General features: G+C 71.9%; 109 protein-coding genes, 1 pseudogene and 1 riboswitch (2 of these 111 cut by a window edge). Of the genes and pseudogenes, 49 read left to right on the top strand and 61 right to left on the bottom strand.

The window, feature by feature from the left end:
* Positions 1-666 carry the 3' portion of an LPXTG cell wall anchor domain-containing protein gene (locus tag ACZ561_RS32710; protein WP_471002028.1) on the top strand. Its footprint begins 201 nt before the window's first position, so only the last 666 of its 867 coding nucleotides appear in the window; its start codon lies beyond the left edge, outside the window; it ends in the stop codon at positions 664-666.
* A gap of 19 nt (positions 667-685) precedes the next feature.
* On the opposite strand, the gene ACZ561_RS32705 is transcribed toward ACZ561_RS32710, so the two are convergent.
* Together ACZ561_RS32705 and ACZ561_RS32700 are read right to left on the bottom strand one after the other, a co-directional pair.
* The gene (locus ACZ561_RS32705) at positions 686-3,898 is read right to left on the bottom strand and encodes a sacsin N-terminal ATP-binding-like domain-containing protein (RefSeq protein ID WP_471002025.1); all 3,213 of its coding nucleotides are present in this window, start codon (positions 3,896-3,898) and stop codon (positions 686-688) included.
* Between the two features lie 450 nt (positions 3,899-4,348).
* The gene (locus ACZ561_RS32700; RefSeq protein WP_376433854.1) at positions 4,349-5,269 is read right to left on the bottom strand and encodes a DUF3027 domain-containing protein; all 921 of its coding nucleotides are present in this window, start codon (positions 5,267-5,269) and stop codon (positions 4,349-4,351) included.
* A 358-nt stretch (positions 5,270-5,627) separates the two neighbouring features.
* Here ACZ561_RS32700 and ACZ561_RS32695 point away from each other — a divergent pair, with 358 nt between their 5' ends.
* From ACZ561_RS32695 to ACZ561_RS32680, 4 genes are all read left to right on the top strand, one after another.
* Complete coding sequence (locus ACZ561_RS32695; RefSeq protein WP_471002022.1) at positions 5,628-6,995, top strand: MFS transporter; 1,368 nt, start codon at positions 5,628-5,630, stop codon at positions 6,993-6,995.
* A 90-nt stretch (positions 6,996-7,085) separates the two neighbouring features.
* Positions 7,086-7,565, top strand: a complete 480-nt coding sequence (locus ACZ561_RS32690) for a DUF2771 domain-containing protein (RefSeq protein WP_471002018.1) — start codon at positions 7,086-7,088, stop codon at positions 7,563-7,565.
* A 7-nt stretch (positions 7,566-7,572) separates the two neighbouring features.
* On the top strand, positions 7,573-8,352 hold the full coding sequence (locus tag ACZ561_RS32685) for a futalosine hydrolase (protein ID WP_471002015.1): 780 nt from the start codon (positions 7,573-7,575) through the stop codon (positions 8,350-8,352).
* Positions 8,349-9,200, top strand: coding sequence for a 1,4-dihydroxy-6-naphthoate synthase (locus ACZ561_RS32680; protein ID WP_471002012.1), 852 nt, complete (start codon positions 8,349-8,351; stop codon positions 9,198-9,200). Before ACZ561_RS32685 ends, ACZ561_RS32680 begins: the two co-directional genes overlap by 4 nt.
* 29 nt (positions 9,201-9,229) lie before the next feature.
* Here ACZ561_RS32680 and ACZ561_RS32675 read toward each other — a convergent pair whose 3' ends face one another.
* Complete coding sequence (locus tag ACZ561_RS32675; RefSeq protein WP_308354918.1) at positions 9,230-9,613, bottom strand: cold-shock protein; 384 nt, start codon at positions 9,611-9,613, stop codon at positions 9,230-9,232.
* A gap of 196 nt (positions 9,614-9,809) precedes the next feature.
* On the opposite strand from ACZ561_RS32675, the gene ACZ561_RS32670 reads away from it, so the two are divergent.
* Positions 9,810-10,079: a hypothetical protein gene (locus tag ACZ561_RS32670; protein ID WP_376433843.1), complete on the top strand. Its 270-nt coding sequence runs from the start codon at positions 9,810-9,812 to the stop codon at positions 10,077-10,079.
* On the opposite strand, the gene ACZ561_RS32665 is transcribed toward ACZ561_RS32670, so the two are convergent.
* Positions 10,076-10,705 carry an HAD family hydrolase gene (locus ACZ561_RS32665; RefSeq protein ID WP_471002006.1) on the bottom strand — a complete coding sequence of 210 codons (630 nt, stop codon included), beginning with the start codon at positions 10,703-10,705 and terminating at the stop codon, positions 10,076-10,078. The genes ACZ561_RS32670 and ACZ561_RS32665 overlap by 4 nt on opposite strands.
* 104 nt (positions 10,706-10,809) lie before the next feature.
* On the opposite strand from ACZ561_RS32665, the gene ACZ561_RS32660 reads away from it, so the two are divergent.
* From ACZ561_RS32660 to ACZ561_RS32650, 3 genes are read left to right on the top strand one after another with little or no spacing between them, the layout of a single operon-like run.
* The gene (locus ACZ561_RS32660) at positions 10,810-11,814 is read left to right on the top strand and encodes a FecCD family ABC transporter permease (RefSeq protein WP_376433839.1); all 1,005 of its coding nucleotides are present in this window, start codon (positions 10,810-10,812) and stop codon (positions 11,812-11,814) included.
* Positions 11,811-12,866 (top strand): FecCD family ABC transporter permease, encoded by a 1,056-nt coding sequence (locus ACZ561_RS32655; protein ID WP_471002001.1) that lies wholly within the window; start codon positions 11,811-11,813, stop codon positions 12,864-12,866. The genes ACZ561_RS32660 and ACZ561_RS32655 overlap by 4 nt, the downstream gene beginning before the upstream one ends.
* Complete coding sequence (locus ACZ561_RS32650; protein WP_471001999.1) at positions 12,863-13,681, top strand: ABC transporter ATP-binding protein; 819 nt, start codon at positions 12,863-12,865, stop codon at positions 13,679-13,681. Before ACZ561_RS32655 ends, ACZ561_RS32650 begins: the two co-directional genes overlap by 4 nt.
* Positions 13,682-13,705: 24 nt before the next feature.
* On the opposite strand, the gene ACZ561_RS32645 is transcribed toward ACZ561_RS32650, so the two are convergent.
* Positions 13,706-14,638 (bottom strand): hypothetical protein, encoded by a 933-nt coding sequence (locus ACZ561_RS32645; RefSeq protein WP_471001995.1) that lies wholly within the window; start codon positions 14,636-14,638, stop codon positions 13,706-13,708.
* A 63-nt stretch (positions 14,639-14,701) separates the two neighbouring features.
* Here ACZ561_RS32645 and ACZ561_RS32640 point away from each other — a divergent pair, with 63 nt between their 5' ends.
* Both ACZ561_RS32640 and ACZ561_RS32635 read left to right on the top strand, forming a co-directional pair.
* A complete protein-coding gene (locus ACZ561_RS32640) occupies positions 14,702-17,377 on the top strand; it encodes a helicase-associated domain-containing protein (protein ID WP_471001991.1) in 2,676 nt (891 codons plus the stop codon).
* A gap of 108 nt (positions 17,378-17,485) precedes the next feature.
* A complete protein-coding gene (locus tag ACZ561_RS32635) occupies positions 17,486-19,141 on the top strand; it encodes a DNA repair helicase XPB (RefSeq protein WP_471001988.1) in 1,656 nt (551 codons plus the stop codon).
* Positions 19,142-19,232: 91 nt separating this feature from the next.
* On the opposite strand, the gene ACZ561_RS32630 is transcribed toward ACZ561_RS32635, so the two are convergent.
* Positions 19,233-19,406, bottom strand: coding sequence for a hypothetical protein (locus ACZ561_RS32630; protein WP_471001982.1), 174 nt, complete (start codon positions 19,404-19,406; stop codon positions 19,233-19,235).
* A gap of 252 nt (positions 19,407-19,658) precedes the next feature.
* Here ACZ561_RS32630 and ACZ561_RS32625 point away from each other — a divergent pair, with 252 nt between their 5' ends.
* A complete protein-coding gene (locus tag ACZ561_RS32625) occupies positions 19,659-21,695 on the top strand; it encodes a HelD family protein (RefSeq protein ID WP_471001979.1) in 2,037 nt (678 codons plus the stop codon).
* A gap of 4 nt (positions 21,696-21,699) precedes the next feature.
* Here the strand turns inward: ACZ561_RS32625 and ACZ561_RS32620 are convergent, their stop codons facing one another.
* Positions 21,700-22,395, bottom strand: a complete 696-nt coding sequence (locus ACZ561_RS32620) for an esterase/lipase family protein (RefSeq protein ID WP_471001976.1) — start codon at positions 22,393-22,395, stop codon at positions 21,700-21,702.
* A gap of 85 nt (positions 22,396-22,480) precedes the next feature.
* Positions 22,481-23,350 carry an aminoglycoside phosphotransferase family protein gene (locus ACZ561_RS32615; RefSeq protein WP_471001973.1) on the bottom strand — a complete coding sequence of 290 codons (870 nt, stop codon included), beginning with the start codon at positions 23,348-23,350 and terminating at the stop codon, positions 22,481-22,483.
* Positions 23,351-23,432: 82 nt separating this feature from the next.
* Here ACZ561_RS32615 and ACZ561_RS32610 point away from each other — a divergent pair, with 82 nt between their 5' ends.
* Positions 23,433-24,170, top strand: a complete 738-nt coding sequence (locus ACZ561_RS32610) for an SDR family NAD(P)-dependent oxidoreductase (protein ID WP_471001970.1) — start codon at positions 23,433-23,435, stop codon at positions 24,168-24,170.
* Between the two features lie 94 nt (positions 24,171-24,264).
* On the opposite strand, the gene ACZ561_RS32605 is transcribed toward ACZ561_RS32610, so the two are convergent.
* A complete protein-coding gene (locus tag ACZ561_RS32605; RefSeq protein WP_471001966.1) occupies positions 24,265-24,954 on the bottom strand; it encodes a copper homeostasis protein CutC in 690 nt (229 codons plus the stop codon).
* 51 nt (positions 24,955-25,005) lie between these two features.
* Entirely contained in the window at positions 25,006-25,983 is a 978-nt protein-coding gene (locus ACZ561_RS32600; RefSeq protein ID WP_471001963.1) for a hypothetical protein, read from the bottom strand.
* A gap of 165 nt (positions 25,984-26,148) precedes the next feature.
* Here ACZ561_RS32600 and ACZ561_RS32595 point away from each other — a divergent pair, with 165 nt between their 5' ends.
* The 3 genes from ACZ561_RS32595 (at position 26,149) to ACZ561_RS32585 (ending at position 29,269) form a co-directional block, all read left to right on the top strand.
* Entirely contained in the window at positions 26,149-26,433 is a 285-nt protein-coding gene (locus ACZ561_RS32595; RefSeq protein ID WP_471001960.1) for a cation transporter, read from the top strand.
* 243 nt (positions 26,434-26,676) lie between these two features.
* Positions 26,677-28,947: a heavy metal translocating P-type ATPase gene (locus ACZ561_RS32590; RefSeq protein ID WP_471001956.1), complete on the top strand. Its 2,271-nt coding sequence runs from the start codon at positions 26,677-26,679 to the stop codon at positions 28,945-28,947.
* 40 nt (positions 28,948-28,987) lie between these two features.
* Positions 28,988-29,269 carry a metal-sensitive transcriptional regulator gene (locus ACZ561_RS32585; protein ID WP_015035316.1) on the top strand — a complete coding sequence of 94 codons (282 nt, stop codon included), beginning with the start codon at positions 28,988-28,990 and terminating at the stop codon, positions 29,267-29,269.
* A gap of 30 nt (positions 29,270-29,299) precedes the next feature.
* On the opposite strand, the gene ACZ561_RS32580 is transcribed toward ACZ561_RS32585, so the two are convergent.
* Entirely contained in the window at positions 29,300-29,455 is a 156-nt protein-coding gene (locus tag ACZ561_RS32580) for a hypothetical protein (RefSeq protein ID WP_471001953.1), read from the bottom strand.
* 138 nt (positions 29,456-29,593) lie between these two features.
* Between ACZ561_RS32580 and ACZ561_RS32575 the strand changes: the two genes are divergently transcribed.
* The 7 genes from ACZ561_RS32575 (at position 29,594) to ACZ561_RS32545 (ending at position 35,350) form a co-directional block, all read left to right on the top strand.
* The gene (locus ACZ561_RS32575; protein ID WP_329125474.1) at positions 29,594-29,971 is read left to right on the top strand and encodes a BlaI/MecI/CopY family transcriptional regulator; all 378 of its coding nucleotides are present in this window, start codon (positions 29,594-29,596) and stop codon (positions 29,969-29,971) included.
* Positions 29,968-30,879 carry a M56 family metallopeptidase gene (locus ACZ561_RS32570; protein WP_376433803.1) on the top strand — a complete coding sequence of 304 codons (912 nt, stop codon included), beginning with the start codon at positions 29,968-29,970 and terminating at the stop codon, positions 30,877-30,879. Before ACZ561_RS32575 ends, ACZ561_RS32570 begins: the two co-directional genes overlap by 4 nt.
* Positions 30,880-31,005: 126 nt before the next feature.
* Positions 31,006-31,485 carry a GNAT family N-acetyltransferase gene (locus tag ACZ561_RS32565; protein ID WP_471001949.1) on the top strand — a complete coding sequence of 160 codons (480 nt, stop codon included), beginning with the start codon at positions 31,006-31,008 and terminating at the stop codon, positions 31,483-31,485.
* Between the two features lie 180 nt (positions 31,486-31,665).
* A complete protein-coding gene (locus ACZ561_RS32560) occupies positions 31,666-32,508 on the top strand; it encodes an SAM-dependent methyltransferase (protein ID WP_471001946.1) in 843 nt (280 codons plus the stop codon).
* Positions 32,509-32,577: 69 nt separating this feature from the next.
* Positions 32,578-33,006 (top strand): Fur family transcriptional regulator, encoded by a 429-nt coding sequence (locus tag ACZ561_RS32555; RefSeq protein ID WP_471001943.1) that lies wholly within the window; start codon positions 32,578-32,580, stop codon positions 33,004-33,006.
* A 166-nt stretch (positions 33,007-33,172) separates the two neighbouring features.
* Positions 33,173-34,189 (top strand): LuxR C-terminal-related transcriptional regulator, encoded by a 1,017-nt coding sequence (locus ACZ561_RS32550; RefSeq protein ID WP_471001940.1) that lies wholly within the window; start codon positions 33,173-33,175, stop codon positions 34,187-34,189.
* Positions 34,190-34,297: 108 nt separating this feature from the next.
* Complete coding sequence (locus tag ACZ561_RS32545; protein ID WP_471001937.1) at positions 34,298-35,350, top strand: LuxR C-terminal-related transcriptional regulator; 1,053 nt, start codon at positions 34,298-34,300, stop codon at positions 35,348-35,350.
* Between the two features lie 130 nt (positions 35,351-35,480).
* On the opposite strand, the gene ACZ561_RS32540 is transcribed toward ACZ561_RS32545, so the two are convergent.
* From ACZ561_RS32540 to asnB, 6 genes are all read right to left on the bottom strand, one after another.
* A complete protein-coding gene (locus ACZ561_RS32540) occupies positions 35,481-35,681 on the bottom strand; it encodes a hypothetical protein (protein ID WP_471001934.1) in 201 nt (66 codons plus the stop codon).
* A gap of 207 nt (positions 35,682-35,888) precedes the next feature.
* Positions 35,889-37,196: a D-inositol-3-phosphate glycosyltransferase gene (gene mshA, locus ACZ561_RS32535; RefSeq protein ID WP_471001931.1), complete on the bottom strand. Its 1,308-nt coding sequence runs from the start codon at positions 37,194-37,196 to the stop codon at positions 35,889-35,891.
* Positions 37,197-37,312: 116 nt separating this feature from the next.
* Positions 37,313-38,878 carry a class I tRNA ligase family protein gene (locus ACZ561_RS32530; RefSeq protein WP_471001927.1) on the bottom strand — a complete coding sequence of 522 codons (1,566 nt, stop codon included), beginning with the start codon at positions 38,876-38,878 and terminating at the stop codon, positions 37,313-37,315.
* A 50-nt stretch (positions 38,879-38,928) separates the two neighbouring features.
* Positions 38,929-39,672: an SDR family oxidoreductase gene (locus tag ACZ561_RS32525; protein WP_471001924.1), complete on the bottom strand. Its 744-nt coding sequence runs from the start codon at positions 39,670-39,672 to the stop codon at positions 38,929-38,931.
* A 91-nt stretch (positions 39,673-39,763) separates the two neighbouring features.
* Complete coding sequence (locus ACZ561_RS32520; RefSeq protein WP_471001921.1) at positions 39,764-40,672, bottom strand: PrpF domain-containing protein; 909 nt, start codon at positions 40,670-40,672, stop codon at positions 39,764-39,766.
* A gap of 91 nt (positions 40,673-40,763) precedes the next feature.
* On the bottom strand, positions 40,764-42,590 hold the full coding sequence (gene asnB, locus ACZ561_RS32515; RefSeq protein ID WP_471001918.1) for an asparagine synthase (glutamine-hydrolyzing): 1,827 nt from the start codon (positions 42,588-42,590) through the stop codon (positions 40,764-40,766).
* Positions 42,591-42,731: 141 nt separating this feature from the next.
* Here asnB and ACZ561_RS32510 point away from each other — a divergent pair, with 141 nt between their 5' ends.
* The 3 genes from ACZ561_RS32510 (at position 42,732) to ACZ561_RS32500 (ending at position 44,448) form a co-directional block, all read left to right on the top strand.
* The gene (locus ACZ561_RS32510; RefSeq protein WP_376441639.1) at positions 42,732-43,466 is read left to right on the top strand and encodes a PIG-L deacetylase family protein; all 735 of its coding nucleotides are present in this window, start codon (positions 42,732-42,734) and stop codon (positions 43,464-43,466) included.
* A 76-nt stretch (positions 43,467-43,542) separates the two neighbouring features.
* Positions 43,543-44,037: a hypothetical protein gene (locus tag ACZ561_RS32505; protein WP_471001915.1), complete on the top strand. Its 495-nt coding sequence runs from the start codon at positions 43,543-43,545 to the stop codon at positions 44,035-44,037.
* Between the two features lie 120 nt (positions 44,038-44,157).
* The gene (locus tag ACZ561_RS32500) at positions 44,158-44,448 is read left to right on the top strand and encodes a hypothetical protein (RefSeq protein WP_471001912.1); all 291 of its coding nucleotides are present in this window, start codon (positions 44,158-44,160) and stop codon (positions 44,446-44,448) included.
* Positions 44,449-44,469: 21 nt separating this feature from the next.
* Here the strand turns inward: ACZ561_RS32500 and ACZ561_RS32495 are convergent, their stop codons facing one another.
* From ACZ561_RS32495 to ACZ561_RS32470, 6 genes are all read right to left on the bottom strand, one after another.
* Entirely contained in the window at positions 44,470-44,991 is a 522-nt protein-coding gene (locus tag ACZ561_RS32495; protein WP_471001909.1) for a hypothetical protein, read from the bottom strand.
* A gap of 103 nt (positions 44,992-45,094) precedes the next feature.
* Positions 45,095-45,721, bottom strand: a complete 627-nt coding sequence (locus ACZ561_RS32490; protein WP_471001906.1) for a LysE/ArgO family amino acid transporter — start codon at positions 45,719-45,721, stop codon at positions 45,095-45,097.
* Positions 45,718-46,035: a DUF2087 domain-containing protein gene (locus tag ACZ561_RS32485; RefSeq protein ID WP_471001904.1), complete on the bottom strand. Its 318-nt coding sequence runs from the start codon at positions 46,033-46,035 to the stop codon at positions 45,718-45,720. The genes ACZ561_RS32490 and ACZ561_RS32485 overlap by 4 nt, the downstream gene beginning before the upstream one ends.
* 63 nt (positions 46,036-46,098) lie before the next feature.
* Positions 46,099-46,377: a hypothetical protein gene (locus ACZ561_RS32480; protein WP_471001901.1), complete on the bottom strand. Its 279-nt coding sequence runs from the start codon at positions 46,375-46,377 to the stop codon at positions 46,099-46,101.
* A gap of 149 nt (positions 46,378-46,526) precedes the next feature.
* Positions 46,527-46,718 (bottom strand): DUF397 domain-containing protein, encoded by a 192-nt coding sequence (locus tag ACZ561_RS32475; protein WP_471001899.1) that lies wholly within the window; start codon positions 46,716-46,718, stop codon positions 46,527-46,529.
* Positions 46,711-47,532: a helix-turn-helix domain-containing protein gene (locus ACZ561_RS32470; RefSeq protein WP_471001896.1), complete on the bottom strand. Its 822-nt coding sequence runs from the start codon at positions 47,530-47,532 to the stop codon at positions 46,711-46,713. Before ACZ561_RS32470 ends, ACZ561_RS32475 begins: the two co-directional genes overlap by 8 nt.
* 108 nt (positions 47,533-47,640) lie before the next feature.
* Between ACZ561_RS32470 and ACZ561_RS32465 the strand changes: the two genes are divergently transcribed.
* Complete coding sequence (locus ACZ561_RS32465) at positions 47,641-47,880, top strand: hypothetical protein (RefSeq protein WP_471001893.1); 240 nt, start codon at positions 47,641-47,643, stop codon at positions 47,878-47,880.
* A gap of 403 nt (positions 47,881-48,283) precedes the next feature.
* Entirely contained in the window at positions 48,284-49,258 is a 975-nt protein-coding gene (locus tag ACZ561_RS32460) for a hypothetical protein (protein ID WP_471001890.1), read from the top strand.
* On the opposite strand, the gene ACZ561_RS32455 is transcribed toward ACZ561_RS32460, so the two are convergent.
* The 14 genes from ACZ561_RS32455 to ACZ561_RS32390 form a co-directional block, all read right to left on the bottom strand.
* On the bottom strand, positions 49,245-49,922 hold the full coding sequence (locus tag ACZ561_RS32455; RefSeq protein ID WP_471001887.1) for a maleylpyruvate isomerase family mycothiol-dependent enzyme: 678 nt from the start codon (positions 49,920-49,922) through the stop codon (positions 49,245-49,247). The genes ACZ561_RS32460 and ACZ561_RS32455 overlap by 14 nt on opposite strands.
* On the bottom strand, positions 49,922-51,322 hold the full coding sequence (gene ahcY, locus ACZ561_RS32450) for an adenosylhomocysteinase (protein ID WP_471001884.1): 1,401 nt from the start codon (positions 51,320-51,322) through the stop codon (positions 49,922-49,924). The genes ACZ561_RS32455 and ahcY overlap by 1 nt, the downstream gene beginning before the upstream one ends.
* A 44-nt stretch (positions 51,323-51,366) precedes the next feature.
* Positions 51,367-54,822: a methionine synthase gene (gene metH, locus ACZ561_RS32445; RefSeq protein WP_471001882.1), complete on the bottom strand. Its 3,456-nt coding sequence runs from the start codon at positions 54,820-54,822 to the stop codon at positions 51,367-51,369.
* Complete coding sequence (locus ACZ561_RS32440) at positions 54,819-55,802, bottom strand: carbohydrate kinase family protein (protein WP_376441604.1); 984 nt, start codon at positions 55,800-55,802, stop codon at positions 54,819-54,821. The genes metH and ACZ561_RS32440 overlap by 4 nt, the downstream gene beginning before the upstream one ends.
* Positions 55,803-55,804: 2 nt before the next feature.
* Entirely contained in the window at positions 55,805-57,016 is a 1,212-nt protein-coding gene (gene metK, locus ACZ561_RS32435) for a methionine adenosyltransferase (protein ID WP_471001879.1), read from the bottom strand.
* Positions 57,013-57,270, bottom strand: coding sequence for a phosphopantetheine-binding protein (locus ACZ561_RS32430; RefSeq protein ID WP_376441598.1), 258 nt, complete (start codon positions 57,268-57,270; stop codon positions 57,013-57,015). The genes metK and ACZ561_RS32430 overlap by 4 nt, the downstream gene beginning before the upstream one ends.
* Positions 57,271-57,283: 13 nt before the next feature.
* Entirely contained in the window at positions 57,284-57,733 is a 450-nt protein-coding gene (acpS, locus tag ACZ561_RS32425) for a holo-ACP synthase (RefSeq protein WP_471001875.1), read from the bottom strand.
* Position 57,734: 1 nt separating this feature from the next.
* Complete coding sequence (locus ACZ561_RS32420; RefSeq protein WP_471001872.1) at positions 57,735-58,640, bottom strand: class-II aminoacyl-tRNA synthetase family protein; 906 nt, start codon at positions 58,638-58,640, stop codon at positions 57,735-57,737.
* Between the two features lie 38 nt (positions 58,641-58,678).
* A complete protein-coding gene (locus ACZ561_RS32415) occupies positions 58,679-59,572 on the bottom strand; it encodes a diiron oxygenase (protein ID WP_471001870.1) in 894 nt (297 codons plus the stop codon).
* 28 nt (positions 59,573-59,600) lie between these two features.
* On the bottom strand, positions 59,601-60,644 hold the full coding sequence (locus ACZ561_RS32410) for a class I SAM-dependent methyltransferase (RefSeq protein WP_471001868.1): 1,044 nt from the start codon (positions 60,642-60,644) through the stop codon (positions 59,601-59,603).
* 91 nt (positions 60,645-60,735) lie between these two features.
* On the bottom strand, positions 60,736-61,587 hold the full coding sequence (locus ACZ561_RS32405) for a class I SAM-dependent methyltransferase (RefSeq protein ID WP_471001864.1): 852 nt from the start codon (positions 61,585-61,587) through the stop codon (positions 60,736-60,738).
* Positions 61,588-61,631: 44 nt separating this feature from the next.
* On the bottom strand, positions 61,632-62,147 hold the full coding sequence (locus ACZ561_RS32400; protein ID WP_471001861.1) for a MaoC family dehydratase: 516 nt from the start codon (positions 62,145-62,147) through the stop codon (positions 61,632-61,634).
* 83 nt (positions 62,148-62,230) lie between these two features.
* Positions 62,231-63,445 (bottom strand): trans-sulfuration enzyme family protein, encoded by a 1,215-nt coding sequence (locus ACZ561_RS32395; RefSeq protein WP_471001858.1) that lies wholly within the window; start codon positions 63,443-63,445, stop codon positions 62,231-62,233.
* Positions 63,446-63,534: 89 nt separating this feature from the next.
* On the bottom strand, positions 63,535-64,968 hold the full coding sequence (locus ACZ561_RS32390; RefSeq protein WP_471001855.1) for an MFS transporter: 1,434 nt from the start codon (positions 64,966-64,968) through the stop codon (positions 63,535-63,537).
* Positions 64,969-65,110: 142 nt separating this feature from the next.
* Here ACZ561_RS32390 and ACZ561_RS32385 point away from each other — a divergent pair, with 142 nt between their 5' ends.
* The 3 genes from ACZ561_RS32385 to ACZ561_RS32375 all read left to right on the top strand — a co-directional run bounded on the left by ACZ561_RS32385 (position 65,111) and on the right by ACZ561_RS32375 (position 69,429).
* Positions 65,111-65,770, top strand: a complete 660-nt coding sequence (locus ACZ561_RS32385; protein ID WP_471001852.1) for an HD domain-containing protein — start codon at positions 65,111-65,113, stop codon at positions 65,768-65,770.
* 98 nt (positions 65,771-65,868) lie between these two features.
* Positions 65,869-68,061: an FG-GAP repeat domain-containing protein gene (locus tag ACZ561_RS32380; RefSeq protein WP_471001848.1), complete on the top strand. Its 2,193-nt coding sequence runs from the start codon at positions 65,869-65,871 to the stop codon at positions 68,059-68,061.
* 165 nt (positions 68,062-68,226) lie between these two features.
* Positions 68,227-69,429, top strand: coding sequence for a Cmx/CmrA family chloramphenicol efflux MFS transporter (locus ACZ561_RS32375; RefSeq protein ID WP_471002086.1), 1,203 nt, complete (start codon positions 68,227-68,229; stop codon positions 69,427-69,429).
* Between the two features lie 42 nt (positions 69,430-69,471).
* Here ACZ561_RS32375 and ACZ561_RS32370 read toward each other — a convergent pair whose 3' ends face one another.
* Complete coding sequence (locus ACZ561_RS32370; RefSeq protein ID WP_384516447.1) at positions 69,472-69,759, bottom strand: DUF4031 domain-containing protein; 288 nt, start codon at positions 69,757-69,759, stop codon at positions 69,472-69,474.
* Between the two features lie 13 nt (positions 69,760-69,772).
* Positions 69,773-70,129 carry a hypothetical protein gene (locus ACZ561_RS32365; protein ID WP_471001843.1) on the bottom strand — a complete coding sequence of 119 codons (357 nt, stop codon included), beginning with the start codon at positions 70,127-70,129 and terminating at the stop codon, positions 69,773-69,775.
* Positions 70,130-70,240: 111 nt separating this feature from the next.
* Between ACZ561_RS32365 and ACZ561_RS32360 the strand changes: the two genes are divergently transcribed.
* From ACZ561_RS32360 to ACZ561_RS32350, 3 genes are read left to right on the top strand one after another with little or no spacing between them, the layout of a single operon-like run.
* On the top strand, positions 70,241-71,206 hold the full coding sequence (locus ACZ561_RS32360; protein ID WP_471001840.1) for a MurR/RpiR family transcriptional regulator: 966 nt from the start codon (positions 70,241-70,243) through the stop codon (positions 71,204-71,206).
* Positions 71,207-71,238: 32 nt separating this feature from the next.
* On the top strand, positions 71,239-72,165 hold the full coding sequence (murQ, locus tag ACZ561_RS32355; RefSeq protein WP_471001837.1) for an N-acetylmuramic acid 6-phosphate etherase: 927 nt from the start codon (positions 71,239-71,241) through the stop codon (positions 72,163-72,165).
* 37 nt (positions 72,166-72,202) lie between these two features.
* The gene (locus ACZ561_RS32350; protein ID WP_471001833.1) at positions 72,203-73,684 is read left to right on the top strand and encodes a PTS transporter subunit EIIC; all 1,482 of its coding nucleotides are present in this window, start codon (positions 72,203-72,205) and stop codon (positions 73,682-73,684) included.
* Positions 73,685-73,776: 92 nt separating this feature from the next.
* On the opposite strand, the gene ACZ561_RS32345 is transcribed toward ACZ561_RS32350, so the two are convergent.
* The 7 genes and pseudogenes from ACZ561_RS32345 to ACZ561_RS32315 form a co-directional block, all read right to left on the bottom strand.
* On the bottom strand, positions 73,777-75,006 hold the full coding sequence (locus ACZ561_RS32345) for a barstar family protein (RefSeq protein WP_471001831.1): 1,230 nt from the start codon (positions 75,004-75,006) through the stop codon (positions 73,777-73,779).
* A gap of 81 nt (positions 75,007-75,087) precedes the next feature.
* On the bottom strand, positions 75,088-76,197 hold the full coding sequence (locus ACZ561_RS32340; protein ID WP_471001828.1) for a calcium-binding protein: 1,110 nt from the start codon (positions 76,195-76,197) through the stop codon (positions 75,088-75,090).
* Between the two features lie 219 nt (positions 76,198-76,416).
* Positions 76,417-76,977: a hypothetical protein gene (locus tag ACZ561_RS32335; RefSeq protein ID WP_471001826.1), complete on the bottom strand. Its 561-nt coding sequence runs from the start codon at positions 76,975-76,977 to the stop codon at positions 76,417-76,419.
* A gap of 3 nt (positions 76,978-76,980) precedes the next feature.
* Positions 76,981-77,361 (bottom strand): hypothetical protein, encoded by a 381-nt coding sequence (locus ACZ561_RS32330; RefSeq protein WP_376446056.1) that lies wholly within the window; start codon positions 77,359-77,361, stop codon positions 76,981-76,983.
* Between the two features lie 164 nt (positions 77,362-77,525).
* Entirely contained in the window at positions 77,526-78,518 is a 993-nt protein-coding gene (locus ACZ561_RS32325) for an ArsR/SmtB family transcription factor (RefSeq protein ID WP_471001822.1), read from the bottom strand.
* Between the two features lie 167 nt (positions 78,519-78,685).
* Complete coding sequence (locus ACZ561_RS32320; RefSeq protein ID WP_471001820.1) at positions 78,686-80,185, bottom strand: alpha/beta hydrolase; 1,500 nt, start codon at positions 80,183-80,185, stop codon at positions 78,686-78,688.
* Between the two features lie 145 nt (positions 80,186-80,330).
* Positions 80,331-80,597, bottom strand: a pseudogene (locus ACZ561_RS32315) (DUF1062 domain-containing protein); the annotation flags it as partial.
* A gap of 660 nt (positions 80,598-81,257) precedes the next feature.
* Between ACZ561_RS32315 and ACZ561_RS32310 the strand changes: the two are divergent.
* On the top strand, positions 81,258-82,877 hold the full coding sequence (locus ACZ561_RS32310; protein ID WP_471001817.1) for a carbohydrate-binding protein: 1,620 nt from the start codon (positions 81,258-81,260) through the stop codon (positions 82,875-82,877).
* 88 nt (positions 82,878-82,965) lie between these two features.
* On the opposite strand, the gene ACZ561_RS32305 is transcribed toward ACZ561_RS32310, so the two are convergent.
* From ACZ561_RS32305 to thrC, 6 genes are all read right to left on the bottom strand, one after another.
* On the bottom strand, positions 82,966-83,511 hold the full coding sequence (locus tag ACZ561_RS32305; RefSeq protein WP_471001814.1) for a GNAT family N-acetyltransferase: 546 nt from the start codon (positions 83,509-83,511) through the stop codon (positions 82,966-82,968).
* Positions 83,508-83,975, bottom strand: a complete 468-nt coding sequence (locus ACZ561_RS32300; protein WP_471001810.1) for an SRPBCC family protein — start codon at positions 83,973-83,975, stop codon at positions 83,508-83,510. The genes ACZ561_RS32305 and ACZ561_RS32300 overlap by 4 nt, the downstream gene beginning before the upstream one ends.
* A gap of 169 nt (positions 83,976-84,144) precedes the next feature.
* On the bottom strand, positions 84,145-85,773 hold the full coding sequence (groL, locus tag ACZ561_RS32295; protein ID WP_376446567.1) for a chaperonin GroEL: 1,629 nt from the start codon (positions 85,771-85,773) through the stop codon (positions 84,145-84,147).
* 335 nt (positions 85,774-86,108) lie between these two features.
* Positions 86,109-86,312 (bottom strand): cold-shock protein, encoded by a 204-nt coding sequence (locus ACZ561_RS32290; RefSeq protein WP_005315736.1) that lies wholly within the window; start codon positions 86,310-86,312, stop codon positions 86,109-86,111.
* A 446-nt stretch (positions 86,313-86,758) separates the two neighbouring features.
* Positions 86,759-87,037 (bottom strand): MoaD/ThiS family protein, encoded by a 279-nt coding sequence (locus ACZ561_RS32285; RefSeq protein WP_215066190.1) that lies wholly within the window; start codon positions 87,035-87,037, stop codon positions 86,759-86,761.
* A gap of 90 nt (positions 87,038-87,127) precedes the next feature.
* Positions 87,128-88,441 (bottom strand): threonine synthase, encoded by a 1,314-nt coding sequence (gene thrC / locus ACZ561_RS32280; protein WP_376433324.1) that lies wholly within the window; start codon positions 88,439-88,441, stop codon positions 87,128-87,130.
* Positions 88,435-88,593: riboswitch (SAM riboswitch) on the bottom strand. Its footprint overlaps the gene before it by 7 nt.
* 121 nt (positions 88,594-88,714) lie before the next feature.
* Between thrC and ACZ561_RS32275 the strand changes: the two genes are divergently transcribed.
* The 3 genes from ACZ561_RS32275 (at position 88,715) to ACZ561_RS32265 (ending at position 92,731) form a co-directional block, all read left to right on the top strand.
* Positions 88,715-89,695, top strand: a complete 981-nt coding sequence (locus ACZ561_RS32275; protein WP_471001806.1) for a glucosyl-3-phosphoglycerate synthase — start codon at positions 88,715-88,717, stop codon at positions 89,693-89,695.
* Between the two features lie 38 nt (positions 89,696-89,733).
* Entirely contained in the window at positions 89,734-91,191 is a 1,458-nt protein-coding gene (locus tag ACZ561_RS32270; protein WP_471001802.1) for a DUF11 domain-containing protein, read from the top strand.
* 100 nt (positions 91,192-91,291) lie between these two features.
* Positions 91,292-92,731 (top strand): alpha,alpha-trehalose-phosphate synthase (UDP-forming), encoded by a 1,440-nt coding sequence (locus ACZ561_RS32265; RefSeq protein WP_471001799.1) that lies wholly within the window; start codon positions 91,292-91,294, stop codon positions 92,729-92,731.
* Between the two features lie 16 nt (positions 92,732-92,747).
* Here the strand turns inward: ACZ561_RS32265 and otsB are convergent, their stop codons facing one another.
* The 3 genes from otsB to ACZ561_RS32250 are packed head-to-tail and all read right to left on the bottom strand — an operon-like array spanning position 92,748 to position 95,123.
* A complete protein-coding gene (otsB, locus tag ACZ561_RS32260; RefSeq protein ID WP_471001796.1) occupies positions 92,748-93,605 on the bottom strand; it encodes a trehalose-phosphatase in 858 nt (285 codons plus the stop codon).
* 23 nt (positions 93,606-93,628) lie between these two features.
* Positions 93,629-93,883 (bottom strand): DUF3263 domain-containing protein, encoded by a 255-nt coding sequence (locus tag ACZ561_RS32255; RefSeq protein WP_376433296.1) that lies wholly within the window; start codon positions 93,881-93,883, stop codon positions 93,629-93,631.
* Between the two features lie 10 nt (positions 93,884-93,893).
* Positions 93,894-95,123 (bottom strand): extracellular solute-binding protein, encoded by a 1,230-nt coding sequence (locus tag ACZ561_RS32250; RefSeq protein WP_471001792.1) that lies wholly within the window; start codon positions 95,121-95,123, stop codon positions 93,894-93,896.
* A gap of 242 nt (positions 95,124-95,365) precedes the next feature.
* On the opposite strand from ACZ561_RS32250, the gene ACZ561_RS32245 reads away from it, so the two are divergent.
* The 3 genes from ACZ561_RS32245 to ACZ561_RS32235 all read left to right on the top strand — a co-directional run bounded on the left by ACZ561_RS32245 (position 95,366) and on the right by ACZ561_RS32235 (position 98,510).
* Positions 95,366-96,304, top strand: coding sequence for an ROK family protein (locus ACZ561_RS32245; protein WP_471001789.1), 939 nt, complete (start codon positions 95,366-95,368; stop codon positions 96,302-96,304).
* Positions 96,304-97,449 carry an N-acetylglucosamine-6-phosphate deacetylase gene (gene nagA, locus ACZ561_RS32240; protein ID WP_471001786.1) on the top strand — a complete coding sequence of 382 codons (1,146 nt, stop codon included), beginning with the start codon at positions 96,304-96,306 and terminating at the stop codon, positions 97,447-97,449. The genes ACZ561_RS32245 and nagA overlap by 1 nt, the downstream gene beginning before the upstream one ends.
* 134 nt (positions 97,450-97,583) lie before the next feature.
* A complete protein-coding gene (locus ACZ561_RS32235) occupies positions 97,584-98,510 on the top strand; it encodes a 1-phosphofructokinase family hexose kinase (RefSeq protein WP_471001783.1) in 927 nt (308 codons plus the stop codon).
* 65 nt (positions 98,511-98,575) lie between these two features.
* Here ACZ561_RS32235 and ACZ561_RS32230 read toward each other — a convergent pair whose 3' ends face one another.
* Positions 98,576-99,541, bottom strand: coding sequence for a CBM35 domain-containing protein (locus tag ACZ561_RS32230; RefSeq protein WP_471001780.1), 966 nt, complete (start codon positions 99,539-99,541; stop codon positions 98,576-98,578).
* A 154-nt stretch (positions 99,542-99,695) separates the two neighbouring features.
* On the bottom strand, positions 99,696-101,315 hold the full coding sequence (gene cdgB, locus ACZ561_RS32225; RefSeq protein WP_471001777.1) for a diguanylate cyclase CdgB: 1,620 nt from the start codon (positions 101,313-101,315) through the stop codon (positions 99,696-99,698).
* Positions 101,316-101,629: 314 nt separating this feature from the next.
* On the opposite strand from cdgB, the gene ACZ561_RS32220 reads away from it, so the two are divergent.
* Entirely contained in the window at positions 101,630-102,229 is a 600-nt protein-coding gene (locus tag ACZ561_RS32220; protein ID WP_471002082.1) for a flavin reductase family protein, read from the top strand.
* 28 nt (positions 102,230-102,257) lie between these two features.
* Here ACZ561_RS32220 and arfB read toward each other — a convergent pair whose 3' ends face one another.
* Positions 102,258-102,695 carry an alternative ribosome rescue aminoacyl-tRNA hydrolase ArfB gene (gene arfB / locus ACZ561_RS32215; protein WP_329117857.1) on the bottom strand — a complete coding sequence of 146 codons (438 nt, stop codon included), beginning with the start codon at positions 102,693-102,695 and terminating at the stop codon, positions 102,258-102,260.
* Positions 102,696-102,822: 127 nt separating this feature from the next.
* Here arfB and ACZ561_RS32210 point away from each other — a divergent pair, with 127 nt between their 5' ends.
* On the top strand, positions 102,823-103,398 hold the full coding sequence (locus tag ACZ561_RS32210) for a TerD family protein (protein ID WP_361960491.1): 576 nt from the start codon (positions 102,823-102,825) through the stop codon (positions 103,396-103,398).
* A 121-nt stretch (positions 103,399-103,519) separates the two neighbouring features.
* Here ACZ561_RS32210 and ACZ561_RS32205 read toward each other — a convergent pair whose 3' ends face one another.
* Positions 103,520-104,941 carry a M1 family metallopeptidase gene (locus tag ACZ561_RS32205; protein ID WP_471001774.1) on the bottom strand — a complete coding sequence of 474 codons (1,422 nt, stop codon included), beginning with the start codon at positions 104,939-104,941 and terminating at the stop codon, positions 103,520-103,522.
* 155 nt (positions 104,942-105,096) lie between these two features.
* A complete protein-coding gene (locus ACZ561_RS32200; protein ID WP_471001771.1) occupies positions 105,097-105,639 on the bottom strand; it encodes a GlcG/HbpS family heme-binding protein in 543 nt (180 codons plus the stop codon).
* A 235-nt stretch (positions 105,640-105,874) separates the two neighbouring features.
* Here ACZ561_RS32200 and ACZ561_RS32195 point away from each other — a divergent pair, with 235 nt between their 5' ends.
* The 4 genes from ACZ561_RS32195 to ACZ561_RS32180 all read left to right on the top strand — a co-directional run bounded on the left by ACZ561_RS32195 (position 105,875) and on the right by ACZ561_RS32180 (position 109,943).
* Positions 105,875-107,077, top strand: a complete 1,203-nt coding sequence (locus tag ACZ561_RS32195; protein WP_471002079.1) for a sensor histidine kinase — start codon at positions 105,875-105,877, stop codon at positions 107,075-107,077.
* Positions 107,074-107,700 (top strand): response regulator transcription factor, encoded by a 627-nt coding sequence (locus tag ACZ561_RS32190; protein ID WP_329117865.1) that lies wholly within the window; start codon positions 107,074-107,076, stop codon positions 107,698-107,700. The genes ACZ561_RS32195 and ACZ561_RS32190 overlap by 4 nt, the downstream gene beginning before the upstream one ends.
* A 56-nt stretch (positions 107,701-107,756) precedes the next feature.
* Positions 107,757-108,986, top strand: coding sequence for an FAD-dependent monooxygenase (locus tag ACZ561_RS32185; protein WP_471001766.1), 1,230 nt, complete (start codon positions 107,757-107,759; stop codon positions 108,984-108,986).
* Positions 108,987-109,442: 456 nt separating this feature from the next.
* On the top strand, positions 109,443-109,943 hold the full coding sequence (locus tag ACZ561_RS32180; protein ID WP_376433270.1) for a hypothetical protein: 501 nt from the start codon (positions 109,443-109,445) through the stop codon (positions 109,941-109,943).
* A gap of 20 nt (positions 109,944-109,963) precedes the next feature.
* Here ACZ561_RS32180 and ACZ561_RS32175 read toward each other — a convergent pair whose 3' ends face one another.
* Positions 109,964-110,629, bottom strand: coding sequence for a pentapeptide repeat-containing protein (locus tag ACZ561_RS32175; protein ID WP_471001763.1), 666 nt, complete (start codon positions 110,627-110,629; stop codon positions 109,964-109,966).
* A gap of 98 nt (positions 110,630-110,727) precedes the next feature.
* Here ACZ561_RS32175 and ACZ561_RS32170 point away from each other — a divergent pair, with 98 nt between their 5' ends.
* The gene (locus tag ACZ561_RS32170; RefSeq protein ID WP_471001760.1) at positions 110,728-111,903 is read left to right on the top strand and encodes an FAD-dependent oxidoreductase; all 1,176 of its coding nucleotides are present in this window, start codon (positions 110,728-110,730) and stop codon (positions 111,901-111,903) included.
* Between the two features lie 51 nt (positions 111,904-111,954).
* A protein-coding gene (locus ACZ561_RS32165; protein WP_471001757.1) for a zinc-binding dehydrogenase crosses the window boundary here: on the top strand, positions 111,955-112,921 show its 5' portion. The gene runs 32 nt beyond the window's last position; only the first 967 of its 999 coding nucleotides appear in the window; it begins with the start codon at positions 111,955-111,957; its stop codon lies off the right edge, out of view.

Genomic DNA, 112,921 nt, shown 5'->3' with positions numbered 1-112,921 from the left:
CCGGTGAAGGGCTCGGTGACCAACATCGGGACCGAGGACCTGCCGGGCGTCGCGGTGGACGCGTACCCCTGGCGCCAGGTCGAGTTCCCGGAGTACCACCTGGGCGACTATGTGAAAGCGCAGGTGAAGGCGGCCGACGGAAGCTGGCGCGACCTGGGGGACGGGCTGGCGGACGTCGACGAGATCGCGCTCCTGAAGGCCGGCGAGACCAAGCACTACGAGCTGCGCGTCCAGGTGCTCGCCAAGATCCCCGCCGACCTCACCGGAGCGGATTTCAGCCTGTACGGGAGGTTCGCCGACGTCTACAGCCACCCGGACACCGGCAATCGGACCGACTGCGTGGGGGTCGCCCCCGCGCAGGACGGCTTCATGATCAAGCCCGCCCCGACCACCCGGCCGACGCCGACCAGGACCCCGACGACGACCGCCACGCCGACGCGGACCGCCTCACCGACGGGGACCGCCACGCCCACCCGGACCGCCACGCCCACGACAGCGCCGACCGCGACTCCGTCGGCCACACCTCCGGCCGCCCACGCGCCGGACACCGGCGGCGGGCTCGCCGACACCGGCTCGTCGGGCACGGCCACGCTCGCCGTCATCGGTGGCGCGGTCGTCGTCCTCGGCGCGGCGGCGGTGCTCTTCGGCCGCCGCCGCAACCGCTGACGTCCTGGTCGAAGGACGTCTAGTCGAACCACCGGTCCCTGGCCAGCTCCGCCGTCCTCGACGGGTCCTCCAGCAGGGCCGCGACCTCGAAGCGGCGGGGCCACTGGCCGGCCGCCCAGGCCAGACCCGCGGCGACGCCCTCAAGGGTCGCCGCGTGGATCGTGCCGTCGGGCGTGCGGCGCCAGTCGAGTTCGACGCCCGCGGCGCGAAGCTCCTCGTGCTCGATGTACGAGTCCGGGGTCGCCGGCCCGAGGAGGGCGTGCACCGAGGGCGGTACGTCGTGTTCCTCGCCGACCGTGGTGACCTCGGCCTCCACGGACTCGCTCAGCCGCCGGACCTGGAACAGCTCCGCCAGATCCGCCGCCCGCGACGGGGAGACCGGGAGCAGGGGCAGCCCGCCGGCCAGCGGGAGGAGGTCGGGAGCGTCCGCGACCAGCGCCTCGGAGGCGTCGACCACCAGCAGTTCCCCGTCCACGACCGCACGCAGCTCGTCGGGGAGGGTGACCTGCTCGGGGTCCAGTTCGGCGAGCGCGGTGTACAGCGCGTGCAGCTGGGCGCCGGTCACCTCCCGCTCCGGGGAGGCGAGACGGGCCAGGAGTTCGGCCGCGCCGCCCGGCTCGTCGAGGAGCGCGGCGACCGAGGTGCGGACGCCCAGGGCCCGCAGGACCTGCTCGTCCTCGAAGCCGGTCGCGTCGGCGGAGTCGTACAGGCCCATGAGCAGCGGGTCCGTACCGGCGGCCCGCAGACCGGCCGGGCGGCGGCCGTCGAGGACCGGGTGGTCGCGGAGCCACCAGGCGGTGTACGACCGTACGGTCTCGGTCGTCCCGTCCGGCATGAGGACCCGCACGGGCTGGGTGAGCGCGTCCCGCAGCGGCGGCTGCGCCAGCAGGGCGAGAGCCTGCGGCCAGGCCTCGTCGTCGACCAGGTCCAGGTCCCGTACGGCGACGATCTCGGTCGCTACCGGCGGCACCGGCGCCTCCGGCAGCCGGTCGAGGACGTCCTCGCACCACACGTCGACCGCGTCGAGGAGCCCGGCGTCGTCGGACTCGGCGAAGTCGCTCTCGCGGGGCTCCAGTTCGTCCGGGTCGAGGACGAGGTCGGTGGCCCGGACCAGGGCGAAGTTGGCGAGCACCCCACAGGCGGCGAGGGGCTGCTCGCCCCACCGCTCGGCCAGTTCTGCGTCGCAGAGCGCCAGCTCGTCCTCGCGCATCACGGCGGCGAAGGCACTGCCGGGCAGGACCAGTTCACCGGCGGGCGCGAGCTCGCCGTCCTCGTCGGGCAGGGCGAGGGCGCCGAGCCACGGCTCGTCGCCGGGCTCCAACTCGGCGTCCCGGACGAGCGCGAGGACCGTCTCGGCGAGCTCGTCGGCGTCCAGGGTGTCCGCGTCCTCGTCCCAGATCTCCCCCGCGTCGAGGGAGCCGGCCACCGCCGCCCTGACCTGAGGTGTCGTCAGCACGGCGCGGGGCGTGGCGGGCAGGGCGCCCAGCTTCTCCAGGAGGGGGTGAGCGGCGTCCGGATGGGCGACCTTGAGGCCGAGCCGGGTCAGGTCGGCGGGAGTGTGGTCCTGGGGCAGCAGCACATGCCGGGGGCCGATGGTCGTCCGGATCCGGGAGCCGGGCTGCTCTTCCCGGCCCTCGCGGGCCTCGCGGTCCTCGTCGAGACCCTCATCGTAGGTACGTTCGGCATCCCCGCCCGCCAGCGGGACCGGCAGGCCCGTGAGACGGTCCGGGTCCACCCCGGCCAGCGAGTCGTACAGCTGCCACCACCACGACGGCGCCCGGTCCACCCCGGCCAGCCGGTCGATCGCCTCCGTCAGCGGCACCCGCCCGATCCCCAGCGTGCGCAGCTCGGGCCGCCGTTCGAGCCCGGCGGGCAGCAGGGTCGGGAAGACCTCGGCCAGGACGGCGACGGTCTCGGCGCCCGCGCCCTCCACGACCTCCGCCTCCACGGGCCGCAGCGCGGGCATGTCCTCGGACGGCGCCTCGGGGGCCAGGAAGGCCACCCGCGGCAGACGCTCCAGGATCGCCGCGCGCAGCGCCCCGTCCAGGACGCCCTTGCCGAGCAGGCCGGGCACCAGGTCGATCGTGGCGACCGTCACCGGCAGCCAGTCCGCGAGGAGTTCGGCGTAGGCGTCGGCCGCCCGCTCGACCAGGAAGTCGGTGAGCGGCCCGGGCGCCGGATGGCGGCGGGCGGTGTCCAGCGGGAGGGAGGCGATCAGCAGGGCGGGCAGGCCGAGCGGTTCGTCGGTGGGGGTGGGGGCGTGCACGACGGGGGAGGTACGGGGGAACAGCGGCGCGCCCTCGCCGTCGACCGGCACGGCCCAGGTCACCGACCAGTGCGGGCGCAGCCGTTCCTCGACCGGCCGGCCCTTGAGGAGCGCGGGGTCGAGGGGGCCGCCGTGGCTGACGGTCCGCCAGCGGTGGGTGCCGGTCGCGGAGTCGGCGATGTGGACGTAACCGTCCGCCTCGGAACGGCGGAGCGTCCGTACGCCCTCCGAGGTGTCGACCACGATCTCGGCGAGGCCGGGGAGAGTGAGGAGCAGGGCGTCGTCGATGGAGTCGAGGAGCCGCTCGGCGAGGTCGACGGCGGCGGAGTCGCGCAGCGGGAGCACGACGACGGTGTCGTAGCCGTCGGGGGCGGTGCCCTCGGCGGGCAGCGGAAGGCGCAGCAGCGGGACATGGCCGTCGCGGCGGCGCAGCTCGTCCCCGAGGCCGGGGCTGTGCCGGGCGACCTCGGCGGCCAGCTCGCGGGCCTCGGCGAGGGACCAGCGGACACCGCCGTGGCGGCCCAGGACGGCGGGCTCGTCGGAGACGGCGAGGACGGCGGCGAAGCCGACACCGAAACGGCCGACGGCGGTCGCGTCGTGCTCGCCCCGCTTCGCGGAGGCGCGCAGCGTGGACAGGGACTCGACGCCGGTGGCGTCCAGCGGGGCGCCGGTGTTGGCGGCGGCGAGGACGGCGGGGGCATCGGGGCCTGCGGCGTGCAGGGTGAGCCGGAGTCTCCCCGTCACCCCTGCGCGGCGGGCCGCGTCGGCGGCGTTCTGGGCGAGCTCGACGACGAGGCGGTCGCGGTAGCCGCCGAGGGCGAGGTCCTCCTCGGCGTTGGCGTCCTCCCGGAACCGGGCGGGCCCGGCACCCCAGGCATCGAGCACGCCTCTCCGCAGCCGTGCGGTACCGAAGGGGTCGGCTCCGTCGGTCGACGTCCTGACGCTGACGCTCACGTCTGACTCCACTCTGCGGGGCGGGATTGTGCCGGGGCCCGAAGGTACCGCGACCTGCACGTCCCCGGGCGCCACGGGGTACCCGACGACCGCCATCCCGACTACCCGAGCGCGCCGAGCCCATTCCCCCCGGGGGTCGCCACGCGAGCGATCAGCCCACGCCCGACGCGTACGCCGGCGCCCCGCGAGGCCACCCCAGCGCGTGCGCCCGCATCCCGCTGCCCACCCACACCACCCGCGTGTGGGCAATCGTCCCGCTGGGCTGGGGTCCCCCGGACGGAGTCTGGGGGAGGGGGGGCACACGGGACGGCCGCCCTTGCGGGCGCGTCCGCTCCGGCCGGCCCCCGCACCACGAGGCACGTGCACGGTCCAGGGCCCTGGGGCTCGGGGCACAAGGGGCACAGGCGCCTGCAAGGGCGCCGTCCGTTGCGCTACGGCGGTGGGTGCGGAGCCCCCCGCCCGTTACGAGTGGCCCAGGTCTTCCGACGTGCCGTCCGGTTCCGTCGTCGAGCCCGAATCCTTCGCCGGACGCAGCGGGAACGCGTCCGCCCCCATCGAGTCCAGCACCGGCGGCGCCGGCCGCGGCGGCTTCGGCATGACCGCCGCCTCCGAGTGCCCGCCACAGCCGTACGCGAGCGACACGACCCGCCCGTCCGCCGGCGAGAACTCGTTCGCGCACACACCGAACGCCTGCTTCAGCGAGCCCGCCAGCGGCACCAGGAACGCGCAGGACTCGCACGACGCCGGCGCGGCCTGCGCCATCGGCGTCTTCGCCCCGAACGACTCGTCCCACCGGTCCGCCGCCACATGCAGCCCGTACCGCGACAGCACCCGCGCCCGCCGCATCCCGAGCTCCTCGGCGACCGAGGCGATCGCGCCCCGGGACGGCGTACGGGACACGATCTCGGCGTCCTCGGCGTCGAGATGGTCCGCCATCTCCTCCGAGACCGCGGAGTTCGGCGGCGGCGCGTCCTCCCCGGAGTACCCCGGCTCGAGCCGCAGGTCGTCCTGCTCCGTCGGCAGCAGGTCCCCCGGCCCCATGTCACCTGGCCGCAGCCGCTCGCTCCACGGCACCCACTCCGGGGCGAGGAGAGCGTCGGAGCCGGGCAGCAGGACGGTCTCGTCGAGGGTGACGTTCTTCGCCCGGGAGGCGCGCGTGACCGTCACGGCCCAGCGCCAGCCGCGGTAGCCGGGCTCCTTGCACTCGAAGAAGTGCGTGACCACCCGGTCACCCTCGGCGACGGCCTCCACGTGCGCCCCGACGATGCCGGGTGCGGCCGCCTCATCGGCGGCCGCCCGCGCCAGGTCTACCGCCTCGGCGCACAGGCGGTCGGGGGTACGCGGGGTACGCGCAGTACGGCTTCGCGTCGTCGCAGCACTCACAGGTCTCGCTTCTCTCCTACGCCGTCTCACGGGTGCGCCGGGCCGAGGAGCGGGAGCGAAGCTACGGGCGGCGGGCGGAGCGGACCAGAGGGCCGCATCGACGTCCGCACCCGACATGTCTCGCGTGTCTCGGGCACACCTATCGTCATCCATTCTGCGGGATGCCGAAGAGGCGCGCGGCCGAGAACTTCCGCCGGTGGCGCGCTACGCACGCTACCCCCTCTGCCGCCCGCCGCCCACCTGCCCGCCCCAAGTGGCCCGTATCGCGGACTTCCCGACCACAATCACGCAGGGTTGGAGAGGGCCGCAGGGCCGCGCCAACGGTTCGTCCGGGACTGGTGTGGGGCACTATGACGGAGTGGCAGCCGCACGGTCGTCCGCACGATCCCACGATCATGCCGGGCCGCTCAGCCGAGCGGGCCGGGCGGTCGGGCGCGCCCTTCACCTGCCGTTCACCGGTACGGCGAAGGGGATCCGAAAGGCGACGCACGCGCACGGCGCGGGCGAGTCGGGTCTGGGAAAACTGATCGAGCTGCACGCCGTGAACGGCGCCGGCGACGTCATGATCACCGTCGCGCTCGCGTCCACCGTCTTCTTCTCCGTACCGACCGACGAGGCACGCGGCCGGGTCGCGCTCTACCTGGCGATCACGATGCTCCCGTTCACGCTCCTCGCCCCCGTGATCGGCCCGCTCCTGGACCGCATCCCGCACGGCCGCCGCGCCGCGATGGCCGGGGCGATGCTCACCCGGGCGGTCCTGGCGATCACCATGTCGGCGGCGGTGTCCACGGGCGGCCTCGAGCTGTACCCGGCGGCGCTGGGCGTGCTGGTGGCGTCGAAGGCGTACGGGGTGGTGCGCAGCGCCGTCGTGCCGCGTCTGCTGCCACCCGGCTTCTCCCTGGTCAAGGCGAACTCCCGGGTCACCCTCGCCGGCCTGCTGGCCACCGGCATCGCCGCGCCGATCGGGGCGGGGCTGCAGCAGGTCGGGCCGGCCTGGCCGCTGTACGGGGCGTGTGCGCTGTTCCTGCTGGGCGGGTACTGGGCGTTCCGGATGCCGCACAAGGTCGACTCGGCGAAGGGTGAGCGGCGCGCGCACCTGCTGACGCACGGCGAGAAGAAGCCGAGCCTGCGGACGGTGGGCCCGGCGGTGCTGCACGGGCTCCAGGCGAACGCGGCGCAGCGGATGCTGTCGGGGTTCCTGATCTTCTTCCTGGCGTTCCTGCTGCGCGAGCATCCGCTGCCGGGGCAGAGCGCGGCGGTGTCGCTGGCGATGGTGGCGGTGGCGGCAGGGGTGGGGAACGCGTGCGGGACGGCGGTGGGCTCGCTCCTGAAGGAGCGCGGCCACGCGCCGGAAGTGATCATCGCCACGATGATCACGACCGTGTGCGGGGCGGCGGTCCTCGCGGCCGTGTTCTTCAGCGGGGCGATGGTGGCGGTGCTGGGGGCGGTGGCGGGCCTGACGCAGGCGCTGTCGAAGCTGTCCCTGGACGCGCTGATCCAACGGGACGTGCCGGAGGTGGTCCGCACGTCGGCGTTCGCCCGCTCGGAGACGCTGCTGCAGATGTCGTGGGTGGTGGGCGGCGGGATCGGCATCTCGCTCCCGCTGAGCGGCCAGGTGGGTATGTGGGTCGCCGCGGCCATCCTGGGCCTGGGCGCCATCCTGGCCGTCCGCGGCCTCCTGACGGCGGCGCGGACTCCGGACGACAAGAAGGCGGAGGTGACATGACCCCCACCCGCAGGCGCGTGGTCGCACCGAAAACGCGGCGCGCCGCACCCCCGCGTGGCGGAGTCCGGTGGGCCCGATAGCCTTCGGGCCATGACCGTTGCGTTCTTCACCGGCTCGCGCCGCCGGGCCGCCGTCGCCCTCGGGGCCGTCTCCGCCGGGCTCCTCGTACTCTCCGCCTGCGACAAGCCGACTCCGCTCGCGACCCTGACGGTCGGGACCAAGTCGATCCACTCCGAGGCCGCCTGCTACAACGACGGCGACGCCATCAAGGAGTCGCAGATCCAGCAGTGCCTCAACAAGAAGGCCGAGAAGACCATCACGGTCTCCGCGGACGACAAGATCCGCTTCGGCGTCGACCCCTCGATCGCCGAGAACGGCTGGACGATCTTCCTCGGCGGCCAGAACGCCGAGCCGGAGCCCTACAAGAAGACGTACCGGACCATCCCGGCCAGCGCCTTCTTCTCCACCCAGACCGGCGAGGCCACCAACTCGACGCAGGTCACCATCGTCGAGAACGACGGCAAGAAGCTGACCGGCATCTGGCACTTCGAGCTGAAGAAGGACGCCTGATCCTCCGGTGCTCCTCCGGATCCTGATCGTGACGGCCGTGGCGGCGGAGGCGGACTCCGTCGCCCGGGGCTTCACGTTCGGCGGACCGGGCTCGGGCGAGTTCCCGCTGCCCGGCGGCTTCGTGCTGCGCCGCCACGCGGGTACGGGACCTGAAGGGCGACCCGCTGTCGTCGACGTGCTCGTCGGCGGCGTCGGCCCCGCCTCGACGGCCGCCGCCACCGCCACGGCCCTCGCACACGCCTCCGCCGCACACGACCCCGCCGCCGGTCCGCACGCGCCCTACGACCTCGTCGTCTCCGCCGGCATCGCCGGTGGGTTCCAGCCGCTCGCGCCCCTCGGCTCCGTCGTCGTCTCCGACGCCATCGTCTCCGCCGACCTCGGCGCGCAGACTCCCGACGGCTATCTGACCGTCGAGGAGCTCGGCTTCGGGCGGTCCTCGCACGCCGTGGACGCCACCCTCACCCGCCGGATCTCCGACGCCCTCACCCGGAACGAACGACCCCACACCGTCGCGCCCATGCTCACCGTCTCCACCGTGACCGGCACCGCCGAGCGCGCCGACGAGCTGGCACGGCGTCACCCGCGCGCCGCCGCCGAGGCGATGGAGGGCTTCGGCGTGGCCGAGGCCGCCGCCGCGTACGGCGTCCCCGTGGTCGAGATCCGCGCCGTCTCCAACGCCGTCGGCCCCCGCGACCGCGCCGCCTGGCGCATCGGCGAGGCCCTGGACTCGCTGCGGCACACGTTCCAGCTGCTCAGCACCACCGTCTTCGTGGAGCCCGCCCCATGACGCCCAAGCTCAAGATCGCGTACTCGCCCTGCCCGAACGACACCTTCGTCTTCGACGCCTGGGCCCACGGCCGCGTCCCCGGCGCCCCGCGCCTCGACGTGACGTTCGCCGACATCGACCTCACCAACGGCTGGGCCGAGGGCGACGACCCCGCGTACGACGTCCTCAAGGTCTCGTACGCCGTGCTGCCCTGGGTCCTCGACCAGTACGCGCTGCTGCCCTGTGGCGGCGCGCTGGGCCGCGGCTGCGGCCCCCTGGTGCTGACGCGGGAGCCGGGCGTGGATTTGACGGGGAAGACGGTCGCCGTGCCGAGCGAGCGCTCTACCGCGTATCTGCTCTTCCGGCTCTGGGCCGCCGACGTCGTCCCTGGCGGCGTGGGGAACGTCGTCGTGGTGCCGTTCCACGAGATCATGCCCGCCGTGCGCGACGGGAAGGTCGACGCGGGGCTCGTCATCCACGAGGCCCGGTTCACCTACCAGAACTACGGCCTCCACGCGCTGGCCGACATGGGCGCGCACTGGGAGGACACCACCGGTCTGCCGATCCCGCTGGGCGCGATCATCGCCCGGCGCTCGCTCGGCCCGGACATGCTGCGGCGCCTCGCCGACGCGGCCCGCGCATCCGTACGGATGGCGTGGGACGACCCGGCCGCCTCGCGCCCGTACGTACTCGAGCACGCGCAGGAGATGGATCCCAAGGTGGCCGATCAGCACATCGGTCTCTACGTCAACGAGTTCACGGCCGACCTCGGCGAGGCCGGCTACGCGGCGGTCCGCGGGCTGCTCACGCGCGCCGCGGCCGAGGGGCTCGTACCACCCCTCGGCCCGGACGCACTGGCGTTCCCGTAACCCTGACGGGCCACCTCCGACGGCCCGCCTCAGACGTCGAGCTGGTCCGCGACCGCCCGCAGCAGGCCGGCGATCTTGGCGCCCTGCGCCTTGTCGGGGTAGCGGCCCCGCTCGAGCATCGGGGTGATGTTCTCCAGGAGCGTCGTCAGGTCCTGCACGATGGACGCCAGTTCGTCGGGCTTACGGCGCTGCGCCGCGGCGACGGAGGGCGTCGGGTCGAGGACCGTCACGGACAGCGCCTGGTCGCCGCGCTGACCCGCGACCACCCCGAACTCCACGCGCTGCCCCGGCTTGAGGGCGTCGACTCCGGCAGGGAGCACCGACGAGTGGACGAACACGTCGCCGCCGTCGTCCCGGGAGAGAAAGCCGAAGCCCTTCTCACTGTTGAACCATTTGACCTTGCCGGTAGGCACGTCTGTCCTTGTCCTCGTACTCGATGGATACGCCGGGAATCCGGCTCTGGATACCAACTACAGCGGGCGCCCGACCTCCCTCGAGCTCTCGACTCCACTCGAGCAGGGGACCCCCAGGCGCCAAGGCTAATGGGCTTCGGGCTGGTGACAAGACGTCGCCGGTTTGTTCCTCCGGCCTGGGAACTACCCTGGCCGAATGCGTAGTGAAACCCCTTCCGCCCTGTCGGACGACTCCGCGCCGGGTGATGGTCTCGTCCGGGCCGGTGCGATTGTCTTCATCGTCGGCGCGGTGGCCACGCTGGTCACGGTGGCCCCGCTGTTCCTGGGCACCGACCCGTTCCCGCCGATCGCGTACGCGGTGTGCATGCTGATGGGCGTCGGATTCCTGGTCGCGGGCGCCGGGGTGCTGCGCTCGATCGCGGCGCAGCGTCGCCAGGCGAAGCCGGCCGCGACCGGCGGCAACTAGCCGCAGTACGCCTCCCACCAGGCACGGAACTCGGTCAGGTCGGGCAGGACGACGTCCGCGCCCGCCGCGCGCAGCTCCGCCTCGTCGCACGGTCCGGTCGCCACGGCCACCGACACGGCGCCCGCGGTCGCGGCACCGCGTACGTCTCCGGTGTGGTCGCCGACGTACACGCCCGCGGAGTGCTCGCGCAGCGCCTCCGCCTTGCCCTCGGCCCACAGGCCGCCGATGACGGCGTCGGGGTCGATGCCGAGGTGGGTGAGGTGCAACTTGGCGTGCGGCTCGTTCTTCGCGGTGACGACGATGGTCCGGCCACCCGCCTCACGAACGGCTTGAATCGCATCCCGCGCGCCGGCCATCGCCGGCGACGGCTCGATCGCGTACGTCGGGTAGAGCGCGCGGTACTGGGCCACCCGCTCCTCGATCTCCGCCTCCGGGAACCAGTGCGCCAGCTCGTGCTCCAGCGGCGGCCCGAGCCGGGAGACGGCCAGGTCCGCGTCGATCTCCACGCCGACCTGGGCGGAGAAGGCCTCGTACGTGGCCTTGATGCCGGGGCGGGAGTCGATCAGCGTCATGTCCAGGTCGAAGCCGACGGTCAGCGGAGGGCGAGAGAGAGTCATGGGTGACATTGTGCCCGGGTGTTCGAATAGGGCCGCTGCTTAGACTGAGCCAAGCCTTACCGAAGTCGGCTCGCCGAAGTCGACGTCACACCCGCACCTCCCGATGGGCCTCGATGACAGCCGCACTCCCTTCCAGACGCGTCCTCGCCACCGTCGCCGCCGTCATCGCCCTCCTCGTCGCGATCCTGCTGAGCCTCGCCGTGGGCGCCCGGGCCATCGCCCCGTCCACGGTCCTCGACGCGCTGCTGCACGGCGGGACGAGCGACGACGCCGAGGTCGTACGGCAGATGCGGGTGCCCAGGACCCTGATCGGGCTGATGGTCGGCGCCGCCCTGGCCCTGGCCGGTACCGCCCTGCAGGGCATCACCCGCAACCCGATCGCCGACCCCGGCATCCTCGGCATCAGCCAGGGCGCCTCGGTGGGCGTGGTCTTCGCGATCGCCTTCGCCGGGGTGCACACGCTGACGGGGTACGTGTGGTTCGCCTTCGCGGGCGCGGCCCTCGCCTCGGTCGCCGTCTACGCGATCGCCTCCAGCGGGCGCGGCGGGGCGACGCCGGTGAAGCTGGCGCTCGGCGGCGCCGCGATCAACGCGCTGCTGCTGTCGGTGACGACCGGGATCCTGACGACCAGGGCGTCGGCGCTGGACGAGTTCAGGTTCTGGCAGATCGGCTCGCTGGACGGGCGGGACGCCGAGGTCGTCGGGCAGATCTGGCCGTTCCTGCTGGTCGGCGCCGTGCTCGTGGTGTCCGTCGCCCGTGGCCTGGACGCGCTGGCGCTGGGCGAGGACGTGGCGAAGGGGCTCGGTCAGCGGGTCGCGACCGTACGGATCGTGGGCGGTGTCGGGGCGACCGTGCTGACCGGCGCGGGGGTCGCGGCAGCCGGTCCGATCGCGTTCGTCGGCCTCGCGGTGCCGCACATCGCCCGCGCGATCGTGGGCAGCGACCACCGCTGGGTGCTGCCGATGGCAGCGCTCGTGGGGCCCGTGATGCTGCTGGTGTCGGATGTGATCGGGCGGGTGCTCTTCCCGCCGGGCGAGGTCCCGGCGGGTGTGATGACGGCGCTCATCGGGGTGCCGTTCCTGGTGACGCTGGTGCGCCGGAAGGCGGTGCCGGCATGACGACGACGTCGGTACGTCCTGCCGGGTACGGAGTCGTACGCGCCGGAGCGGGATCGTTCCTGCTCCACCGGCGCTCGGCGTTCGTGGCCCTGGGCCTGGGGGCGGTCCTCGCGGCGGTCTGCGTCGCGTACCTCTGCGTCGGCGAGAAGTTCGTGGCACCGGCCGAGGTCCTGAAGGTGGTCTTCGGGCAGGAGTCCCGGTCCACGTTCGTCGTCGAGGAGCTGCGGATGCCGCGGCTCGCCGTCGGGCTGATGGTCGGCGCCGCGTTCGGGATCGCGGGCGCCCTCATCCAGACCGTCGCCCGCAACCCGCTCGCCAGCCCCGACATCATCGGCATCAGCCAGGGCGCGGGCGCGCTGACGGTCGGCGCGATGACCTTCGGTCTCACCTCGTACACCGTCCTGCCGTACCTCTCGATCGTCGGCGGCATCGCGGCCGCCGCGCTCGTGTACGTCTTCGCCTGGCGCGGTGGGCTGCACGCGACGCGGTTCGTGCTCATCGGGATCGGGTTCGCGATCGCGCTGCGCTCGCTGATCACCCTGTTCATGACCAAGGGCGACTACCTGGTCGCCCAGCAGGCCCAGATCTGGATGACGGGTTCGCTCAACGGGCGTGGCTGGGACGAGGCCGCGCCGATCCGCTGGACGCTGATCGTGCTGCTCCCGGCGATCCTGTGGGCCGCCCGCGCGCAGCGGACCGTCTCCCTGGACGACGACACGGCGACGGCGCTGGGGGTCTCGCTCGGGCGGATCCGGCTGGGGCTCGTGTTCGTCGGCGTCGTGCTCGCGTCGGTGGCCACGGGGGTGGCGGGGCCGGTCGACTTCGTGGCGCTGCTCGCGCCGCAGATCGCCCGGCGGATGACGCGTACGGCGCAGATCCCGCTGCTGTGCTCGGCCCTGACGGGGGCGTTCATCGTGGTCCTCGCCGATCTGCTCGGCAAGCGGCTGTTCTCGCCGACCGAACTGCCGGTGGGTGTCCTGACGGCGGCGGTCGGCGCCCCGTATCTGATCTGGCTCATCGTCCGGAGCCGAAGCGTGGGAGGAAAGTCGTGAGTCGGCTGACCGCGCGCGAGCTGACGCTCGCGTACGAGGACCGTACGGTCGTGAAGGACCTGGACCTCGCCGTCCCGGACGGCAAGGTGACCGTGATCGTCGGCCCGAACGCGTGCGGGAAGTCGACGACGCTGCGGGCGCTCGGGCGGCTGCTCAAGCCGGCGGGCGGCGCGGTGCTGCTGGACGGGGAGTCGCTGGCGAAGCTGCCGACGAAGCGGATCGCGCAGTCGATCGGGCTGCTGCCCCAGACCCCCGTCGCGCCGGAAGCGATCACGGTCGCCGACCTCGTCTCGCGGGGGCGTCAGCCGCACCAGGCGTGGTGGAAGCAGTGGTCGGAGGCGGACGAGCGGGCGGTCGTGGAGGCCATGGCCTCCACGGACGTCGCCGCGCTGGCCGACCGGTCGGTGGACGAGCTGTCGGGCGGTCAGCGGCAGCGGGTCTGGATCGCGATGGCGCTCGCGCAGGAGACGGACCTGCTGCTGCTGGACGAGCCGACGACGTATCTGGACATCGCCCACCAGGTGGAGGTCCTGGACCTGGTGCGCCGCCTGAACGTGGCGCGGGGCCGGACGGTCGTGGTGGTCCTCCACGACCTGAACCAGGCGGCGCGGTACGCCGACCACCTGGTCGCCATGAAGGCGGGCCAGGTGGTGGCGGAGGGCGCGCCGGCGGACGTGGTGACGGCGGACCTGGTCCGCGACGTCTTCGGCCTGAAGTCGGTCGTCGTCCCGGACCCCGTGACGGGGTCACCGCTGGTGGTCCCGGGGGCGCCGTGGGGAGCGGACGCACCCGAACTCAACACGATCGGCGCCTGACACGAGCGCCCGCACGCGGCGCCGTCAGGTGTGGCGGCGTGACCGCCACAGCAGGAACAGGGCCGACGCTATCGCCGCGCCCTTCAGGCTCCACGGCCATGTCTCCGAGATCGCCGCGCCCATCGCCTCGCCGCCCCGTGCGACCGGGGCGCCCCAGCGGCCCTCCACTCGGCCCCAGAGCCAGACCGCGCCCGCCGTGGCCGCAAGGCCCGGGAGGACGACGACGGCCCACTGGATCTCGGCACGGGAGAGGCGACGGGAGGCGTAGGCGAGGAGCCAGCCCAGGGCCAGGGGCACCAGGGAGCCGAAGACGGCCCCGCCGAGCAGGAGCAGCGCGGCCAGGAGCAGGAAGGGGCTGCCCAGGCGGAAGCGGCGGGCCGGTACGGCCTCTTCGGTGTCCGCCCCCACGGCCGGGCGGCGCAGCACCCGGCGCCAGCCGCGCCTCGGCGCCTCCGGCTCCCCCGGCTTCTCCTCCTCGTCCTCCACCGGCGGCTTCAGCAGCTCCGGGATCTCCACCCCGCCCCGGAACCCGGGCACCAGGTCGTCCCCCGGCCGCGGCTCCGGTGTGTCGTCGTCCAGGCTCCACCAGTCCGGTTCGGTGTCGGCCGCCCCGACTTCGTCCGTGCCCGCCAGGTGGGGAGGGGCCGCGCCCGGCGTGGGCCGCGGCGGCGCCTCGCTCTTCTTCCGCGACCGCCCGCGCTGCTGCTCCGGCAGCTTCGGTACCGGCGCGACCCCCGCCGCCCCGTCCACCACCTCGTCCGGCGTGCCCAGCGCGTCGAGGATGCCGCGGATCGCGGTCGGACTCTCCTGGCCGTACGTGGCGCGCCGACGGTCGATCTCGCTCCGCAGCATCGACACGAGCCGCATCCTCGTGCTCGACGGAAGCTGCCTCTGCTGCGCCAGATCGCCGACCCGGCTCAGATAGTCGAAGACCAACTGGTCGCTCTCGATCCCCACAGTGCCCCTCCACAGCCGGTACGCCCCGACGTTAGCGCCCGCGCAGGGGCTAACGTGGGGCGGATGGGGATCGGTGAGCTCGATCGGGAGGCGCACGTGCCCGGAGGAACTGGCGCCGCCGCAGCGCCGCGCACGCTTGCGGAGGCGCTGCGCGCGCGGGGCGACGAAGGGCTTGCCGCGCTGCTGCGGGCGCGCCCGGATCTGCTCTCCCCCGTACCGAACGATCTGACGCAGCTCGCCACCCGGGCCGGCACCCGCGGCTCCGTCGTCCGCGCGCTCGAACGGCTCGACCGGTTCACTCTCCAGACCGCCGAGGCGCTTGCCGTGGCCCCGGACCCCGCCTCGTATTCCGTACTCCTCGCCCTGCTCAGCGGCGACGACGGCGACCCGGGCATCGAGGCGGCGCTGCCGCGCGCGGTGGAGGTGCTGCGCGAACAGGCCCTGGTCTGGGGCGACGACGACCGGCTGCGGCTGGTGCGGACCGCGCGTGAACTGCTCGCGCCGTCGCCGCAGCACCCGTCCCCGACCGGCCTCGGCCCGACCGTCTCCGAGTGCACGGCCGGCATGTCGCCCGGCCGGATCCAGGAGATCATCGCGGCGGCCGGGCTGCCCGCGACGCACGACCCGGTCTCGGCGGTGGCGGCGCTGACGGAGCTGTTCACCGACCGGGACCGGATGGGCGCGCTGCTCGACACGGCGCCGCCGGAGGCGCTGGCGGTGCTCGACCGGCTGGTGTGGGGTCCGCCGTACGGAGAGGTGACGGCGAACCCGGCCCCGCCGGTGCGATGGCTGCGCGACCGCGGTCTGCTGCTGCCGGCCTCGACGCGCACGGTCGTGCTGCCGCGCGAGGCGGCGCTGCATCTGCGGGGCGGACGGGCCCACCGCGCGCCGGAGCCGCACGCACCGGAGCTGTCCGTCCTGCGCGAATACCGTCCCCAGGTTGTGGACAGCGCGGCGGCCGGCCAGGCGTACACGGCGCTGTCGACGGTCGAGGAGCTGTTGAAGGGCTGGGACCAAGGCGGTCCCTCCGTACTGCGCTCGGGCGGTCTGGCGGTACGGGACCTCAAGCGGACGGCCGGAACGCTGGACGTCTCGGAGCAGGTCGCGGCGTTCTGGCTGGAGCTCTGTTACGGGGCGGGGCTGCTGGCCTCGGACGGCGAGGCGGACGAGCGGTACGCGCCGACGCCCGCGTACGACGACTGGCTCGACCTGCCCGCGGCCGAGCGCTGGGCGGGGCTCGTCACGGCCTGGCTGCTGGGGACGCGTGCTTCCGGCCTGGTCGGCGGCCAGGACGCCAAGGGGCGTGCGCTGTCCACGCTGGGTCCGGACCTCGACCGGGGCGCGGCGCCCGAGGTCCGGCGACGGGTCCTCACCCTGCAGGCGACGCTGCCGCCGGGCTCGGCGGCGGACCCGGAGGCCCTGCTGGCGCGACTGCGGTGGGAACGGCCGCTGCGGGGCGCGGGCCGTACCGGTTCTCCCGGGGACACGGAAGCGGGGCGGGGCCCGAGCAGCGGCTCCGGCACCGCGTACGGCACGGGCACTTCCGCCGCGTACGGCACGGGCGCGCCCGCCGGCCGAAGCGCCGCCACCGGCCCCTCGTACGGGCCCGGCACCGGCGCCTCCCCCGCCGATCTCCGCTCCCGGCTCGCCCTGTGGACGCTCTCCGAGGCCGAGATGCTCGGGATCACCGGACGTGGAGCCCTGGCCTCGCCCGCCCGGGCGCTGCTCAACCTGCCGCTCGCCGAGGCCGCGACCGAGCCCGTGGTCGTCCACGGCGTCGAGCTGTCCGTCGCCGCCGCCCGGGCCGCGACCCTGCTCGCCCCGCTCCTCCCCGAACCCGTCGACCATGTCCTGCTCCAGGCCGACCTCACCGCCGTCGCGCCCGGGCCTCTCCAGCGACCGCTCGCCCATATGCTCTCCGTGCTCGCGGACGTGGAGTCGAAGGGTGGTGCGACGGTCTACCGGTTCACGCCCGGCTCGGTGCGCCGCGCGCTCGACGCCGGACGCAGCGCCTCCGACCTGCACGACTTCCTGACCGCGCACTCCCGTACGCCGGTTCCGCAGCCCCTCGCCTATCTCATCGACGACGTGGCGCGGAGACACGGCCATCTGCGGATCGGCGCCGCCTCCGCCTATGTGCGCTGCGACGACGACGCTCTCCTCGGCGAGATCCTCGCCGACAAGCGGTCCGCGTCGCTGCGGCTGCGCCGCCTCGCGCCGACCGTGCTCGCCTCGCAGACGGACCCGGCGGCGCTGCTCGACGGCCTGCGGTCGATGGGGTACGCCCCGGCCGCCGAGTCCGCGGAGGGCGACGTCCTGATCACCCGCGCCGACGCCTACCGCACGGGCGCCCGCACCGCGCCCGTTCCCGTCCCGGACGGCCCGCCCGTCCCGGACGCGACCCTGCTCGGCGCGGCGGTCCGCGCGATCCGGGCCGGGGACCTCGCCTCGACGGCCGTCCGCAAGGAGCGCCCCGAGGGCGCCCCGGTCGTCGCCGGCGAACTCCCCCGGACCTCCCCGGCAGAGACCCTGGCCACGGTCCAGGCCGCCGCAATGACCGGCTCCGCCGTCTGGATCGGCTATGTGAACGCGGAGGGCGCGGCGAGCCAGCGCGTCATCGCCCCGGTCCGGGTGGAGGGCGGCTTCGTGACGGGCTACGACCACACGGCGGACGAAGTCCGCACGTACCCCCTGCACCGCATCACCGGCGTCGCGGAACTGGCGGACGACCAGGTCTGACCGCCCTGAGGACCGGCCCCAGGCACCCTTGGCCGGTCCTCAGGCACACTGGATGTTTGGCCGCTGCGGAATCCCCGGCGCGGTACGGCGGGAAGGACCTGATCAGGCGTGAACGGACCACTCATCGTCCAGAGCGACAAGACACTGCTCCTGGAAGTCGACCACGAGCAGGCCGAGGCCTGCCGCCGTGCCATCGCGCCCTTCGCCGAACTGGAGCGGGCGCCCGAGCACATCCACACGTACCGCGTGACCCCGCTCGGCCTGTGGAACGCCCGCGCCGCCGGGCACGACGCCGAGCAGGTCGTCGACGCGCTGGTCGAGTTCTCCCGCTACCCCGTGCCGCACGCGCTCCTCGTGGACGTCGCCGAGACCATGGCCCGCTACGGCCGGCTCACGCTCTCCAAGCACCCCACCCACGGCCTCGTCCTCACCACCACCGACCGGCCCGTCCTGGAGGAGATCCTTCGCTCGAAGAAGGTCCAGCCGCTGGTCGGCAACCGGATCGACCCGGACACCGTCGCCGTGCACCCCTCCGAGCGCGGGCAGATCAAGCAGACGCTCCTGAAGCTGGGCTGGCCGGCCGAGGACCTCGCCGGGTACGTGGACGGCGAGGCGCACCCCATCGAGCTCGCCGAGGACGGCTGGGCGCTGCGCCCGTACCAGAAGCAGGCCGTCGAGGGCTTCTGGCACGGCGGCTCCGGGGTCGTCGTACTGCCCTGTGGCGCGGGAAAGACGCTGGTCGGCGCCGGTGCGATGGCGCAGGCGAAGGCCACCACGCTGATCCTGGTGACGAACACCGTCTCGGCCCGTCAGTGGAAGCACGAGCTGGTGAAGCGGACCTCGCTGACCGAGGAAGAGATCGGTGAGTACTCCGGTACGAAGAAGGAGATCCGTCCGGTCACCATCGCCACGTACCAGGTCCTGACGACCAAGCGGAAGGGCATCTACCCGCACCTGGAGCTCTTCGACTCCCGCGACTGGGGTCTGATCGTCTACGACGAGGTGCACCTGCTGCCCGCGCCGGTCTTCAAGTTCACCGCCGATCTCCAGGCCCGGCGGCGGCTGGGGCTCACGGCGACCCTCGTCCGGGAGGACGGGCGCGAGTCGGACGTGTTCTCGCTGATCGGCCCGAAGCGTTTCGACGCGCCGTGGAAGGAGATCGAGGCGCAGGGGTACATCGCGCCCGCCGACTGCGTCGAGGTCCGGGTCAATCTCACGGACTCCGAGCGGCTCGCGTACGCGACGGCGGAGCCGGAGGAGAAGTACCGGTTCTGTGCGACGACGGCGACGAAGCGGAAGGTGACGGAGGCCCTGGTGAAGAAGTTCGCCGGGCAGCAGACCCTCGTCATCGGCCAGTACATCGACCAGCTGGACGAGCTCGGCGAGCATCTGAACGCGCCGGTCATCAAGGGCGAGACGTCGAACGCGCAGCGCGAGAAGCTCTTCGACGCGTTCCGCGAGGGCGAGATCAGCGTGCTGGTCGTCTCGAAGGTCGCGAACTTCTCGATCGACCTGCCCGAAGCGACGGTCGCGATCCAGGTCTCGGGCACCTTCGGCTCGCGCCAGGAGGAGGCACAGCGCCTCGGCCGGGTGCTGCGGCCGAAGGCCGACGGCCACCAGGCGCACTTCTACTCGGTGGTCGCGCGCGACACCATCGACCAGGACTTCGCGGCGCACCGCCAGCGGTTCCTGGCCGAACAGGGGTACGCGTACCGGATCATCGACGCCGACGAGCTGATGGCGGGCGAGGCGCCGCCGGCGTAACGGGCTCACCGAAGACCCCATGCCGAGGGCCCCGGGCGAGGTCGGGCGGAGTCGATCCGGACGCCGGTGCCGCGGGGAGTCGTTCGGGCGCTCAGCCTGCCCTTCCCGCGTACTGGGGACGGGGGTTGCGCACCCCCGCCTCCTCCTCGTGGACGCCGAGCAGGACGACGTTCACCGCGGCGCCGCCGAAGGCGCGTATCGCGCGCACGGCGAAGGTGAGGCGGCGGGAGTGGGGGACACCGGGGTTCAGGGTCGCTGTGGTCATGAGTCCATGATGGATTTCGGACATTCCGAACACATCGGCCCGGGGGTGGAACCCGGGTCCCCCTCCAGTCGGATCCTGTCCCCTACGGGTCCCTCCTCCGTCGGGCGCCCGGGAAATCCATTCGCCCACGACCGGAGCCGGAAGCTAGAATCTCCGACTTCCCCGCCTCCCTCCGTGGAGTGGAGTGCTGCCGCCCGGTCGGAAACCGGCGGCCGCCCAGTCATGTCTGTTTGCGCACTCGGAGGCACCGCCATGTCCGCTCAGGACGACGCTCTCGACCCCCTCGCGCGCGAGCGCGCCCATCTCGCCGGGTCGCGCGCCGCGCTGCGCGCGATGCGCGAGGACGCGGAGTCGCTCGACATCAGGGACGTCACCGCGAACTGGGTCAACGCCGTCGTCCTGCAGGCGCAGATCGACGACCGGATCAAGTCGCTCGCCGACCTCGCGCACACCCCGCTGTTCTTCGGCCGGCTCGACTACCTGCACACCACGCAGGAGGGGCAGCGCTTCTACATCGGCCGGCGGCACGTCCACGACGCGCAGGGCGACCCGATGGTGATCGACTGGCGCGCGCCGGTCTCGCAGCCGTTCTACCGGGCGTCGAAGAAGGACCCGCAGGACGTCGGGCTGCGGCGCAGGTTCGGTTACACGGGCGGCGAGCTCACCGCGTACGAGGACGAGCACCTCTCCGACCCCGGCGAGCTGGAGCGGACGAGCAGGCTGCTCCAGGCGGAGATCGAACGCCCGCGCGTCGGTCCGATGCGGGACATCGTCGCCACCATCCAGCCCGAGCAGGACGAGATCGTCCGGTCCGGGCTCTCCGGCACGGTCTGTGTGCAGGGTGGCCCGGGCACCGGCAAGACGGCCGTGGGTCTGCACCGGGTCGCGTACCTCCTCTACGCCCACCGGGAGCGGCTGGCGCGCACCGGCACGCTCGTCATCGGACCGAACCGGTCCTTCCTGCACTACATCGAGCAGGTCCTGCCCGCGCTGGGCGAGTTGGAGGTCAAGCAGGCGACCGTCGACGACCTCGTGGCGCATGTCGAGGTGCGGGGGACGGACGAGGCGGCGACGGCGGTCGTCAAGGGCGATGCGCGGATGGCGGAGGTGCTGCGGCGCGCGGTGCGCTCGCACGTCACGCTGCCCACCGAGCCCCTGATGGTGGTGCGCGGCTCCCGCCGCTGGCGGGTGCCCGCGTACGAACTGGAGGAGATCGTCCGCGAGTTGCTGGACCGGGACATCCGCTACGGCGCCGCCCACGAGGCGCTCCCGCAGCGCATCGCGCACCTGGTCCTGGTGCGGATGGAGCAGGCGGGCGAGGCCCCGGACGACCGTGTGCAGAACGCGGTGGCGCGGAACGCGGCGGTGAAGGCGGCCGTGAAGGCGGTCTGGCCTGCGGTCGACCCGGCGAAGCTGGTGCTGCGGCTGCTGAGCGACGCCGACTTCCTGGCGGAGCACGCGGAGGGGCTGCTGTCGGCGGACGAGCAGAAGCTGCTGCTGTGGGCGAGGCCCGCGCGCTCGGTGAAGTCGGCGAAGTGGTCCGCGGCGGACGCGGTCCTGATCGACGAGGCGAAGGACCTGGTGGAGCGCACACACTCGCTCGGGCACGTGGTCCTGGACGAGGCGCAGGACCTGTCGCCGATGCAGTACCGCGCCGTCGGCCGCCGCTGCACGACGGGCTCGGCGACGATCCTGGGCGACCTGGCGCAGGGCACGACCCCGTGGGCGACGGAGAGCTGGGCCCAGGCGCTGGGGCACCTGGGGAAGCCGGAGGCCGTGGTGGAGGAGCTGACCGCCGGTTTCCGTGTGCCGCGCGAGGTCATCGCGTACGCGTCGAGGCTGCTGCCCCACATGTCCCCGGGCCTGGCCGCCGTCGAGTCGGTCCGTGAGAACCCGGGCTCGCTGACGGTCCGGCGCACCGAGGCGGAGGCCCTGGACGCGGCGGTGGTCGCGGCCTGTACCGAGTCGCTGCGGCACGAGGGCTCGATCGGCCTGATCGCCGCCGACGCCCGGATCGCCCCGCTCGCCGAGGCGCTGACGGCGGCGGGGCTCGTGTACCTCGCCCCGGGCGAGGAGACGACGGCCGACTCCCGCCTGACCCTGGTCCCGGCCTCCCTGGCCAAGGGCCTGGAGTACGACTACGTGGTCCTGGACGACCCCGCGGCGGTGGTGGACGGCGAACCGGACGAACGAACGGGACTGCGGCGGCTGTACGTGGCGCTGACGCGTGCCGTGTCGGGGCTGACGATCCTTCATTCTTCGCCGCTGCCGGAGCAGTTGAACCCGTAGCGGGTCAGGAGCGGAGGAAGGCGCGGACGCCCTGGGAGACACCGTCGTCGCCGAGGAGGGCGTTGTGGTCGAGGCAGCCCGCGGCGTTGTTCGTGGCGCCGGTGAGCGGGACGCTGTTGTCGGGGTTGACGACCTCGTCGCAGTTCGACCACCACGTGGCGTAGCGGACGGCGCCGGGCGTCTCGTCGCCCTCCGCGAGCTTCTTCTGGACGTAGGAGTTCGGGGTCATGTCGCGGCAGGCCTGGTCCCACAGCGCGCAGGCCCACGCGGTGCTGGTGCCGTGGTTGGGGCCGGCGAGCGACACCCAGCGGGCCACGGAGGACCGGCCCGCGCCGTCGAACTTCACGTACCAGCGGGTGACGAGGCTGCCGAAGGAGTGGGAGACGAGGTCGACCTGGCTCGCGCCGGTCTGCCGCTTGACGTTGTCGACGTACGCGGCGAGCTCGTCGGCGATGACCTCGTTGACGGACCGGTGGGTGTCGTAGCCGAAGGAGTACAGCTCGGCGTCCGTGTACCCGTCGGCCTTGAGGTCCTCGCGCAGACCGCCCCAGACGCCGGGGTCCGCGTTGTAGCCGTGCACGAAGACGACGGGTGTGCGGGCTGCCGCCGCGGTCCCGTCGGCCCGTGCGGCCGCGGCCGGGACGAGCAGGGACGCGATGATCGCGAGCAGCGGGACGATCCTGACACGGAGACTCAACACGCTTCCCCCTACGAGGTGTTACGCACGAGTAGTCAGGGGCATGGTGGGGTCTGCGGGCCGTGAAGAACAGCCCCGTGCGCGAACCTCACGCGCCGGACTCGAACTCCGGGAGCGCCTGGGTCCACGAGCGGTGCGCCACGGCGGCCAGGACGGGGTTCGTGACCCGGTAGTAGTGCTCCGTCACCAGGCCCCAGCCCAGCGCCCAGCCCCGGCCCCGCGCCCAGGTCGCGTCGTCGACGCGGGCGGCCTCCCGGAACAGCGGGCGGGTCTCGGGGGTGAGCAGCGTCCAGGCGGCCATCATGTCGCAGGCCGGGTCGCCGGTGCCGACCCCGCCGAAGTCGATGACGGCGCTGAGCCGGCCCTCCCGGGTCAGCAGATTGCCGGGCAGCAGGTCGCCGTGGACCCAGACGGGTTCGCCGTCCCACTGCGGAAGGCGCAGGACCGAGTCCCAGGCCGCGGCCGCGGCGGCGCCGTCGACCGTACCGTCGGCGCCGAGGTCGCGGATGGCCCGGTCGATGTAGTCGCCCGTCCACTCGGTGACATGGCCGCCCCGGAAGGACTTCGGGCCGCCGGTGGCGTCCACGCCCCGCAGCGCCACGCCGAAGCGACCCAACTCCACGGCGGCGTGGGCGAGATCGTCGATCGGCGCGTCGAAGGCGTTGGCACCGTCGAGCCAGCCGTACACCGACCAGGGCGAGTCGAAGCCCTCCCCCGGCGCCCCCTTGCCCAGCGGAACGGGCACCGCCAGCGGAAGGTGCGGGGCGAGGTGCGGCAGCCAGCGCTGCTCCTTGGCCACGCCCCCGGCGTTGTCGGCGGTCTTCGGCAGCCGGACCACCATCGCGTCGCCGAGCCGGAACATGTCGTTGTCCGTACCGGCCGACGGCACCTGCGTGACGGGCAGCTCCGCCCACTGCGGGAACTGGGCGGCGATGAGTCTGCGCACGAGGTCGATCATGGCGGGGAGCGTAGCCAGCGGCCTTGCGGCGGGCCATCGAATTACGGTGGGGGCGGCGCGACCGCGAGAAGGGTGGAACACCATGTCCCGTACGACCGTCGTCACCGGCGGAAGCCGTGGGATCGGCGCGGCGACCTGTGTACGTCTGGCCGCCGAGGGGCACGACCTGGTGCTCGGGTACGTACGCGATGCCGGTGCCGCGGAGGAGACGGCGCGGGCGGTCCGGGCGGCGGGCGCGCGGTGTGTCGTGGTGCGGGCGGACACCTCGGACGAGGCGGACGTGGAGCGGCTCTTCGACACGGCCGAGGCCGAACTCGGCCCGGTGACCGGCCTGGTCAACAACGCGGGGGTGACGGGACCGCTGGGCCGCCTCGCGGACGCCACGACGGAGGACCTGCGGCGGGTGGTGGAGGTCAACCTCCTGGGATACCTGCTGTGTTGCCGCCGCGCCGCCCGCGACATGGCCGCGCACGGAGGCGGCGCGATCGTGAACGTCTCCTCCGCCGCCGCCACGCTCGGCAGCCCCGGCGACTACGTCCACTACGCGGCGACGAAGGCGGCGACCGACGCGCTGACCGTGGGCCTGTCGAAGGAGCTCGGCCGGGACGGCATCCGGGTCAACGCGGTCGCCCCGGGCATCGTCGAGACCGACATGCACGCGACGATGGGCGACCCGGACCGCCCGGCGAAGGCGGCCGCCACGATCCCCCTGGGCCGCCCGGGCCGCCCCTCGGAGATCGCGGCGGCGGTGGCGTGGCTGCTGTCCGAGGACGCGTCGTACACGTCGGGCACGGTCCTGAGGGTCGCGGGCGGGCGCTGACCCGCGAGGGCGCCGCACGGGCGGGCCCCCAACGCCTGGAGGGGGTTGGGAGCGGTGCGGGGCCGGCTCCCGCACCGCCCCCCGACGTCGTGCGTTACGCGTCCAGCGCCTCGCGCCAGAGGCGGACCGCGGACGGTGACACCGGGGCCGTCCAGCCGTTCGGGCGGGCCGCGCCGCCGATGTGGAAGGCGTCGACGCCGGCCGCGCGCAGCTCCGGGAGGTGGTCGAGGCGGAGGCCGCCGCCGACCAGGAGCTGGGGCTCGTAGCCCGGTTCGCCCGCGCGCGCGGCCTCGGCCTTGAGGACGGGCAGGCCGTCGTCGACGCCGGTCGCCGCGCCCGCCGTGAGGTAGGTGTCGAGGCCAGGCAGATCCGCGAGCTGCTTACGCAGGGTGTCCCGGTGCGCCGCGCGGTCGATGGCCCGGTGAAAGGTCCAGCGGCAGCCGTCGATGATGGCGATCAGCCGCTCGACCGCCACCAGGTCCGGATCGCCCTCCGCCGTCAGGAAGCCGAGCACGAACTCGTCCGCGCCCGCCTCCCGGAGGTCGGAGGCGCGCGACACCAGCGCTTCGATGTCGCCGGCCGCGAAGCCGTCGGCGAGTCTGAGCATCACGCGCAGAGGAATGTCCACGGCGGCACGGATCGCCTCGAAGGCGGTGCGGGACGGGGTCAGCCCGTCCGCCGCCATGTCGGTGACCAGTTCGAGGCGGTCCGCCCCGCCGGCCTGGGCGGCGACCGCGTCCTCCGCGTCGAGGGCGATCACCTCAAGGACTGCACGGTTGCTCATCGAGCCCATTCCTCCATGAATGACGACTACAGGTCTAGTCCAATAACCAGCCTAGCCGTGCGTGTGGCCTCCCGCATCGTGCGAGGCCTCATCCGCCCCTGCCGTCGCCTGGACCGCGTGCACCGTGAAGGCCGCCGTGCGCACCTTTCCGCCGTGCTGGAAGTCCAGGAACAGGCGGTACGCCCCCGCGCTCGGCGCCGTGGCCGTGAAGGAGACGTCCGGGCCGGGCCCGCCCTCGTTCGGATGGACGTGCAGGTAGGCGAGGTCTCCGTCGCGCAGGGCGACGAGGTGGCCGTACGCCCCGAGGTACGGCTCCAGGTCGTCGACCGGTTTGCCGTTCTTGCTGACCGTGAGCCTCAGCTCACCCGCCCTGCCCGGGGCGAGGGTGCCGCCCAGCGCGACCTCGTAGCCGTCGACGGTCGCGGTCCGCGTGGCGGCGGGCAGCGGCTGGGGCGCGTAGGCACCCGGTACGGACAGGTCCACGCCCAGCGTCACGCCCTTGGCGTTCTTCCCCGCGGGCTTGAAGTCGGCGAAGGCCTTGTAGCCGCCCGCGGCGGGCAGGTCGACCGGTGTCGACCAGGTCCCGTCGGCCGCGCGCACCGGGTGCAGATGGCGGTAGACCGTGAGGTCCCGCGAGGCCACGATGAAGTGCAGTTCCTTGCCGTGCTCGGTGGTGTACGCGGTGACCTTCCTGCCCCCCGCGTCCTTGACGGAGAACCTGAGCACGCTCTTGCCCCGGTCCGGCTTCGGCGTCTCCATGACCAGTGTGTAGCCGCCCTCGGAGACCTGGAGGCCGCCGGCGGCGGGCGCGTTCGCGGCACCCTCCTCGTGACCGGCGTGCCCACCGGTGCCGTCCGTCTTCGTGCCGTCCGCCTGCGCGCCGCCCGGCTTCTCGGCGGCCACGTGCTCCCCGTGCGCGGCCTTCGCCGGCTCGTCCACGGGGCCGACGCCCGCGCCGACCCCGTAGGCGGTCCCGAAGGTCGCGGCGAGCGCGGCGGCGAAGGCGGTGATCTTCACTCCGGTGTTCATGGCAGCTCTCCCGTACGTGAGTAACCGTTCGATGCACTTCACCATACCCCTGGGGGGTATCAAGTCAAGTCGAGGAGACGCTTGCACGGAATACGGCAGGGGGGTATACATGGAATCAGAAACAGATACCCCCCGAGGGTATCTGGACCCAACAAGGAGGAAGAGATGAGTTCCTGCTGTACTCCTGACGGCAGCTGCTCGACCGACGCCGGCGAGGCCACGACCGCCGTCGCCGACAGCACCGCCACCGTCTACGCCGTGTCGGGCATGACCTGCGGACACTGCAAGACCGCGATCACCACCTCCGTCTCCGCGCTCGCCGGCGTCATCTCCGTGGATGTCGACGTCGCCGGCGGACTGGTGACCGTGACCACCGGCGGCGCGCCCGACGACGCCGCGATCGCCGCCGCCGTCGACGACGCCGGCTACGAGCTCACCGGCCGCGCCTGACCGTCCGGCCCGAGCCCCACCCCGGCCGCCGGGGCCCGTCCGTCCATGGGCCCCGGCCCCCGCCAAGAAACTTCGAGGGTGCGGCAGCCACACGAAGGCGAGTGAGCCGAAGGACGCCCGCGGGTGTCGAACGGGAGAACACGCGCAGCCCCCGAGGGACGAGGGGCGAGCACGATCGACCGTCGACGCGCGCAAGGGGGCGTCCGGAGGCGAACCGAGCCCCAGGAAAGAGGTTTGCAGGAAGTGACAACGAGCATTCCGGGCGCCGCCCAGGTCGAGCTCGCCATCGGCGGTATGACCTGCGCCTCGTGCGCGGCCCGAATCGAGAAGAAGCTCAACCGCATGGACGGGGTCGAGGCCACCGTCAACTACGCCACCGAGAAGGCGAAGGTGACCTTCGACGCCGACGCCGACATCTCCGTCGCCGATCTGATCGCCACCGTCGAGGCCACCGGCTACACCGCCCAGGAGCCCGCTCCCCCGAAGGCGGAGTCCGGCGGCGAGGACGGGCCCACCGACGAGGAGAAGGCCGACGAGGAGCTGCGGCCGCTCAAGCAGCGGCTCATCACCGCCGTCGCCCTCGCCGTCCCCGTGATCGTGATGGCCATGGTCCCGGCGCTGCAGATCGAGTACTGGCAGTGGCTCAGCCTCACCCTCGCCGCGCCGGTCGTCGTCTACGCCGCCTGGCCCTTCCACAAGGCCGCCTGGACCAACGCCAAGCACGGCGCGGCCACCATGGACACGCTGATCTCGGTCGGCACGATCGCCGCGTTCCTCTGGTCCCTGTGGGCGCTGTTCTTCGGAACCGCCGGTACGCCGGGCATGACGCACCCCTTCGAGTTCACGATCGCCCGCACCGACGGCGCCGGGAACATCTACCTGGAGGCCGCGGCAGGCGTCACCGCCTTCATCCTGGCCGGGCGCTACTTCGAGGCCCGCTCCAAGCGCAAGGCGGGCGCGGCGCTCAAGGCGCTGATGCAGCTGGGCGCCAAGGAGGTCACCGTCCTGCGCGGAGGCCGCGAGGTCACCGTTCCGACGGCCGAACTCCAGGTCGGCGACCGCTTCCTGGTCCGCCCCGGCGAGAAGATCGCCACCGACGGCACCGTCGTCGAGGGCTCCTCCGCCGTCGACGCCTCCATGCTCACCGGCGAGTCCGTGCCGGTCGAGGTCTCCGTCGGCGACTCCGTCACCGGCGCCACCCTGAACGCCGGCGGCCGGCTCGTCGTCGAGGCCACCCGCGTCGGCGCCGACACCCAGCTCGCCCGGATGGCCAAGCTGGTCGAGGACGCCCAGAACGGCAAGGCCGCCGCCCAGCGCCTCGCCGACAGGATCTCGGCCGTCTTCGTACCCGTAGTCATCGCGCTCGCGCTCGGCACCCTCGGCTTCTGGCTCGGCACCGGCTCCGGACTGACCGCCGCGTTCACCGCCGCCGTCGCCGTACTGATCATCGCCTGCCCCTGCGCCCTGGGCCTGGCGACCCCGACCGCGCTCATGGTCGGCACCGGCCGCGGCGCGCAGCTCGGCATCCTCATCAAGGGCCCCGAGGTCCTGGAGACCACCCGCAAGGTCGACACCATCGTCCTGGACAAGACGGGCACCGTCACCACCGGCCGGATGACCCTCATCAAGGTCCACACCGCCGACGGCGTCGACGAGACCGACGTCCTGCGGCTCGCGGGCGCCTTGGAGCACTCCTCCGAGCACCCCATCGCCCAGGCCGTCGCCACCGGCGCCGCCGCCAAGGTCGGTACCCTCCCCACCCCCGAGGACTTCGCCAACATCCCCGGTCTCGGCGTGCAGGGCGTGGTCGAGGGCCACGCCGTCCTCGTCGGCCGCGAGAAGCTGCTCGAGGAGTGGGCGATGGAGCTCCCCGGCGGCCTCGGGGCCGCCAAGGACGAGGCGGAGAAGGCGGGCAGGACGGCCATCGCGGTCGCCTGGGACGGTGAGGCGCGCGCGGTCCTGGAGGTCGCCGACGCCATCAAGGAGACCAGCCCCGAGGCCATCAGGCGGCTGCGCGCGCTCGGTCTGACCCCGATCCTGCTGACCGGTGACAACAAGGCCGTCGCCGAGTCCGTCGCCGCCGAGGTCGGCATCGACGAGGTCATCGCCGAGGTCATGCCGCAGGACAAGGTCGATGTCGTCAAGAAGCTGCAGGCCGAGGGCCGTTCGGTCGCCATGGTCGGCGACGGCGTCAACGACGCCGCCGCTCTCGCCCAGGCCGACCTGGGCCTGGCGATGGGCACCGGCACGGACGCCGCCATCGAGGCCGGCGACCTGACGCTCGTACGCGGGGACCTGCGCGCCGCGGCCGACGCGATCCGGCTCTCCCGCAAGACGCTCGGCACGATCCGCTCGAACCTGTTCTGGGCCTTCGCCTACAACGTGGCCGCCCTGCCGCTCGCCGCGGCGGGTCTGCTCAACCCGATGATCGCGGGGGCCGCGATGGCCTTCTCCTCGGTCTTCGTGGTCGGCAACAGCCTGCGCCTGCGCGGCTTCCAGGCAGCCGACCGCTGACTCACCGCCGACATCCCTGCGGACACCCGAGGAGACCTCCGTGGCCGGTTACGGACAGCACAAGGAAGACATCATCAGGCGCCTGCGGCGCATCGAGGGCCAGGTCCGGGGCGTGCAGCGGATGGTGGACGAGGACGTCTACTGCATCGACGTGCTGACCCAGGTCTCCGCCATCAACGCGGCCCTCCAGTCCTGCGCCGTGGCCCTCCTGGACGAGCACCTCAGCTGCTGTGTCACCGAGGCGATCGCCCAGGGCGGGGACCAGGCGAAGGTGAAGGTGGGCGAGGCCTCCAAGGCGATCGCCCGGCTGATCAGGACGTAGGCCCCGGAGACGTACGCCTCCGTGAGGGGATCAACCGCCCTTGTTTGAAGGGCAGTCGGCGGACAGCGTGATGCTCAGGCGAAGACAGAGCCCGAGCACCTGCCGGAGGAGCGTCAGCTCCACCGAACCGGGCGGACCGGGGCCGCAGACCTTCGCGCAGGGGCGGTTCTTCATGAGGGTCGACATCCCGCCATCGTACCCCTGGGGGGTATATCTTCGCAGGATGGACGGCCCGTACGATGGGCCGCCCGTGGCCCTGCCCGGTTGATCAGGCCGGAGCCCGGCATGATCGACCGGGCAGGACCTGAGGGGGAGGGGATGCGCGTGCGCCGGCTGGGAGAGCTGGAGGCCGAGATCATGGACCGACTGTGGGCCTGGCAACGGCCCGCCACGGTCCGCGAGATCGTCGACGACATCAATCTGGGGCGCCGGGTCGCCTACACGACGGTGATGACGGTGGCGGACATCCTCCACCGCAAGGGCTGGCTCCGCCGCGAGAAGGCGGGCAGGGCCTGGCTGTACGAACCGGTCCGCGGCCGCGAGGAGTACACCGCGGCCCTGATGCAGGACGCCCTCGGAGACAGCGCCGACCGGCCGGCCGCGCTGCTGCGCTTCGTGGAGACCATCTCCGACGAGGACATGGCGGCCCTCGACGCGGCGCTCCGCTCCGCCCGACGCGCCCAGGGCGGGGAGCTCGGGTGAACCACCACCTCCTGCCACCGCTCGGCCTCGCCCTCTCCTCCGGGCTGCTCATCCCCTGGCTCCTGGCACGCGCCCGCTGGGCCCAGCAGGTGCCCCGACTCGCCCTGGCGGTCTGGGCGGTGAGCGGCGCGGTGTTCGCCGTCTCGACCGCGCTCCTCGCCGCCCACCTGACCCTGCCGGCGGACAGCAGCCACCGGCTGAGCGACGTCTATCTCGGGCTCGAGATCCCCGCCCCCGAGCGGCTTCTGACCCTCACCGGCCGCGAACGACTCGCCCTGACCCTGGGCCTCGTCGTGCTCGCGCTGCCGGTCGCCGGATACGTACGGGAGCTGCTGCGGGCCCGGCGGGCCCGGCTGCGGCACGCGAGAGTGCTGCGCCTGGTCGGGCGGTACGACCCGGCGATCCGGGCCACCGTGCTCGACCACGCGCGACCGGCCGTCTACTGCCTGCCCGGCAGCTCACGCCGTGTCGTCGTCTCTTCGGGAGCCGTGGACACGCTCACCGAGGCCCAGTTGGCGGCGGCGCTCGCGCACGAGCGGGCTCACATCACCGGCCGCCACCATCTTCTCGTCGCGGCGGCCGAAGCGTTCGCGGCGGTGTTCCCGCGACTCCCCCTCGCGCGGCACGGCGGGACCGCCGTACCGCTGCTGCTCGAAATGACGGCGGACGACCGGGCGTTGCGGCGCTGCACGCGTGACGCACTGGCCACCGCGCTGTACGCCCTCGCCTCGGGCCAGGCACCCCGCGAGGCGTTCGCGGCGGGCGGGCCGTCGGCGGCGCTGCGGATGCGCCGCATCCTCGCTCCGCACAGCGCGGGACATCCCGTACTGCGAGGGTTGTCGACGGTCGCCGCCGGAGGTCTCGCGGTCGCGCCGCTGATCATCGCCTGTTGTTCCTTCCCCAACTAATTGACTCGGTTCAGTCCCTATTTACTAAGTGAATTCGTAGATTTCACATCGGTCACATCGGACTGAATTCCCGGCTATTGTGGGTATGTTGACGCTCGGGCTCGGCACGTCGAAGGGTACGGACCAATGCAGCTGGCTGACGTGCGGACGGCGGCTGCCGCCGACGCGACGACGATATCCAGACTGCTGGCGGCCGCCATTCGGGGTAGTTACGACGGAATCCTCGGTGAAATCCCGGTGCGTCGACTGATCTCCACGCAATGCGCACTCCCCCGTATCCGAGCGGAAATTGAAATTCCCGGTGGCGCGCCCGGCTGGCTCGGCTGGCTGGTGGCCACCGACACGGACGGCACGGTCGTCGGCGCGGCCGCCGGCGGGGTCCCGGTCCCGGGCGAGGGCGAACTGTACGCGCTGGCCGTCGCGGAGGGTTCGCGCCGACGGGGCATCGGCTCGGCGCTCCTCGCGGCGACGACGGACCGCATGAAGGGGTTCGGCGCCGGCGAACAGCGCGTGAGCCTCCCGACGGAGAGCGACCCGTCGCTCCCCTTCTACGAGACGCGCGGCTTCACCCCGCTGACCCCCACGCGCCTGGCCCGCGGGGTCTGACGCACACTCCAGCCCCCTCCCGCGGACACCCCTGGCAGATCAACGCCATCGCGTGTTCACGCCGCCCGATCCGCTGGCCCCCGGGCCCGACCCCGCTTCAGGATGGTCACAGCGGCGCGGGCCCGGCGGCACGGGTTCCTCGTCCGGACGGCATGGACCGAGCGAGCCCCTGGAGGAGCGATGCAGAAACAGAGCGGCGCCGCGCTCGCGCCGGTCCTGCCGTCCCGATACGGCCTCACCACCGACACCCTCCCGGGACTGGAGTCCGTCGCCCCCGGTGACGCCGACTCCGTCTGGCTGTACGACGCCCTCCTCGGCCCGCACAGCGCGGACATCGTCCGCTACCTCGGCCTCGCCCGCGCCACCCAGGGCCCCGGCCCCGTGCTCGACCTCGGCTCCGGCGCGGGGCGGCTCTCCGTCCCGTTCGCCCGGCACGGCTTCGCAGTCGAGGCCGTCGACCGGGAAGCCGACGCCCTGGAGCGGCTCCAGGCCTGGGCCCGTCGCATCGGCCCGCAGGTCGCCGATCTGATCGTGACCACCCGCGCCGATCTCACCGAACTCCGTCTGCACGGCAGCTACCGTCTCGCCCTGCTCGCCGGCGCCATGGTGTCCGCCGTCCCCCCGAGGGCCCGCCCCGGTCTGCTGCGCGAGATCGCCTCGCACCTGGACACCGGCGGCGCCCTCGCCCTGGACTACACCTCCCACCTGCTCCCCGGACTCGTCGCCGAACCGCGGCGGACCTGGGCCTTCCAGGTACCGCGGTTCGACGGGATCGACGAATGGGTGGTCGCCCGGCAGGTCTTCGACCTGGCCGAGATGAGCGAACGGATCACGTACTACGCCGCCCGGACCGGCAAACTCTCCACCGAGCGCGCCGTACTGACCACCGACAAGTGGATCGTCGACCCGGAGCGCCTCGCGGCGGAACTGCGCTCCGCGGGCCTGCACATCGAGGGCCGGCGGCGGCATCGGATCGACGAACGCACCGAGAGCGTGCTGCTCGTCTGTCGTGCGGACGACTGACATCAAGGAAAACCAAGAGGTACGATGCCTGCAAAAGTTTGAACCGACCAGGCGGAGAAGATGGCAGTCGTGGATGAGCCGACAGGCCGCGAGGCGGTGATCCAGCGCCTGCGCGATGTCGGGCTGCGGGTCACGGGCCCCCGCCTGGAGGTGCTCACGGTGCTCGCGTCGGCCGGCCACCTCGACGTGGAGGCCATCACCGCCACCGCCCGCGAGCGTCTCGGCACGCTCACCAGCCAGGCGGTGTACGAAATGCTTCGGCACTTCCAGGAGACGGGCCTGGTCAGCAAGTTCGACCGCCCCGGGATGCCGGCCGTCTTCGAGATCTCCGGACCGCGGCACCAGCACGCGCTGTGCGTGCACTGCGGCCGCGTGGAGAACGTCGACGCCAAGGCGCCCACCCCGCCCCGCGGCAGCCTGCCCGACTGGCGAACCACCGACGCCGAGATCGTCTTCAAGGGTCTGTGCCCCGACTGCGCACAGTCCGCCGCCTCCTGAGACCGCCCACAGGAACCGGACGCCGGTACCGGACGGCCCTGACGGACACGTACCGCACCGCACCCTGAGACCGCTTGAACACCGTGCGTTGCGTTCGAATCTGTGGCAGGGTCTAGCGGGGCGATTCAACGGGATCCGCACGGATCCGAGGGGAGTCTGCTGCACTGTGTCCAAAAACGCCACCGGGACGCGTACGGGAAGCGAACAGGCTCTCGCGGTCTACCTGGAGCTCCGTGCCCACCCCTCCTGCTCCTTCGACGAGGTCGCGGACGGCCTCGCCCTCTCCGCCGGGGAGCGGGAACGATGCCGTGGCGACCTCGCCACGCTCGGTCTGATCGAAGCCGACACGACGCGCTCGGTGATCGACCCCGACGTGGCCCTGGTCCGCCTTCTGCAGTGCGAGCGCGACCGGCTCGAGCGCCGGCTCGCCGAGACCAGCCGGGCCCAGATCACCCTGGAGACCCTGGCGGGCCCCTTCCTCCGGGCCGGTTCCGCCCCCCGCTCCGAGGTCGAGGTCGAGATCGTCTCCGACCCGCACCGCATCGGGCAGGAGCTGGCACGCCTCGGCGCGTCCGTGCAGACCTCGGTGCACTCCCTGCACACCGGTTCGGTACGGCGTGAGGACATGGCCGCCGAGCTGGAGCGCGACCGGCGCTGGACCGCGCGCGGGGTGCGCGTCCGCGCCGTGTACAGCCGACGCATCGGCTCCGTACCGGACATGGCCCAGCATCTGGAGGAACGGGCCGCCCTCGGGGTGGAAGTCCGCTTCTCCCCCGTCGTACCGATGAACATGGTGCTCGCCGACGAGAACTTCGCACTGCTGCCCACCGACGCGCACGACCCGGGGTCCGCGGCGATCCTCGCGCGCGGGCCGGGCCTGGTCCGTTCCTATCTCGCGCTGTACGAGTACTGCTGGCACGCCGCCACCCGGTACGGCGACGAGGAGAAGCCCGAGCACGGCGGCGACGGGCTGTCCGAACAGCAGCGGGCCGCGCTGCGGATGCTGGCCTCCGGCATCAAGGACGAGCAGATCGCGAAGAACCTCGGGGTGTCCCTGCGTACGGTCAGCCGGCTGCTCTCCGAGGTTATGCAGGAGCTGGGCGCGGCGAGCCGGTTCGAGGCCGGGGTGAAGGCCGCCAGGCTCGGCCTCCTGGACGGCGAGGTACGCGACCGGGAGCTGTGACACGGGCCGGTCCGAGGTGACGTGGCCAAGATCGTACGGGGACATCCGCCGCCCCCTGTGACAGGGTGGTGTGGGGAGACGGGGATCGACGAGGGGGGTCACAGCGCCATGGCCACGACGGACGACGGCAGGGAAGGACTGGCCGCCGAGGCGCTTTTGACTCTCTATCAGGAGCTGCGCAGGCGCGGGGTGTCGAGCTTCCGAGAGGCCTGCTCGGCGCTGCGGTTGGCGCCGGAGGAGTACGAGCGATGTCGCGTCGAACTGACCTCCCTCGGCTTGATCGTGCCGACGACCGAGACCCATGCCACGATCGCCGACATCCGGGACACCAGCTGGAAACCGGACACGGACACGGTGGCCACCGTCGATCCCGAGATCGCCCTGCTCCGCCTGCTCGAGCGGGAGCGCGAGCGGCTGCGGGACCATCTGGCCGAGGCCGACAGGGCCTACTCCACCCTGGAGACGCTGGCGGAAACCTTCCTCCGCGCCGGGGCGCTGGCCCGCTCCGAGATCGCCGTCGAGGCCATCACCGACTACCGCCGGATCCAGCAGGCCCTTGAGGACATCACCGATGTGATGCAGGAGAGTTCGGCCGCCATGCACCCCGGCGGACCCAACCGGCAGATCCCCGAGCGGATGCTGGACCGGGACCGGCGCCAGATCGGCAACGGCGTGCGTGTCCGCGCCATCTACCGCAGCCAGGACGCGGTGCGGCCCGAGCTCGCGGAGCTGCTGAGCCGGCGCGTGGCGCTGGGCGTGGAGATCCGCCTGGCGCCCGTCATCCCCATGAACATGATCATCGCCGACCAGCAGTTCGCCCTGGTGCCGATCCGGCCCGAGGAGCCCCGCGAGGGCGCGATCCTGGCGCGCGGCTCGGTGCTGGTCAGGTCCTATCTGGGCCTGTACGAACATTGCTGGCACACCGCGACCCCGTACGGCGACGACGCGGCGCCGGAGCGGGGTGGCGACGGACTCTCGGAGCAGCAGCGGGCGGCGCTCCACATGCTCGCCTCGGGAATGAAGGACGAGAAGATCGCCCGGAACCTCGGGGTGTCACTGCGCACGGTGAGCCGGATGCTCTCCGAACTCATGCAGGAATTGGGGGCGTCGAGCAGATTCGAGGCCGGTGTGCGCGCGGTACGCCTCGGCTGGCTGGACTGAATCCAAACTCCGCTCCCGGAGTGGACGGGGAACGGAGAAGCCCCGCGGCGCCCGTTACGGCGACCGCGGGGCTTTCCCTATTCCAGCTGATTACCGCTGACTCCCCAGCTGAATTCAGCGTGATGTCACGTCAGTTGGTGGGCGCGACCGGGGACGGGCTCGGCGCCTTCGGCCAGTCGTTCTCCGCGCCGGCCTGCTGCGAGGTCGGGGCCGAGGTGGTGCCGGGGGCGGCGGCCAGCGCGGCGCCACCCGCGACGGCCGCACACGCCACCATCGCGACGACGAACTGGCGGACGGTCTTGCGGACGGCCGGGATACGCACAGCAGACATGATTCCTCCAGGAGTTGGAATGGGAATTCCGACTTCGGGGGCCCGTGCCGCCGGGCGCTCCCTGAAGACATCTCCATATTGGCCCGCCCCGGGATACGGATCCAGAGATTCTCCATGCGTGGATCTGCCATGGCGTGGATGCGTCATTCCGCCAATCCGGTGACAGGGCAACGGAATTGAGAGATCCGGAGCGCTACATATCTTTGGTCAGACCAAAAGAGATGCTAGGCTGGTCCTGCGGCCTTCTCGTTCCTCCAGGAGAGGGAGGCCGCCGGGGCAGGGGCGTGCCGCCGCTCCTGCCCCACTCATCGCGGTCTCGTACACCCCGATCGTCCGGGCGGCGGATCCACGCCAGCTCATCCCCCGGGCATGACAGACCGCCGCCTCCCCCATCGACTCCCGCGCCTTCGGATGCGTCGCAAGCCACAGCAGCCGGCGGGCGTACTCCACCGGGTCGTGTCCCCGGACGAGCAGCCCAGTCACCCCGTCCCACACCGCCGTCGGCAGCCCGCCCACCGCGGCCGCGAGGACCGGCGTCCCACAGGCCTGCGCCTCCAGGGCCACCAGACCGAAGGACTCGCTGCGCGACGGCACCACGAGAACATCCGCCGCCCGGTACCAGTCCGCAAGGTGTGACTGCGGTACGGGAGGACACGGCCGCAGCACATCGGTGACCCCCAGCTCGCGCGCCAGCTGCCACGCCGAGCCCTCCCTGCTCGCCCCGGAATGACCTCCGACGACCGGGACGAGCAGCCGGCGACGCAGATCGGGCGCCATCAGCAGCAGCTCCGCCACCGCCCGTACGAGCACATCGGGACCCTTGAGGGGCTGGATGCGGCCCGCGTACAGGGGGATGAAGGCATCGGCCGGCAGCCCGAGCCGGGCCCTGGCGGACGCGCGCCCCGCACCCGGCCGGAACGTCCGCAGATCGACCCCCGGCCGCACCACCTCGGTGCGCGGCACCGAAGCCCCGTACAGCGCGCCCAGCGCCTCGGCCTCGTCGACCGTGTTGGCGATCAGCCGGTCGGCGGAGTCGATCACCTGGTGCTCGCCGCGGATCCGGAGCTCGGGCTCGGGGGTCTCGCCCTCCGCGAGGGCCGCGTTCTTCACCCGGGCCAGCGTGTGCGCGGTGTGGACCAGCGGTATCCGCCAGCCCGCGGAGGCGATCCGGCCGGCCTGCCCGGAGAGCCAGTAGTGGGAGTGGATCAGGTCGTAGCGCCGGTCCGCCTTGAGCAGGGCCAGGGAGAACGGCACGACAAGACCCGGCAGAGCTTCTTTGGGGAGCGCCCGGCACGGACCCGCGTGCAGATGACGGACCCGAACGCCCGGCGCGAGATCGACGAGCGGGGGGTGGTCCTCGCCCCGGCAGCGGGTGAACAGATCGACCTCGGCGCCCTGTTCGGCGAGGGCCCGGGAGAGTTCGACCATGTAGACGTTCATCCCACCGGCGTCCCCGGTTCCTGGCTGGTGGAGCGGGGAGGTGTGGACGCTGAGCATGGCGACGCGCAGAGACACGTGGGGCTCCTGTGAGGGCGGGCCACGTGTCCCTGCGTTGCGTCGCGCACGACCACGCGGCGGTGGGGGTGGATCGGGTGGGGATGGGGGCTGTTCGGAGGGGGTCGGGGGCTGGATCAGAATCCGAAGACGGGGCCGGACGGCGGGGCGAGCCGGGTGCCCGGCAGGGGCCCGGTCAGGGCCGAGACGTCGATCGCCCGGCCGGGCTCGACCTTCAGCGCGGCAGCCAGCCGGTCGGCGCCCTCCGGCATCACCGGCCGGGCCCAGGCGGACAGCGCCGAGGCGACGGCCAACTGGGTGGCGAGAGCGGGCAGATGACGGCATGCCGTGGTGGGCCGGCAGCGCTCGTGCGCGTTGACGTGGCCGAAGTCGGCCACCGAGCGGACCACCTCGTCGAGGACGGCCACCGCCCGCCGAGGGTCGAAGGCATCGGGGCCGTACGCCTCGCGCAGGTCCTCGACGGCCCGGTACAGCCGGCGGTCCAGGATCTCCCAGCCGGTGCCGCCGGGCAGCGCCTCCGGGGCGAGCCCCGCGCACTCCTCGCGTACGGAGGTGAAGAGCCGCGCGAGCCAGCTGTTCCAGTTCTCGTCCAGCTCTCGGCGGGCCGCGGCGAGCCGGTCACGGTGGAAGACCGTGCGGCGACCCAGCGGGCGGGCCTGCAGGACATGGCGGCGCAGGGTGTCGGAGCCGAACTCGGTGAGCAGGTCGAGCGCCCAGACGTTGCCCTCCTGGACGCCCTCCTCGATCACGTACGACTCGTTGACGCAGAAGTCCTGCGGCAGCTTGATGCCCTGGGCCAGGAGCATCACCGGCAGCAGCACGGCATGGCAGAAGGCGTGCCCGAATCCGCAGAAGTGGATGGCTCGGCTCGGCAGCGGGCCCTTGGTGTCGTAGCCGAACAGGTGCATCGCGGCGGCCTCGAAGCAGCCGTCGACGCGATGGTCGGGGAAGCCCTCGACCGGCACCTGGAGCCCCCACGCGGCCGGGTGGCCGACGGCGATGTCCGGCAGCCCGTCCTCCACCAGGGACTCGCACAGCGCGGCGAGCCGGGGCGGGAGGCCGGCGGTGGCCCAGTAGTCGGCGAGTGTCTCGCGGAAGGGTTCGAGGGGGATGTAGAGGCGGCGGCAGCGGCGGGACAGCGCGGCGGTGTCGCAGAGCGAGCACCGGGGCGCGATCAGGTCGCCGCCGTCGTTGGGCCGGGCGCACTCGTGGCACATCCCACCGTCGCTGACCGCGCCGCAGTGCGGGCAGGTGCCGGTGACGTGCGCGCCGTACAGCCAGCGCTCGCACGGCTCGCAGTACGGCAGGAGGCGGGTGCGGGGCGCGATGACGCCCTGCGCGTGCAGGCTGTTGAAGAGGTCCTGCACCCAGCGGCCGTAGCCGCGGTCGCGGCGCGGCCGGACGATGTGGTCGAACTCCACGCCCGAGCGGAGCCAGTCGGCGGTGATCGCCGCGCGGTAGCCCTCGGCGACCTCCTCGGGCTTGCGGTGGTGGCGCAGCGCCCGGACCTCGACGGAGCTGGCGTGGTCGGCGGTGCCGGTGGTGAACCGTACGGGCTCGCCCTCGGCGCGCAGGTACCGGGACAGGACGTCGGCGGCGACGTACGGCCCCGCGAGATGGCCGATGTGCAGTTCGCCATGGGTGGCCGGAGGGGTCGCGGTGATCCAGACAGGGGTGCTCAAGGGACCTCCTTGACGCTGTGATGCGGTGAGCCTCAGCGAGGTGCTCGGCTTCAGCGAGGTTCGAAATGGAAAGAGCGGATGAAGCAGTCACGGGGCTGTTCGACGGCATAGACGATGCATTCGAAAAGGGCCTGGGTTGTCAGCTTCTCGTCCGGTGCTATTCCGTCCGGATTCGATCCGTCCCATTCCGCGAAGCGCGGATCGGAGGTGGAGAAATCGGGCGGGAAGAGCGAGAAGACCCGGACACCGGACGGGCGGAGGCGGCGCGAGAGAATGTCGGCGAAGCCCGCCTGCGCGCTCTTCGCCGCCCAGAACGCCTCATGGGCCGCGCCCGCCACCGCGGAGGCGCCCCCGGCGTCCCGCACGGCCACCATGTTGACGATGTCGGGCCGCAGCGAGCCGCGCAGCAACGGCAGGAAGTGCTTGACCATCAGGACGGTACCGCCGGCCGTGGACTCGATCGTCTCCACGATCTGGTCGTCGCTTGCCGCCTCCAGGTCCATGCCGTCGAGCCAGCGGGCGCCGTTGTTCACCAGCAGGTCGACCCGGTCGGTGCGTTCGCCGACCCGCGCCGCGAACTCGCGGATCTCGGCGGGCCTGCTGAGGTCGCAGCCGAACGCGTGGATACGGTCGCGGGCGGAGCCCATGACCTCGGTACGGGTCCGCTCGGCGGCCTCGACGGTGCGGGCCGAGACATAGACCTCGGCACCGAGATGCGCGAATCCGACGGCGAGCGCGCGGCCGAAATAGCGGGACGCTCCGGTCACGACGACACGCAGATTCTCGAATTTCATGCTCGTCCGCTCTCCCCATGGATACCGGTTGCCGGTCGAATTCAGCGTGGCAGAGGAATCGGCGTCGGAGCGTGGTGGGAGGGGTGCGCGTTCACGCCGTTGCGTGGATACGCCATGGCAGTTCGACCCTGTCGAGCACGGTCGCGCGCTTGCGGTGGACGGCGACGGAGTGGTCGTCGGCAGAGACGGCCACGGGTCCGCCGGGGCTGTGCACGGGCCCGTCCAGGGCCGGTACGACGGTACCGGGGAGCGCGGCCGCGGTGGCGAGCGCGGCGGCGCCGGTGAGCGCGAGCCGGGGGTGCCAGCCGCCGACGGTGAGGGCGCGGACGGCGAGCCCACCGGGCCCGGCCGTGAACGCGGCGATCTTGGGCAGGGCGGAGTGCGGTGCGTGCCCGAGCACCCGGGCGGCGTGGGCGCGCAGCGCGAGAAGCCGCCGGTGGGTGGCGTCATCGGCCCTGAACAGCCCCTCGGCGGTGCGGATCCCGAGGTGTGCGGCGTCGACGAACGCGTACGGATTGCCGTACCGGACGAGGGAGACGGGCAGCCCGCCGAGGACGTCGACGGGGCGGCCGGTGGGGAGTGTCCCGGGGGTGTCGGGCGGCCGGCGGAAGCGGAGGGAGTACGCGCCGGAGTCCGCTTCGGGGGTGCAGCGCACGAGGTCGCCCGTCGTGACGGCATGGACGGTGACCGGCCCCCGGCGGCCGGACGCCACGACACAGGCGAGCAGGGAGTGGCCGCAGCCGGTGCGGAAGTCGAAGCCGCCGTCGGGGAGGGCCTGGACGAAGCGGTAGTCGAGGTCACGGCCGGGGCGGGTGGAGGAGCCGTACAGCGCGAACTTGTTCAGCCGGGCGTACGGCGTCCCGGCGAGGGCCCGGCGCAGCGTGCCGAGTTCGTCGCGCAACGCCAGTGCGCCGTCGGGCAGTTGGCCGAGCTCTACGACGAGCGTGGGCCCGGGCGCGTCCTCCGCCCGTACGACGGTGGCTGCCACCACGGGCGACATGGCGCCACGGGACGCGGCGCCCGGATTCCGGCGCGGCGCGCCGGGGGCGCCGCCCAGGCCTCCCCGGGGCCCGGCAGCACCCTTGCCGGCCTCATGCCGCACAACCCACCGGGATCCTCATGCCCTGCACCACGTCCGACCACAGCTCGTGCACGGCAAGCCCCCACAGGGCCAACGCGTCGTGCTGCGAGGGCCGTTCGAGCTGTCGGGCGAGGAGCTTCTGGACGCGGTCGGCACGGACCTTGCCCCCCAGGACCAGGCGGGCCGGGGAGAGGAGTTCGCGGACCGTGTCGAGCAGCGGGCCGCCCGGGGTCAGCATGGCCGCGATCGGCAGCGTGAAGGGCTGCTTGGGCCGGGTGAGGACCGTGGGCGGCAGCAGGTCCGCCCCGGCCTCGTACAGCGCCCGCTTCCCCCGCAGCGCCGCCGGCGCCAGCGAGCGGGCGTGCGCGACCACCGACGGCTGGCAGAACGGCATCCGCGCCTCGACCGCCCAGGCCATCGACAGATGGTCCACGCGTCGCAGGTGGTACGCGGGCAGCCGCCAGCGCGTCTCGAACCCCGTCATCGCCACCATCCGGTCCGCGCCGGCCGCCTCCGCCGAGCGCAGCTCCTGTTCGATCCGGTCGGCGGCCGAACCCTGGTCGGCGATGAACGCCCGGTAGGACGGCGTGTAGAGGTGCTCGCGCAGCAGCCGCGGCGCCGCCGACAGCGCGTCCGCGTACGCCCCCGCCCAGTCCGCCCCCTCCGGCCCCGCCGGGGTGTCCAGCGCGGCGCGCATCCGGTCGTACCCGCCGAAGAGTTCGTCCGCGCCGTCCCCGGCGAGGGCCACGGTGAAGCCGGCCTCCCGTACCGCACGGAACAGCGCGTAGGTCGAGAGCGCGATGGGGTCGGCGTTGGGCTGGCCGAGGTGACGGACGGTGCGGGTGAGGAGCGAGGGGAGCTCGTCGGGGTCGAGTGCGACCTCGTGGTGTGTGGTCCTGGCGCGTCGGGCGACCGAACGGGCATACGCGGCTTCGGAGTCGGGCCACTTGCCCCGGTAGGTGAGGTGGAAGGTGTGCAGCGGCGGCGCGTCGGCCTCCCGGGCGTGCTCGGCGGCGAGCGCGGTGACGAGCCCGGAGTCGAGGCCGCCGCTCGTGATCGCGCAGACGGGCACCTCGGCCCGGCCGAGCCGGCGCACCTCGCTGCGCAGCACGTCCTGTGTGTCCCCCGCCGGTGCGGCCGGGTGCGGGGTGCGGCGCCGTACGTACGGCCGGAATCCCGGCCGTACGACGGCGGTGGCGCCGGGCGGGAGCACCTCGATGCCGTCGAGGGCGGTGTGGGCGGAGAACGACGTGCGGGTGGCGAGGACGGTGTCGAGGGAGTCCTCGCGCGGGGCGATCCGTACGCCCTCGAACGCGAGCAGCGCGGGGATCTCGGAGGCGAAGCGGGTGGAGCCGTCGGCGGGATCGTGGTGCCAGTGGACCGGCTTCATGCCCATGTCGTCGACGGAGAGGACGAGTTGCGTACGTCCGGGCCTGAGGTCGAGGACCGCGACGGCGAACATGCCGTCGAGGTGGTCGGCGAACGCGGGGCCGTACTCCGCGTACAGCGCGGGCAGCACGGTGCCGTCGCAGCGGTCGGGGAAGCGGTGTCCGCGGGCGGCGAGGTGCCGGCGCAGAGAGGCGTGGTTGTAGATCTCGCCGTTGAGGACGGCGAGGATCCCGGGCAGGTGCGGCAGCCGGTAGGGCTGCTGACCGCCGCAGGGGTCGGTGACGGCGAGGCGATCGCACCCCAGCGACCAGCCGGGCCCGCTGAGCACCTGGTGCTCGTCGGGGCCGCCGTGCCGCTGACGGGCCGAGACCGCCGAGAGCTCGGCCGGCTCGGGGCGGGCCGCGTGGGCCGCCGCCCCGGCGGCGAAGGAGCCGAGGATCCTGCACATACCGGTCACCCTCCAATCACGTCACCCAGCACTACCAATGATTTGAATCTACCAAGTTTTTGAATGGCGCGTAAGTGCCATGTCCGGTTCACGCCACGGCTTGGCCTTGCAGCGCCCCCGCCACCCCAACAGGCTGACCCCATGGAGGACTTCGACCACACCGATCGCACCGCCCCCGCGTCCCTGCTCGTGGTGGCCGCACACCCGGACGACATCGAGTTCTGCGTCAGCGGCACGGTCATGCAGTGGATCGAGCGCGGCACCCGGGTCACGTACTGCATCGTCACGGACGGCGGCGCCGGCGGCTACGACGAACAGCTCCCGCGCCAGGCGATGGCGGACCTGCGCCGCGCCGAACAGGTCCACTCCGCCAAGCTGAGCGGTGTCGCCGACGTCCGCTTCCTCGGCTACCCCGACAGCTTCGTGGAACCGAGCGTGGAACTCCGCCGCGACCTGTGCCGGGTCATCCGCGAGGTGCGCCCGCAGCGGGCGATCATCCCCTCCCCCGAGATCAACTGGGCGCGCGTGGCCGACCTCCACCCCGACCACCGCGCGGTCGGCGACGCCTGCCTCCGCGCGATCTACCCGGAAGCCCGCAACCCCTTCGCGCACGCCTCCCTCCTGAAGGAGGAGGGCCTGGAGCCGTGGATCGTCCACGAGCTGTGGCTGATGACGGGCCCGACGCCCAATCAGTACGTCGACGTCACCCCGGTCTTCGACCGCAAGGTCGAGGCGCTGCGCATCCACACGTCCCAGACGGCCCACTTCGACGACCTGGCGGGCCTGCTACGGGACTGGCTGAGCGAACACGCGACGGCGGGCGGACTGCCGGCGGGCCGGATGGCGGAGGCGTTCCAGATCGTCCACATCGACTGAGCTCGGCCTCCGGCGAATGCCTTACCTTGACGTGGGGCGTACCCGCCGAGGTACGTGACGACAGGCTGGGGGGCATGTGACCGTCGCACAGGTGGTCCGTCGAGGCATTCGGCTCGGGGTGCGCATCGCCGTGGGGCCCGGGGGCTTCTTCGGGCTGTTGTGGCTCGTGTACGCCATCGCGTGGCTCTTCACCGGGATGCGCGGGGACGCCCTCATGGGCATCCTGCGCGGCGTCGTGGCGGTCGGCGGGACGATGGCGGTCGGTGTGCTGCTCGGTGCCGCGACCGGCGGCGCGCTCGCCCTGGCGCCCGACCGGCTCACCGCTCGGGCTCCGCTGCGGGGGCTGCTCGCCGGAGCCGTCGCGAGCGCGCTGTTCCTGCCCGAGACGCTCGTCGTGGCGTTCGCCACCGACCTCGGCTACCTGCCGACCCTGCTCGCCTTCCTCGCCACACCGATCGTCGGCGCCGTGGCCGCGGCGCACAGCGGCGACCTCGTGGGCCGGACCCGACATCACCCCTGGCTGTGGGACCGGGCGTACCGACGGGTGGACTCGCCGGCTCCTTCCACGTGACCGGCGTCCTGCCGCCGTCGGCACCCTCCCTCGGCCGGAGGCGGGCGTCACGCGTGACCGTGGGGGAGAGGCGAGGTCGGTCCGGTCGTGACGCCCCGGCCGCGAACCTACGATGGAGGCATGTCGACGCTCTCCCTCTGGTCGCGTGACTCCGTGCTGTCGATCGGCTCGGTGGGGTCCTGTCTGTCGATCGGCTCGGTCGGCTCGGTCCTCTCCGTCGGGTCCGTCGGCTCGGCCGCCTCCGTCGCCTCGATCGGGTCCTGGCTGAGTACGGGCTCCCTGCTGTCGGCGCAGTCCTGCTGGTCGGTCATGTCCTGGCGCTCCCGCTGCGGGGTGATGGCCGCCGGAACGGGCATGGCGGTCACCGCGGTCGCGCTGATGGCGGCCGCTCGTACGCGCGGGGTCCGCTGACCCCTGGGCGGTCCTCCGGCCTCAGCGGCAGGCCGTCACGGGCGTCACGCCGAGAACACCTGTGAGCGGCACGTCCACGGACCGCCCCTCCGCGCTCAGCCGCACCGCGCCTTCGGTACCGGGCAGCAGCGACCCGCACCAGGTGCCCGACGAGGTCGCGACCTCCACGAGTGCGGCGGAATCCGCCGACTCGGGCTCCGGCCACCAGGCGACCGTGGCGGCGGCCGCCGTCAGGGCCACGGCGGCGAAGGTGAGCCCGATCCCCGTCCGTAGCCGCCGCGCCTCCCCCGCGTCACCGCCCGGCCCGGGCCCACCGAAGAGCGGCCAGGCCGTCCGCGCCACCAGATACGTCGACAGACAGGCGACGGCCAGGGCGAGCAGCACGAGCACACCCGCGACCGCCTCCACGACCCTCGGGGCGGTCGTACCGTTCCCGCTCTTGAGCGCACCGCACAGCCCCACGAATCCCAGCACCGGCAACTGCAGCGACATCCATCCACGCGCCGACGCCTGAAGCCCACCGCCCGAGTCGTCACCGTTCATGCCACCAGCTTGGGGGACGTGACGTGCGGTTCCGCCGCTGGCACGCCGAAGCCGGTGCGGCCGGTGAGGTGGTCGGTGGCCGCCCAGCCCCGGGATGATCCGATCAGGTCACGAGGTGGACCGCCAGTCCGGCGATGAGACCGCTCGAGACGAGCGCCGTCGCGAGCCGCCCCCTCGGCCCCGTCAGGCCGCGGCCCAGCAGCGCCCCGCCCGTGGCCAGGAAGAGCTGCCAGCTGGCGGAGGCGACCAAGGCCGCGAGCACGAAGGCCGTACGGTCCAGGGGGGTGGCCGGACCCGAGGGGCCCGTCGCCAGGATCAGGGCCACGAAGTAGATCACGGTCATGGGGTTCAGGATCGTGATGCCCAGGAACGTGAGGAAGGCGCGCGACGGGGTGAGGGGGCTGTCGCGGTCGTCCCGGCTCGCGAGGTCCCGGGCACGGTAGGCACAGAGGGCCGTCCACGCGGAACGGGCGGCGAGGCCCACGAGGACCACCGCCGAGGCCCAGCGCAGCGGCGCCATGACCGGAGCGAGCAGCGGCACGAGCGCCGAGCCGCCGAGGACCGCGATCAGGGCGTACACCCCGTCCGCCGCGGCCACGCCGAGGGCCGCGCCCGCTCCCGTACGCCAGTTCGTGCGCACCGTGACCGCCACCAGGTAGGCGCCGACGGCGCCGACCGGGATCGCGATTCCGTAGCCGGCGAGCAGGCCGGCCACCACCGCGGCGGTCACGCGACGGACAGGGTCGCGCCTCCGGGGGAGCCGGGCTGCTGCTGTCGGCGGTAGCTGGCGCCGTCCTTCGTACGGGAGAGCAGGCCGCCGGTCACGAGGTAGCGGCGCAGGGCCGGGAAGTCCTCGTGAACGGTCAGGAGCGCCTCGTTGACCTCGCGCTCGGTGTACGAGCGGGTCGGCTCGAAGAGCGTCTCGGCGAGGTGGGTGAGCAGCTGCGCGCGGCGCGGGGCCCTGCGCGGGATCGCCTTCAGTCGTCCTTCGGCGGAGAAGAGGTCCGCCACGGGGGCAATGGAGGCCACGGGGTGGGAAGTCATGCGCCGAAGCGTGGCGCGCGGGCCCTCGCCCGGCAACGGGTTTTCCCGCCGGGGCCCGCTCGGCTAGCTGCCGATGTCCACGTGCACGGCTTCGTAGATCTTCGGCTGGACCTGGGGCATGCCGACCTCCTGGAAGGTGGGCCCTGCCTTCTCCATGAACCCCTGGAACGCCTCTGCCGACTCCCAGACATCCACCACGAGCCAGCCGCTGTCGGCCGGCGCCCCCGCGTGGGAGACGAAGCCGTCGACCGGCCACCACGGTGCGGCGTGGATCTTGCTGTGGTTCTCCTCGTACTGATCCTTCGTGACGCCCGGCAATTCGACGACGACGATGACGGCCATGGTGGTACTCCCGTACGTGGAGGGATGGGTTCCCGACCAGCACATCAGCTGTCCCCCACCCCCGCATGGCGAGGAGGCCGAACGGGCACCACGCGCACGACAACGGCCTCGCCGAAGGGCGGGGCCAGGGCGCTGGGGCCGGGGCGCGGTCAGAGCGTGTGGGCGCTCGCGAACGCGGTGAACGCGGCCCAGGCGGCCGGGGTGGCCGTCAGCTCGCCCCTGGTGTGGTCCTTGGTGTCGCGGACACGGACGTGGGCGAGGTTGTCGGCCACTTCGACACAGGCGTCGTTGTCGTTGCCGCTGTACGTGCTCTTGTGCCAGTTCGGGGAGGTCTCAGTCATCGTGTTCCTTCGCGATTGCACGCATCAGCTCGAAGGACGCCCGGACGCCCAACGCACCCTGTTGGAGCAGATCATAGACGCGCTGAAATCGCATCACCTCTGCCGGTTCCTCGGTGTAGTTGCCCGTGCTGAACCCCTCCGTGTACGCCCCGCGCTCCCCCTTGGGGAGGGTGAGAAGAGCGACGGAGCCAGCCAGGGGTGTTCCCTTCATCGGGAGTACCTGGATGTTCACGGTGGGGCGTTCGCCCATCGCGAGCAGGTGCTCGATCTGCTCGCGCATCACCTGACTGCCACCGATGTCGCGGCGCAGGCTTGCCTCGTCGAGCACGATCACCATCCAGGGCGGGTCGGGCCGGTCGAGTACCTCCTGGCGTTCCAGTCGCCTCCGCACGTAGTCACCGATCTGGGCCGAGTCGCCCGCGAGTCCCGCTTCCATCGCCGCGCGGGCGTAGCCGCCGGTCTGGAGCAGGCCGGGCACGACGAGGGAGAACTCGTGAATGGCGGTCGCTTCGAGCTGCCGCCGCATGTACGTCTTCGCGTAGTCGCGCACATTCTGCTCGGTCAGGATCTTCACGAGGTTCACCAGAGAACCCGGCGGAAGCCGCAGGACGACCTCCAGCTTCTTCGCGAGATCCCGGTCCGGTGGGTCCTCGCCCCGCTCGATCCCGGAGATCCGGCTCCCGCTGCTGAAAGCCTTCGTCGCCACGTACGCCTGCGTCCAGTCACGGCCGAGGGCCAGGCGTGCCTCGCGCACCATGTTTCCGAGGTACTGCTCGATGCCGTCCCCGGGGTCCAGTTCCTTAGCTCCTGGCATATGCCCCGTTCCTCACCTGTGCCTGGGAACCCAACTCCTGGTGAGCGTAGGGGCATCCACGTCATCGTTGGGACATCCCGGAGGAGATCCATCAGAAAGAGAGCCTCCATGCGTACGACCACGAACGCTCCCCCGATCCGCCCCGTCTCCGAGCCCGAGGCCGCCCAGGTGTTCCACGACCTGAAGGCGGCGATGGAGGGAGCCGGCCTCCCCACCGCCGGCCTGTACCGCGACGTCAGGCGAGCAACGAGCGGGGCCGATCTCCACCTCTACGGGCTTGGCACCGTCACAGTGAGTGGGGCCAAGCTGCTCACCGCCGTCCTGCGCGCAGCCCGGCGGGAACAGTGAGGTACCGGACGGGCGATGTCGTGACGGACGCGACCCGGGCCCTCACGGGCCAAGTCCGCGACGTCCACGGAAGCGTACTGACCCTGGTCCGCCCCAGCGGATACGTGTGGGAAGCGGCAGCCGAGCAGTGCTGGACGGCGAGTCCGGAGGAGCGCGCGGGCCTGACCCCGCATGGGGCGTTGCGGATCATCAGCACGTCGCCCGTACGTCCGGGGTCCTGATCGCCGCGCAGAGCAATTGCGCACCGAATGCCCACATACGAGAGGGCGTCACTCGTTCGGGCGGTTCTTCACTCTGTGTGTCGGCGCGGGCATATGCCGTCCGGTACGTTCGCGCAAAACGGCCCCCGCGATGGTTCGCACCCATCAGCGAGGGCCTCGACCGCCAGGAGCAAGCACCTCCCGTGATCTACCGCAACCTTAGCGCGCCCGCGCGCGCCTTCACCCAGTTCTCCCACGAGCTGATCCGGCATCCCCGTCTCAGCTCCGACGCCGTTCGCCTCCTGACCTGGCAGCTCTCCCTCCCCCAGGGCGCGAGGGAATCCCTCTCCCGTACCGCTGAACGTGCCCGGATCGGGTCATGCGCCTTCACCCGCGCCAAGCGACAGCTCAAGGACGAGGGCTTCGTCCACGAGCGGCGCGTACAGGGCGCCGGTGGGCTCTGGGAGACCCAACAGCTCGTCTCCAGCGTGCCGTTGAGCGTCGGCGAGGCGACGAAAATCCTCGCGGGGATGCCGCCCGTACGGACCAGCACGTTACGAGTGTCACCGCAGGTGACACCGGGGCACGGGATTCCGGCCGCCGGTGAACCGGAGGCCCCGCCAACCGGCGGTCATCCAGAGAAACACCCAGAGGGAGACACCTCCGACCTTCCGCCCGTCGCTGTTGCGCCAGTTGAGCCCGCTGAGACCGTCGAGACCGGCGGATCCGTGGCAGCCGGCGCGGCCGGCGCGGCCGGCGACGTGCCCCGAGCGGGCGAGCACCTGGGCGAGGCCCGCGCTCTCGTCGGCGCGCTGCCACTCCTCTCGCCCGTCCTGCGGCACATCCCGCCGGGCATGCGGGACGAGTTGGCCCACCTCACCGCCCGTTGGCTCGTCGCCGGGCACACCTCCGCCGACGTGCACGAGCACATCCTGCGCAGCCTGCCCGTGACTGGTACACCCGTTCACCGGCCCGGTGGGCTGGTGCGCTACCTGCTCCGCGAGGTAGCGCCCCGGCCACCCGTACCCACGCCGACAGGCACCGGGCCGCAGCTGTCGGCGCGGCTGGCCGGGACACGGGAGTGCACGGGCGCACACGACCAGGCAACGCTGTTCCGGCCTGTCGCGGACGAGTCGCTGTGCGCCGCGTGCGACAGCCACGCGCTCAGCGGTAGATGAGGAGTTCCTGTTCCGTCGCGCCCGTCAGGGCGTAGCGCGTGCGGACCAGCGGGCGGCCCGCGTAGATACGGATCAAGGTGGACGCCTCGCCGTGGAAGCGGGCCGGGGGACGGCCGGCGATCCTGTTGCCGAGGGTGACGGGCTCGGGGCGGCCCGGCAGGACCCCGACGAGCGCCGGGGTCTCCCGTCTGCGGCTGGTGACCGACAGGAGGGGGAGCGCGAGCTCCAGCCCGGCGCCGCCGTACGCGCCGGGGGCGCCGAAGGCCTCCCGTACGTCTCCGGCGTGGACCCACTCCCCCAGCGCCACCGCGTCCAGCGTGCCGTCGGTCTCCGCGATCACCGGGCCGGCCTCCGTGAAACCGCGCTCCAGTTCGTCGAGGATCCGGCCGAGCGGCCAGGACTCCCGCTCGGCGACGTCGGCCGCGTTGGCCTCCGGCAGGAAGACGCCTTCTTCGAGGCGGTCCTCGACGATCCTGACGAGGGCCGCCGCGCAGTGCGCGAGGACCTGCCGGGCCGTCCAGCCCGGGCAGGCGGTGCGCAGGTCGAACGCCGCCTCCGGAATGCGTCGCAGCAACGGCATCAGCGCGTCCCGTTCCGTCCGCAGCAGCCGGTCCGGGAGCCACGGATCACGTACATCGGGGTCGCGCACGTCAGTCGTACACATCAGTAGCGGTAGTGGTCCGGCTTGTACGGTCCCTCCACCGGGACCCCGATGTACGACGCCTGCTCCGGGCGCAGCTCGGTCAGCCGCACGCCCAGCGCGTCGAGGTGGAGCCGCGCGACCTTCTCGTCCAGGTGCTTCGGGAGCACGTAGACGTCGGTCGGGTACTCCTCCGGCTTGGTGAAGAGCTCGATCTGGGCCAGGGTCTGGTCCGCGAAGGAGTTCGACATCACGAACGACGGGTGCCCGGTCGCGTTGCCCAGGTTGAGGAGCCGGCCCTCCGACAGCACGATCACGACCTTGCCGTCGGGGAAGGTCCAGGTGTGGACCTGCGGCTTGACCTCGTCCTTCACGATGCCGGGGATCCGGGCGAGCCCCGCCATGTCGATCTCGTTGTCGAAGTGGCCGATGTTCCCCACGATCGCCTGGTGCTTCATCCTGGCGATGTCCGACGCCATGATGATGTCCTTGTTGCCGGTCGTCGTGATGAAGATGTCCGCCGTCTCGACCACGTCGTCCAGGGTCGCGACCTGGTAGCCGTCCATCGCCGCCTGGAGCGCGCAGATCGGGTCGATCTCCGTGACGATCACCCGCGCGCCCTGCCCGCGCAGCGACTCCGCCGAGCCCTTGCCCACATCGCCGTAGCCGCAGACCACGGCCGTCTTGCCGCCGATCAGCACGTCCGTCGCCCGGTTGATGCCGTCGACCAGGGAGTGCCGGCAGCCGTACTTGTTGTCGAACTTCGACTTCGTCACGGCGTCGTTCACGTTGATCGCCGGGAAGAGCAGCGCACCCTCGCGGTGCATCTCGTACAGGCGGTGGACACCGGTCGTGGTCTCCTCGGTGACCCCGCGGATCCCGGCGGCGAGCGCCGTCCAGTCGATCGACGTGCGCCGCAACAGCTCGAGGACGACGCGCAGTTCGTCGTTGTCCGCCGTCGACGGGTCCGGGACCTCGCCCGCCTTCTGGTACTCCACACCCTTGTGGACGAGGAGCGTGGCGTCACCGCCGTCGTCCAGGATCATGTTGGGACCGATCGCGCCGGGCCAGGTCAGGGCCTGTTCCGTGCACCACCAGTACTCCTCCAGGGTCTCGCCCTTCCAGGCGAAGACCGGGATCCCGGCGGCGGCGATCGCGGCGGCCGCGTGGTCCTGGGTCGAGTAGATGTTGCACGACACCCAGCGCACCTCGGCGCCGAGCGCGACGAGCGTCTCGATGAGGACGGCCGTCTGCACGGTCATGTGCAGGGAGCCGGTGATCCGGGCGCCGGCCAGGGGCCGGGCCTCCGCGTACTCCCGGCGGATCGCCATCAGGCCGGGCATCTCGTGCTCGGCCAGCGTGATCTCCTTGCGGCCGAACTCGGCCAAGGAGATGTCCGCGACCTTGTAGTCGTTGTCAGGCATGGTCAACGCTCCTCGCGTGTGGTGGGAAAGAGTGCGATGCGCGGTCAACGCCGGCCCCCCGCGTTGAAGTAGCTCGCCTCCGGGTGGTGGACGACGATCGCGTCCGTCGACTGCTCGGGGTGCAGCTGGTACTCCTCCGACAGCTCGACCCCGATCCGCTCGGGCCGGAGCAGGTCGGCGATCTTCGCCCGGTCCTCCAGGTCGGGGCAGGCCGGGTAGCCGAGCGAGTAGCGACAGCCCTGGTACTCGGTGCGCAGCATTCCTTCGATGCCCGCCGGGTCCGTTCCCCCGATGCCCCATTCCGCGCGCACCCGCGCGTGCCAGTACTCGGCCAGCGCCTCCGCCAACTGCACGGACAGACCGTGCAGTTCGAGATAGTCGCGGTAGCGGTCCGCGGCGAACAGCTTCGCCGTCTCCCCGCCGATCCGGGAGCCGACCGTGACGACCTGGAGCGCGAGGACGTCCACCTCGCCCGCGTCTTCGGCGCGGAAGAAGTCGGCCAGGCAGAGGCGGCGGCCCCGCTGTTGGCGGGGGAAGGAGAAGCGGGTCCGCTCGCCTCCGTCCTCGTCCAGGACTATCAGGTCGTCGCCCTTGGACACACAGGGGAAGTAGCCGTGGACCACGGCCGCTTCGAGGAGCTGGTCGGTCTGGAGCCGGTCCAACCAGCCGCGCAGCCGCGGCCGGCCCTCCGACTCGATCGTCCCGTCGTCCTTGAGCCCCCACTGCCCTTTGAACAGGGCACCTTCGTCGAGCCAGGACGCGTACTCGGCGAGCTGGATGCCCTTGACGACCCGCGTGCCGAGGAACGGCGGCTCCGGTACGGGGTGGTCCGTGGCCACGTCCGAGCGGCCCGCCGGCTCGGGCTCCCGTACCTCCAGGACGGGCGTGTCCCGCCTGGGCACACGCCGCTGCTTCAGCTCCGGGAGCACGGCGCCGGGGACGCCCCGCTTGACCGCCATCAGCGCGTCCATCAGCCGCAGGCCCTCGAAGGCGTCCCGGGCGTAGCGCACCTCGCCCGCGTACAGCTCGTGCAGGTCCTGCTCGACGTACGCCCTGGTCAGCGCGGCGCCACCCAGGATCACGGGGAACTTCGCCGCGAGTCCACGGCCGTTCAGCTCCTCCAGGTTCTCCTTCATGATCACGGTCGACTTGACCAGCAGGCCGGACATGCCGATGACGTCGGCGCGGTGCTCCTCGGCGGCGTCCAGGATCGCGGAGACCGGCTGCTTGATGCCGAGGTTGACGACGTTGTAGCCGTTGTTGGACAGGATGATGTCGACGAGGTTCTTGCCGATGTCGTGGACGTCTCCGCGCACGGTGGCCAGCACGATCGTCCCCTTGCCCTCGGCGTCCGACTTCTCCATGTGCGGTTCGAGGTAGGCGACGGCCGTCTTCATGACCTCGGCGGACTGGAGCACGAACGGCAGCTGCATCCGACCCGAGCCGAAGAGCTCGCCGACGACCTTCATCCCGTCCAGCAGGATGTCGTTGACGATGTCGAGGGCCGGCCGCCCCTCCAGGGCCTCCGCGAGGTCGGCCTCCAGGCCGTTCTTCTCGCCGTCGACGATCCGCCGCTTCAGGCGCTCCTCCAGGGGCAGCGCGAGCAGCTCCTCGGCCTTCCCGGCCTTCAGGGACTTCGCCGTCGCGCCCTCGAAGAGCTCAAGGAGGCGCTGCAGCGGGTCGTAGCCCTCCCGCCGCCGGTCGTGGATCAGATCGAGCGCGACCTCGACCTGCTCCGGCTCCAGGCGTGCGATCGGGAGGATCTTCGACGCGTGCACGATCGCCGAGTCGAGTCCCGCCTTCAGGCACTCGTCGAGGAAGACCGAGTTCAGCACGATCCGGGCGGCCGGGTTCAGCCCGAAGGAGATGTTGGACAGGCCGAGCGTGGTCTGGACGTCCGGGTGGCGGCGCTTGAGCTCCCTGATCGCCTCGATGGTGTGGATGCCGTCGCGCCGGGACTCCTCCTGCCCGGTGCAGATCGTGAACGTCAGACAGTCGATCAGGATGTCCGACTCCCTGATGCCCCACTTCTCCGTCAGATCGGCGATGATCCGCTCCGCGATCGCGACCTTCGCCTCGACCGTGCGGGCCTGGCCCTCCTCGTCGATCGTCAGGGCCATCAGCGCGGCCCCGTGCTCCTTCGCGAGCGCCGTGACCTGCGCGAACCGGGACTCGGGCCCGTCACCGTCCTCGTAGTTGACCGAGTTGATCACGGCCCGGCCGCCGAGTTTCTCGAGCCCGGCACGCAGCACGCCCAGCTCGGTCGAGTCGAGCACGATCGGCAGCGTGGACGCGGTGGCGAAACGCCCCGCCAGCTCGGCCATGTCGGCCGTCCCGTCCCGGCCGACGTAGTCCACACACAGATCGAGCATGTGCGCGCCCTCGCGGATCTGGTCGCGCGCCATCTCCACACAGTCGTCCCAGCGGCCGTCCAGCATGGCCTCGCGGAACTTCTTGGATCCGTTGGCGTTGGTCCGCTCCCCGATCGCCAGATACGACGTGTCCTGGCGGAAGGGCACATGGCTGTAGAGCGAGGAGGCGCCCGGTTCCGGGACCGGGGTACGGGCCGGCACGGCCGCGCCTCGCACCCGCTCCACGATCTCGCGCAGATGCTCCGGGGTCGTCCCGCAGCAGCCGCCGACGAGCGCGGGGCCGTACTCCCGTACGAAACGCTCCTGGGCGTCGGCCAGTTCGGCGGGCGACAGCGGATAGTGGGCCCCGTCCGAGGTCAGCACCGGCAGTCCTGCGTTGGGCATCACCGACACCGGGATCCCCGTGTGCCGCGACAGATACCGCAGGTGCTCGGCCATCTCCGCCGGGCCGGTGGCGCAGTTCAGCCCGATCATGTCGATGCCGAGCGGCTCCAGGGCGGTGAGCGCCGCCCCGATCTCCGAGCCGAGGAGCATCGTGCCCGTCGTCTCCACGGTGACCTGCACGATCAGCGGCAGGTCGAGCCCGCACCACTCCAGGGCCCGGCGGGCGCCGACGACGGCAGCCTTCGTCTGGAGCAGGTCCTGCGAGGTCTCGATCAGCAGGGCGTCGGCGCCGCCCCGCAGCAGCCCCTCGGCATTCTGCCGGTACGCCTCGCGCAGCGGCTCGTACGTGATGTGGCCGAGGGTCGGCAGCTTCGTGCCGGGGCCCATGGAACCGAGGACCCAGCGGGGCCGGCCGTCGCGGGCCGTGTGGGCGTCGGCGGTGGTACGGGCGATCCGGGCGCCGGCCTCGGACAGCTCGTAGACCCGGTTCTCGATGCCGTACTCGGCGAGGGCGGCGAGGTTCGCGCCGAAGGTGTTGGTCTCGACGCAGTCCACGCCGACGGAGAAGTAGGCGTCGTGGACGGAGGCGACGATGTCGGGCCGCGTGACGTTCAGGATCTCGTTGCAGCCCTCCAGGTTCTGGAAGTCGTCCATCGTCGGGTCGGCGGCCTGGAGCATCGTGCCCATCGCCCCGTCGGCGACGACGACCCGGGTCGCGAACTCGTCCCGCAGCGACCTCCTCATGACAACCCCCTGAGATGAACGAGCAGTTCGGCCGTGCAGCCCATGCCGTACGTCGTCCTGATCCGGTCCACGAGCGGGTCGCGGTGCAGCCGGTACTCCTGCGTGCCCACGTAGTCGAGGACGGTGGCGGCGACCGCGCAGCCCAGCTGCGCCGCGCACCGCTCCGGCACGCCCCACGCCGTACCGGCGAGGAACCCGGCGCGGAAGGCGTCCCCGACACCGGTCGGGTCGACGACCCCGGGCACCGGCACGGCCGGCACGGCCAGGGTGTCCCGGTCCTCGCCGCGGATACGGACACCGGCCTCGCCGTGGGTGGTGACCCAGACGCCGACCCGGCGCAGGATCTCTGCCTCCGACCAGCCCGACTTCTCGCCGAGAAGGGCCGTCTCGTACTCGTTGGAGAACAGCCACCGCGCGCCGTCCACCAGCTCCCGCACCTCGTCCCGGCCGAGCCGCGCCAGCTGCTGCGACGGGTCGGCGGCGAACGGAATCCCGAGCTCGCGGCAGGTGCGGGTGTGCCGGAGCATGGCCTCGGGATCGTCCGGGGAGACCAGGACCAGTTCCAGACGCCCCGTCCGGGCGACGACCTCCCGCAGGTCGATCTCGCGGGCCTCGGCCATCGCTCCGGCGTAGAAGGTGGCGATCTGGTTCTGCGCCCGGTCGGTGGTACAGACGAACCGGGCGGTGTGGAGCGACGCGCTGACGCGCACCGAGTCGGTGTCCACACCGTGGTCCTTCAGCCAGATCCGGTACGGCTCGAAGTCGGCGCCGACCGCGCCCACGAGGACCGGGCGCAGTCCGAGGACCCCGAGCCCGAAGGCGATGTTCGCTGCCACTCCGCCGCGCCTGACCTCCAGGTTGTCGGCGAGGAACGACAGGGAGACCCGGTCGAGCCGGTCGGCGAGCAGCTGCTCGCTGAACCAGCCGGGGAAGGTCATCAGATGGTCGGTCGCGATGGATCCCGTGACAGCGATACGCACCCCTACACCCCCGCAGCCTTCTTCAGCGCGTCCACCCTGTCCGTGCACTCCCAGGTGAAGTCCGGGAGTTCGCGGCCGAAGTGGCCGTACGCCGAGGTCTGGGCGTAGATGGGGCGCTTCAGGTCCAGGTCGCGGATGATCGCGGCAGGCCGCAGGTCGAAGACCGTGCGGACCGCGTCCTGGATCGCCTCGTCCGGCAGCGTGCCCGTGCCGAAGGTCTCCACGAACAGGCCCACCGGCTCCGCCTTGCCGATCGCGTACGCGACCTGCACCTCGCAGCGTCGCGCCAGACCCGCCGCGACGACGTTCTTCGCGACCCAGCGCATCGCGTAGGCGGCGCTCCGGTCCACCTTGGACGGGTCCTTGCCGGAGAACGCGCCGCCGCCGTGGCGGGCCATGCCGCCGTACGTGTCGATGATGATCTTCCGGCCGGTCAGGCCCGCGTCGCCCATCGGGCCGCCGACCTCGAACCGTCCGGTCGGGTTCACGAGCAGCCGGTAGCCGTCGGACTCCAGGTTGACGCCCTCCTCGGCGAGCGCCTTCAGCTCCGCCTCCACGACGAACTCCCGGATGTCCGGGGTCAGCAGCCCCTCGACGCTGATGTCGGCCGCGTGCTGCGACGACACCACCACCGTGTCCAGACGTACGGGCCGGTCGCCGTCGTACTCGATGGTGACCTGCGTCTTCCCGTCGGGCCGCAGATACGGGACGGTCCCGTTCTTGCGGACCTCCGTCAGCCGGCGCGCCAGCCGGTGCGCCAACGCGATCGGCAGCGGCATCAGCTCGGCCGTGTCGTCGCAGGCGTAGCCGAACATCAGGCCCTGGTCGCCGGCGCCCTGCGCGTCGAGCGCGCCCGAGCCACCCTCGACCCGGCTCTCGTACGCGGTGTCCACGCCCTGGGCGATGTCCGGCGACTGGGCGCCGATGGAGACCGACACACCGCAGGAGGCACCGTCGAAACCCTTGGTGGAGGAGTCGTAGCCGATGTCGAGGATCGCCTCGCGCACCAGCTTCGCGATCGGCGCGTACGCGGTGGTGGTCACCTCGCCCGCGATGTGCACGAGCCCGGTGGTCAGCAGCGTCTCCACCGCGACCCGCGCGCCGGGGTCGTCGGCGAGCAGTGCGTCGAGGATGGTGTCGCTGATCCGGTCGGCGATCTTGTCGGGATGTCCCTCGGTCACCGACTCGGAGGTGAACAGGCGCCGGCTGCTCATGCCTGGCCCACCTCCTGGCGCGTGTCCGCGAAGAAGTGGGTCCCGATGGCGGCGAGGGTCCGGATCTCGTCGACCTGCAGGGTCTCCATCCGGATGGACCGGCCGCTCTCCTGCTCCAGCAGGAAGACGAACTCGACGAAGGACAGCGAGTCGATGAGACGGTTCTCGATCAGGTCGAGGTCGGGGGCGATGTCCTCGCGCTCGGGGTGACGCTCGAGGATCCAGTTCTTCACCTGCTGCAGGCCGTCGGCCATGGTTGCTCTCCTTTTAGCTGCGGGGTACGGAAGGGGTGGGGGGCGCGACGATGATCGGAGCGGCGACCGCCACCGCGTAGTCCACGTCGTGGCTGATGGACACGGTGATCTCGGTGATGCCGGACTCGGCGGCCATCTCGGCCGCGCTGCGGTGCAGCTCCACCAGCGGCCAGCCGCCTTCGGAGCGCCGTACGACGATGTCCGGCCAGGGCAGGAACCTGCCCCTGACCCGGAGGGTCTTGAATGCCGCTTCCTTGGCCGCGATCCGTCCGCACAGGCTCAGGACGTCGAGCCCGGTGGAGGTGCGGCAGTCTGCGAGTTCGCCGGGGGTGAGCATCCGCTCGAAGAACGTCTCGCCGTACTCGGTGAGAAGCCGGCGGACACGGTTGACGGACACGATGTCCATGCCGAGGTTCGCCCAGCCCAGGCCGCCCGCCGGCGGGGCGGCAGGTCGGGCCGGCACGTCAGATCACCGGCCCGGCCGCCACGCTGACGTCACTCGCGTCGGCCCGCATCCGGGCGTTCGCGTCGAGGACCGCCCGGGTGGCCGCGTCCCAGCTGCCGTGGCGCCGGGTCAGCGCCGACAGCCAGCGCTCCAGGCCGAAGGCGACGCAGCTGGTGAACGCCGGCCCGCCGGTCGACGCCAGCGTGATGGCGCAGCGCTCGCCGAAGAAGTTGCGGTGCGTGTTGACCGAGGCGATCGCCAGGTCCTCGTACAGGAACTCGTGCTTCACCGGAGTGAGCCGCTGGAGCACCGCCTTGGATCCGCCCTTGTCGAAGAACGGGTCGCAGGCGGCCTCCCGGCGCAGCGGCAGGTCGAGCGCCGCGGCGAAGGAGTGGATGCGGTCGGTGAAGTCGACGAGATGCGTCTCGGCGTGCTCGCGCCCGCCGATGGCGACGATCTCCCGCATGCGGAAGCCGAGTTGGCGTCGCATCCCCTCGTAGTGGGTCTCCTTGCGGAAGCACCAGGAGCAGACGGTCACCAGGGTGTCGTCGGCGACCTGTCGGCCCTGGTGGTCGAGGTAGACGGCATAGCAGGACGCCGAGGGCAGTCCGAGCGCGGCGGGTTCGAGCGCGTCGCACGGAAAGCAGCCGGTGTCGGAACAGAAGGTCGAGGTCTCGCGGCGCTCCAGGTCGAGCGGGGCGGCGACGACGGCCTGGTGGGGGAAGTTGTCGTAGTAGTCGAGCCGGGCCAGGTCGGCGGCCGGCAGGAGCGGGGGCATGGTCATCGGGCGGGCGCCCGCGGTCACTCCCCAGCTCTCGAAGGTGTCGTCGAGCAGCCGCAGCAGCGCGGTCGCCTCGGGGCCGAGGGACGGCAGTCCCCTGGCCTCCCCGGGGGCCCCGACGCTCGCGGGGGTCGTCACGGTCATGGTGGATTCACCTCTCGGGTGCGACGGTCCGGCGGCCGTCAGACGACGGGCAGGGTGTCGTCGGAGAAGATCCCGGTCTTCAGGAAGAAGGCGAGCGGCTTGCGGATCGCCTTGCGCTCGTACGGCCGGCGGCGCTCGTCGGCGACCAGCGCGTTGCGCAGGGCCAGCGGGTCGGCGACGCCGGCGTCGCGGTAGACGTGCGGGTTGTAGAGGGAGTTGATGCTGTAGACGACGTACCGCTTCAGATACGCCTCGACCTCCGCGACCCGTGCGGCGGGCACCGCCTCGCGCATCCGGGAGAAGAGCAGCGAGACGAGTTCGCGGCCGAAGGCGATGTGGCGGGACTCGTCCTGGTGGTGGATGCGGTTGACCTCGCGGATGGTGCGGCACAGGGAGTCGTCCTGCGCCATCCGCATGTTGTAGTGGTCGACGAGCTCCTCGAAGAACAGGATGCGGGCGAAGACCAGGAAGTGCTCCACCTCCGGCTCCCAGGCGGAGTCGGCGCGCATCGCGGTGGAGCCGTAGATCTTGTTGCCGTAGCGGCGGCAGAACTCGGCGAAGAACCACATGTGTTCGTTCTCTTCGCCGATGAAGTGGTGGAAGAAGTCCGAGGGGACCTCGAAGCCCGGCATGTGGATACGGCCCACGACCTCGATGAGGAGCTCGCGGATGCCGTGCACGTTGAGGCTGTAGAAGTTGATCGACTCCCACTTCGACAGCTTCTGGATCGTCTCCTCACCGAGCTCCTCGTAGTACGGGGTGCCGTGGACGGTGAGCAGCTCCGGCGTCATCCACAGCTGCTTCTCCTCCAGCTGGTCGGGCCAGTCGAACTGCTGGTAGGGGTTGTAGTACTCCTCGATGGAGCGGGAGCTGAGCCGCTCAAGGACTTCCATGAACCGGTCGGTGACGGGCAGGGGGGCGCTGACGCCCATGGAGAGCTCCTAAGGACGGGGAAGCTGGTCAGGGCCGGACTTCGTAGACCGCGTTGACCGGGGTCTCGGTGGCGCGGCGCCAGCGGGTGAAGCCGGCCTCCTCGGCGATGGCGCGGAAGGCCTTCTCGCCGGAGTGGTTGCCGAGCGCGTGCGGGCCGCGCTGGGCGACCGCGACGGGCAGGCACATCACGGCGGACAGGGCCATGAACATGCGCGCGGCGGGGGTGTTGGTGTCGATGTCGGCGGGCGAGACGTTCGACTCGACGAGCATCCAGGTGCCGTCCGCGTCCAGGGACTTGTGAACGTGCTGGGCGGCGGCGACCGGGTCGCCCATGTCGTGCAGAGCGTTGAAGAAGCAGACCAGGTCGTAGCCGGAGCCCGGGTAGTCGTCGGCGGAGGCGACCTCGAAGACGACCCGGTCGGACAGGCCTGCCTCCTCGGCGAGCTGCCGGGCGATGGAGATGGCCTCTTCGGAGTAGTCGAAGCCGTGGACGGTGGCCAGGGGGAACGCCTTGGCGATCAGCAGGGTGGTGTGGCCGACACCGCAGCCGACGTCGGCGACGGTGCCGCCCGCGGCGAGCTTGTCCGTGACCTGGTGCAGGGCCGGCAGCCAGTCCGGTACGAGCTTGTGCTCGTACGTGGGCTGGAAGAAGGAGCCCATGCCGGTGTCGAGCGCCGCGTCGTGCTCGGCCCAGCCGACGCCGTCGCCGGTGCGGTACGCCTCGACGAGCAGGTCCTCGGTGGCGTACAGCGCCTTGAGGGCGGTGAAGAACCCGGCGGCGAAGGTGACGGCCTTCGGGTCGGCGAGGACCTCGACGTGGTCGGCGGGGAGCGTGTACGTGGCGGCGCTCGGGTGGCGTTCGACGTAGCCGGCGGAGAGCTGCGCGTGCAGCCACTCCTCGATGTAGCGGGGGTCGGTGCCGGTCCTCTCGGCGAGCTGCCCGGAGGTGAGCGGACCGGACTCGGCCAGGGCCTTGTAGAGACCGAGCCGTTCACCGAGGGCCACGGTCAGGCCGCGGACGGCGGCGCCGGCGTCGGTGATGACCTTCTGGTGGAAGTCGTGGGCGCTCATACGGGAGTCTCCTCTCGGGTCGGGGGGCGGCCGGTCGTGGATCGGGCGCCGCGGCGGTCCGAAGAACACGCCGCCGGGCGGATCGCGGCGGTCACGCGGCGAACCCCGAGCCGGTTCCGGAGGCTCCCGGCAGGTCGCAGCTGAACAGGAAGGACCGCGGCACGCCCGGCACGTTGCGCGCCGGAACCGGGTACGGCCAGCGGTGGAAGTCGGCGCCGTCCTCACCGGGCTGCTTGACCTCGCGTACGTCCCAGCCGCAGGCGGCGAGCAGCGCCTCGGGCTCCTCGGTGCCGAAGAGCCACGGATTGCCGTCCTCCCTCAGGGCGCCGAGGAACGGACGCGACAGCGGGTTCTCCAGGGCGGCCCGGGAGATGACGTCGCCGAGCAGCACGGAGCCGGGCGCCGCGTGGGCGGAGAGCGTCGAGATGAGGGTCCGTACGGCCTCTTCGGGGAGGAAGAACAGCAGGCCCTCGACCACCCACAGGACGGGCTCGTCGCTCTTCCAGCCGGCTTCCTTCAGGGGGCCGGTCCAGTCCTGGGTCAGGTCGACCGGGACGGTGATCCGGGTACGGCCGGCCGGGAGGGGCTCGTCGGCGAGCATCTTCGCCTTGGCCTCCAGGAGGGCCGGGCGGTCGAGCTCGTAGACGGTGACGCCGTCGGGCCAGGGCAGGCGGAAGAAGCGGGTGTCCATGCCGGCGGCGAGGAAGACGACCTGGCGGATGCCCCGCTCCTCGACGGCGCGCACGATGGCCCGGTCCAGGTAGGTGGTGCGGATGGCGAGGAACGGCACGGTGCCGGCCCCGGCGTAGCGCTCGAGCAGTTCGAAGCCGATCTCGTCGGCGACGGTGCGCGCGTAGGGATCGGCGAACAGCCGGTCCTCGCGCTCGGTCTCCAGGGCGCGCGCTGCGGCGGTCCACTGGGCGGTGCGGGATACGGCCTCCACAGGAGGTCCCCCTTCATGTGATGGAGAGATTCGGACGGCCGTGTTCAGGCGCTGACGCGCGCACAGGCAACGGGGTCCTCGGCCGCGGGCATCGACGACAGATGCGCGGCCTCGGAACCGGCGGGACGGCGCCGGAAGATGCTGTGCAGGATCATGCTGAACACGGCCGTCCCGTCGGCGGCCACGAGCGTGCACCGCGGTTTGACGGTGCCGGTGGCGGGATTGAACGGCGACGGGGTGGAGCCAAGGATCTCCACACGGGCGGTCAGGACGTCCCCGGGTCGTACGGGACGCAGGTAGCGGACCTCGTCGATTCCGGGCGAGCCCGTGCAGGCGCTGTAGGCGAGCAGTCCGTCCACGTAGCGCCGCATGAACATGGCCTGGGTGTGGAAGCCGCTCGCGATGAGTCCGCCGAACTGCGAGCGCGTGGCGAGCTCGGGGTCCGTGTGGAAGGGCTGTGGATCGAAGCGCCTGCCGAACTCCAGCACCTCCTCCGTGGTGACGGTGACGGTGCCCAGTTCATGGACGTCGCCCGGCCGGAAGTCCTCGAAGTAGCGCATCCCGCGCCCCCCTTGACCTAAAGGATGGTCGTTCCCTGGCGTTCTCTGACATCACCCAATCTACGAATGGCTCATTTATTTTGTCAACCCAAAAGAAGGCTCATGTGCCCCCAGCCGCCCGGCCCTTCACCGCCGCCGAGCGCCTGCTCGAAGTCCCCCCACAGGTCCTCGACGTCCTCGATGCCTACGGACACCCGCACCAGGCCGGCGCCTATGCCGGCCGCCTTCAGCGCCTCGGCGTCGAGCTCCCGGTGGGAGGTGGACGCGGGATGGGTCACGAGCGTCTCGACACCGCCGAGGGAGAGCGCGAGCCGGGCGATCCGTACCCGCTCGATGAACGCCCGGCCCGCCTCCCGGCCGCCCGCCAGCTCGAAGGAGAGCAGCCCGCCGCCCCCGGAGAGCACCTTGCGGGCCGTGCCGTACGAGGGGTGGCCCACGAGCCACGGATGATGGACGGCGGTCACGTCCGGGCGGACCGCGAGCCGCTCGGCGAGAACGGCGGCGTTCGCGCAGTGCTCCCGCATCCGCAGCGGCAGCGTCTGCAGCCCGCGCAGCGTCAGCCAGGCGGCGAACGGATCGGCACAGGCGCCCAGTTCGACCGTTCGCGGCCACACCGCGCGTCGCAGCCCGTCGTCCGCGAAGACCGCCGCGCCACCGAGGACGTCCGAGTGCCCGGAGAGGTACTTGGTGGTGGAGTGGACGACGATGTCCGCGCCGAGCTCCAGGGGGCGGCAGAGAACCGGCGAGGCGAGCGAGTTGTCGACGACGGTGGCCACCCCGAGACGTCGGGCCGCCGCCAGCAGGCCGGGCAGCTGCGGGACGTGTCCGGTCGGATTGGCGATGGTCTCCAGGACGAGCAGCCGGGTCCCGCGTGCGGCCGCCTCCTCGAACTCGGCGACGTCGTCACCGGAGATGTACGTGACCTCGATCCCGTACCGCTCCGCGAGATCCGACAGGACCGCGTACGTCCCTCCGTACAGGCACCGTTGCGCCACCACCCGGTCGCCGGGCCGCAGCAGGGCGAGCAGGACACCGCTGATGGCTCCCATGCCGGAGGCGAAGGCGAGGGCGGACGCACCGCCTTCGAGCCCGGCCAGGGTCCGCTCCAGGGCTCGTACCGTGGGATTGCCCCGCCTGCTGTAGACGTACCGGCCGTCGGGGCCCGCCATGGCCTCGGCGAGCGCGTCGGCCGAGTCGAAGGCGAAGGCCGAGGACTGCACGAGCGGTACGGAGAGCGGCCGACCGCCCTCCTCGGGCGGCTCGTCGACGACGTGCACGGCGCGGGTACGGATGTCCATGACTGCTCCCTGAATCGGATACGGAAAAGGGGCCGCCCGATGTCCTGTGGACGGACATCGGGCGGCCCCTCGGTCGGCGCGGTCGCGCCTCACGCGGAGACCTTTTCCCCCTGCGGGGCGGGGGTGGACTCGGCGGCGAGGGACGTGTCGCTCTTCATGACGAGGAGCGTGATCACACCACCGACGGCGGCGATGATCGCGGCGCCGACGAAGGCGGCCGAGAAGCCGTCCGTGAGGGCGGGCAGGTCGCCGATCCTGTCGGCGCCCTGGGACATGGCGACGGCGGTCAGCGCGGCCAGACCGAGGGCGGAGCCCACGTTGTAGGTGGTGTTGACGATGCCGGAGGCGAGACCGGCCTGCTCCTGCGGGGCGCCGGCCATCGCGGCGATCATCGCGGGGATGTAGGCGAGGGACATGCCGAGCGCGGCGACCAGCGAGGCGGGCAGGACGTCGACGAGGAAGCTGCCGGTCGGCGGGACGGCCGCCAGCCACACGAGCCCGGCCGCGAGGACGAGCAGGCCGCCGGCGATCAGCGGCTTGGCACCGAACCTGCCCATGAGGCGGGCGGTGATGGCCGTCATGAAGATCATCAGCAGGACGGTCATCGGGAGCAGGGCGGCACCGGAGGCGAAGGCGCCGTACCCGAGGACCTGCTGCAGGTAGAGGTTGAGGAAGTACCACATCGGGATCCACGCGGCGCCGAGCAGCGTCATCGCCAGGTTGGCCGAACCGAGGCGCGGGACGCGCCACACGCTGAGCGGCATGAGCGGCTCGCGGACCGACTTCTGGATCACGAAGAAGAGGATGAGCAGGACGGCGGCGCCGACCAGTTCCAGGATGGTGGCGGTGGAGCCCCAGCCGACCTCGGGGGCACGGACGACGGCGAAGACGGCGAGCGCGAGACCGGCGGTGACGGCGACGGCGCCGAGGATGTCGACGGAGCCGCGGCGGGACTCGACGGCCGGGAGCAGCTTGGTGGCGGCGAGGGTGGCGAGGCCGATCGGGATGTAGACGATGAAGACCCACTGCCAGCTCATCCACTCGGTGAAGACACCACCGAGGAAGACGCCCGCGGTGCCGCCGGCGGGGGCCGCGGCGCCGTAGAGCGCCATCGCCTTGCCGAGCTCCTTCGGGTCGTGCATGAAGAGCATCATCAGCAGGGTCATGGCGGAGGGCGCGATGAGCGCACCGCCGACACCCTGGACGGCGCGGCCGACGATCTCGACCCAGGCGGTCTGCGCGGCGGCGGCGACGACCGAGCCGACGATCATGATCGCCCAGCCGGAGACGAAGATCTTGCGGGCGCCGACGAGGTCGGAGAGGCGGCCGCCGAGGAGCAGGAGTCCGCCGAAGACGATGACGTAGGCGTTGAAGATCCACTGGAGCTCGCTCTGCGAGAAGCCCAGGTCCTTCTGCATCTCGGGGAGCGCGACGCCGATGATCGACGTGTCCATGATGACCATGAACTGGGCGGCGGCGAGCACGACAAGTGCCCACCAGCGCCGGGGATTGACGGTTGACATTGCCCTGCTCCTTCTCTCGCACATACCCCTAGGGGGTACCTTCGCGGAGCACCGTAGCATACCCGTGGGGGGTATGTAAGGCTGCGATGAAGGGGGAGTTGGAACGCGAGCTTCCAGGGTCTCGGGGCGGCAGAATGCAGCCATGACCGAACCTTCGGACCCCGCCCTGCTCCAGCGCTGGAACGCCACCCTGCGCGCCGCCCGCACCGGCCACGAGGGCCCGGACCCCGCCCCGTACGGCCGGAATCTGCTGACCCGGTGGGCCGAGCCGCAGCGCAGGTACCACACGGTGGACCACCTGCGCGCGGTCCTCGACCGCATCGACGAGCTCGCCGATCAGGGCGGCGAGGGCGGGGAGTTGGAGCTGGTCCGACTGGCCGCCTGGTTCCACGACGCGGTCTACCGCCCGGAGCGCTCGGAGAACGAGGAGCGCTCGGCGGTCCTGGCCGAAAAGGCCCTGACCGAGGCGGGCCTCACGCCCCACGAGGTGGCGGAGGTGGCCCGCCTGGTCCGCCTGACGATCACCCACGACCCGGCGGACGGCGACATCAACGGCGAGCTCCTCTGCGATGCGGACCTGGCGATCCTGGCGACGGGCGAGGATACCTACAGGGGGTATGTGCGGGCAGTCCGCGAGGAGTACGGCTTCGTCCCGGAGGACGCGTTCCGCCAGGGCCGCGCGGCGGTCCTGCGCCAGCTCCTCGCCCTGCCCCGCCTGTTCCGCACCCCGTACGGCGCGGCGGCCTGGGAATCGGCGGCCCGCCGGAACCTGGAACGGGAGCTGGCGACCCTCGGGGCCTGACGGGCCGACACCTGCTCCTCGTACAACCTTTCACTCCGTCATGGGTCACATCAGGTGTGGCGCACGGTGCGCCTGATGCTTGTGAGGGAGAACAGAACGTGGCGCACGCCCGCTCGACCCGGCGGCGGCTCATCGCCGCCACCACCACCGTTCTCGCCGTCACGCTCGGCGCGGGCACCCTGTCCGCCCCGGCGCACGCCGTCACCACGGCGGACGTGGCGACGACGGCGGATGCGGCGAACACCGCCGCGGCCCCTATCGCCTTCCCGAAGAACGCCAAGCTGATCGATGCCGGGCTGGGCCACTTCACCACGCGGGCCGACGGAAGCCTCACCACGGCGGTTCGGTCGATCAAGGACGGAACCGGTACGGGCTACGGGTTCCACACCTCCATCCGATCGTCGCGGACCACGGACTACCTGGTCTTTCCGATGACCTACCAGGTCACCCTCCGGAACCTGAGCACCATGTCGGCGCTCGACGTCCCCGTCGGGTCGGCCGCCGGCGCCACCTACGTCGGATCGGCGGCGAACGCGGTGTTCACGAGGTCCGCGGACGGCACGGTGCGGCAGCACAGGCACCCTTCCGAGGGTGGCACCGTGACCGTGACCGGCCTCCCGGCCGGGGCGAGCGCCGTCTCGGTCACCCCGGGCACCCCGGACGACGCCCTGGTCACGTTCATGGACGGCACAGGGAAGAAGTGGGGCCTGCTCGACCTCGCCACCGGAACCGTCGACGAGATCCACCACCGCACGCCGACCTCCGGCAACGGCGACATCGCCGTCTCGCCGACGCACGTCGCCTGGACCGATGGCGACGAGACCGACCGCCCGACGGTGTACCTCCTGGACCGGGCCACGGACACGGTCGCGGAGGTCCCGGTCGAGGACGCGTACACGAACGACCTCCAACTCGGCCTGGTCGGCGGCTGGGTGGTGTACGGCGAGGCCGGCGGCCTCTCCAACGGCGACACGAACCCGCTGTACGCCCTGACCGCCTACCACCCGGCCACCGGGGCGAAGGTGAAGCTGCTCGACCACCTGACGTCGTCCTCGGCGGCTCCCGACGGTCTGTACGTACGCGGCGGCACCCTCGCCCAGGGCGAGGGCCTCTACAAGATCGTCCCCGGCGCGGACGGGGCGGCTCCGGCCGTCGGCCTGGTGGCAACCACCGGCGAGCCCACCCACGTCGTCATCGGCGCCAACGACATCCCCTCCGTCGTCGACCTCGACAAGAACGGCGGGAAGGCGGCCTTCACCTGGGGACTCTCCCGGAGCACCGTCAAGGTGGACGTCACCCTGCGCCACGTCCGGACCGGGAAGGTCCGCACGTTCACCGAGACCCACCCGTACAACCCGAGCGTGACGTTCACCTGGGACGGCATCATCGGCTCGGACTTCACGAGCGCCTACAACGGCGACTACACCTGGCAGCTGACCGCACGGCCGCTCAACGGGATCGGCCCGGCCACGACCGCCTCCGGCACGTTCAAGGTCACCCGCAAGGCCGCGCCGCACGACTACGACGACAACGGCTCCCCGGACCTGCTCTCCCGCGACGGCTCCGGCAGGCTGTGGCGGAGCGACACCAGCTTCTACGAGGAGTTCGGCCAGGTGACGGCCCAGTCGCGGAAGCTGATCGGCACCGGCTGGGGTGGGTACAACCAGATCGAGGCCGCGGGGAACATCGCCGGCGCCGCCCACGGCGACATCGTCGCCCGCGACACCGCCGGCGTCCTGTGGCACCACCTCGGCAACGGCGACGGCACCTTCGCCGGCCGCTACAAGATCGGCTCGGGCTGGGGCGGCTACACCAAGATCGCCGCCGGAAGCGACCTCAACGGCGACGGAAAGCCCGACCTCGTCGCCACCGACGCCTCGGGCGCCATGTGGCTCCACAAGGGCACCGGCAGCTGGCGCACCCCGTACGCGACCCGGGTGAAGATCGGCACAGGCTGGCAGGGCTACAACCAGATCACCGCCACCGGCGACATCGCCGGAGGCGCCGCCGGCGACCTCGTCGCCCGCGACGGCGCGGGTGTCCTCTGGGCGTACCTCGGCAAGGGCGACGGGACCTTCGACACCCGCATCAGGATCGGCGCCGGCTGGGGCGGGTACACGCACCTCGTCGGCGTCGGCGACGCCAACCGGGACGGCCGCGCCGACCTCGTCGCCGTCGGCCCGACGTCCCGGGACTTCTACCAGGGCACGGGCAGCTGGCGTGCTCCCCTGGGCGGCAGGCAGTCGGCCTCCCTGCCCTACGTCGGGGACGCGGGCAGCCACGTGGTCTGACGGCACCCGGCACCGGTCCCGCCGCAGGTGCGGCGGGACCGGTGTCCGTATCGCGAGACGACCTGTCCCGGGGGAATGTCAGGCACAAACCGCAGGTTGACGCATGTCATGCCGTCAACCTCCGCCGAGCGCACCGCACCCCCGTCCGCCCCCGCAGCCACCCGTATGCCCCTGGCCGTCTACATCCTCGGCCTCTCCGTCTTCGCGCTCGGCACGAGCGAATTCATGCTGTCCGGCCTCCTCCCACCCATCGCCGACGACATGAACGTCTCGATCCCCCGCGCCGGCCTCCTCATCTCCGCCTTCGCCATCGGCATGGTCGTCGGCGCCCCGCTGCTCGCCGTCGCGACCCTCCGGCTCCCCCGCAAGACGACCCTGGTCACCCTGATCACCGTCTTCGGCCTCGGCCAGGTCGCCGGCGCCCTCGCACCCAACTACGCCGTCCTCTTCGCCTCCCGGATCGTGAGCGCGCTCGCCTGCGCCGGCTTCTGGGCGGTCGGCGCCGCCGTCGCCATCGCGATGGTCCCCGTGAGCTCGCGGGCCCGTGCCATGGCGGTCATGATCGGCGGCCTCTCGATCGCCAACGTCCTCGGCGTCCCCGCCGGCGCCTTCCTCGGCGAACACCTCGGCTGGCGCGCCGCGTTCTGGGCGGTCGGCGTGGCCTCGGCGATCGCGCTCGTGGGCGTGGTGACCCGCATCCCGCACATCCCGCTCCCCGAGACCAAGCCCCGCCTCAAGAGTGAGCTGGTGATCTACCGCGACCGCCAGGTCCTGCTCTCGGTCGTGATCACGGCGCTCGCCGCGGGCGGTGTCTTCTGCGCGTTCTCGTACCTGGCCCCGGTCATCACGGACGTCGCCGGGATCGACACCCGCTGGGTCTCCGCGATCCTCGGCCTCTTCGGCATCGGCGCGCTGATCGGTACGACGATCGGCGGCCGGGTCGCCGACGCCCACCTCTTCGGGGTCCTGCTCACGGGCATCACCGCCTCGACGGTCTTCCTGGTCGCCCTGGCCCTCTTCGCCTCCAGCCCGGTCGCCGTGATCGCCCTGTCCTTCCTCCTCGGCGTCTCGGCCTTCTACACCGCGCCCGCCCTCAACGCCCGCATGTTCAACGTGGCCGGCGCCGCCCCGACCCTCGCGGGCGCCACCACCACCGCCGCCTTCAACCTCGGCAACACCGCGGGCCCCTGGTTCGGCGGCACGGTCATCGACGCGGACTTCGGCTTCGCGGCGACCGCGTGGGCCGGAGCGGCCATGACGGTGGTGGCACTGGCGACGGTCGCGCTCTCGCTACGGCTGCACAAGTCCCGCTCGCGCGTGGTGGCCTCCTCCACCCCGGAGCGGGAGAAGGCCGTATCGGCCGGCTGAGCCCACCGGGGCCACGCGGGTGAGCCCACGAGGCCCCGCCCGCTACAGCGGGTCGGACTCCGTCTCCCGCCGCGGGAACTTCGGCCGCCGCAGTCCCGCCTCCGTGATCCGCCGTACGAGTTCCTTCGAGCCGACCTCGACCGCGCCGGCCGCCACCGCGTCCGCGTAGCGGTCCGACGGGATGTCGTAGTGGTCGCGCTCGAAGGCGCGCGGCGGGGCGCCGATCCTCGCGGCGAAGGCGTGGAGCTCCTCGTGCGAGACGTCGCTCACGAGGTGCGACCACATACGGCCGTGGCCCGGCCAGGTCGGCGGGTCGATGAAGAGAGTCACCTGAGGACCGCCGTCACGTCAGACCTCCGACCCGGGCGACGACCACGCCCGCCTTGCCACAGACCCAGTGCGGGTCCGGGCCGAGCTCGGGTTCGACGTCCAGGGCGTGCGGGTCGCCGGAGGAGCACACGGGGCAGATGGGCCAGCGGCCGTGGCGCTCCAGGAGCGCGTCCTGCACGTCCTGGGCGACGAGCCCGGCGACGTACGTGATGCCCTCGGGCCACTGCTCCACCCACCACCGGCGGTGGGTGACGGCGTCCTCGACCATCGACACGACCTCGGCCGCGGCCACGTCGCGCGCGGCGAGATCGGCGAGGACCAGGGCGCGGGCGGCATGCAGCGCCTGCTCCAGAGGGTCGATGTCGTCCATGCACACATTGTCACCCGACAAGCCTCGGGGACGAAGGTCCCCTCCGCATCCGGGACCATCCGGGACCGAAGGGGTCTTGACGCCCCCAGCGCCCGAAAATATCTTTCAGGTGTGACCAATGACGTGAAGGAAAGTTTCAGCGGCGGCCGGGTGGTCGGCCAGTCCGGCGGGCCCACCCCCGGACCGACCCAGGACGCCCCGCCCGCGCCCGCCGCCCTCGCGGCCAAGGTGCGCACCCTCGCGCCGTCCATGACCCGCTCCATGCAGCGGGTCGCCGAAGCCGTCGCCGGCGACCCGGCCGGCTGCGCCGCCCTCACGGTCACCGGCCTGGCCGAGCTCACCGGCACCAGCGAGGCGACCGTGGTCCGCACCGCCCGCCTCCTCGGCTACCCCGGGTACCGGGACCTCCGCCTCGCCCTCGCCGGCCTCGCCGCCCAGCAGCAGTCCGGCCGTGCGCCCTCCGTCACCGCCGACATCGCCGTCGACGACCCGATCGCCGACGTGGTCGCCAAGCTCGCCTACGACGAGCAGCAGACCCTCGCCGACACCGCCGCCGGACTCGACACCGTCCAGCTCGGTGCCGCCGTCGCCGCCCTCGCCACCGCCCGCCGCATCGACATCTACGGCGTCGGCGCCTCCGGCCTCGTCGCCCAGGACCTCGGCCAGAAGCTGCTCCGCATCGGCCTCCTCGCGCACGCGCACAGCGACCCGCACCTCGCCGTCACCAACGCCGTACAGCTCCGCTCCGGCGACGTCGCCATCGCCATCACCCACTCCGGCTCGACCGGCGACGTCATAGAACCCCTCCGCGTCGCCTTCGACCACGGCGCCACCACCGTCGCGATCACCGGCCGCCCGGACGGGCCCGTGACGCAGTACGCCGACCACATCCTCACCACCTCCACCGCCCGCGAGAGCGAGCTGCGGCCTGCGGCCATGTCGTCCCGTACCAGCCAACTCCTGGTCGTGGACTGCCTGTTCACCTGTGTCACCCAACGTACGTACGAGACGGCGGCCCCTGCCCTCGCGGCCTCGTACGAAGCCCTCGCCCACCGCCACTCCCCCCGCACCCGCTGAACGTCAACGACGACGCACCGAAAGAGCCGCACGTGCCCTCTACGTACTCCGAGCTTCAGGCGCAACTGGCCACACTCACCACCGAGGCGTTCCGGCCCGAGCTCGCGGAGATCGACCAGCTCCCGACCCTCGACATCGCCCGCACCATGAACGCCGAGGACCGGACCGTCCCGGCCGCCGTCGCCGAGCGGCTGCCGGCGATCGCCGCCGCCATCGACGCCACCGCCGCCCGTATGGCGCGCGGCGGGCGGCTGATCTACGCCGGCGCCGGCACGGCCGGCCGGCTCGGCGTCCTCGACGCCAGCGAGTGCCCGCCCACCTTCAACACCGACCCCACCGAGGTCGTCGGCCTGATCGCGGGCGGCCCCTCCGCCATGGTGAAGGCCGTGGAAGGCGCGGAGGACTCCCGCGAACTCGCCGCCGCCGACCTCGACGCGCTGAACCTCACCGCCAACGACACGGTGGTCGGCATCTCCGCCTCCGGCCGCACCCCGTACGCCATCGGCGCCGTCGAACACGCCCGCACCAAGGGCGCGTTGACGATCGGCCTCTCCTGCAACGCGGACAGCGGGCTGGCCGCCGCCGCCGAACACGGCATCGAGGTGGTCACCGGCCCCGAACTCCTCACCGGATCCACCCGGTTGAAGGCGGGCACGGCCCAGAAGCTCGTCCTCAACATGATCTCGACGATCACCATGATCCGGCTCGGCAAGACGTACGGAAACCTGATGGTCGACGTCCGCGCCTCCAACGAGAAGCTCCAGGCCAGGTCGCGGCGGATCGTCGCGCTCGCCACCGGAGCTCCGGACGAGCAGATCGAGGCCTCCCTCGCCGCCGCCGACGGCGAGGTGAAGACCGCGATCCTGATGATCCTCGCCGACATCGACGCCAAGAGCGCCGACCAGCGCCTCACCGAATCACAGGGCCATCTGCGCGCCGCCCTGCACGCGCAGTCCTGAACCTCCCCGCCCCCGCACAGCAAGGCACCACCGCACCATGAGCACAGACGACAAGAACCGCGCCATCGCCGCCGCGATCCTCCCGCTCGTCGGCGGCGCAGAGAACATCGACTCGGTGGCTCACTGCATGACCCGGCTCCGGCTGGGTCTGCGGGACCGCTCGCTCGTCCAGGACGAGGCCCTGAAGGCCCTGCCGTCCGTGATGGGCGTGGTGGAGGACGACACGTACCAGATCGTGCTCGGCCCGGGCACGGTGGCGAGGGTGACGCCGGAGTTCGAGGCGCTCGTCGCCGCGTCGGCACCGACGCGCACCGCCGACGAGCTCGCGGCGCAGGGCGCGGCGATCAAGGCGGCGCGGAAGGCGAAGAACCAGACCCCCTTCAAGCTGTTCCTCCGCCGGATCGCGAACATCTTCGTCCCGCTGATCCCCGCCCTCATCGGCTGCGGCATCATCGCCGGCCTCAACGGCCTGCTCATCAACCTCGGCTGGCTGCCGTCCGTCACCCCCGCCCTCGCGGCGATGGCGAGCGGCTTCATGGCGCTGATCGCGGTCTTCGTCGGCTTCAACACCGCGAAGGAGTTCGGCGGTACGCCGATCCTGGGCGGCGCCGTCGCGGCGATCATCGTCTTCCCCGGTGTCGCCAAGATCGACGCCTTCGGCCAGACGCTGTCGCCCGGCCAGGGCGGTGTCCTCGGCGCGCTCGGCGCGGCCGTACTCGCGGTGTACGTCGAGAAGTGGTGCCGCCGCTGGGTGCCGGAGGCGCTCGACGTCCTGGTCACCCCGACGCTCACGGTCCTTGTCTCCGGCCTGGTCACGATCTTCGGCCTGATGTTCGTGGCCGGTGAGGTCTCCACCGCGATCGGGGACTTCGCCAACTGGCTCCTCGCCCACGCGGGCGCCGGCGCCGGCTTCGTACTCGGCGGACTGTTCCTGCCGCTGGTGATGCTGGGCCTTCACCAGGCCCTGATCCCGATCCACACCACCCTGATCGAGCAGCAGGGCTTCACCGTCCTCCTCCCGATCCTCGCGATGGCGGGCGCGGGCCAGGTCGGCGCGGCGGCCGCCGTCTATCTCAAGCTCCCCCGCAACGGCTCGATCCGCCGCACCATCAAGTCCGCCCTCCCCGCCGGCTTCCTCGGCGTCGGCGAACCGCTGATCTACGGTGTCTCGCTCCCGCTCGGCCGCCCGTTCGTCACGGCCTGCGTGGGCGGCGCCTTCGGCGGCGGCTTCATCGGCCTCTTCAACATGCTGGGCGACAAGGTCGGCTCGACGGCCATCGGCCCCTCGGGCTGGGCCCTCTTCCCGCTCCTCGACGGCAACAAGGGCCTCGGCGAGACGATCGCGATCTACGCGGGCGGGCTGCTGGTCGGCTACGTGGTGGGCTTCGTTGCGACGTACTTCTGGGGCTTCAGCCGTGAGCTCCTGGAGGAGTTCGACGTGGAGACGGAGCCGGCGGAGGTCCCTGTGGCCTCGGGCGGGCCGGTGGCGCCGCAGGTGCCGGAGCCGGTAAGGGTCTGACTCCTCGAATCTGCGGCGCAGGGCCGGCCCCCCGATCCCCGGGGGGCCGGCCCTCGGGCGTCGCAGGTCGGCCCTCGGCGCCCGCGGCCGCCCTACGCCGGCTCGACCGTGATCCCCGACTGCCCCAACAGCCACACGACACTCTCGAAATACGTGAGCTCGCCCTCCGCGTCGGCGCTCACCGACGCCAGCGCCTCCCGGGCGATGTGCGCGTCGTGCCAGATCAGGGTGACCGGACCCGGCAGACGGTTGCCGCCGCACGGGCAGCCGCGCAGCGCGCCCCAGCACTGGGCGAAGTGCGCGCCGGGCCCGCCGAGCGCCTCGCCGACGGCCAACTGGACGCCGGGGATGTCGGTGGTGAAGCGGCCGTCGAGGTGGCAGGTGTCGCCCACGCGGTCCTCTCCACCGACCGGCTTGGCGAACCGCAGCCACTCCGTCCTGCCCCTCGTGTCGAGCCCGGCCCACTCGTTGGGCGTGCTCGGGGCGCCCTCGTACCACGCGTCCCAGGCCGGACGGCCGGCGTACGGCCGCGGCTTCGAGAACCCGCCGTCGATACGGATGTCGACGAGGGCGCCCCCGAGCACCGACGGGCGCGCCTCGCGGACGTGCAGGAACAGGTGCTCCTCGATCCCCACCACCCGCCCCGTCCGGTCGAGCACGAACAGCTCCACGGGGTCCCCGGCCTCCCGTCGGGTCGTCAGGCGCCGCAGCAGCAACTCCCCGGGTTCGCACCCGACGAGGGTGACCGCCGGCCTCGCGACCGGGCGTTCCGGACCGTAGAGGCCCTCCACGCGCCGGCACTCGCCGAGCCACCCGCCGCCCCACCCGTTGAAGATCCTGACCCGGTCCGACCGGGGTTCGGTACGGGAGCCCGGCCAGTCACGGACCTCCGCCTCGATCACCACGTCCACCCGCGAGGCGTCGTCCGCGTTCGGCCGGCCGTCGAGCACCACGACGTCGGCCAGCTCCCACTCGTGCACGGACCTGTCGTCGTGCTCGTCGTCGACGCTCAGGGCCAGATCACCCAGACGGTCGCGCTCCCGCGCCGCCCCGTCGACGGCCTTGCGCAGCCTGCCCTCGGGCAGGCACCCGGTCAGCGTCAGCCGCTCGCGGCGCGGCTCCTCCTCCGCGAACAGCCCCTGGATGTCGGCGCAGCGCGCCCACACCGTCTGCTCCCCGTCCCACTCCTCGCTGACCAGGAGGAACCGCAGCGGATGCGCGCGCTCCCAGGTCCAGACCCGGTCCTCGTACCGCTCCCCGCGCTCCACGTCGTCCAGCTCCCCGTACCGCCACGACCTGTACAGCTCCCCGGCCTCACCCATGCGCCCGATCATAAGGACGGGCTCGGGTGGGACGACGAGGGCGGCTCCCCGCCCGGGGAACCGCCCTCGTGGCGCCGTCCGTCAGGGAACGTTCGGCGTCGTCTCGCAGGAAGCCGTCGCCACGTCCGTGCCCGCCTCGCCGTCGCAGGAGTCGGGAGTTCCGGCGCCCCCGTCCAGGACGTCGCTGTTCGGGCCGGCGAGGAGCCGGTCGGCGTCGGCGCCGCCCCTGAGGACATCGCGCCCGCCGACGGTGCCGACCGTGAACTCGATGAAGAAGTCGGCGTTGTCGCCGAGGATCCGGTCGTCGCCGCCCCGGCCGTCCAGGGTGTCGTTGCCGGCGCTGGTGGGCGGAGTGGTGTCGACGGAGCTGTCCCCCAGGAGGATCTCGTTCGCGCTGCCTCCGACGATCCGGTCGTTCCCGGAGCCGGTGGACGTTCCCGTCGCCGCGTTGTGGTCGCCGATGGCGAAGAACCCGCCGTCGGCGCCCAGGTCGAGGACGTCGTCGCCGCCGCTGCCGTAGGTGCTGCCCAGCGCGTTGCTGTCGCCGATGAGGATGTCGACTCCGGGTCCGCCCCGCAGCACGTCGTCCCCGGCTCCGGTGGCGTCGGTGACGGTGGCGGCGGAGTCCCCGTTCATGTCGTCGTCGCCCTCCCCGCCGTCGATCACGTCGCGCCCCCCGCCGGACGCGCTGGTCCCGCGGCTGTCACCTGCCGCGACGTCGTTCCCGGGTCCGCCGAAGATCTGGTCGTTACCGCCGCCGGTGGCCGTGCCCCCGAAGGCGAAGCTGTCCCCGCCGAGCCGGTCGTCGCCCGGGCCGCCGAAGACCCGGTCGTTACCGCCGCCGGTGGCGTCGCCGGTCAGGGCGATGACATCGCCACGGACGGTGTCGTTGCCCACCCCGCCGTCGACCTGGTCGTTGCCCAGCCCTCCGGCGGCCGTGTCGTTCCCGCCCAGACCGCAGATCAGGTCGTTGCCGCCGAGCCCGTCGATGGCGTCGTCGCCGTCGGACCCGACGATCACATCGCTGCCGGCCGTGCCCAGGATCGTGCCCGAGCCGGTGATGGTCGCCGGGACTCCGAAGCACGTCGGCGGGGCGGCGGACGCGGCGCCTGCCGGGAGACCGAGCGCGAGGAGCGCGGCCACGGTCAGTACCGTCGGGCCGAGGCGGCGGGGTGGGCGGAGCGGTGACATACGAACCTCCAGGGCGAGGGCGCCCCACATGCCGCATGCGTTCACAGAGCGCGATCACAAACGGGGCGATATGTCACGGAACGTATGACACCGTGTGTCGCCCTGCGACCGGGCTGATCGCATTCGGGTGAGCCGTCGCCCCCTTACGCGCCACGGAACGGCGGCCTGGACCCCCGTACACCCCTCACGGGGTCCGACCGACGCCATGGCACGGACGGGTCAGAACCGGAGCGGTACCTCCGCGGGCAGCGCGGGATAGACCCGCGGCCACTCCGCCGTCACGCAGTCGACCACCCGTGCCTCGTCCTTCGCCGAACGGGCGAACTCCCTCAGATTCCGCTCCTCGGCCGTCACCGCGACGCCCTGCCGCCGCAGGCAATCACCCACCGCCCTACGCAGCGGCTCCTCCATGACCTGCGGCTGCGCCTCGACGAACGTCGGCTCGACCATCGACAGGTGGGACAGATTGCAGCTCTGCACAGCGTTGTTGTACGTCTCCGGCGCGCCACTGGGCGTGACCTCGTAGATCAGCGTCAGATTGTCCGCCGGGCTGAGGACGGGTTCGCTGACGGGATAGCCCGCGTCCCTGATACAGGAGACGAACCGTCCCATGGCCGTGCCGTACTCGGCCGAGGTGACCCGGCCGTCCTTCAGCGCCCACTCCTGCCCGGGAATCGGAATGTCGTCGCCGGCCTCCCGGCCACCGTCGGAACCCGCCTGCGCGCAGCCCGAGACGGTGGCCAGAAGGACCGCCGCGACGACGATCGTCGCCTTGCCCATGGATCAGGAGTACGTCACGTTGCAGTTGTCGCAGCCCCAGTGCAGACCGTTCTTGGCCTTGTACCGGGAGTTGTAGCTGGCGTAGGCGTTGGTCTTGGAACCGTACACACGGGTGGTCCAGTAGTCGTCGCTCCGCACGAGAGCCGCACTCAGCCGGCCCGCACAGTCACCCGACACCTTCTTTGTCTGCGCCCAGTTCTGGCTGCCGTTGAAGCCGCTGCCCACGTGGTTGGTGCCGCAACTACGCGACACATTGCGGTTGTTGCCCAGCGCCTGGGCGTCGGTCGCGGCGAGCAGGGGCGCGACGGCCACCAGCGCCGTCATGCCCGCCGCCACCGCGGTCTTCCGAAGGGAGGACATCGACGAGAAGGAGATCACTGCCACTTGGTCTCACGATCCTTTCCAGATCCGGAGATTCCTGAGGACGCCCCCCGGGCCTCGAAATCCGCTCCGAGGCCCCGGGCCGCCTGTCCCGCATGACGCTACGGATTCCAAGAATGTGAACGAACCCTTTGCGTTCCGGCGCAAAGGCACACCCTCCCCACCGCTCAGATGCCGTGCACCAGCCCGGTGCCCAGCGCCGTACGCGTGTGCAGGACGGACGCCCCGAGCCGCACGGTGACCACCAGGCCCGCACGACGCAGCGCCCCGGCGTGGCGGCTGGCCGTGGAGACGGACGTGCACAGACGGGCCGCGAGCTCGGTCGTGCTGTGGCCGGTGTCGAGGAAGCGCAGCGCGGCGGCGCGGGTCGGCCCGATCAGTTCGTCGAGGCCCGCCGCCTCGAAGCCACGCGGCGGGGCCGCCCCCGGCTGCGGAATCCACAGGGGCCCCCGGGCGACCGGAAGGACCAGGACCGGCGGCAGCCCGGGATCGGCGAGGGCGATCGGATGGTTGTGGCAGAAGAAGCTGGGCACCAGGAGCAGACCGCGCCCGTCCAGCTCCAGGCTCTGCGCCACGGGATAGTCCACCTCCAGCACCGGCGGGCGCCACCGCAGTTGCGGCCCGAGGCCGTCCAGCAGCGCCTCGCTGCCCTGCTCGGCGATCCGCCGCGCATGACGGTTCACGTCCCGGCCCGCCACCGCCGCCGCGGCGGGCGCGTACGGAGCCAGGGCGACGTCGTGATAGCGGCGTAACGCGCCACCGAGCCGGCGTAACGCTCGGGGACGGCCGACGGCGATGTCGTCGAACCAGGCCCGTGGGCCCGGGCTGGACTCCGCGAGTCTGGTGATCTCGGCCCGCAGGCGCTTCTTCCCGGTCGACAGCACGGCGTCGATTCCGCCCTCGATCGACGTGATGTGCCCGGGAGGCGTCAGGAAGTCCGGGAAGTACGAGCTGATCGGCGCGAGAGCCGTCAGCAGGTGCCCGTCCCGGCCCATTCCCGCATCGGCCAGAGCCCGGCGCGCCAGGCGCTTCCACGGTGCGAAGTACGCGTCCGGCTTGGCCAGTTGATGCAGACTCAGGATCGTCTCCCACATGACGTCCGGCTCGGCGGCCAGTCGGACACGTCCTACGTCGGCATCGGTGAAGCGGATACTCAGCACGGTTCCCCCTGCGGTCGCGTACCGGCTACGGCCGGTAACGGGTCTGCGACTCAGGAGACGACGGTGTCCTAAACACCCCATTGACGTCTCCTTGCCGCCCACTTCGGCCGCGGGAGAACACCGCACGAGGCCGCCTCCCGAGGGAGACGGCCTCGCGGGAAAGCTCGTCAGTTCGCGCAGTACGTGTCGGAGGCCGGCCGCTCCCCCGTGCGCAGGAAGCGCGTCACGGCGGCGTCCCCGCAGGCGTTCCCGTTCCCCAGGTACATCCCGTGCCCGCCGTGGTCGACGGTCACCAACCGGGCCCGGTCGCCGAGTGCCCTTCGCATCTTCAGACCGGCGGCGTACGGAGTGGCCGGGTCACGCAGGCTCTGGATCATCAGGATGTCGGACGGACCCCGGTCGGTGATGCGCGTCGGCTTCTCGGCCGGAGCCTTCCAGAACGAGCAGGGCGTGATGTTCGCCGGAAGACCCGCCGTGAGGGGGTGACGGGCCCGGTCGGCCGTGACGGCCCGCTGGTGCGCCGGGACGGAGCGCGGCCACTTCACGTCGTTGCAGATGACGCCGACCGTGATCGCCGCGTCCTCGTCGGACAGCGCCTCGGCGAGCTGCGGCGGAAGCGTGGGCTTACGGTCCGGGGCCTGGGCGTCCACCACCAGACGGGCGAACCCGGCGAAGGCCCCGTCGCTGTAGAGCGCGTTCTGCAGAGCCTGGCGCAGCACGTTCCCCGTCACGGGAACGCCCGCCTTCGCGGACTCCTTCGGCTCACGGTCCAGCCGCTCCGCCAGCGCGATCACCAACGGACGTACGTCCTCCGGCCGCTCCGCGAGCCGCAGCCCCTCCTTCGCCCGGTCCGGATGCGCGGCCCAGGCCGCGAAGTCGGGGAAACGGTCCTCCACACCCTCCCCCATGTACGCGAGCCAGCCCCTCGCCACCCGGCTCGGATCCGGGTCGTTACTGCTGTCGAAAACCCAACGATCCGTCCGGTGCGGGAACTTCTGCGCGTACACGGCGCCGACGTACGTTCCGTACGAGACCCCCCACGCCGAGAGCTTCTCCTCCCCGAGCGCCTGCCGGAACCGGTCCAGGTCCCGCGCCTGGTTCGTCGTCGTCATGCTCCGCAACACATCACCCCCGTTGCGCGCGCACGCCTCCGCGGTACGCCGGGACCGCTCGACGTTCTCGTCGATCGAACCGTCCGCCGCAGGCCAGGACCGCAGCGTCACCATCCGCCGGTCGCCCTCGTCCAGCCCACAACTCGCCTTCGTGCTCCCGCCCACCCCACGCGGATCGAGCGCCACCAGGTCGTACATCCCGCCCAGCTCTCTGCGCAGGGCGTCCCCCTTCATCGTCAGCCGCTGCACACCGGAACTCCCGGGCCCACCGGGAATCACGGCCAACGTCCCCCGCCGCTCCCCCGGCCGCTCGCTACGGATCCGCGACACGGCGAGAGAGAGCTGGGGCCCACGGGGGTCGCTGTAGTCCACGGGCACGGTGAGCGTCGCGCACTCCTGGGTGGCGGGCCCGTCCTTCTGGGCGCAGTTCGTCCACACGAGCCCGCCGGAGGCGGTGTCGGCGGCGCGAGCGGTGGTGGCGAGGGGGCTCGCGGAGAGGGTGACCGCAACGGCGGCGGCGGAGAGGACGAGAGCACCGAGCTTGTAAGTGGTCATGCGCCAAGCTTTGTTGACGGTTCCTCACGATCACATCCGGCAGCCGGGACGGTACGAAGTGGGGTTACCCCCCTGCCTGCCCACCCGCGACCCCGAGGGCCTGTCCAGCGGACCACGCCGGACAGACCCAGGGGCTCGAGAAGCCTCAGCGCTTGAGCGTGAAGGTGAAGTCGCCGGCGAGTTTGCCGCTCAGCCGGACCGCCGAGACGAGACTCCCCTCTGCGATCAGCCTCTCGACCTCGGCCCGCGAAAGACCGAACCCCTCAGCGATCAGTCGCACCGGCCGGACAGGGATCCGCGCCGCAAACCGGACCGAGACGTCGACGACCTCACGGTCCAGGTGATCCGATCCTCCGGTGTCGAGCCGCCAGGCGTCGTCCCAGTCGAGGGCGATGCGATTACGGCGCCGCAGGGGTGCGAGGGGGCAGGGTCAGAGCAACGGCTGGCGCCCCCAACTCTCCACTACTCGCGGTAACTTCCCCGGACAGCGCCCCTTGGGGCCCACCGAAGGCGAGTTGTGCAGCCTTAGGGACAACCGATCAACCCACCCCACCACCCACCGGGAGTGACCAGCGGGGCATGAATCCGAGCCGACCGACGGCCGCAACACGCTGAGCACCGCCGGGCCACCCATACAACTGCCGCGCAACACCACCCACACACCCGCAGGCGCCGATCCCCGCCCAGGACCGAGGGAGTCGTCGCGTGGCCACGCCCCCGGCCACCCTCCGAGTGTGAAAAGGCGACCGGAGGCGGTGCGTCAAGGGTGGAGCGAAGCGCAATCGGCGAAGCCGACGCGACCGCAGGGAGCGCCCTTGACCCACCGCCTCCGGTCGCCACACTCGGAACGAGGGCGGCCGAGCCAGAAGCCCACGGGGGCGTTCACACCAGGCCCCCCAGAAACCCGAAACCAACTCCCCACCCCGGCCGGCCCCTCAAAAAACTCGTTCACGCACCTGAACAGCAATCACATACACAACCCTTGACGCCCTCGCAGCCGCACCCCTAGCTTCCGGGGAAAGCGCTTTCCCGTCCAGTCCCGGAACGTCATCACTCCCCTCCCGGAGCCCCCATGCATCTGCGACAGGTCACCCCCACCGCCCGGTTAGCCGCCACCCCCCTCGCCCGCACCCTCATCCCCACCGCCCTCGCCGTTGCCCTCACCGCCCTCACACTCACCACCCCCACCCCAGCTCACGCCGCATCCGCCCTCCACGAGGCCGAGGCCTACCCCGCCGTCTGCACCGGGACCCTGGACTCCGACTGGGGCGGCTTCACCGGCAGCGGCTTCTGCAACGGGACCAACGCCGTCGGCGCCGCCTCCCAGTTCACGGTGAACGCCCCCGCCGCCGGTACGGCCACCCTGGCCGTCCGGTTCGCCAACGGCACCACCACCACCCGTCCCGCCGGCGTCGTCGTCAACGGATCCACCGTCCAGACGCCCTCGTTCGAGGCCACCGGCGCCTGGTCCACCTGGTCGACCAAGACCCTGACCGTCACCCTGAACGCCGGCAGCAACACCATCCGGCTCTCCCCCACCACCGCCGCCGGTCTCCCCAACATCGACTCCCTGAACGTCACGACGGCCGACGGCCCACCACCCACGGCCGACGCGCTGTACGTCGCCCCGAACGGAACGGACAGCGCGTCCGGCAGTCAGTCCGACCCGACGACGCTCACCTCCGCGATCAGCCGCGTCGGCGCCGGCGGGACGATCTACCTCCGCGGCGGCACGTACCGTCACTCCACGACGATCACCGTCCCCCCGACCAACAACGGCACCGCCGCCGCCCGCAAAACGCTCTCCGCCTACCCGGGCGAGACCCCGGTGCTGAACTTCTCCGCCATGGCCGAGGACCCGGCCAACCGCGGCCTCGCCCTGAACGGCTCGTACTGGCACGTCAACGGCATCGTTGTGGAACGAGCCGGCGACAACGGGATCCTCGTCGGCGGCAGCGACAACATCATCGAGCGCACGGTCACCCGCTTCAACCGCGACACCGGACTGCAGCTCTCGCGGATCGCCTCCTCCACCCCCCGCGAGCAGTGGCCATCAGACAATCTGATCCTGAGCGCCGAGTCGCATGACAACGCCGACTCCGACGGCGAGGACGCCGACGGCTTCGCCGCGAAGCTCACCGTCGGCTCGGGGAACGTCTTCCGCTACGCCGTGTCCCACCACAACATCGACGACGGCTGGGACCTCTACACCAAGACGGACACCGGTCCCATCGGCCCGGTGACCATCGAGGACTCCCTCGCGTACGACAACGGCACCCTCAGCGACGGCTCCCAGGCCGGCAACGGCGACCGCAACGGCTACAAGCTCGGCGGCGAGGACATCGAGGTCGACCACGTCGTCCGGCGCAGCATCGCCTTCCACAACGGCAAGCACGGGTTCACGTACAACAGCAACCCGGGCACGATCACGATGTCGAGCAACATCAGCATCGACAACGCCCAGCGCAACTACACCTTCGACGCCGGCACTTCGGTGTTCCGGAGCAACACCTCCTGCCGCTCCACCACTACCGGGACGAACGACCGGACCATCGGTGACGTCGACGGCTCGAACCAGTTCTGGTCCGGCTCGAACGGCTCCCGCTGCTCCTCGTACGCAGGCGCCCTGAGCTGGTCCTACGCCTCCGACGGCCGCCTCGCTGTGTCCTTCGGCGGCCGACCGGTCACCTGATGACCCCGGTGGTCACGGTGACCCGGTGACCCCGGTGACCCGGTGACCATCGTGACCACCCCCGGCGGCCGCCCCCCGGAAACAACCGTCAACCAGGCGGCCGCCGCACCCGCCCGTACATCACCATGTCCCGCCGTTCCCCGCCCACTTCCTGCCAGGACCGCAGCACTCCCTCCCGTACGTAACCCGCCCTTTCCGCCGTCCGGATCGAGGCCTCGTTCCAGGGCTCCACGAGCAACTGGAGGCGCGGGATGCCCAGTTCGGCGAAAGCCCAATCGGTCACCGCCGTCAGCGCCGCCCCCGCCGCGCCCTCGCCACGGCAGGACGGGACGATCCAGTAGCCGAGGGTGGCTCGGCCCTCGGGGAGTTCGCGGAGCCAGAGTCCGATCATGCCCACGGCCCGCGCGTCACGGCGGCGGACGATGACGAAGGGGTAGCCGGCGGCGTTCTCCGCACGGGCCCACTGGCGGCGGACGAACCCCTCGCCCTCCGTCTCCGAGTACACCGGCGGGACAGTGGTGATCAGCGGGATGTACGGGTCCGTCGACGCCTCCTCGAGGAGGGGCAGGTCGGCCCGCTCCCAGCGGCGCAGTTCGAAGGCCCCGGCCGCCAGCCGGGGAACGATGAGGCTCACATCGTCCGAAGGTACGCGGCCAGGCGGTCGTACTCCTCTTTCACCCCGTCCTCCATCCCGGTGGCCAATGCCTGGTCCCGGATCTCCATGGACGGCCAGAGCGACGTGCTCGTGAGGGCCGTGCCACCATCCGGGGTGTCGTCGAAGGTGAGGGTCACGTGCACGGGCGGGCCGGGCATGAGCTCGAAGTTCTCCGTGTAGACGAGGCGCTCGTTCGGGACGATCTCCTCGTACGTTCCGAAGAAGACGATCTCCTGTCCGTCCGGCGCCCGCTGTCCCCAGCGCCAGGCTCCGCCGACCCGGAGGTCGACGTCGACGACCGTCGTGGTCAGCGCGGCGATCCCGTACCACTGGCGGACGTGCTCGGACGTCGTCCACGCCTCCCAGACGCGGGCGGGCGGGGCCTCGAAGGTTCGGGTGATGACCAGCTCGCGGTCGGTGGGTGTCGTCAGCAGCGTGATCATGGAACGCTCCCGCCGTGGGGGATCCGGCCGTGCGGGATCCGTCAGGGTCCTCCCACCAGCATCACCCCGAACGCCCGAGGGCGGCACCCGCAGACAGCCCGAGGGCGGTACCCCGGCAAGGAGTACCGCCCTCGGTCGCGTACAGCGAGGAACTACCGATCCGGAAGGATCAGAAGTCCATGTCACCGCCCGGCATGCCGCCCGGAGCGGCCGCACCGGCCTTCTCGGGCTTGTCGGCGATGACGGCCTCGGTGGTGAGGAACAGCGCGGCGATGGAGGCCGCGTTCTGCAGGGCAGAGCGCGTCACCTTCGCCGGGTCGATGATGCCCTCGGCGATGAGGTCCACGTACTCGTTGGTCGCGGCGTTCAGGCCGTGGCCGACGGGCAGGTTGCGGACCTTCTCCGCCACGACGCCACCCTCGAGGCCGGCGTTGACGGCGATCTGCTTCAGCGGGGCCTCGAGGGCCAGCTTCACGATGTTCGCGCCCGTGGCCTCGTCACCCGTGAGGTCGGCCTCGAGCTTCTCGAAGACGTTCGACGCCTGGAGCAGGGCCACGCCACCACCGGCGACGATGCCCTCCTCGACGGCCGCCTTCGCGTTGCGAACGGCGTCCTCGATGCGGTGCTTGCGCTCCTTGAGCTCGACCTCGGTCGCGGCACCGGCCTTGATGACCGCAACACCGCCGGCGAGCTTCGCCAGGCGCTCCTGCAGCTTCTCGCGGTCGTAGTCGCTGTCCGAGTTCTCGATCTCGGCACGGATCTGGTTGACGCGACCGGCAACCTGGTCGCTCTCGCCGGAGCCGTCGACGATCGTGGTCTCGTCCTTGGTGATGACGACCTTGCGGGCGCGGCCCAGCAGGTCCAGGCCGGCGTTCTCGAGCTTGAGACCGACCTCCTCGGAGATGACCGTGCCGCCCGTGAGGATGGCGATGTCGTTCAGCATGGCCTTGCGGCGGTCGCCGAAGCCCGGAGCCTTGACCGCGACGGACTTGAAGGTGCCGCGGATCTTGTTGACGACCAGGGTCGACAGGGCCTCGCCCTCGACGTCCTCGGCGATGATCAGCAGGGGCTTGCCCGACTGCATGACCTTCTCCAGGAGCGGGAGCAGGTCCTTCACGGAGGAGATCTTGGAGTTGACGATCAGGATGTACGGGTCGTCCAGGGACGCCTCCATACGCTCCATGTCGGTGGCGAAGTACGCCGAGATGTAGCCCTTGTCGAAGCGCATACCCTCGGTGAGCTCCAGCTCCAGACCGAAGGTCTGGGACTCCTCGACGGTGATGACGCCTTCCTTGCCGACCTTGTCCATCGCCTCGGCGATGAGCTCGCCGATCTGGGTGTCGGCGGCGGAGATGGAGGCCGTGGAAGCGATCTGCTCCTTGGTCTCGACATCCTTCGCCTGCTCGAGCAGGGCGCCCGAGACGGCCTCGACGGCCTTCTCGATGCCGCGCTTGAGGGCCATCGGGTTGGCGCCGGCCGCCACGTTGCGCAGGCCCTCGCGGACGAGCGCCTGGGCGAGGACGGTCGCGGTGGTCGTACCGTCACCGGCGACGTCGTCCGTCTTCTTGGCGACTTCCTTGACCAGCTCGGCGCCGATCTTCTCGTACGGGTCCTCGAGCTCGATCTCCTTGGCGATGGAAACACCATCGTTGGTGATCGTGGGGGCGCCCCACTTCTTCTCGAGGACGACGTTCCGGCCCTTGGGGCCAAGGGTGACCTTTACGGCGTCGGCGAGCTGGTTCATCCCGCGCTCGAGACCGCGCCGTGCCTCCTCGTCGAACGCGATGATCTTGGCCATGTGAAGTGGTCCTCCCGGACATGGGGTGGATAACGCTCCAGGACCGCGCCGACGCCCGCGACGGACGGCCTGCGTACCCGGCGGTTCCTTGCCCCACCTGGCCGCGGACCTCGTCTGCCCGATCCTCGTAAGCACTCTCACCTTCAGAGTGCTAACGCCAATGATTAGCACTCGGCCCATGCGAGTGCAAGCGACTCCCACAGATCGAGAGACGGCCCGGGCGCACGTCCCCTCCCCTCCCGCACACGCGCGAGGGGTCCGCATCCTGGTCAGGATGCGGACCCCTCGACGTAGAGAACGCGTGAGTGCGTACGTGGTGGCCGATCGCGCCGTGCTCAGACGGCGAGCTTGACCATGTCCGCCTGCGGACCCTTCTGGCCCTGCGAGATCTCGAACTCGACCCGCTGACCTTCTTCAAGGGTGCGGTAACCGTCCATCTGGATCGCGCTGTAGTGGACGAATACATCCGCACCACCGTCGACCGCGATGAAGCCGTAGCCCTTCTCCGCGTTGAACCACTTGACGGTGCCCTGAGCCATGCCTAACTCCCCTATTACTGGCCCTTGCGCGGGACCGCACTTCGCGGACCCGGGTCAGACCCTGCGCCGGAACGCGTCGACCGCGGCTGAATGTATCTGTCCAACTGCCCTCTGCAACAGGTCAATCGGACGAGAAATCTGGGCGCGACGGAAAGGAGAATTAAGGAGAATTCACTGAATCCCGGGGCAAGTCGGGCCCGTCAAAGTGCGCAGAAGGTACACAACACTCGAACACTTTGGCTGCTTCTTGTCGGGTGCGGGCGCATTCTCATATGCGTCTGGCACAAGCAGCGAAGGGAAGTCAGGGGGACTTCCCCAACTCTACCCCGTTCAACCATGCAGAATTACCCCCTCCGCTTCTCCGGCGGAGGGGGCAATTCAAGTGACCGTGGGTAACTCAGGTGACCGTGGGTGACTCAAAGGCCTTTGTACGGTCGCCCCGGGGCTCAGCAGCCGCCGGCGACCGCCGGGATGATCGAGACGCCGGCGCCGTCCGGCGTCGCCGTCTCCAGGCCCTGCTCGAAACGGACGTCGTCGTCGTTGACGTACACGTTCACGAAGCGGCGCAGCTTGCCCTGGTCGTCCAGGACGCGGGCGGCGATACCCGTGTGGTTCTTCTCCAGGTCGGCGATGACCTCCGAGAGCGTCGCGCCCTCGGCGGCGACCTCGGCCTGGCCGCCGGTGTAGGTGCGGAGGATGGTGGGGATGCGGACCTTGACGCTCATGGGTGGTTCACCTTCGGGGCGGGGACGGATGACGGGTGGATGGGGCCGCCGGGGCACCGGGCCGCCCCGGCACCCCGTCGGTCGCGGGCGTCAGCCCGCCAGGCCGGCTTCGCGGAACGCGTCCAGGCTCGGGCGGATCGTGGCGGTCGCCTGCGAGGTATCGGCCACCGCGTCCAGGGTCTTGAGGCCGTCACCGGTGTTGAGCACGACCGTGGTGAGCGTGGGGTCGAGGAGACCGGCCTCGATCAGCTTCTTCGTCACGCCGACGGTCACGCCGCCCGCCGTCTCGGCGAAGATGCCCTCGGTCCGGGCCAGGATCTTGATCGCCTCGACGACCTGCTCGTCGTCGACGTCCTCCACCGCACCGCCCGTGCGACGCGCGATGTCCAGGACGTACGGGCCGTCGGCCGGGTTGCCGATGGCGAGCGACTTGGCGATGGTGTTCGGCTTCTGGGGCCGTACGACGTCGTGGCCGGCCTTGAAGGCCGTCGACACCGGGGAGCAGCCCTCGGCCTGCGCGCCGAAGATCTTGTACGGCTTGTCCTCGACGAGACCGAGCTTGATGAGCTCCTGCAGACCCTTGTCGATCTTGGTGAGCTGCGAGCCCGAGGCGATCGGGATGACGAGCTGGTCGGGCAGCTGCCAGCCGAGCTGCTCGCAGATCTCGTACGCGAGCGTCTTGGAACCCTCGCCGTAGTACGGGCGCAGGTTGACGTTGACGAAGCCCCAGCCCTCGCCCAGCGGGTCGCCGATGAGCTCGGAGCAGAAGCGGTTGACGTCGTCGTAGTTGCCCTCGATGCCCACGAGTTCACCGCCGTAGACGGCGGCCATGACGACCTTGCCCTGCTCCAGGTCGTGCGGGATGAACACGCAGGAGCGGAAGCCGGCGCGGGCGGCGGCGGCGCCGACGGCGCCGGCCAGGTTGCCGGTGGAGGAGCAGGACAGGGTGGTGAAGCCGAAGGCGCGGGCGGCCTCGAGGGCCTGGGCGACGACGCGGTCCTTGAAGGAGTGCGTCGGGTTGCCGGAGTCGTCCTTGACGTAGAGCTTGCCCGGCTCGACGCCCAGCTCGCGGGCGAGGTTGTCGGCCTGGACGAGCTTGGTCCAGCCCGGGTTCAGGTTCGGCTTCTCGGCGACGTCGGCGGGGACGGGCAGCAGCGGGGCGTAGCGCCAGATGTTGGCGGGGCCGGCCTCGATCTGCTTGCGCAGCGCCTCCGGGTCGCCCAGGGGCAGGTCGTAGGCGACTTCGAGCGGGCCGAAACAGAGCTCGCAGGCGAAGATGGGACCGAGGGGGAACTTCTCACCGCATTCACGACAGGAGAGTCCGGAAGCCGGACCGAGGTCAACCGTCGAAGTGGTGGTGGAAACAGTCTGTACAGCCATGGAGGCGAGGCCCTTTCTCCTCATCTTTCCCATGACGAACGTCGCCATGAGACGGATTTGGCACCTTCCCTAGCCGGGAGCCTCGCGGGCGCAGTACGTGACGACTGCGGACGAGACCGACTGGAGGGTTGCCGGGGCTTCAACGGGCCGTTTCCCTCTGCCCCTCTGGATGAGCGGTATTCGGTTGTAGGACGTGGATGGCACCCCGACATGCATCGGGCATCCGCGTTGTTCAAGACTGTAACCGAAGGCATGGACGCCTGAGATGGTCGTCCGAACCGCGAGATGGAGATCACGTTGCTGGATGAGGTGGAGCGCTGGCTGGCCCGGCGGTCCTGGTCCGTGGCAGACCGTCCGCTGGAGCAGCTGCTGGCCGCCAAGCGGGGGACGACGGTCAGCGTGGTGCTGCCTGCGCTCGACGAGGAGGCGACGGTCGGCGACATCGTCTCCGTGATCCGCCGGGAGCTGATGTCCGAGGCGGTGCCGCTGGTCGACGAGCTCGTGGTGCTCGACTCCGGTTCCACGGACCGTACGGCCGAGGTCGCGGCGGCGGCCGGGGCGCGGGTGGTGGCGCGCGACGAGATCCTGCCGCGGATACCGGCCGTGCCCGGCAAGGGCGAGGTGCTGTGGCGGTCACTGATGGTGACCAGTGGTGACATCGTCTGCTTCGTCGACGCGGATCTGCGGGACTTCTCCGCGGACTTCGTCACCGGCATCGTCGGCCCGCTCCTCACCGAGCCGGACGTCGACTTCGTGAAGGCGATGTACGACCGCCCGCTGAGTACCGGGGTCGATCCGCTCGCCTCCGGCAAGACCCCAGGTCAGGGCGGGCGGGTGACGGAGCTGGTGGCCCGGCCGCTGCTGAATCTGCACTGGCCGCAGCTGGCCGGCTTCGTCCAGCCGCTGGGCGGCGAGTACGCGGCGCGGCGCTCGCTGCTCGAACGGCTCCCCTTCCCCGTCGGTTACGGAGTGGAGCTGGGGCTGCTCGTCGACGCGCTGCACACGGTCGGCCTCGACGCCCTCGCGCAGGTCGACGTCGGGGTCCGTAAGCACCGCCACCAGGACGAGCGGGCGCTCGGCCGCATGGCGGCGGCGATCTACCGGACCGCGCAGCTGCGGCTGTCCCGCGGCCATCTGGTGCGGCCGCTGCTGACACAGTTCGAGCGGGACGAGACGGGCGGGGGGAAGGGCTTCACGCCGCGGACGTACGCCGTGGACACGGAGGAGCGGCCGCCGATGATCGACATCACGGAGTACGCGCGCCGCCGCGTGGCGTAACACCGAATAATGATGCTTTCTTACTAAATTTCCGTTTCATGCGCTTCAACAATCGGATGACCACACTGCCGGTGGCGCTCGTCCTCGCCGTCGGCGCGCTCGGCTCACTGTCCCTCGCCGCGGCCGGACCGGCCGCGGCGGACGTGGTGGAACCCTTCGGCATGCGGTACGACGCCTCCCTGTACGGCGACTTCACGACCGTCGGCAACACGGTCATGGGCTGCCCCACCGCCCCCGCCGACCTGGCCGCGCGCTGCGCCACCGCCGCCGCGGGCCAGGGCGGCGACACCAACAACACCTTCGCCATGAAGCGCGTCAACACCGCCTCCATGGCCGCCGGTTACGGCTCCAGCACCGGCCGGGTGGAGATCCCCGCGGGCGCCGAGGTCGCGTACGCCCGGCTGTTCTGGGGCGGCAACGACGGGACGTACAAGGGGCCGAGCGGAGCGCAGCTCAAGCGCTGCGACCTCGCCGGCACCGACGCGGCGCCCTCGCCCGGCGACCACGCGACGACCCCGCCGCACATCCGGGTCGGCGCGGCGCCGGAGACGGAGGTGTCCATCGACTCCATGGTCACGGACCCGGAGGAGGTCGCCGGCCCGCACTACTACACGGGCGAGTCGGACGTCACCGCCGCCTTCGCGGATGTCCGCGGCGGCGCCACGCGGGTCGCGGTCGGCAACGTCTGGGCACCGAACGGCAAGGGCTGTGTGGCCGGCTGGTCCCTGACGGTCGTCTACTCGTACCCGGGGCCCGAGCAGACGCACGCGCCGGACCGCCGCCGGGTGTCCGTCTACGGCGGGCACGTGCTCCAGCGCTCCACCTCCCCCGCGACGACGGTCACCGTCGACGGCTTTCACCGGACGGCGGGCCGGGCGCGGGCGAGCGTGACGGCGTACGAGGGCGACGGGAACATGCCGGGGGACATGTTCCTCGTGAACGGCAAGAACGTCCCCGAGGCCCACACCGGCAACATCAACAACTTCTTCATCGGCGGGGACGCCGGCGCCGTCTCCCCCGACTCGGCCAACAATCTGAGCATCGACGTGAAGGCCTTCGACATCCCGGACGGGGCGATCCCGGAGGGGGCGAGGTCGGCCGACCTGACTTTCAAGACGGCGGGCGACACCTACGTGGCCTCCGCGCTTGCCTTCTCCGTACCGGTGCGGGACGCGGAGAGCACGAAGCCGACACCGACACCGACTCCGACCCCGACGCATCCGCGGGCCGCGACGGTCGCGGTGGCTCCCTCGTGGGCTCCGTCCCCCACGTCTCCGTCCCCGTCCCCCTCACCGATCCGGACCACGGCCTCGCCCACGCCGATCCCCGACCCCACCACCCACCAGGCACGCCCCGCCCCGCACGGGTCCGGCGGCTCGATGGCCGAGACGGGCGGCAACGGTGAGCGGCTGTGGCTGCTCGGGGGGCTCGCCCTCGCTCTGGCGGCGACGGGGGCGGTGGCGAAGGCGGCCATGCGCAGCCGACGCCAACCCTGACGCGGGCATCCGCGCGAACCCTGGCGCGCCCCCGCGGCGTGGATTCGCCACACTTGTATACGTACGTTTGAGCGTTTACGTGACGGGCTAGGTTCGGCACATGGCTTCTGTGCTTGTGGCGTCCAATCGGGGTCCGGTCTCGTACGCCCTCGCCGCCGACGGCACGCTCAGTGCCCGGCGCGGCGGGGGCGGACTCGTCTCCGGGCTGAGTGCCGTGTCCTCCGAGGACAGTGTCTGGGTGTGCGCGGCGCTGTCGGACGGGGACCGGGAGGCGGTCCGCAGGGGCGTCTCCGAGCCGGGCGTACGGATGCTGGCCGTCGAGCCGGCGGTCTACGACGACGCGTACAACGGCATCGCGAACTCGGTGCTGTGGTTCCTGCACCACCATCTGTGGGACATCCCGCGCGAGCCGGTCTTCGACGCGGAGTTCCGGCGCAGGTGGGAGTCGTACCGGGCCTACAACCGGGCGTTCGCCGAGGAGCTGGCGGCGCAGGCGGCGGAGGGCGCGGCGGTGCTGGTGCAGGACTACCACCTGGCGCTGGTGCCGGGGCAGCTGCGGGAGCTGCGGCCCGATCTGCGGATCGGTCACTTCACCCACACGCCGTGGGTGTCGCCGGAGTACGCGCGGATGCTTCCGGAGGACATCCGCGAGGAGCTGGTCTGGGGGATGCTCGGCGCGGACGAGCTGGGCTTCCACACCTGGGGATGGGCTTCGGCGTTCATCGAGGGCGCGCGCCTCGACGGCGTGGGCGGGGTGGCGGAGGGGGCGCTGCCCGCCGACGCCTCCTGGTGCGGTGTGCGCCATCACAGAGCGGGCGGAACGGCGCGGCGTACCCGGGTCGCCGTCCACCCCCTGGGTGTGGACGGCGAGGAGCTGCGCGCCCTCGCCCACCGCCCGGAGGTCGACGATCGCCTCGCCGGGCTGCGGGCCGAGGTCGGTGACCGCATGACGATCGTGCGGGTGGACCGCACGGAGCTGTCGAAGAACGTGGTCCGCGGCCTGCTCGCGTACCGGGAGCTGCTGCGCGAGCGGCCCGAGTGGCACGACCGTGTCGTCCATCTGGCCTCGGCGTACCCGTCCCGGCAGGACCTGGCGGTCTACCGCGCCTACACGGCGGCGGTGGCGGAGCTGGCGGAGGAGATCAACGCGGAGTTCGGCACGGAGGACTGGCAGCCGGTGCTGCTGTCGGTGAAGGACGACTTCCCGCGCTCCCTCGCGGCGTACCGGATGGCGGACGTGGCGCTGATCAACCCGGTCCGCGACGGGATGAACCTGGTGGCGAAGGAGATCCCGGTGGTGTCGGAGTCGGGCTGTGTCCTGGTCCTCTCGACGGGCGCGGGGGCGTACGACGAACTGCGCGAGGACGCGCTGACGGTCAGCCCGTACGACGTGTCCGAGACGGCCCGGGCGCTGCACCGTGCCCTGACGATGCCCCCGAGCGAGCGCACGGACCGCTCGAAACGCCTGGCCGCGGCGGCGACGGCGCTGCCGCCGCAGCAGTGGTTCCTGAGCCAGCTGGAGGCGCTGCGCGAGGACTGACCGTCAGGACCGGCCGTCAGGGCTGATCATCGGAGCGTGGGCGAATCCGCTCCGCCAAGTCCGAGAGGAACCCCACCACCGCGCCCGGTCCCGGCACGGACAGGTCGGCCCGGTCGGTGAGTTCCGGGACCTCGGTGGAGCCGCTGCAGACCAGCAGGCCCGGGGTGCCGTTCGAGCGGAGTTTCTCCACCGCGGCGAAGGCCGGGAGGTCGCCCAGGTCGTCGCCCGCGTACAGGACGGATCCGGCGCCCACCTCCCGTACGTACTCCGCCAGGGCCACGCCCTTGTCCATGCCCGGGGGGCGCAGTTCGAGGACCATGCGGCCGGGTTCCAGGACCAGGCCGTGTCGGGCGGCGAGGTCGGCGAGGGGTGCCTTGAGGGCCTCGAAGGCGGCCTGGGGGTCGGTGGAGCGCCGGGTGTGTACGGCGACCGCCCGGCCCTTCTCCTCGATCCAGGTGCCCGGCCAGGCGCCGACGCTGTCGAGGAAGCCGGGGAGTTCGGCGCGGACGGAGGCCACGCCCGGGTGGATGGCGGAGGCATGGACGGTGCCGGTGATGGCGTCCCAGCGTTCGGCGCCGTAATGGCCGAGGACGACGAGGTGTTCGAGGCCGGGGACGCCGGCGAATCCGCCGTAGCGGACCGCGACCCCGGCGGGGCGGCCGGTCACCACCGCGACCGAGGCGACCTCCGGGGCGAGTGCGGCGAGCGCGGCGACGGCGCCGGGGTGGGCGCGGGCCTGTTCGGGGTCGGGGACGATCTCGGCGAGCGTCCCGTCGAAGTCGAGGGCGACGACGGCCTTGTCCGGCCGCGCCAGAAGCGCGGCCAGGCCGTCGCGGCCTGCGGGTGTGGTCGGGTGCGGAAGGCTGCTGACCATACGACGACCCTACCGACGCGGGCTCAGCGGCGCTGCTCCTTCTCCGCACGGACCCGGCGCAGCCGGTTGACGGTCACCGGATCGTGTTCCAGGGCGCGCGGGTCGTCCAGGAGCGCGTTGAGGAGCTGGTAGTAGCGGGTCGCGGAGAGGCCGAGCTGTTCGCGGACGGCGCGCTCCTTGGCGCCGGGGCCCGGCCAGGAGCGGCGCTCCAGGGCGAGAACGGCGCGTTCCCGATCCCCCAGCGCCCGGCTCTCTCCCGGTTCCACATCGTTGGTCATACGAGCCAACTTATTCCGCGTTCTCCGCCTCCGTCGCCTCGCGGGCGAGCTTGGCCAGGACCTCGGCGGGCTTCTGTCCCGGTGCGACGGCCTTGCCGATGTTCTGCTTGACGTTGTCGCTGACCTTGGCCCAGGACGTCTTGCCGACCGGCGGGAGCTGGGAGTTCGGCAGCTCCTTGAGGAACTCGCGGAGGTTCTTGTGCTCCTCCTCGCTCTGCATGCGGGAGTACGCGCTGACCGTCGGAGGCAGCAGGTCGTTGCCGCCGGCGAACTTCAGCACGTTCTGGTCACTGAAGACGAAGTCGAGGAACGCGCCGATCTCCTCGCGGTGACCGTTCTGCTTGAAGCCCATGATCCAGTCGGCGACGCCCATCGACGCCTTGGCCTTGCCGTTGACGCCGGGAAGGGCGACCTTGCCGACCTTGACGCCCTTCTTCTCGGCCTCCTGCATGAGCGAGGGGTGGCCGTTGAGCATCCCGACCTCGCCCCGCGAGAAGGCCGCGAAGGCGTCCTTCCGGTTGAGCTTGCCGGGGGCTATGGGGCCGGTGAGCTCCTTCTCGACCAGGTTCTTCTTCAGCCAGTCGAAGGTCTGGACGTTCAGGTCGGAGTCGATGCGGTAGCGGTCGCTGCCGTCGGTGTAGCCGTCGCCGCCGCTGAGCAGCCACATCATCGTCTCGGCCTGCGCCTCCTCCGGGCCGAGCGGCAGCGCGAAGGGGTAGGGGACGTCCTCGTCCTTCAGCTTCTCGGCGGCGGCGGCCAGCTCGGCCCAGGTCGTCGGCGGCTCGGTGATGCCGGCCTTGTCGAAGAGCTCCTCGTTGAAGAAGAGCAGCCGGGTGGAGGCGGCGAACGGCAGGCCGTACTGGGTGCGCTTCATCTCGCCGGCGGAGACCAGCGGGGCGAGGAAGTTGGCCTGGACGGGGATGGAGAGCAGCTCGTCGGCGGAGTAGAGCTCGCCCGCGGCGGCGTAGTCGGCGTAGGCGCCGATCTGCGCGATGTCGGGGGCCTGGCCGGCCTCGACCATCTCGGCGACCGTGCGGTCGACGTCGTTCCAGGACTCGATCTGGACGTCGATCTTCACGCCGGGGTGCTCGGCCTCGTAGGCGGCGGTGAGCTCGTCCCAGTACTTCTCGGTGGTGTCGCCGCCGGTGAGGTCGTAGTCGGCGGCGACGAGCTTGAGGGTCACGTCGCCAGAGTCGGCGCCGGTGAGACCGCAGCCGGAGAGTGCGGCGGTCAGGCCCATCGCGGCGATGGTCGCGGTCAGTCCAAGGAATCGCCGCTGCACAGCGCTGCCCCACCCTCTTTGGCTCGTCGTCGAGCTGTGATTTTCACAGGAGGAAAAGCATAAGGTCTACACCACTTGGGTATCGCTTCGGCATCGCACCCCCGGATGCGGCACACCCCCCGCCGGTAATTTGTATGCCCGCGCAACAATATCGGCCAGTGGACTAGACCTTTCGGGCGTCGACGCGCGAGACTGTTCCCGTGAGACACGTCATCGCCCTCGATGTGGGCGGCACCGGCATGAAGGCCGCCCTCGTCGGCACGGACGGCACCCTGCTCCACGAAGCACGGCGCGCCACCGGACGCGAACGCGGCCCCGAAGCCGTCGTCGAGACGATCCTCGGCTTCGCCGCCGAGCTGCGCGCCCACGGCCTGGAGCGGTACGGCGAGCCCGCCGCGGCCGCCGGCGTCGCCGTCCCCGGCATCGTCGACGCCGAGAACGGCATCGCCGTCTACGCCGCCAACCTCGGCTGGCGCGACGTCCCGATGCGTGCCCTGCTCAGCGAGCGCCTCGACGGCATCCCCGTCGCCCTCGGCCACGACGTCCGCACCGGCGGCCTCGCCGAGGGCCGCATCGGCGCCGGGAACGGCGCCGACCGCTTCCTCTTCGTGCCCCTGGGCACCGGAATCGCCGGCGCCATCGGCATCGGCGGAGCCATCGAGGCGGGCGCCCACGGCTACGCCGGCGAGATCGGCCACATCGTCGTCCGCCCCGGCGGCGCCGAGTGCGGCTGCGGCCAGCGCGGCTGCCTGGAGCGGTACGCCTCCGCCTCCGCCGTCTCCCACGCCTGGGCCACCGCCTCCGGCGACCCGGACGCCGACGCCGCCGACTGCGCCAAGGCCGTCGAGTCCGGGGACGCCCGGGCCGTCCGGGTCTGGCAGGACGCCGTCGACGCCCTCGCGGACGGCCTGGTCACCGCGCTCACCCTGCTGGACCCCCGCACGCTCATCATCGGTGGCGGTCTCGCCGAGGCAGGGGAAACCTTGTTCACACCGCTGAGGGCCGCGGTGGAGGAACGCGTGACGTTCCAGAAGCTGCCCGCCGTCGTCCCGGCGGCCCTCGGGGACACCGCCGGATGCCTGGGCGCGGGCCTCCTCGCCTGGGACCTGCTCTCCCTCGACTCGGAGGTATCCGCCTGATGGCCGTTTCCACAGTTCTCGCCGGAGCCCGCGTGGTGCTGCCCACCGGCATCGTCGAGAACGGACGGGTGATCGTCGACGGCGGTCGCATCGCGGGCGCCGCGCCCGCCGACGCGCCCGCGCTCGACCTCACCGGCCACTGGGTCGTCCCCGGCTTCGTCGACATGCACAACCACGGCGGCGGAGGGGCCTCCTTCACCTCCGGCACCGTCGAGGACATCCTCACCGGCGTCCACACCCACCGCCTGCACGGCACCACCACGGTCGTCGCCTCGTTCGTGACCGGCGAGATGGACTTCCTGAGCCGACGCGCCGGACTGCTCTCCGAACTGGCCGAGCAGGGCGACATCGCAGGCATCCACTTCGAGGGACCGTTCATCTCCCCGTGCCGCAAGGGCGCGCACGACGAGACGCTGCTGCGCGACCCCGACCCCGCCGACGTCCGCAAGCTCGTCGACGCCGCCCGCGGCCAGGCCCGGATGGTCACCCTCGCCACCGAGCTGCCCGGCGGCATCGACTCCGTACGCCTGCTCGCGGAACACGGCGTGATCGCCGCGATCGGCCACACCGACGCGACGTACGAGCAGACCGTCGAGGCCATCGACGCGGGCGCCACCGTCGCCACCCACCTCTACAACGCGATGCCCGCCCTCGGCCACCGCACCCCCGGCCCGATCGCCGCCCTCCTCGAGGACGAGCGCATCACGGTCGAGCTGATCAACGACGGCACCCATCTGCACCCGGCCTCGCTGGAGCTGGCGTTCCATCACGCGGGGCCGCGGCGGGTCGCGTTCATCACCGACGCGATGGACGCGGCGGGCTTCGGCGACGGGCAGTACTCCCTCGGCCCGCTGGCCGTCGAGGTGAAGGACGGCGTCGCACGCCTCGTCGAGGGCGGCTCCATCGCGGGCTCGACCCTCACCCTGGACCGCGCGTTCAAGCGCGCGGCGACCATCGACGGCCTGCCCGTCGAGTCGATCGTGCAGGCCATCTCCGCCAACCCGGCCCGGCTGCTCGGCATCGACGACAAGGTCGGCTCGCTGGAGCCCGGCAAGGACGCCGACCTCGTCGTCCTCGACGAGAACTTCGACATCACCGGCGTGATGCGCAAGGGCACCTGGGTGGTTGTCCCCCAAGTGGCCTGATTTCGCCGAGGGGCGGTTGGTCCGGGGACTGGGCCAACCGCCTTCTGTTTGGCATGATCGGGGCGCGTTCCACGGCCGTTCCGGCAGGTCCGGCCGGTCCACGATCATTCGACGGCGTACGGGGGTTACGGCAGGTGATTCTCACAGTCACCCTCAACACCGCACTGGACCTCACCTATCGCGTGCCCGCCCTCACCCCGCACGCCTCCCACCGCGTCACCCAGGTGATCGAGCGCCCCGGCGGCAAGGGCCTCAACGTCGCCCGCGTGCTCGCCGCCCTCGGTTACGACACCGTCGTCACCGGCTTCGCGGGCGGTGCGACCGGCGAGGTCCTGCACACCCACCTCGCCGAACTGCCGCTGACCGACGCACTCGTGCCGACCGCCGGGCCCACCCGCCGTACCGTCGCCGTCGTCGACACCGCGACCGGCGACACCACCCAGCTCAACGAGCCCGGCCCCAACCTCACCCCCGCCGAGTGGTCCGCGCTCACCGAGCGCTACACCGAACTGCTCATGGGCGCAGAGGCCGTGGCCCTGTGCGGCAGCCTGCCGCCCGGCATCCATGTCGGCGCGTACGCGGAGCTGATCCGGATCGCCCGTGGCGCCGGCGTCCCGGTCCTGCTCGACACCAGCGGCGAACCCCTGCGGCGCGGCATCGCCGCCCGCCCCGACCTCGTCAAGCCCAACGCGGACGAGCTCGCCCAGCTCACCGGCTCACGCGAACCGCACCGCGCCACACGCGACGCCCGCCGCCGCGGCGCGCACACGGTCGTCTCCTCGCTCGGCCCGGAGGGGATGCTCGCCGCCACCCCGGACGGCCTGTGGCTCGCCGCCCCGCCGGCCGCGGTCCGCGGCAACCCGACCGGCGCCGGCGACTCGGCCGTCGCGGGTCTGTTGTCCGGTCTCGTCGACGGACTCCCCTGGCCGGACCGGCTGACCCGCGCGGTCGCGCTGTCGGCGGCCACGGTGCTCTCCCCGGTCGCGGGCGAGTTCGACCGGACGGCGTACGAGGAGCTGCTCACCCGGGTGAAGGTGACGGAGCAGGCCGAGGCGGCGTGACGCCCACGACATGACGAAGGCCCCGCGGAACGAGGTTCCACGGGGCCTTTCGCGAGTCGCCGCACTCAGAGGTTGCTGATCTTCACCCAGTCGAAGATCACGTCGCACTGGTTGCCCGCCGCGCACGACAGCATGATCGTGTTCTGACCCTTCTCGAGCGAGACCTGGGACCAGGTGGTCTGCCAGTTCTTCTCCAGGTTCGGGTCCGAGGAACCGATGAAGTTCTTCAGATTCATCGGGTTCGTATTGGCCTTGCCGTTGACGGTCACGGTGGCGTTGGCGTCCTTGGCCGGGATCGCGTACCGCACTTCCATCTTGTACGTGCCGGCCTCGGGCACCTCGGTCTGCCAGGTCACGGAGGACCCGACCGAGTTGAACCCGGTCACGTACAGCCCGTCCGTGCCCTTGGCGCCCTTGATGTCCTTGGCGAGAACCGCGGCGCCGCCGAGCTTCAGGGTGGCCGCGTCCTGCTGCGGCAGCGCGGCCGGGGTGTCGTCGGCGCTGGGCTGGGTGGAGGGCTCCTCCTGGACCTGCGTGGAGCCGCCGGTCGGCTTGCCGCCCGCGGTGCCGCCGTCCTTGTCCTTCTCACCGTTGTTGCTGATGACGGCGGCGGTGATTCCGATCACCACGACCGCGACGACCGCGATCGCGCCGATCAGCAGCCCCTTGGTGTTGGGTCCGCGGCCGCCACCACCGCGCTGCGGCGGGATCGAGGTCTGCCGGGTCCGCTCGCCACCGGGGTACGTCTCGGGCGCGGCGTACTGCGGGTTCGGCTGGCCGTACTGCTGCTGGCCGCCGTAGGTCTGCTGCTGCGGCACATGCGGCTGGCCACCGCCGTACTGGCGCTCGCCTACCGTTCTGACCTGGTTGTACGAGGTTCTGGGGACACCCGGCTGCGCGGCCGGACCGGGGTAGCCGTAGCCACCGGCCTGCCCGGGCGGCTGGGCGCCTGCCGCCTGGCCGTCCGCGTACAGGTAGCCGAACGGATCGTCGTCCTCGGGCGTGTTCGCGCCGTCGTTACCGGCAGCCATCCCTGGTCACTCCTATCCATGCTCGCCAGCCGTCGCCGACCGGCCGAGCCTACCCCGAACGGACCACCCGCCGATCCGTCCCTTGACCGAGCGGCAGGTGACCCGTGGGTAACGGAGGCGGCGCGGCAGGGGCGGGGCACGGGGGTGAAGCGGGCTATCCGGCGCGGCGGTGGATCTTCGCCCGGGAGCGCTTCTCTATGTACATCCGCTGGTCGGCGGAGTTCAGGACCTCTTCGACGGTCATACCGCACTCGGCCCAGCCGATGCCGAAACTCGCCCCGACCCTGACCGCCCGTCCGTCGACCCGGATCGGCGGAATGATGGCGTTGCGCAGGCGTACGGCGAGGTCGGCGGCGTCGGCCGAGCCGAGGCCGTCGGCGAGGACGACGAATTCGTCACCGCCGAGCCGCGCGACGGTGTCCCCGTCCCGTACGCCGGTGGTGAGGCGCCGGGCGACCTCGATGAGGACGGCGTCGCCGGTGTGGTGCCCGAACCGGTCGTTGATCGACTTGAAGCCGTCGAGGTCGCAGAAGAGGACGGCGAGCCCCTTCGTCCCGTCGTCGACCTCGCCGCCGGCGGGCGCGACGGAGTGGACGTGATGGTCGTACGGTCCGCCGGCGGGGCTCGCGTCGAAACCGAAGCTGTGGTCGTGCCCGTACGGGGCGTCGTAGTCGGTCTCCGGTGCGGCGTGCGGGCGCTCGCAGATCCGGGCGCTGAGCCGGGAGCGCAGTTCGGCGCTGTTGGGCAGGCCGGTGAGGGCGTCGTGCGAGGCACGGTGGGCGAGCTGGAGCTCGTGGCGCTTGCGCTCCTCGATGTCCTCGACGTGGGTGAGGAGGAAGCGGGGGCCGTCGGCGGTGTCGGCGACGACGGAGTTGCGCAGGGAGACCCAGACATAGGTGCCGTCGCGACGGCCGAGGCGTAGCTCGGCGCGGCCGCCCTCGGCGGAGGTGCGGAGCAGGGTCCCGATGTCCTCGGGGTGGACGAGGTCGGCGAAGGAGTAGCGGCGCATCACGGAGGCGGGGCGGCCGAGGAGGCGGCAGAGGGCGTCGTTGGTGCGCAGGAGGCGGCCGTGCTGGTCGCCGCCCATCTCGGCGATGGCCATGCCGGAGGGGGCGTACTCGAAGGCCTGCCGGAACGACTCTTCACTGGCGCGCAGGGCCTGCTGCTCGCGCTCCAGGCGGACGAGGGCGCGCTGCATGTTCGCTCGCAGCCGGGCGTTGCTGATCGCGATCGCCGACTGGGAGGCGTACATCTGCAGGGCTTCCTGGCCCCAGGGTCCGGGGTGGCGGCCGTTGCGGGGCCGGTCGACGGAGATCACCCCGAGCAGTTCGCGTTTGGAACCGGAGGCGTACATGGGGGCGTAGAGGCGGTCGTGCGGGTGCCACTCGTCCTCGAAGCGGGGGGCAGGGCCCTCGGTGTGCCACTGCGGGACGTCGTCCTCGATGAGAACCCAGCCCTCGGTGTGCGGGATGAACCTCAGGTCGCCCCAGGCGACGCCCATGGAGAGGCGGCGTTCCCAGGACTCGCGGGAGCCGACGCGGCCGGTGATGAGCGCCTCGGCGGCGGGGCTGCCGGCGAAGGCGGCGACGACGAGGTCACCGTCGGGGCGTACGAGGTTGACGCAGGCCAGTTCGTAGTTGAGGCCGGCGACGATGCCGTCGGCGACGGTCTGCAGGGTGTCCGCCAGACTGCGGGCTGTATTGAGGTCGGCCACGACCTGATGCAGCTGCCGCAGGGTCGCAAGACGGACGTACGGCTCCGACTCGGTCTCCATCGCTCGCTCTCCCCGAGACCTCGACAGCAACTCCAGGGTTCTCATCGACACTCGTGCTGCATTGTCCTTGCCACTGAATCACAGCGAGCGTTGCACCCGGTACACAGGGTCAACAAATACTGAGCTCTGTGACTCAAGTCACACCAGGTCATGAAGCGTTGCAGGGGGTGCCGGAAAGCGCTCCCGTTCTTTCCTGAACGCAAAGAGAACGGTGCGGTACGGCGGTGGGGGTACGGCCCCGGACCGTGCGGGCGGTGGCCCCGGGCCGGGGGTCCTAGGACCGGCGAGGGGGCGTGGACTGGTCCCCGGGCCCGATGCCGGGGACGTGGGGCGAGGCTAGCGTGCGGAGTGTGCTGACGACGACCCCTGCCCCGCCCCCCGCCTCGGATCTGGCGATCCCTCATGCTGAGGGGGTGAGCAACGACGAGTTCCGGGCGGCGATGTCCCGCCTCGCCGCCGGCGTGGTGCTGGTGACGGCCCATGACCCGGACGACGGTCCGCGCGGGGAGGACGTCGGCATGACGGCGACGGCGTTCATGTCCGTCTCCCTCGACCCGCCGCTCGTGCTCGTCAGTCTCCGCAACGGCTCCCGCATGGACGACCTGCTGGACGAGGTCCCGGTGTGGGCGGTCTCGGTCCTCTCCGAGAGCCAGCGCCACATCGCGGGCCGCTTCGCGATGAAGGGCCGGGTGAGCGACCGGCTCCTCTTCGAGGACGTCCCGTACACCCGCGGCGAGGAGAGCGGTGCCCCGCTGGTGGGCGGCGCCCTGGCGACGCTGGAGTGCCGCACGGAGAACCGCGTGGTGGCCGGTGACCACACCCTGGTCGTGGCGCGCGTCCTGACGGCCGCCTTCCCGTCCTCGGACGGCGCCCCGCTGGCCTACTTCCGCGGCAAGTACCGCCGCCTGGCCTGACGACCGCGCCCCCGCCCGGGGCACCCCGTCAGCCCCAGTCGCGCCCCTGGCGGCCCCGCTTCGTCTCGGAGCGTTGCTTCTTCACCCGCAGCCGGCGTTCGTTGATGCCCCGTGGGATCTTCGTCGCCCGGCGCGGCTTCGGCGGGGGCGCCGTCGCCTCGGCGAGGAGCGCGGCGAGGCGGACCGCCGCCGTCTCCCGGTTGCGCCACTGCGAGCGGTGCTCGGACGCGCGGACCGTCACCACCCCGCCGACCATGCGCGACGCAAGGCGTTCGAGCGCGCGCGCCTTCCAGACCTCCGGCAGCGCCTCCGTCGACGCAAGGTCGAAGCGGAGCTCCACCTGCGAGTCGCTGGTGTTGACGTGCTGCCCACCCGGTCCCGACGACCGCGAGAAACGCCACATGAGCTCGGCCTCGGGAAGCGAGACGGAGCCGCGGATGAAATACGGACCGGACATGTCATCCATGTTCCCCGGAGCGGCTCCCGCACGTCATCCTGTTTTCGCACCGATTCCGCACCGTGGAACCGGCAGGGCGTCGTCCGCGTTATCCCGTGTGACGACATCACGAAGGTCACGAAGAAAGGCACTTCCCATGGCTGTAAGCCTCTCCAAGGGCGGCAACGTCTCCCTGACCAAGGAGGCCCCGGGCCTCACCGCCGTCACCGTGGGCCTCGGCTGGGACGTCCGTACGACCACCGGCACCGACTTCGACCTCGACGCCTCCGCCATCGGCGTCGACGGCGCCGGCAAGGTCGCCTCCGACGCGCACTTCGTCTTCTTCAACAACAAGGCCACCCCGGACCAGACCATCGTCCACACCGGTGACAACCGCACCGGCGAGGGCGGCGGCGACGACGAGCAGATCAACGTCAACCTCGCCGCGCTGCCCCCGAACGTCGACAAGATCGTCTTCCCGGTCTCCATCTACGACGCGGTGAACCGCTCGCAGAACTTCGGCCAGGTCCGCAACGCGTACATCCGCATCATCAACCAGGCCGGCGGCGCCGAGATCGCCCGCTACGACCTCTCCGAGGACGCCGCCGTCGAGACCGCCATGGTCTTCGGCGAGCTGTACCGCAACGGAGCGGAGTGGAAGTTCCGCGCGGTCGGCCAGGGTTACGCCTCCGGTCTGGAGGGCATCGCCCGCGACTTCGGCGTCAACCTCTGACGTACGCCGGCACGGTGGAGCCCCGGCGCGAGGACCGCGCCGGGGCTCCGGCGTTCCGGCCACCCCCGTCGGGCGCCCGATCCGGACTCCTGGTCCAGGCTCCCGACCTCTGACCCGCCCGCTAGTTCGGGCTCTTCGGCTTCCCGTCCCCGTTCAGCCACACGTCCCACACCCGACCGAGGTCCTCCCCCGTCACCTCCTCCGCATACGCGGTGAAGTCGTCGGTGGAGGCGTTCCCGTGACGGTGCTCCGCCGCCCAGCCGGACAGAAGCTCGAAGAAGGCCTCGTCGCCGACCTGCTGCCGGATCTTGTGCAGCACCATCGCGCCGCGCTGGTACACCGGCGGGTCGAAGAGGTTCTCCGCCGACGGCGGATCGGACGGCGGGAAGGCCCAGTTCGCGTCGGCGGCGAAGGCCGCCTCGAAGTTCACCTGCGCCGGGGTGGCCTCGAAGTCCTCCGCGTACAGCCACTCGGCGTACACCGCGAAGCCCTCGTTCAGCCACATGTCCTTCCAGGTGGCGGGCGTGACCGAATTACCGAACCACTGGTGCGCCAGCTCGTGCACCAGGATCTCGACGGTCAGGGAGTCCTGCGGGAAGACCGGCCGGGTCTGGGTCTCGAGCGCATAGCCCGCGTCGCCGTTCCGCTCGACGATCGCGCCGGTGGAGGAGAACGGGTACGGCCCGAAGTTCTCCACCTGCCAGTCGAGGAGTTCGGGGATCCGGGCGAGCAGCGGGGCGCTCTTCACGGCGACCGACGGGTCGGTGGCGGTGAGCACGGGCAGCCCGGAGGGGGTGGCGGACACCTGCGTCCGGAACTTCCCGACGGCCACGGTCGCGAGGTAGCTCGCCATCGGTTCGGCGGAGTGCCAGACGGACGTGGTGCGGCCGTTCGCGGTCCGCTCGGAGGTCCGTACGCCGTTGGAGATCGCCTGCGTCCCCTGCGGAACGGTCAGCGTGATGTCGTACGTCGCCTTGTCGGACGGATGGTGGTTGCCGGGGAACCAGGCCATCGAGCCGACCGGTTCGCCGAGCGCGATCGCCCCGTCCACGGTGGGCAGCCAGCCCTCCTGCGAGCCGTCCGCGCCGGTGATCGTCGCGGGCCGGCCGGAGTACGCGATCGTCGTACGGAAGACCGTGCCCTTGTCGATGTCCTCGCGCGGGCGCAGCGTCAGCTCGTTCCCGGCCCGATTGAAGGAGGCCCGCTCGCCGTCGACGGAGGCGGAGTCGACGGTGAGACCGGCGAGGTCGAGGTTGAAGGCGCTCAGGTCCTGGGTGGCGCGGGCCGTGATCATGGCGGTGCCGTCGAGGCGGCCGCTCTTCGGGTCGTAGGCGAGGTCGAGCGCGTAATGCGTGACGTCGTAGCCGCCGTTGCCGAGCTTGGGGAAGTACGGATCGCGCAGCCCCGCCGCGCCGGGCGTGCCGCGCACCCCGCCGATGTCCACACCACCGCCGCCGTCGTCCCCGCCGCCGGTGCAGCCGACGAGGACGAGCAGCGCGGCCACGGCGGTGGCCAGAGCGGCCCGGCTACGTACGTCCACCATTCGATCTTAGGCAGGGGTACGCGAGCGTGGAGGGCGGGCGTACGGCATCGGTGGCGCCCGACGGGGTCCGGGCGCCACCGACGTGGGTGGCCGGCGAGGTGACCGGCGGACAGGTCCCGTACCCGGGACCCGCTCGCAGGGCCTGCTCGCGGGGCTTAGTTGTTGAGCGCCTCGGCGCCCGCCTTGGCGAACTTCTCGTCGAGGTCGCCGCTCGGCGCGCCGGCGACACCGATGCCGGCGATCGGCGCGCCCTTGGCGGTGACCGGGACGCCGCCGCCGAGGAACAGGGTGCCGGGGATGTCCTTCAGGTTAGGGGCCTGGGCGAGGCGGCCCGCGAGGACGGAGGTGGGGGCGTTCCAGGAGACCGCGGTGAACGCCTTGCGCTCGGCCGACTCGTAGGACTGCGGGCCCGCGCCGTCGCCGCGCAGGGTGACGATGGTGTTGCCGTTGCGGTCGACGACCGCGACGGTGATGCGCTGGTTCTCGTCCTCGGCGGCGTCAAGGGTGGCCTGCGCGGCCTTGGTGGCGGCCTCGATCGTCAGGTGCGTGGTCTGCTGCAGGTTCTTGTTCGACGCGTCGGCCTTGGCGGCGACGGCCGGCGCGGCCGCCGGGGCGGTGGCGTTCGCGGAGACGGCGCCGAAGGTACCGGCGGCGACGACGGCGGCGGTGGCGGCACCGAAGAGGATCTTCTTCTTCATGGAGGGCTCCTTGAGGCAGTGACGGTCTGAGGCCGTGACGGTGATCGAGGCATGTCGTTCGTTCGCTCTGCCATCGATCCTCCGGCCGTTTCCGGGCCCGTACGGTCCACGAACCGGCTGCCCCCGTCGCGCATGATGGACGACGGGGGTGTCAGCCGATCGGTTGATGCCCCCGTGGTCCTCCCGGGCCAGGATGGAAACGTAGACCCAGGTCAGAGCCGTGGCCGGGCCCCTGATGGAGAGGTACGCGATGGAGCAGGACCCGGACGCCCGCTGGCTGGCGCGGGTCATGCACATCGCCTTCTTCCTCCTCCTCGGCGCCTCGCTGGTCCGCTTCCTGCTGCGGCACCCGTGGGAGGACCGCAGCCCCTGGATCGTCGCCCTCTCCGGCGCACTCGCCGCCCTCTACCTCCTCGGCCCCGTCCTCGGCACCCGCGCCACACCCCGCCGGATCGCCTGGCTCTTCACGGTCGTCGCGGTCTGGATGGTCCTGGTGGTCCTCGCGCCGAGCTTCGCCTGGTGCGCGGTGCCGCTCTTCTACACCGGGCTTCGCACCCTCCCGCCGCGCGCCGCCCTCGTCCTGGTCACCCTCCTCACCGTCTTCGTGGTCACCGCGCAGGTCCAGCTCTCCAACGGCGGCTTCGACCCGAACCTGATCGTCGCCCCGCCGGCCGTCGCCGCGATCGCGACCGCCGTCTTCGTCCACGCGCAGCGGCAGGCCGACCGGCAGCGGGCCCTCATCGACGACCTGATCCGCACCCGCCGCGAACTGGCCGCCATCGAGCGCCGCGAGGGCACCCTCGCCGAGCGCCAGCGGCTCTCCATGGAGATCCACGACACCCTGGCCCAGGGCCTGTCCAGCCAGCAGATGCTGCTCCAGGCGGCCGAACGCACCTGGGACGCCGACCCGTCGACCGCCCGCCGCCACGTCCGTACGGCCGAGTCCATCGCCGAACGGAACCTCGCCGAGGCCCGCCGCTTCGTCCACGACCTCGCCCCCGCCGACCTCGCCGAGGGCGGCGGCCTGGAGCAGGCGCTGCGCACGCTCGCGGGGCGCGAGTCCGCCGCGTTCCGCGTCGACGGCGCCCCCGTCCCGCTGCCCGAACGCGTGCAGTCGGCGCTGCTGCGCATCGCGCAGGGCGCCCTCGCCAACGTCCGCGAGCACGCCGCAGCCACCTCCGCCGCCCTGACCCTCACCTACCTCGACGACCAGGTCGTCCTCGACATCGCCGACGACGGCCGCGGCTTCGACACCGGGTCCGGATCCGGGCCCGGCCGCCCCAGCGGCGAGCGCGGCGTCCGCGGCCACGGCCTGCCCGCGATGCGGGTGCGGGCCCAGCAGCTCGGCGGCACACTCACCGTGGAGTCCACCCCCGGCGAGGGCACGGTGCTCTCGGCCGCGATCCCCCTGTCCACGCCCTTGGAGGCCGGCGCATGACCGTACGGATCCTGCTCTGCGACGACCACGCCGTCGTACGCGCCGGGCTGCTCGCCCTGCTCGGCAGCGCCCCCGACATCGAGGTCGTCGGCGAGGCCGGCAGCGGCGAGGAGGCGGTCGCGATGGCCGCCAAGCTACGACCCGACGTCGTCCTCATGGACCTTCAGCTCGGCGCCGGCATCGACGGCGTCGAGGCGACCCGCCGGATCGCGGGGTCCACGTCCGGCGTCCACGTCCTGGTCCTCACCACCTACGACACCGACGCGGACATCACCCGCGCCATCGAGGCCGGCGCCACCGGCTACCTGCTGAAGGCGGAGCGCCCCGAGGAACTGTTCGCCGCGATCCACTCCGCCGCCCAGGGCCGTACGACCCTCTCCCCGCCGGTCGCCAGCCGGGTCATGGACCGGATGCGGGGCGCCGCCGGGCCCACCCTCACCGACCGCGAACGGGACATCCTCGGCCAGCTCGCCCACGGCCTCGGCAATCGCGAGATCGCCCGCGCGCTCTTCATCAGCGAGGCGACGGTGAAGACCCACCTCGGCCGGATCTACGCCAAGCTCGGCGTGGACACACGTGCGGGCGCGGTCGCCGTGGCGAAGGAGCAGCGCCTGCTCCCCTGACGATGCCACTCTGCGTTACCGTGCTATCGCAGAGTGTCAGTTCGTCTCGTCTCGTTATGGGAGCGCATGTGAAGATCGCCTGCGTCGGCGGTGGGCCCGCCGGCCTGTACTTCTCGATCCTGATGAAGCGGCAGGACCCGTCCCACGAGATCACCGTCTACGAGCGGAACGCGGCCGGCTCCACCTACGGCTGGGGCGTGACCTACTGGGCCGGGCTCCTCGACAAGCTGAGGGCCGGCGACCCGGAGTCGGCGCGCGCCATCGACGAGGCCTCCGTCCGCTGGACCGACGGCGTCGCCATCGTCCGCGACGAGCGGACCGTCCACCGCGGCGACAAGGGCTTCGGCATCGGCCGGCGCCGGATGCTCGCCCTCCTCGCCGAACGGGCCGAAGCGCTCGGCGTACGCGTCGAGTTCGAGCACGGCATCACCGGCCCCGACGCCCCCGAACTCGCGGACGCCGACCTGGTCGTCGCGGCCGACGGGGTCAACAGCGTGCTGCGCGAGGCCCACACCGCCGACTTCGGCGCCGAGGTCGCCACCGGCCGCAACCACTACATCTGGCTCGGCACCACCAAGGTCTTCGACTCCTTCAGCTTCGCCTTCAAGGAGACCGAGCACGGCTGGATCTGGTGCTACGCGTACGGCTTCAGCGGCGAGCAGTCCACGTGCGTCGTCGAGTGCTCCCCGGAGACCTGGACGGGGCTCGGGCTCGGCACCATGAGCGAGGCCGACAGCCTGAACGTGCTGGAGAAGCTCTTCCACGACCTCCTGGACGGCCATCCGCTGATCGGCCGCGCGCAGGACGACGGCGCCGCGCAGTGGCTGAACTTCCGCACCCTGACCACCCGCGCCTGGCACCGCGGCAACCTCGTCCTCCTCGGCGACGCCGCCCACACCACGCACTACTCGATCGGCGCCGGCACCACCCTGGCCCTTGAGGACGCCCTCGCCCTCGCGGACGCCCTGCGCGGGGGTGCCGGGGACGACCTCGACTCCGCCCTGACCCGCTACGGCCGGCGGCGGCGCGCGGAGCTCCTCTCGGCCCAGAGCGCGGCCCGCTACAGCGCCCAGTGGTACGAGAACCTCCCCCGCTACATGAGCCTGGAGCCGCGCCAGATGTTCGCGCTCCTGGGCCAGCGCCACTCGCCCCTGCTCCCCCACATCCCGCCACAGCTCTACTACCGGATCGACCGGGTGGCGGAGCAGCTGGAACCCCTACGCCGCCTCAAGCGCTGGCTGGGCCCCCGCATGGCCCGCGCACTGCACGCCCGGGCGCGCGGCTGAGGGGAGCCGGGGGCGCGGGGAGGCTCCCGGCACAGCGGGCTCCGGGGGCTCCCGGCACACGAGCGCGGCGGGCTCCCGGGGCACGGGGGCGAAAGGCACCCGGCGTACGGAGGCGGCGGACTTCCGGCGTACGGAGGCGGCGGGCTTCCGGCGTACGGAGGCGGCGGGCTTCCGACGTACGGCCTCGGGAGTACCGGGCGGCGGGCGCCCAGCGCCGGGGGCGGAAGGCTCTCGGCGTACGGCTCGGAGAGGCTCCCGGCGTACGGGCCCGGGAGGCTCCCGGCGTACGGAGGCGCGGGCTCCCGGCATGCGGCCCGGGAGGCTCTCGGCGTACGAAGGCGCGGGCTCCCGGCGCCCGGGCGCGGGGGGCTCCGGCCGGAGCGCTTCCGTGCGTAGGGAGACCGGGCGGGCCGGCGCGTGCGCCCCGGGTCCCGTGCGCGTGGGAGCATCGTCTCCGTGCTCGACATCGGCTACTCCCTCTCCCGTCGCTTCCCCGACCCCCCGCAGACCGACTACCGCCGCGCGGACGTTCACGCCCTGCGCCACGACCTGTTCTGCGGGGACGTGTACCTCGCCGATCCCAAGGCCGACCGCGAGGTGTCCACAGCCTGGGGATGGGTGCCGGTGCTCGACTTCGCCTGGGCGCTGTGCGACATCGTCGAGCAGCTCGACCGCGACCCGCGCGGCAGCCGGTCCTCGCAGCGCCAGTACGCGGAGCTCGACTTCACCGAGTCCTCGGACCGGATGCTCTTCGAGCGCCGCTTCGGCTGGGTGGACGTGGAGGCCGACTGGATGCCGGGCGACGAGCCCCCGCTCACCTTCAACCACCGTGAACTGCGCCGCGAGGCCCGCGACTTCCTGCACGACCTGATCGCCGACCTCACGGACATGCACGAGGGCCTCGGCGACAACCCGGCGATCTGGGACCTCCAGGCCCGCTTCCCCCGCCTCCCGTAACCGAGCCCCCGCCCGGCCCCTCAGTCCTCCACTCGCACCCCCAGCTGCGCGGCGAACACCGGCGCCAGATCCAGCAGCTGCCCCGTACTGATCACCGCACCCGCCAGGGCGTCCACCCCGCGCGCGATCTCCAGACGCTCCACCGTCCGCAGATCGACGTCCTTCATCCGCGCCCCGCTGAAGTCCGCCCCCTTCAGCACACAGTCCCGGAACTCGACCCTCTCGAGCACCGCACCCCCGAAGTCGGGCTCGCTCAGCACACACCCCTCGAAGACGACGTCCTTCAGCTTCGCCGTCCGCAGATTCAGATAGTCGATCTTCCCTCCCCGCACCAGGACCCGCTCGAACACCGCCCCGTGCAGCTGCGTCCCACCGAGCCGCGCGTCCACGATCTCCACGTCCCGCAGCGACGCCCCCGCCAGGTCCGTGCCCACACCCCGGATCCCGCTCAGCACGGAGTCCAGGACCCGCGCCGAGGCCAGCCGTGTCTCGTCCACCGCGCAGTCCCGCAGCGCACAGTCCAGGAACCGCGCCCCTCCCCCGTCCTGCCCCGCCAGATCGAGCCCCGAGAACTCCAGGCCGTCGTAGTCCCCGTCCGGATCGAGCCCCCCTTCGTACGCCTCCAGCGGCGGCAACCGCACCTCCGGCCGACGCACGACCGCCACCTTCTTCTTCGCTGTCGCCATGCACCCATGGTGACGTGCGCCACTGACAACGCCCCCGATGTCACAGACCGGGCCCCCTCCGCCGTCCCCTGTGCAAGACCCGTACGAGGGAGCACGAGATGCAGCGGAACAGGAAGCACATCACCGTCATCGGCGGCGGATTCGCCGGACTCACCGCGGCGATCACCGCCGCCGAGGCCGGGGCCAAGGTCACCCTCCACGAGGCCCACCACACCCTCGGCGGCCGCGCCCGCACCGCCGAAGGCCCGTACAGAACCAACGAAGGCCCCCACGCCCTCTACAACGGCGGCCCCCACTGGACCTGGCTCACCCAGCGCGGCCTCCTCGGCCCGCTCGCACCCGTGCCGCTGCGCGAAGCCGCCCGCTTCCGCTTCCACCGCGCCGGGGCCCTGCGCCGCACCCCGCCGCTCGGCTTCCTCCGCCACTCGCTCCGTACGGCCGAAGAGGCCCCCTTCGACACCGACTTCCTCACCTGGGCCACCCGCGTCGCCGGACCCGAGGCCGCCCGTCAGGCCGCCGCGTACAGCGCGGTCGCCCTCTTCCACCACGACCCCGGCACGCTCTCCGCCCGCTTCGTGCAGGAACGCCTCCACCGGGCCGCCGCCCTGCCGCCCGAGGCGCGCTTCATCCGCGGCGGCTGGGGACAGCTGACCGACCGCATGGCAGCCCACGCATGGAACCTGGGCGTACGGATCGAGACCTCCTCCCGGCTCGACGAACTGCCGCTCGCCGACGGCCCGGTCGTCGTCGCCACCTCACTCGCCGCGGCCTCCCGGCTCCTCGGCGACCCCGGGCTGACCTGGGAGAGCGGCCGCACCGTCCTGTTCGACCTGGCACTGCGCACCCGGGCGGGCGACCCGTACATCGTCTCCGACCTCGACGCCCCCGGCTGGATCGAGCGCTTCACCGCACAGGACCCCTCCCTCGCCCCCGCCGGCGAGCAGCTGATCCAGGCCCAGCTCCCCATCGGCCCCGGCCGCTCCAAGACCGACGGCATCGCCCACGCCGAGCGCCTGCTCGACCTCGGCTTCCCCCGCTGGCGCGAGCGCACGGTCTGGCGCCGCGAGGCCGTCTGCGCAGGCCGTACGGGAGCCCTCGACCGCCCCGGCACCACCTGGCGCGACCGGCCCGCGATCGACCGCGGCGACGGCGTCTACCTCGCGGGAGACCAGGTCGCGGCGCCCGGAGTGCTGGCCGAGGTGTCGTTCACGAGCGCCGTCGAGGCGGTGTCCCTTGCGCTGCGCACGAAGAGGCTTGACCTCAAGCGCGCTTGAGGTCAGAGGCTGTCGTACGTCAACGGGAGAACACCACCAGGGGAGCCCACCATGCACGCCATCCGCCTCCACGCCTTCGGCCCGGCCGAGAACCTCACCTACGAGGAGACCCCGGACCCCGTCCCCGGACCCGGCCAGGTCCGGATCGCGGTCACCGCGGCAGGCGTCCACCTCCTCGACACCGCCCTGCGCCTCGGGCAGACCGGCCCCTTCCCCGCCCCCGCCGAACTCCCCACGATCCCCGGCCGCGAGGTCGCCGGCACCGTGGACGCGCTCGGCGAGGGCACCGACCCGACCTGGCTCGGCAAGCGCGTCGTCGCCCACCTGGGCATGGCCCCCGGCGGCTACGCCGAACTCGCCGTCGTCGACGCCGCCAGGCTCCACGCCCTGCCCGACACCCTCGGCGACGCCGAAGCCGTCGCCATGATCGGCACCGGCCGCACGACGCTGGGCATCCTCCAGTTCACCGAGCTCGGCCCGGACTCGATCGCCATCGTCCCCGCAGCCGCCGGCGGCATCGGCACCCTCCTCGTCCAGTACGCGAAGAACGCCGGCGCCACCGTCATCGGCCTCGCCGGCGGCCCCGAGAAGGTGGCCCTCGTACGGGAGAACGGCGCGGACCTGGCGGTCGACTACAAGCAGCCGGACTGGCCGCAGCAGGTCCGCGCCTTCCTCGGCTCCCGTACCGCCACGATCGTCTTCGACTCCGTGGGCGGCGACACCGGCCGCGCGGCCGTCGACCTCCTCGGCAAGGGCGGCGAGCACCTCGTCTTCGGCTGGTCCGGCCAGGGCGTCCACGACGGCGAGCCGCTCACCTTCACGGACGAGGAACTCGCCGCCCGAGGCATCACCTCCGAGAGCGTCCTCGGCCCGGTCATGCTCCAGAAGGCCGGCGGCGACGTCCGCAACCTCGAACTCGCCTCGCTCGCCGCGGCCACCGAAGGCACCCTCCGCCCGGCCGTCCACCGCTTCCCCCTCGCCGAAGCGGCAGCCGCCCACCACGCCCTGGAGACCCGGG

The organism is Streptomyces sp. NPDC039609 (genome assembly GCF_055596705.1).
Note: the sequence above shows the minus strand (reverse complement) of the source record. Positions and strands in the feature narration are given on the sequence as shown.

Coding starts and splice junctions, on each gene's coding strand:
- metK (WP_471001879.1), bottom strand. CDS start 57,016: ATGAGCAGCCGGCGCCTGTTCACCTCCGAGTCGGTGACCGAGGGACAT.
- ACZ561_RS32655 (WP_471002001.1), top strand. CDS start 11,811: ATGACGACGACGTCGGTACGTCCTGCCGGGTACGGAGTCGTACGCGCC.
- metH (WP_471001882.1), bottom strand. CDS start 54,822: ATGAGGAGGTCGCTGCGGGACGAGTTCGCGACCCGGGTCGTCGTCGCC.
- ACZ561_RS32690 (WP_471002018.1), top strand. CDS start 7,086: ATGACCGTTGCGTTCTTCACCGGCTCGCGCCGCCGGGCCGCCGTCGCC.
- ACZ561_RS32500 (WP_471001912.1), top strand. CDS start 44,158: ATGTCGACGCTCTCCCTCTGGTCGCGTGACTCCGTGCTGTCGATCGGC.
- ACZ561_RS32320 (WP_471001820.1), bottom strand. CDS start 80,185: ATGACCACTTACAAGCTCGGTGCTCTCGTCCTCTCCGCCGCCGCCGTT.
- ACZ561_RS32270 (WP_471001802.1), top strand. CDS start 89,734: ATGCGCTTCAACAATCGGATGACCACACTGCCGGTGGCGCTCGTCCTC.
- ACZ561_RS32335 (WP_471001826.1), bottom strand. CDS start 76,977: ATGGGCAAGGCGACGATCGTCGTCGCGGCGGTCCTTCTGGCCACCGTC.
- ACZ561_RS32415 (WP_471001870.1), bottom strand. CDS start 59,572: ATGGGCGTCAGCGCCCCCCTGCCCGTCACCGACCGGTTCATGGAAGTC.
- ACZ561_RS32525 (WP_471001924.1), bottom strand. CDS start 39,672: ATGAAATTCGAGAATCTGCGTGTCGTCGTGACCGGAGCGTCCCGCTAT.
- ACZ561_RS32670 (WP_376433843.1), top strand. CDS start 9,810: ATGCGTAGTGAAACCCCTTCCGCCCTGTCGGACGACTCCGCGCCGGGT.
- ACZ561_RS32250 (WP_471001792.1), bottom strand. CDS start 95,123: ATGGGCCTGACCGCCGCACTCTCCGGCTGCGGTCTCACCGGCGCCGAC.
- ACZ561_RS32605 (WP_471001966.1), bottom strand. CDS start 24,954: ATGAGCAACCGTGCAGTCCTTGAGGTGATCGCCCTCGACGCGGAGGAC.
- ACZ561_RS32600 (WP_471001963.1), bottom strand. CDS start 25,983: ATGAACACCGGAGTGAAGATCACCGCCTTCGCCGCCGCGCTCGCCGCG.
- ACZ561_RS32265 (WP_471001799.1), top strand. CDS start 91,292: ATGGCTTCTGTGCTTGTGGCGTCCAATCGGGGTCCGGTCTCGTACGCC.
- ACZ561_RS32480 (WP_471001901.1), bottom strand. CDS start 46,377: ATGGCCGTCATCGTCGTCGTCGAATTGCCGGGCGTCACGAAGGATCAG.
- ACZ561_RS32640 (WP_471001991.1), top strand. CDS start 14,702: ATGGGGATCGGTGAGCTCGATCGGGAGGCGCACGTGCCCGGAGGAACT.
- arfB (WP_329117857.1), bottom strand. CDS start 102,695: ATGGATGACATGTCCGGTCCGTATTTCATCCGCGGCTCCGTCTCGCTT.
- ACZ561_RS32580 (WP_471001953.1), bottom strand. CDS start 29,455: ATGTCGACCCTCATGAAGAACCGCCCCTGCGCGAAGGTCTGCGGCCCC.
- ACZ561_RS32230 (WP_471001780.1), bottom strand. CDS start 99,541: ATGGCTGCCGGTAACGACGGCGCGAACACGCCCGAGGACGACGATCCG.
- ACZ561_RS32410 (WP_471001868.1), bottom strand. CDS start 60,644: ATGAGCGCCCACGACTTCCACCAGAAGGTCATCACCGACGCCGGCGCC.
- ACZ561_RS32285 (WP_215066190.1), bottom strand. CDS start 87,037: ATGAGCGTCAAGGTCCGCATCCCCACCATCCTCCGCACCTACACCGGC.
- ACZ561_RS32200 (WP_471001771.1), bottom strand. CDS start 105,639: ATGAAGAAGAAGATCCTCTTCGGTGCCGCCACCGCCGCCGTCGTCGCC.
- nagA (WP_471001786.1), top strand. CDS start 96,304: ATGGCCGTTTCCACAGTTCTCGCCGGAGCCCGCGTGGTGCTGCCCACC.
- ACZ561_RS32520 (WP_471001921.1), bottom strand. CDS start 40,672: ATGTCGCCCGTGGTGGCAGCCACCGTCGTACGGGCGGAGGACGCGCCC.
- ACZ561_RS32185 (WP_471001766.1), top strand. CDS start 107,757: ATGGGAGCGCATGTGAAGATCGCCTGCGTCGGCGGTGGGCCCGCCGGC.
- ACZ561_RS32375 (WP_471002086.1), top strand. CDS start 68,227: ATGCCCCTGGCCGTCTACATCCTCGGCCTCTCCGTCTTCGCGCTCGGC.
- ACZ561_RS32395 (WP_471001858.1), bottom strand. CDS start 63,445: ATGGACATCCGTACCCGCGCCGTGCACGTCGTCGACGAGCCGCCCGAG.
- ACZ561_RS32175 (WP_471001763.1), bottom strand. CDS start 110,629: ATGGCGACAGCGAAGAAGAAGGTGGCGGTCGTGCGTCGGCCGGAGGTG.
- ACZ561_RS32540 (WP_471001934.1), bottom strand. CDS start 35,681: ATGTCTGCTGTGCGTATCCCGGCCGTCCGCAAGACCGTCCGCCAGTTC.
- ACZ561_RS32495 (WP_471001909.1), bottom strand. CDS start 44,991: ATGAACGGTGACGACTCGGGCGGTGGGCTTCAGGCGTCGGCGCGTGGA.
- ACZ561_RS32510 (WP_376441639.1), top strand. CDS start 42,732: ATGGAGGACTTCGACCACACCGATCGCACCGCCCCCGCGTCCCTGCTC.
- asnB (WP_471001918.1), bottom strand. CDS start 42,590: ATGTGCAGGATCCTCGGCTCCTTCGCCGCCGGGGCGGCGGCCCACGCG.
- ACZ561_RS32345 (WP_471001831.1), bottom strand. CDS start 75,006: ATGGGTGAGGCCGGGGAGCTGTACAGGTCGTGGCGGTACGGGGAGCTG.
- ACZ561_RS32545 (WP_471001937.1), top strand. CDS start 34,298: ATGGCCACGACGGACGACGGCAGGGAAGGACTGGCCGCCGAGGCGCTT.
- otsB (WP_471001796.1), bottom strand. CDS start 93,605: ATGGTCAGCAGCCTTCCGCACCCGACCACACCCGCAGGCCGCGACGGC.
- ACZ561_RS32560 (WP_471001946.1), top strand. CDS start 31,666: ATGCAGAAACAGAGCGGCGCCGCGCTCGCGCCGGTCCTGCCGTCCCGA.
- ACZ561_RS32365 (WP_471001843.1), bottom strand. CDS start 70,129: ATGGACGACATCGACCCTCTGGAGCAGGCGCTGCATGCCGCCCGCGCC.
- ACZ561_RS32210 (WP_361960491.1), top strand. CDS start 102,823: ATGGCTGTAAGCCTCTCCAAGGGCGGCAACGTCTCCCTGACCAAGGAG.
- ACZ561_RS32665 (WP_471002006.1), bottom strand. CDS start 10,705: ATGTCACCCATGACTCTCTCTCGCCCTCCGCTGACCGTCGGCTTCGAC.
- ACZ561_RS32400 (WP_471001861.1), bottom strand. CDS start 62,147: ATGCGCTACTTCGAGGACTTCCGGCCGGGCGACGTCCATGAACTGGGC.
- ACZ561_RS32385 (WP_471001852.1), top strand. CDS start 65,111: ATGACCGAACCTTCGGACCCCGCCCTGCTCCAGCGCTGGAACGCCACC.
- ACZ561_RS32660 (WP_376433839.1), top strand. CDS start 10,810: ATGACAGCCGCACTCCCTTCCAGACGCGTCCTCGCCACCGTCGCCGCC.
- ACZ561_RS32475 (WP_471001899.1), bottom strand. CDS start 46,718: ATGACTGAGACCTCCCCGAACTGGCACAAGAGCACGTACAGCGGCAAC.
- ACZ561_RS32310 (WP_471001817.1), top strand. CDS start 81,258: ATGCATCTGCGACAGGTCACCCCCACCGCCCGGTTAGCCGCCACCCCC.
- ACZ561_RS32430 (WP_376441598.1), bottom strand. CDS start 57,270: ATGGCCGACGGCCTGCAGCAGGTGAAGAACTGGATCCTCGAGCGTCAC.
- thrC (WP_376433324.1), bottom strand. CDS start 88,441: ATGAGGAGAAAGGGCCTCGCCTCCATGGCTGTACAGACTGTTTCCACC.
- ACZ561_RS32610 (WP_471001970.1), top strand. CDS start 23,433: ATGTCCCGTACGACCGTCGTCACCGGCGGAAGCCGTGGGATCGGCGCG.
- ACZ561_RS32390 (WP_471001855.1), bottom strand. CDS start 64,968: ATGTCAACCGTCAATCCCCGGCGCTGGTGGGCACTTGTCGTGCTCGCC.
- ACZ561_RS32470 (WP_471001896.1), bottom strand. CDS start 47,532: ATGCCAGGAGCTAAGGAACTGGACCCCGGGGACGGCATCGAGCAGTAC.
- ACZ561_RS32195 (WP_471002079.1), top strand. CDS start 105,875: ATGGAGAGGTACGCGATGGAGCAGGACCCGGACGCCCGCTGGCTGGCG.
- ACZ561_RS32170 (WP_471001760.1), top strand. CDS start 110,728: ATGCAGCGGAACAGGAAGCACATCACCGTCATCGGCGGCGGATTCGCC.
- ACZ561_RS32300 (WP_471001810.1), bottom strand. CDS start 83,975: ATGATCACGCTGCTGACGACACCCACCGACCGCGAGCTGGTCATCACC.
- ACZ561_RS32455 (WP_471001887.1), bottom strand. CDS start 49,922: ATGTGTACGACTGACGTGCGCGACCCCGATGTACGTGATCCGTGGCTC.
- ACZ561_RS32350 (WP_471001833.1), top strand. CDS start 72,203: ATGAGCACAGACGACAAGAACCGCGCCATCGCCGCCGCGATCCTCCCG.
- ACZ561_RS32220 (WP_471002082.1), top strand. CDS start 101,630: ATGCCGGGGACGTGGGGCGAGGCTAGCGTGCGGAGTGTGCTGACGACG.
- ACZ561_RS32625 (WP_471001979.1), top strand. CDS start 19,659: ATGTCCGCTCAGGACGACGCTCTCGACCCCCTCGCGCGCGAGCGCGCC.
- ACZ561_RS32205 (WP_471001774.1), bottom strand. CDS start 104,941: ATGGTGGACGTACGTAGCCGGGCCGCTCTGGCCACCGCCGTGGCCGCG.
- ahcY (WP_471001884.1), bottom strand. CDS start 51,322: ATGCCTGACAACGACTACAAGGTCGCGGACATCTCCTTGGCCGAGTTC.
- ACZ561_RS32290 (WP_005315736.1), bottom strand. CDS start 86,312: ATGGCTCAGGGCACCGTCAAGTGGTTCAACGCGGAGAAGGGCTACGGC.
- ACZ561_RS32615 (WP_471001973.1), bottom strand. CDS start 23,350: ATGATCGACCTCGTGCGCAGACTCATCGCCGCCCAGTTCCCGCAGTGG.
- ACZ561_RS32340 (WP_471001828.1), bottom strand. CDS start 76,197: ATGTCACCGCTCCGCCCACCCCGCCGCCTCGGCCCGACGGTACTGACC.
- groL (WP_376446567.1), bottom strand. CDS start 85,773: ATGGCCAAGATCATCGCGTTCGACGAGGAGGCACGGCGCGGTCTCGAG.
- ACZ561_RS32465 (WP_471001893.1), top strand. CDS start 47,641: ATGCGTACGACCACGAACGCTCCCCCGATCCGCCCCGTCTCCGAGCCC.
- ACZ561_RS32255 (WP_376433296.1), bottom strand. CDS start 93,883: ATGACCAACGATGTGGAACCGGGAGAGAGCCGGGCGCTGGGGGATCGG.
- ACZ561_RS32565 (WP_471001949.1), top strand. CDS start 31,006: ATGCAGCTGGCTGACGTGCGGACGGCGGCTGCCGCCGACGCGACGACG.
- ACZ561_RS32595 (WP_471001960.1), top strand. CDS start 26,149: ATGAGTTCCTGCTGTACTCCTGACGGCAGCTGCTCGACCGACGCCGGC.
- ACZ561_RS32190 (WP_329117865.1), top strand. CDS start 107,074: ATGACCGTACGGATCCTGCTCTGCGACGACCACGCCGTCGTACGCGCC.
- ACZ561_RS32680 (WP_471002012.1), top strand. CDS start 8,349: ATGACGCCCAAGCTCAAGATCGCGTACTCGCCCTGCCCGAACGACACC.
- ACZ561_RS32420 (WP_471001872.1), bottom strand. CDS start 58,640: ATGACCGTGACGACCCCCGCGAGCGTCGGGGCCCCCGGGGAGGCCAGG.
- cdgB (WP_471001777.1), bottom strand. CDS start 101,315: ATGGAGACCGAGTCGGAGCCGTACGTCCGTCTTGCGACCCTGCGGCAG.
- ACZ561_RS32630 (WP_471001982.1), bottom strand. CDS start 19,406: ATGACCACAGCGACCCTGAACCCCGGTGTCCCCCACTCCCGCCGCCTC.
- ACZ561_RS32485 (WP_471001904.1), bottom strand. CDS start 46,035: ATGACTTCCCACCCCGTGGCCTCCATTGCCCCCGTGGCGGACCTCTTC.